113 protein-coding genes are annotated in these 89477 nt (G+C 63.1%); 93 read left to right on the top strand and 20 right to left on the bottom strand.

The annotated features are described in order from the left end of the window. Window positions 1-282: 282 nt before the first annotated feature. The 13 genes from GY937_02935 to GY937_02875 all read left to right on the top strand — a co-directional run bounded on the left by GY937_02935 (window position 283) and on the right by GY937_02875 (window position 7713). Window positions 283-573, top strand: a complete 291-nt coding sequence (locus tag GY937_02935; protein MCP5055662.1) for a DUF1330 domain-containing protein — start codon at window positions 283-285, stop codon at window positions 571-573. A gap of 155 nt (window positions 574-728) precedes the next feature. Further along, the gene (locus GY937_02930) at window positions 729-1178 is read left to right on the top strand and encodes a hypothetical protein (protein MCP5055661.1); all 450 of its coding nucleotides are present in this window, start codon (window positions 729-731) and stop codon (window positions 1176-1178) included. Between the two features lie 258 nt (window positions 1179-1436). Further along, window positions 1437-1820 carry a cupin domain-containing protein gene (locus GY937_02925; GenBank protein MCP5055660.1) on the top strand — a complete coding sequence of 128 codons (384 nt, stop codon included), beginning with the start codon at window positions 1437-1439 and terminating at the stop codon, window positions 1818-1820. Window positions 1821-2102: 282 nt separating this feature from the next. Further along, window positions 2103-2849 (top strand): class I SAM-dependent methyltransferase, encoded by a 747-nt coding sequence (locus GY937_02920; protein MCP5055659.1) that lies wholly within the window; start codon window positions 2103-2105, stop codon window positions 2847-2849. Window positions 2850-2946: 97 nt separating this feature from the next. Then, complete coding sequence (locus GY937_02915) at window positions 2947-3090, top strand: hypothetical protein (GenBank protein ID MCP5055658.1); 144 nt, start codon at window positions 2947-2949, stop codon at window positions 3088-3090. Window positions 3091-3200: 110 nt separating this feature from the next. After that, entirely contained in the window at window positions 3201-4079 is an 879-nt protein-coding gene (locus GY937_02910) for a hypothetical protein (GenBank protein ID MCP5055657.1), read from the top strand. Between the two features lie 27 nt (window positions 4080-4106). Next, window positions 4107-4499 carry a rhodanese-like domain-containing protein gene (locus GY937_02905; protein MCP5055656.1) on the top strand — a complete coding sequence of 131 codons (393 nt, stop codon included), beginning with the start codon at window positions 4107-4109 and terminating at the stop codon, window positions 4497-4499. A 52-nt stretch (window positions 4500-4551) separates the two neighbouring features. Then, a complete protein-coding gene (locus tag GY937_02900; GenBank protein MCP5055655.1) occupies window positions 4552-5070 on the top strand; it encodes a GNAT family N-acetyltransferase in 519 nt (172 codons plus the stop codon). Between the two features lie 83 nt (window positions 5071-5153). Then, window positions 5154-5477, top strand: a complete 324-nt coding sequence (locus tag GY937_02895) for a thioredoxin fold domain-containing protein (protein MCP5055654.1) — start codon at window positions 5154-5156, stop codon at window positions 5475-5477. A 21-nt stretch (window positions 5478-5498) separates the two neighbouring features. Beyond that, window positions 5499-5906, top strand: a complete 408-nt coding sequence (locus tag GY937_02890; GenBank protein MCP5055653.1) for a hypothetical protein — start codon at window positions 5499-5501, stop codon at window positions 5904-5906. A 2-nt stretch (window positions 5907-5908) separates the two neighbouring features. Then, entirely contained in the window at window positions 5909-6355 is a 447-nt protein-coding gene (locus tag GY937_02885) for a hypothetical protein (protein MCP5055652.1), read from the top strand. 70 nt (window positions 6356-6425) lie between these two features. Next, entirely contained in the window at window positions 6426-7229 is an 804-nt protein-coding gene (locus tag GY937_02880) for a DUF4111 domain-containing protein (protein ID MCP5055651.1), read from the top strand. Between the two features lie 10 nt (window positions 7230-7239). Next, on the top strand, window positions 7240-7713 hold the full coding sequence (locus GY937_02875; protein ID MCP5055650.1) for a VOC family protein: 474 nt from the start codon (window positions 7240-7242) through the stop codon (window positions 7711-7713). A gap of 1 nt (window position 7714) precedes the next feature. Here GY937_02875 and GY937_02870 read toward each other — a convergent pair whose 3' ends face one another. Next, on the bottom strand, window positions 7715-8257 hold the full coding sequence (locus GY937_02870) for an MOSC domain-containing protein (protein MCP5055649.1): 543 nt from the start codon (window positions 8255-8257) through the stop codon (window positions 7715-7717). 83 nt (window positions 8258-8340) lie between these two features. On the opposite strand from GY937_02870, the gene GY937_02865 reads away from it, so the two are divergent. The 7 genes from GY937_02865 to GY937_02835 are packed head-to-tail and all read left to right on the top strand — an operon-like array spanning window position 8341 to window position 11538. After that, window positions 8341-8640, top strand: a complete 300-nt coding sequence (locus GY937_02865) for an antibiotic biosynthesis monooxygenase (protein MCP5055648.1) — start codon at window positions 8341-8343, stop codon at window positions 8638-8640. A gap of 32 nt (window positions 8641-8672) precedes the next feature. Then, window positions 8673-9155 carry a pyridoxamine 5'-phosphate oxidase family protein gene (locus tag GY937_02860; protein ID MCP5055647.1) on the top strand — a complete coding sequence of 161 codons (483 nt, stop codon included), beginning with the start codon at window positions 8673-8675 and terminating at the stop codon, window positions 9153-9155. Window positions 9156-9201: 46 nt separating this feature from the next. Further along, a complete protein-coding gene (locus GY937_02855) occupies window positions 9202-9705 on the top strand; it encodes a signal peptidase II (protein ID MCP5055646.1) in 504 nt (167 codons plus the stop codon). Beyond that, window positions 9705-9956 (top strand): DUF2164 domain-containing protein, encoded by a 252-nt coding sequence (locus tag GY937_02850; GenBank protein MCP5055645.1) that lies wholly within the window; start codon window positions 9705-9707, stop codon window positions 9954-9956. The genes GY937_02855 and GY937_02850 overlap by 1 nt, the downstream gene beginning before the upstream one ends. Next, a complete protein-coding gene (locus GY937_02845; GenBank protein ID MCP5055644.1) occupies window positions 9953-10351 on the top strand; it encodes a GFA family protein in 399 nt (132 codons plus the stop codon). Before GY937_02850 ends, GY937_02845 begins: the two co-directional genes overlap by 4 nt. A 6-nt stretch (window positions 10352-10357) precedes the next feature. Further along, the gene (locus GY937_02840; protein MCP5055643.1) at window positions 10358-10900 is read left to right on the top strand and encodes a hypothetical protein; all 543 of its coding nucleotides are present in this window, start codon (window positions 10358-10360) and stop codon (window positions 10898-10900) included. Beyond that, entirely contained in the window at window positions 10897-11538 is a 642-nt protein-coding gene (locus GY937_02835; GenBank protein MCP5055642.1) for a lysoplasmalogenase, read from the top strand. The genes GY937_02840 and GY937_02835 overlap by 4 nt, the downstream gene beginning before the upstream one ends. Window positions 11539-11586: 48 nt before the next feature. Here the strand turns inward: GY937_02835 and GY937_02830 are convergent, their stop codons facing one another. Next, window positions 11587-12036, bottom strand: a complete 450-nt coding sequence (locus GY937_02830; GenBank protein MCP5055641.1) for a GNAT family N-acetyltransferase — start codon at window positions 12034-12036, stop codon at window positions 11587-11589. Between the two features lie 13 nt (window positions 12037-12049). After that, window positions 12050-12625 (bottom strand): methylated-DNA--[protein]-cysteine S-methyltransferase, encoded by a 576-nt coding sequence (locus tag GY937_02825; GenBank protein MCP5055640.1) that lies wholly within the window; start codon window positions 12623-12625, stop codon window positions 12050-12052. 93 nt (window positions 12626-12718) lie between these two features. Between GY937_02825 and GY937_02820 the strand changes: the two genes are divergently transcribed. The 7 genes from GY937_02820 (at window position 12719) to GY937_02790 (ending at window position 16327) form a co-directional block, all read left to right on the top strand. Further along, window positions 12719-13225, top strand: coding sequence for a GNAT family N-acetyltransferase (locus tag GY937_02820; protein MCP5055639.1), 507 nt, complete (start codon window positions 12719-12721; stop codon window positions 13223-13225). A gap of 55 nt (window positions 13226-13280) precedes the next feature. Further along, the gene (locus GY937_02815; protein ID MCP5055638.1) at window positions 13281-13655 is read left to right on the top strand and encodes a phage holin family protein; all 375 of its coding nucleotides are present in this window, start codon (window positions 13281-13283) and stop codon (window positions 13653-13655) included. Window positions 13656-13671: 16 nt separating this feature from the next. Beyond that, window positions 13672-14136 (top strand): bleomycin resistance protein, encoded by a 465-nt coding sequence (locus GY937_02810; GenBank protein MCP5055637.1) that lies wholly within the window; start codon window positions 13672-13674, stop codon window positions 14134-14136. Between the two features lie 89 nt (window positions 14137-14225). After that, entirely contained in the window at window positions 14226-14882 is a 657-nt protein-coding gene (locus tag GY937_02805) for an MOSC domain-containing protein (GenBank protein MCP5055636.1), read from the top strand. A 7-nt stretch (window positions 14883-14889) separates the two neighbouring features. Then, complete coding sequence (locus GY937_02800) at window positions 14890-15393, top strand: DUF456 domain-containing protein (protein MCP5055635.1); 504 nt, start codon at window positions 14890-14892, stop codon at window positions 15391-15393. Between the two features lie 35 nt (window positions 15394-15428). Then, the gene (locus tag GY937_02795; GenBank protein ID MCP5055634.1) at window positions 15429-16085 is read left to right on the top strand and encodes a DJ-1/PfpI family protein; all 657 of its coding nucleotides are present in this window, start codon (window positions 15429-15431) and stop codon (window positions 16083-16085) included. After that, on the top strand, window positions 16082-16327 hold the full coding sequence (locus tag GY937_02790; protein ID MCP5055633.1) for a hypothetical protein: 246 nt from the start codon (window positions 16082-16084) through the stop codon (window positions 16325-16327). Before GY937_02795 ends, GY937_02790 begins: the two co-directional genes overlap by 4 nt. Window positions 16328-16383: 56 nt before the next feature. On the opposite strand, the gene GY937_02785 is transcribed toward GY937_02790, so the two are convergent. Then, complete coding sequence (locus tag GY937_02785) at window positions 16384-16914, bottom strand: PilZ domain-containing protein (GenBank protein ID MCP5055632.1); 531 nt, start codon at window positions 16912-16914, stop codon at window positions 16384-16386. 125 nt (window positions 16915-17039) lie between these two features. Between GY937_02785 and GY937_02780 the strand changes: the two genes are divergently transcribed. Both GY937_02780 and GY937_02775 read left to right on the top strand, forming a co-directional pair. After that, a complete protein-coding gene (locus tag GY937_02780; GenBank protein MCP5055631.1) occupies window positions 17040-17558 on the top strand; it encodes a hypothetical protein in 519 nt (172 codons plus the stop codon). Between the two features lie 9 nt (window positions 17559-17567). Beyond that, window positions 17568-18110, top strand: coding sequence for a metal-dependent hydrolase (locus GY937_02775; protein MCP5055630.1), 543 nt, complete (start codon window positions 17568-17570; stop codon window positions 18108-18110). Here GY937_02775 and GY937_02770 read toward each other — a convergent pair. Together GY937_02770 and GY937_02765 are read right to left on the bottom strand one after the other, a co-directional pair. Continuing rightward, window positions 18082-19080: a diguanylate cyclase gene (locus GY937_02770; protein MCP5055629.1), complete on the bottom strand. Its 999-nt coding sequence runs from the start codon at window positions 19078-19080 to the stop codon at window positions 18082-18084. The two genes, GY937_02775 and GY937_02770, sit on opposite strands and share 29 nt — an antisense overlap. Next, complete coding sequence (locus GY937_02765; protein MCP5055628.1) at window positions 19077-19724, bottom strand: PilZ domain-containing protein; 648 nt, start codon at window positions 19722-19724, stop codon at window positions 19077-19079. Before GY937_02765 ends, GY937_02770 begins: the two co-directional genes overlap by 4 nt. 261 nt (window positions 19725-19985) lie before the next feature. Here GY937_02765 and pseB point away from each other — a divergent pair, with 261 nt between their 5' ends. The 3 genes from pseB to GY937_02750 are packed head-to-tail and all read left to right on the top strand — an operon-like array spanning window position 19986 to window position 24044. Continuing rightward, window positions 19986-20954, top strand: coding sequence for a UDP-N-acetylglucosamine 4,6-dehydratase (inverting) (pseB, locus tag GY937_02760; protein ID MCP5055627.1), 969 nt, complete (start codon window positions 19986-19988; stop codon window positions 20952-20954). After that, entirely contained in the window at window positions 20947-22140 is a 1194-nt protein-coding gene (locus tag GY937_02755) for a DegT/DnrJ/EryC1/StrS family aminotransferase (protein ID MCP5055626.1), read from the top strand. Before pseB ends, GY937_02755 begins: the two co-directional genes overlap by 8 nt. Further along, window positions 22137-24044 (top strand): motility associated factor glycosyltransferase family protein, encoded by a 1908-nt coding sequence (locus GY937_02750; protein ID MCP5055625.1) that lies wholly within the window; start codon window positions 22137-22139, stop codon window positions 24042-24044. The genes GY937_02755 and GY937_02750 overlap by 4 nt, the downstream gene beginning before the upstream one ends. A 77-nt stretch (window positions 24045-24121) precedes the next feature. Here GY937_02750 and GY937_02745 read toward each other — a convergent pair whose 3' ends face one another. The 6 genes from GY937_02745 to GY937_02720 are packed head-to-tail and all read right to left on the bottom strand — an operon-like array spanning window position 24122 to window position 29814. After that, the gene (locus tag GY937_02745; protein ID MCP5055624.1) at window positions 24122-25597 is read right to left on the bottom strand and encodes a B12-binding domain-containing radical SAM protein; all 1476 of its coding nucleotides are present in this window, start codon (window positions 25595-25597) and stop codon (window positions 24122-24124) included. 10 nt (window positions 25598-25607) lie between these two features. Continuing rightward, window positions 25608-26348, bottom strand: a complete 741-nt coding sequence (locus GY937_02740) for an NTP transferase domain-containing protein (GenBank protein MCP5055623.1) — start codon at window positions 26346-26348, stop codon at window positions 25608-25610. After that, window positions 26345-27400, bottom strand: coding sequence for a pseudaminic acid synthase (gene pseI / locus GY937_02735; protein ID MCP5055622.1), 1056 nt, complete (start codon window positions 27398-27400; stop codon window positions 26345-26347). The genes GY937_02740 and pseI overlap by 4 nt, the downstream gene beginning before the upstream one ends. Further along, window positions 27397-28122: a WbqC family protein gene (locus GY937_02730; protein ID MCP5055621.1), complete on the bottom strand. Its 726-nt coding sequence runs from the start codon at window positions 28120-28122 to the stop codon at window positions 27397-27399. Before GY937_02730 ends, pseI begins: the two co-directional genes overlap by 4 nt. After that, a complete protein-coding gene (locus GY937_02725) occupies window positions 28122-29108 on the bottom strand; it encodes a hypothetical protein (protein ID MCP5055620.1) in 987 nt (328 codons plus the stop codon). The genes GY937_02730 and GY937_02725 overlap by 1 nt, the downstream gene beginning before the upstream one ends. Before the next feature lies 1 nt (window position 29109). Then, window positions 29110-29814 carry a class I SAM-dependent methyltransferase gene (locus tag GY937_02720; protein MCP5055619.1) on the bottom strand — a complete coding sequence of 235 codons (705 nt, stop codon included), beginning with the start codon at window positions 29812-29814 and terminating at the stop codon, window positions 29110-29112. A 183-nt stretch (window positions 29815-29997) separates the two neighbouring features. On the opposite strand from GY937_02720, the gene GY937_02715 reads away from it, so the two are divergent. From GY937_02715 to GY937_02585, 27 genes are all read left to right on the top strand, one after another. After that, window positions 29998-30591, top strand: a complete 594-nt coding sequence (locus GY937_02715; protein ID MCP5055618.1) for a hypothetical protein — start codon at window positions 29998-30000, stop codon at window positions 30589-30591. A gap of 135 nt (window positions 30592-30726) precedes the next feature. Beyond that, window positions 30727-31491, top strand: coding sequence for a motility protein A (locus GY937_02710; protein ID MCP5055617.1), 765 nt, complete (start codon window positions 30727-30729; stop codon window positions 31489-31491). Beyond that, window positions 31488-32234 carry a flagellar motor protein MotB gene (locus GY937_02705; protein ID MCP5055616.1) on the top strand — a complete coding sequence of 249 codons (747 nt, stop codon included), beginning with the start codon at window positions 31488-31490 and terminating at the stop codon, window positions 32232-32234. Before GY937_02710 ends, GY937_02705 begins: the two co-directional genes overlap by 4 nt. 266 nt (window positions 32235-32500) lie before the next feature. Then, entirely contained in the window at window positions 32501-33895 is a 1395-nt protein-coding gene (locus GY937_02700; GenBank protein ID MCP5055615.1) for a sigma-54-dependent Fis family transcriptional regulator, read from the top strand. Window positions 33896-33920: 25 nt separating this feature from the next. Then, on the top strand, window positions 33921-34439 hold the full coding sequence (locus GY937_02695) for a hypothetical protein (GenBank protein ID MCP5055614.1): 519 nt from the start codon (window positions 33921-33923) through the stop codon (window positions 34437-34439). Window positions 34440-34442: 3 nt separating this feature from the next. Further along, entirely contained in the window at window positions 34443-35363 is a 921-nt protein-coding gene (locus tag GY937_02690; protein ID MCP5055613.1) for a hypothetical protein, read from the top strand. A 12-nt stretch (window positions 35364-35375) separates the two neighbouring features. Continuing rightward, window positions 35376-35681, top strand: coding sequence for a flagellar motor switch protein FliN (gene fliN, locus GY937_02685; GenBank protein MCP5055612.1), 306 nt, complete (start codon window positions 35376-35378; stop codon window positions 35679-35681). Window positions 35682-35712: 31 nt separating this feature from the next. Then, entirely contained in the window at window positions 35713-36759 is a 1047-nt protein-coding gene (gene fliP, locus GY937_02680) for a flagellar type III secretion system pore protein FliP (protein MCP5055611.1), read from the top strand. Window positions 36760-36769: 10 nt separating this feature from the next. Then, window positions 36770-37039 (top strand): flagellar biosynthesis protein FliQ, encoded by a 270-nt coding sequence (fliQ, locus tag GY937_02675; protein ID MCP5055610.1) that lies wholly within the window; start codon window positions 36770-36772, stop codon window positions 37037-37039. Beyond that, complete coding sequence (gene fliR, locus GY937_02670; protein ID MCP5055609.1) at window positions 37036-37806, top strand: flagellar biosynthetic protein FliR; 771 nt, start codon at window positions 37036-37038, stop codon at window positions 37804-37806. The genes fliQ and fliR overlap by 4 nt, the downstream gene beginning before the upstream one ends. Next, window positions 37807-38895 (top strand): flagellar biosynthesis protein FlhB, encoded by a 1089-nt coding sequence (flhB, locus tag GY937_02665; GenBank protein ID MCP5055608.1) that lies wholly within the window; start codon window positions 37807-37809, stop codon window positions 38893-38895. Then, window positions 38892-40964 carry a flagellar biosynthesis protein FlhA gene (flhA, locus tag GY937_02660; protein MCP5055607.1) on the top strand — a complete coding sequence of 691 codons (2073 nt, stop codon included), beginning with the start codon at window positions 38892-38894 and terminating at the stop codon, window positions 40962-40964. Before flhB ends, flhA begins: the two co-directional genes overlap by 4 nt. A gap of 56 nt (window positions 40965-41020) precedes the next feature. Continuing rightward, window positions 41021-42181, top strand: coding sequence for a hypothetical protein (locus GY937_02655; GenBank protein ID MCP5055606.1), 1161 nt, complete (start codon window positions 41021-41023; stop codon window positions 42179-42181). Next, window positions 42178-42984 (top strand): MinD/ParA family protein, encoded by an 807-nt coding sequence (locus tag GY937_02650; protein MCP5055605.1) that lies wholly within the window; start codon window positions 42178-42180, stop codon window positions 42982-42984. Before GY937_02655 ends, GY937_02650 begins: the two co-directional genes overlap by 4 nt. An 8-nt stretch (window positions 42985-42992) precedes the next feature. Further along, on the top strand, window positions 42993-43847 hold the full coding sequence (locus GY937_02645) for an HDOD domain-containing protein (protein ID MCP5055604.1): 855 nt from the start codon (window positions 42993-42995) through the stop codon (window positions 43845-43847). A gap of 29 nt (window positions 43848-43876) precedes the next feature. Further along, window positions 43877-44161, top strand: a complete 285-nt coding sequence (locus GY937_02640; GenBank protein ID MCP5055603.1) for a hypothetical protein — start codon at window positions 43877-43879, stop codon at window positions 44159-44161. Window positions 44162-44360: 199 nt separating this feature from the next. Further along, a complete protein-coding gene (gene flgF / locus GY937_02635; protein ID MCP5055602.1) occupies window positions 44361-45101 on the top strand; it encodes a flagellar basal-body rod protein FlgF in 741 nt (246 codons plus the stop codon). Next, window positions 45098-45877 carry a flagellar basal-body rod protein FlgG gene (gene flgG / locus GY937_02630; GenBank protein ID MCP5055601.1) on the top strand — a complete coding sequence of 260 codons (780 nt, stop codon included), beginning with the start codon at window positions 45098-45100 and terminating at the stop codon, window positions 45875-45877. Before flgF ends, flgG begins: the two co-directional genes overlap by 4 nt. Then, window positions 45877-46587 (top strand): flagellar basal body P-ring formation protein FlgA, encoded by a 711-nt coding sequence (flgA, locus tag GY937_02625; protein MCP5055600.1) that lies wholly within the window; start codon window positions 45877-45879, stop codon window positions 46585-46587. Before flgG ends, flgA begins: the two co-directional genes overlap by 1 nt. Beyond that, window positions 46574-47332: a flagellar basal body L-ring protein FlgH gene (locus GY937_02620; GenBank protein ID MCP5055599.1), complete on the top strand. Its 759-nt coding sequence runs from the start codon at window positions 46574-46576 to the stop codon at window positions 47330-47332. The genes flgA and GY937_02620 overlap by 14 nt, the downstream gene beginning before the upstream one ends. After that, window positions 47332-48426: a flagellar basal body P-ring protein FlgI gene (locus GY937_02615; protein MCP5055598.1), complete on the top strand. Its 1095-nt coding sequence runs from the start codon at window positions 47332-47334 to the stop codon at window positions 48424-48426. Before GY937_02620 ends, GY937_02615 begins: the two co-directional genes overlap by 1 nt. Continuing rightward, window positions 48426-48725 carry a hypothetical protein gene (locus tag GY937_02610; GenBank protein ID MCP5055597.1) on the top strand — a complete coding sequence of 100 codons (300 nt, stop codon included), beginning with the start codon at window positions 48426-48428 and terminating at the stop codon, window positions 48723-48725. The genes GY937_02615 and GY937_02610 overlap by 1 nt, the downstream gene beginning before the upstream one ends. Beyond that, window positions 48722-49243: a flagellar protein FlgN gene (locus GY937_02605; GenBank protein ID MCP5055596.1), complete on the top strand. Its 522-nt coding sequence runs from the start codon at window positions 48722-48724 to the stop codon at window positions 49241-49243. The genes GY937_02610 and GY937_02605 overlap by 4 nt, the downstream gene beginning before the upstream one ends. 9 nt (window positions 49244-49252) lie before the next feature. After that, window positions 49253-50701 carry a flagellar hook-associated protein FlgK gene (flgK, locus tag GY937_02600; GenBank protein ID MCP5055595.1) on the top strand — a complete coding sequence of 483 codons (1449 nt, stop codon included), beginning with the start codon at window positions 49253-49255 and terminating at the stop codon, window positions 50699-50701. A 12-nt stretch (window positions 50702-50713) separates the two neighbouring features. Then, complete coding sequence (flgL, locus tag GY937_02595) at window positions 50714-51658, top strand: flagellar hook-associated protein 3 (protein MCP5055594.1); 945 nt, start codon at window positions 50714-50716, stop codon at window positions 51656-51658. A 2-nt stretch (window positions 51659-51660) separates the two neighbouring features. Beyond that, window positions 51661-51915 carry a carbon storage regulator CsrA gene (csrA, locus tag GY937_02590; protein MCP5055593.1) on the top strand — a complete coding sequence of 85 codons (255 nt, stop codon included), beginning with the start codon at window positions 51661-51663 and terminating at the stop codon, window positions 51913-51915. After that, on the top strand, window positions 51912-52406 hold the full coding sequence (locus GY937_02585) for a flagellar assembly protein FliW (protein ID MCP5055592.1): 495 nt from the start codon (window positions 51912-51914) through the stop codon (window positions 52404-52406). Before csrA ends, GY937_02585 begins: the two co-directional genes overlap by 4 nt. On the opposite strand, the gene GY937_02580 is transcribed toward GY937_02585, so the two are convergent. Continuing rightward, complete coding sequence (locus GY937_02580) at window positions 52379-53500, bottom strand: GNAT family N-acetyltransferase (GenBank protein MCP5055591.1); 1122 nt, start codon at window positions 53498-53500, stop codon at window positions 52379-52381. The two genes, GY937_02585 and GY937_02580, sit on opposite strands and share 28 nt — an antisense overlap. A gap of 435 nt (window positions 53501-53935) precedes the next feature. Between GY937_02580 and GY937_02575 the strand changes: the two genes are divergently transcribed. The 5 genes from GY937_02575 to GY937_02555 all read left to right on the top strand — a co-directional run bounded on the left by GY937_02575 (window position 53936) and on the right by GY937_02555 (window position 58017). Beyond that, complete coding sequence (locus tag GY937_02575) at window positions 53936-54760, top strand: flagellin FliC (GenBank protein MCP5055590.1); 825 nt, start codon at window positions 53936-53938, stop codon at window positions 54758-54760. A gap of 116 nt (window positions 54761-54876) precedes the next feature. Beyond that, window positions 54877-56295, top strand: coding sequence for a flagellar filament capping protein FliD (gene fliD / locus GY937_02570; GenBank protein ID MCP5055589.1), 1419 nt, complete (start codon window positions 54877-54879; stop codon window positions 56293-56295). A 47-nt stretch (window positions 56296-56342) separates the two neighbouring features. Further along, on the top strand, window positions 56343-56696 hold the full coding sequence (fliS, locus tag GY937_02565) for a flagellar export chaperone FliS (protein ID MCP5055588.1): 354 nt from the start codon (window positions 56343-56345) through the stop codon (window positions 56694-56696). Beyond that, window positions 56693-57031, top strand: coding sequence for a hypothetical protein (locus tag GY937_02560; protein MCP5055587.1), 339 nt, complete (start codon window positions 56693-56695; stop codon window positions 57029-57031). The genes fliS and GY937_02560 overlap by 4 nt, the downstream gene beginning before the upstream one ends. Then, window positions 57028-58017 (top strand): response regulator, encoded by a 990-nt coding sequence (locus GY937_02555; protein ID MCP5055586.1) that lies wholly within the window; start codon window positions 57028-57030, stop codon window positions 58015-58017. The genes GY937_02560 and GY937_02555 overlap by 4 nt, the downstream gene beginning before the upstream one ends. Window positions 58018-58039: 22 nt before the next feature. Here the strand turns inward: GY937_02555 and GY937_02550 are convergent, their stop codons facing one another. Beyond that, window positions 58040-58345 (bottom strand): flagellar basal body rod protein, encoded by a 306-nt coding sequence (locus GY937_02550; protein MCP5055585.1) that lies wholly within the window; start codon window positions 58343-58345, stop codon window positions 58040-58042. A gap of 149 nt (window positions 58346-58494) precedes the next feature. Here GY937_02550 and GY937_02545 point away from each other — a divergent pair, with 149 nt between their 5' ends. Then, entirely contained in the window at window positions 58495-58716 is a 222-nt protein-coding gene (locus GY937_02545; GenBank protein ID MCP5055584.1) for a hypothetical protein, read from the top strand. Between the two features lie 72 nt (window positions 58717-58788). Then, window positions 58789-59913: a GGDEF domain-containing protein gene (locus GY937_02540; protein MCP5055583.1), complete on the top strand. Its 1125-nt coding sequence runs from the start codon at window positions 58789-58791 to the stop codon at window positions 59911-59913. A gap of 58 nt (window positions 59914-59971) precedes the next feature. Here GY937_02540 and sthA read toward each other — a convergent pair whose 3' ends face one another. Both sthA and GY937_02530 read right to left on the bottom strand, forming a co-directional pair. Next, a complete protein-coding gene (sthA, locus tag GY937_02535) occupies window positions 59972-61372 on the bottom strand; it encodes a Si-specific NAD(P)(+) transhydrogenase (protein ID MCP5055582.1) in 1401 nt (466 codons plus the stop codon). Then, window positions 61369-62211, bottom strand: a complete 843-nt coding sequence (locus tag GY937_02530; protein ID MCP5055581.1) for an HDOD domain-containing protein — start codon at window positions 62209-62211, stop codon at window positions 61369-61371. The genes sthA and GY937_02530 overlap by 4 nt, the downstream gene beginning before the upstream one ends. Before the next feature lie 210 nt (window positions 62212-62421). Between GY937_02530 and GY937_02525 the strand changes: the two genes are divergently transcribed. From GY937_02525 to GY937_02425, 21 genes are all read left to right on the top strand, one after another. Continuing rightward, window positions 62422-62961, top strand: a complete 540-nt coding sequence (locus GY937_02525) for a hypothetical protein (GenBank protein MCP5055580.1) — start codon at window positions 62422-62424, stop codon at window positions 62959-62961. Further along, on the top strand, window positions 62958-65105 hold the full coding sequence (locus GY937_02520) for a hypothetical protein (protein MCP5055579.1): 2148 nt from the start codon (window positions 62958-62960) through the stop codon (window positions 65103-65105). Before GY937_02525 ends, GY937_02520 begins: the two co-directional genes overlap by 4 nt. Further along, window positions 65102-65689 carry a HAMP domain-containing histidine kinase gene (locus GY937_02515; protein MCP5055578.1) on the top strand — a complete coding sequence of 196 codons (588 nt, stop codon included), beginning with the start codon at window positions 65102-65104 and terminating at the stop codon, window positions 65687-65689. Before GY937_02520 ends, GY937_02515 begins: the two co-directional genes overlap by 4 nt. Further along, on the top strand, window positions 65686-66978 hold the full coding sequence (locus GY937_02510; protein ID MCP5055577.1) for a sigma-54-dependent Fis family transcriptional regulator: 1293 nt from the start codon (window positions 65686-65688) through the stop codon (window positions 66976-66978). The genes GY937_02515 and GY937_02510 overlap by 4 nt, the downstream gene beginning before the upstream one ends. A 181-nt stretch (window positions 66979-67159) precedes the next feature. Beyond that, a complete protein-coding gene (gene flgB / locus GY937_02505; protein ID MCP5055576.1) occupies window positions 67160-67552 on the top strand; it encodes a flagellar basal body rod protein FlgB in 393 nt (130 codons plus the stop codon). Between the two features lie 37 nt (window positions 67553-67589). Then, on the top strand, window positions 67590-68015 hold the full coding sequence (flgC, locus tag GY937_02500) for a flagellar basal body rod protein FlgC (protein MCP5055575.1): 426 nt from the start codon (window positions 67590-67592) through the stop codon (window positions 68013-68015). Window positions 68016-68026: 11 nt separating this feature from the next. Then, window positions 68027-68332, top strand: coding sequence for a flagellar hook-basal body complex protein FliE (locus tag GY937_02495; protein MCP5055574.1), 306 nt, complete (start codon window positions 68027-68029; stop codon window positions 68330-68332). A gap of 15 nt (window positions 68333-68347) precedes the next feature. Continuing rightward, the gene (fliF, locus tag GY937_02490) at window positions 68348-69907 is read left to right on the top strand and encodes a flagellar M-ring protein FliF (protein MCP5055573.1); all 1560 of its coding nucleotides are present in this window, start codon (window positions 68348-68350) and stop codon (window positions 69905-69907) included. Between the two features lie 3 nt (window positions 69908-69910). Beyond that, window positions 69911-70912, top strand: coding sequence for a flagellar motor switch protein FliG (fliG, locus tag GY937_02485; GenBank protein MCP5055572.1), 1002 nt, complete (start codon window positions 69911-69913; stop codon window positions 70910-70912). Beyond that, window positions 70896-71525 carry a hypothetical protein gene (locus GY937_02480; protein ID MCP5055571.1) on the top strand — a complete coding sequence of 210 codons (630 nt, stop codon included), beginning with the start codon at window positions 70896-70898 and terminating at the stop codon, window positions 71523-71525. Before fliG ends, GY937_02480 begins: the two co-directional genes overlap by 17 nt. Next, entirely contained in the window at window positions 71522-72895 is a 1374-nt protein-coding gene (locus tag GY937_02475) for a FliI/YscN family ATPase (protein ID MCP5055570.1), read from the top strand. The genes GY937_02480 and GY937_02475 overlap by 4 nt, the downstream gene beginning before the upstream one ends. Further along, a complete protein-coding gene (fliJ, locus tag GY937_02470) occupies window positions 72892-73851 on the top strand; it encodes a flagellar export protein FliJ (GenBank protein MCP5055569.1) in 960 nt (319 codons plus the stop codon). The genes GY937_02475 and fliJ overlap by 4 nt, the downstream gene beginning before the upstream one ends. Before the next feature lie 48 nt (window positions 73852-73899). Beyond that, window positions 73900-75276 carry a flagellar hook-length control protein FliK gene (locus tag GY937_02465; GenBank protein ID MCP5055568.1) on the top strand — a complete coding sequence of 459 codons (1377 nt, stop codon included), beginning with the start codon at window positions 73900-73902 and terminating at the stop codon, window positions 75274-75276. A 12-nt stretch (window positions 75277-75288) separates the two neighbouring features. Further along, the gene (locus GY937_02460; GenBank protein MCP5055567.1) at window positions 75289-75933 is read left to right on the top strand and encodes a hypothetical protein; all 645 of its coding nucleotides are present in this window, start codon (window positions 75289-75291) and stop codon (window positions 75931-75933) included. Further along, the gene (locus GY937_02455) at window positions 75930-76136 is read left to right on the top strand and encodes a hypothetical protein (GenBank protein MCP5055566.1); all 207 of its coding nucleotides are present in this window, start codon (window positions 75930-75932) and stop codon (window positions 76134-76136) included. The genes GY937_02460 and GY937_02455 overlap by 4 nt, the downstream gene beginning before the upstream one ends. 12 nt (window positions 76137-76148) lie before the next feature. Further along, on the top strand, window positions 76149-77444 hold the full coding sequence (locus GY937_02450) for a flagellar hook protein FlgE (protein ID MCP5055565.1): 1296 nt from the start codon (window positions 76149-76151) through the stop codon (window positions 77442-77444). 179 nt (window positions 77445-77623) lie between these two features. After that, on the top strand, window positions 77624-78247 hold the full coding sequence (locus GY937_02445; GenBank protein MCP5055564.1) for a hypothetical protein: 624 nt from the start codon (window positions 77624-77626) through the stop codon (window positions 78245-78247). A gap of 116 nt (window positions 78248-78363) precedes the next feature. Beyond that, the gene (locus GY937_02440) at window positions 78364-78966 is read left to right on the top strand and encodes a hypothetical protein (GenBank protein MCP5055563.1); all 603 of its coding nucleotides are present in this window, start codon (window positions 78364-78366) and stop codon (window positions 78964-78966) included. 33 nt (window positions 78967-78999) lie between these two features. Then, entirely contained in the window at window positions 79000-79725 is a 726-nt protein-coding gene (locus GY937_02435; protein ID MCP5055562.1) for an HAD family hydrolase, read from the top strand. Beyond that, window positions 79722-80153, top strand: a complete 432-nt coding sequence (locus GY937_02430; protein MCP5055561.1) for a two pore domain potassium channel family protein — start codon at window positions 79722-79724, stop codon at window positions 80151-80153. Before GY937_02435 ends, GY937_02430 begins: the two co-directional genes overlap by 4 nt. Before the next feature lie 66 nt (window positions 80154-80219). Next, on the top strand, window positions 80220-81092 hold the full coding sequence (locus GY937_02425) for a TIGR03619 family F420-dependent LLM class oxidoreductase (GenBank protein ID MCP5055560.1): 873 nt from the start codon (window positions 80220-80222) through the stop codon (window positions 81090-81092). Between the two features lies 1 nt (window position 81093). Here GY937_02425 and GY937_02420 read toward each other — a convergent pair whose 3' ends face one another. Then, entirely contained in the window at window positions 81094-81552 is a 459-nt protein-coding gene (locus GY937_02420) for a hypothetical protein (GenBank protein ID MCP5055559.1), read from the bottom strand. Window positions 81553-81614: 62 nt separating this feature from the next. On the opposite strand from GY937_02420, the gene GY937_02415 reads away from it, so the two are divergent. Both GY937_02415 and GY937_02410 read left to right on the top strand, forming a co-directional pair. Continuing rightward, window positions 81615-82229, top strand: a complete 615-nt coding sequence (locus GY937_02415; protein MCP5055558.1) for a glutathione S-transferase — start codon at window positions 81615-81617, stop codon at window positions 82227-82229. A gap of 58 nt (window positions 82230-82287) precedes the next feature. Further along, window positions 82288-82731 (top strand): 8-oxo-dGTP diphosphatase, encoded by a 444-nt coding sequence (locus GY937_02410; protein ID MCP5055557.1) that lies wholly within the window; start codon window positions 82288-82290, stop codon window positions 82729-82731. A 13-nt stretch (window positions 82732-82744) separates the two neighbouring features. Here the strand turns inward: GY937_02410 and GY937_02405 are convergent, their stop codons facing one another. Beyond that, window positions 82745-83359 (bottom strand): TetR/AcrR family transcriptional regulator, encoded by a 615-nt coding sequence (locus tag GY937_02405; protein ID MCP5055556.1) that lies wholly within the window; start codon window positions 83357-83359, stop codon window positions 82745-82747. Window positions 83360-83453: 94 nt separating this feature from the next. On the opposite strand from GY937_02405, the gene GY937_02400 reads away from it, so the two are divergent. The 4 genes from GY937_02400 to GY937_02385 are packed head-to-tail and all read left to right on the top strand — an operon-like array spanning window position 83454 to window position 87581. Further along, on the top strand, window positions 83454-84212 hold the full coding sequence (locus GY937_02400) for an SDR family oxidoreductase (GenBank protein MCP5055555.1): 759 nt from the start codon (window positions 83454-83456) through the stop codon (window positions 84210-84212). Between the two features lie 2 nt (window positions 84213-84214). Next, a complete protein-coding gene (locus GY937_02395) occupies window positions 84215-85687 on the top strand; it encodes an aldehyde dehydrogenase family protein (protein ID MCP5055554.1) in 1473 nt (490 codons plus the stop codon). 31 nt (window positions 85688-85718) lie between these two features. Next, the gene (locus tag GY937_02390; GenBank protein MCP5055553.1) at window positions 85719-86279 is read left to right on the top strand and encodes a nuclear transport factor 2 family protein; all 561 of its coding nucleotides are present in this window, start codon (window positions 85719-85721) and stop codon (window positions 86277-86279) included. A 3-nt stretch (window positions 86280-86282) separates the two neighbouring features. After that, complete coding sequence (locus GY937_02385; protein ID MCP5055552.1) at window positions 86283-87581, top strand: hypothetical protein; 1299 nt, start codon at window positions 86283-86285, stop codon at window positions 87579-87581. A 50-nt stretch (window positions 87582-87631) separates the two neighbouring features. Here the strand turns inward: GY937_02385 and GY937_02380 are convergent, their stop codons facing one another. Together GY937_02380 and GY937_02375 are read right to left on the bottom strand one after the other, a co-directional pair. Then, the gene (locus GY937_02380; GenBank protein ID MCP5055551.1) at window positions 87632-88495 is read right to left on the bottom strand and encodes an NAD(P)-dependent oxidoreductase; all 864 of its coding nucleotides are present in this window, start codon (window positions 88493-88495) and stop codon (window positions 87632-87634) included. A gap of 115 nt (window positions 88496-88610) precedes the next feature. Beyond that, the coding region (locus GY937_02375; protein MCP5055550.1) for an SDR family oxidoreductase at window positions 88611-89477 on the bottom strand (867 nt) is incomplete at its 5' end.

Below are 89477 nucleotides of genomic sequence, written 5' to 3'. Positions count from 1 at the left end.
TCGATCCCGCAGGAGTGCATATGGCTGTTCGTGTAGAATCTCATCGGGTCTCCTTCTGAGCGGATGCTCTGTGTTATGTGCATCCAACCTACTCGATGGCCGAGTGGGTTCAGGAGGGGGCCTGGATGAGGATCAAGGCCCTGCGGTTGGTATGGCCGTACTGGTGCTCGCCGGTCGTCTCTTCCTGTCTTGGCATCTCCGTGCGAGTTGGTTCGGCTGTTGGAGTTCTACTAGCGGCCGCCGCAACGCTACATGGCCGTTGGACGACGAAGGAGCCAATCCGTGTCTGTCTACATCATCGCTAGCATCGCCATCGAAGACCGGGAGGAGTACGAGAAGTACCAGGCCGGATTCCCAGACGTCTTCTCCCGCTACAAGGGCGAGCTGCTGGCCGTATCTGACGATCCCCAACTCGTGGAGGGCGAGTGGCCCTACACCAGAGCCGTCGTCCTCCGCTTTCCCGACGCCGACGAGGCTCGCAGGTGGTACGAGTCGCCCGAGTATCAAGCGCTAGCCAAACACCGCTGGCAAGCTTCGACAGCGAGCATCATTTCGGTTGCGGGTTTGAGCTGACCCATCGGCCCTTCTGCTGAACCAGCGACGGCAGCTGACAACGAACGGCCATCGGTTCATGAGTTCGGTAGCCTTCCGACGTCGGGCTGTTGTGTGCGAGCGTTGATGGTCAGCGCAATCTGACGCAGCCGGAGCCCGGCCCACCAGGCGGGGCCGTGATGCACCGAAGCGTCTTGATCATCTTCTTTGCGGCTGGATTCCTTGCGTGTGGACCGGCGTCGAGCGTTTCGACCCAGCTCCAGGAGGTGGTTGATCAGGCGTCCACCCCCGAAGTCGTGCGCATTGCCGATCTCACCGGGTTCCCGTGGGAATCCCTTGTGATCTTTGGTCCGTATACGACGCAGGGGACGGCCGAGGCGGTGTTGGGATTCCCCTGGCCCGAATTCGAGCGGTTCGGCCTGGCTTCTGCAGATGGCTTTTCCGTGCTCGTCTTCGTGCAAGGCGATTCGGTGGTGGCCGCCGAGAAACACGCACGGTGCAAGCCTGATTTCGCTCATGAAGCGCTGGCCAAGCCGTTTCGCCTCGAGGAGGCAGTCTTCACCATTGACTCTTCGGTCTCCTGTCCCATCGCAAGCCCTGCCGCCGGGGCTACAGCGGCCGGGTGAGTCCAGCCAGGCGTTTCAACGCGTGGACAACGGCTCTTGGTTCGATTGACCCGGGCGGCCGTCTGGCGATATTCTTCGGGGCTCGACGGGCTCGGTCATCACAGCAGTTGGCCGCTGAGGGCCGGTCCTAGAGACGGACGGAGGCTGTCGTTGGCCCAGGAGGAGACACTGCCTGCCCACCTCCGGGAATACGTGGGCTCGACACGCCAACTCGCGGAGACGCTCGCGACCCGGGGCTCGGACTACGCAGCGGTCGGGATGGGGCGTGCGCTTGGCCTCGAGCGAATGGGAATCAACCATGAGACGCTCGAGCCTGGCGGCCGTTCGTCGATGCCCCACGCGCACAGTCATGAGGAGGAGTTCGTCTACGTCCTGGCTGGCACGCCGACGCTCTGGCTGGATGGCTACGTCCAGAGGCTCGAGCCCGGAGACTGCGTAGCCTTTCCCGCCGGCACCGGTATCGCCCATACCTTTCTGAACGACTCAGGTCGCCCGGTCCAGCTTCTGATCGTTGGGCTCCGCGACCCCGAAGACGGCTTGTTCTACCCACTGAATCCCGAGCGGGCGCACCCTCGCCTCTGGACTGACCCGCCGGAAAGAGGACTGGGCCCGCACGATGGCCGGGCCAGAGTCTCTGCTTAGCTATCGCTCTTTCCCCGCTTCTCGTCGCGTTGTTCTGGACGACGAAGAAGGTACCGCTCAACAAGTCCAGGGTGCAGTCGCCCGGAAACACACGGCATGCTCGGACAAGGTACTGTCGCGGTTCAACCGGGAAAGCTCGCGTGGGTCGTTGGCGGCATAGCGGGCGGGCAATATTCAAATGCGGAGCCAATGCTTCTCTCAGATCTGAGCGCTGTAGAACCGCCGGTTCCCTTCTCGTCAGAAGGGAAGATTCCCTGGCATGAGCCGGAGTTCAGCGCGCGGATGCTCCGAGAGCATCTGTTGCAGCAGCATGACCGTGCCAGTCGCCGTTTCGAGCGGATCGACCGGCACGTCTCATGGCTTCATGGTTCGGTTCTCGGTGGACGGCCGGCTCGAGTTCTCGATCTCGGTTGCGGCCCAGGATTCTACACGTCCCGCCTGGCCCGGCTCGGTCATGATTGCGTCGGGATCGATTTCTCGCCGGCGTCCATCGACCACGCTCGATCCGAGGCGGAGGGTGAAGGTCTTGCTTGTGAATACCGCCTGCAGGATCTTGCCTCCAGTGATTTTGGGGACGGCTACGACGCAGCGCTCCTGGTGTTCGGAGAGCTCAATACCTTCGCGCCCAGCGACGCACGATCCATTCTCGGAGAGGCTCGTCGCGCATTGGTCCCGGGTGGTGTGCTCGTTCTCGAGGTCCACGAGGAAGCCTTCGTTCGGGCGATGGGTGCGGGGGCACCGACCTGGTTCACTGCCCAGCAAGGCGTCTTCTCCGACGAACCCCACCTCTGCCTTCGCGAGTGCTGTTGGCATCCGATGCAGCGGGCCGCGACGGAGCGCCACTTCATGGTGCCCCTCTCGGGGGCTGCGCTTCGTGTCTACACGAGCACGACCCAGGCCTATTCGGACGACGAGTATTTGGATGTGCTGGTGGGCAGCGGCTTCACGAAGGTCGAGCGGTACGATTCGCTCACCGGGGACGCCGAAGGCATCGAACCCGGGCTCTTCGTCCTCGTCGCACGCAAATGAGAACTGACACCAAGCCGTAGGCGACCTGCGATACGTGTGCGTAGTGCCCGGCGGTATGGTTCCGAGATCGAGGAGTGGATGCCATGAACCTCGGCGGATGTTTCTGCGGATCGGCATCCCCGCCGGATCCCTGGATGATCCGGATGTCTTCAAACCAACGAAGGCCGTATTCGTTGCGGATGCGCCTTCCTGGGCAAGAATTCCGGAAGGGCTCGAGTGCGACGGCCGAACCAACGCCTGACAGGCGCTGTAGCAGAAGGATCTTGCCTCGGTAGAATCGACACGTGGCCACGCGTCGCGACGGCGGTCGAACGGCAGAATCGCTGGATGGCACGATTGGAGGTTTCTTCCATGCGAGAACGAGAGACTTCGCTGGATCGCAAACGTCGAATCCACCTGGGAATCCTTCGCACCGAGCTTCGCGGCAAGCCGTACGAGCGGTTCTTCCGCTGGGAACTGGATCCCCTTCCCGAGCACGTCGAGCGGGTGCTTGGCCAGGGAGAGTCCGATCCCAGCGATGTCCTTCCGAGATCGGAAGTCAATCGTCTACTGGAGCCCGGGTACCTCCCCTTGGAAACCGGTTGGGCGAGCCTCCCCGATGGGACTGCCCACGTCGCCGTTCTCACGCAATTTCCCGGTGCGACCGGCGAGATGATCGATTGGTGGTTCGGTTGGCACGGAGACGAAACGGAGCGGTACAAACTCTGGCATCCGCAAGCACATCTGTTTACCCAGTGGCGCTACGAACGCTCGGATGACTCCGGCCTTACCGACCGGCAGCGATACATCGGAAACACGTCGTACGTCGATGAGTATGTGGGCCCGGCGGTTCATCGGCTCGCCATCTCCTTCCATGAACCTCGCCATTTTGGCCTGGCAGAGGAGTCCTTCAAGGAGGCTGGCGTCAGTACGGCGGTCTGCGCCCGCGTGGGTTTCAGCGATCGACCTGTCGATACCGGCTACCTGATCCACCTCATGCGTGAGACACCCGAGGGCTGCGAGATGCGCAGTCGCTTCTGGCTCGGTGAAGCCCACCTTCGAAATCTCCGTGAAGAGAACCCGATCGACCGCGCTCTTGGCACGCGTTTCGTTCGCGGCTTGCTGCTTCCGCGACGGCTCGCTCGGGACCTGTTGATTCATTGCGCGGAAGAGATGAATCATCTTGCGAGTTTTCTCCCGGCGCTCTTCGCTCAGGAAGCTGGCAGTCCCCGGGTTCCCCGGAATCCGTGATAGACTGAACCCCGCTCGGAGGTTCCCATGAAACGCTTGATCCCGTTCATGGCTCTGGCTTTGCTGTTGGTGGCACCGGCGATCGCCGAAGATGCGGGCCTGGCGCCGAGCATCACGGCTGGCGAGCTTCACGATCGACGCGAAGCCGGGACCGCGCCCGTTACCATCGACGTGCGAACTGCGGAGGAGTACGCGGCCGGCCATATTCCGGGCGCGGTGAACATCCCCTTCGACGAAGTGGCAACGCGGATCGGCGAAGTCGACGCGCCTCACGGTGTCGCCTTGTATTGCATGGTGGGTCCGCGCGCCCGAAAGGGCGAAACTGCGCTTCGCGCCGCGGGCTACGAGAAGGTGTTGCACCTCGAGGGCGGGCTCGCAGCATGGAAAGAGGCGGGGCTTCCGATCGACGGCGCCAAATAGGCGGCCTGTCGGATGGGCTCCGCCGGTCGAGGACCAGGGGAAGGTGCCCGGCTTGCGAGTTCCGATCCTTCGAGGACAGCGGCTGACGCTGGAGCCTCTCTCTCCGTCCCACGCTGCAGGAAACTTCGAACTCTGGAGCCACCCGGAGGTCTGCGCGTACTCGGGGGAATGCGTCGATGCCGAAGGCAAGGCGATTTCCATGCCCGTGACTTCCCTATCCGAGAGCAATCGGTTGCTTCGCTTCTGGATCGATCGCGGCAAGGCCGGAACCGGATTTCGATGGGCGGTGCTCAGTCACGACCGGGCAGAGTTCCTCGGTGCCGTTGGCTTCAATGCCCTCGGCGCATGTGCTGAGTACGCATATCATTTCGTTCCGCGACATTGGGGCAAGGGCCTGGCGGCCGAGGCTTCGCACCTTGCGCTTGGCTGGGCGGAGACGGAGGGAACTCGAACCGTCGAAGCCTTCATCCTTCCCGAGAATGTTCGCTCGGTGCGGCTGGCAGAAGGCCTGGGATTCGATCAGGCGGGGCCAGGTGAGGATGGGACACTTCGATACCTGCTGACCCTCTAGGATCACGTTTTCCGGCCTGGTCTCGGTAGCGATCGCATCTGGTAGGGTCCAGGAACCAAACCCCGATCGACGAGGAACGAGACATGGCAGAGATCTTCGATATCACCGATGAATCCTTCGAGGCCGAAGTGCTGAAGAGCGAAACCCCGGTGCTGGTGGATTTCTGGGGCGACCACTGCCCGGCGTGCCGTCAGATTTCCCCCATTCTGCGGGAACTCGCCGAGGAGCGCGCCGGGAAGTTGAAAGTGGTCAAATTGCATGCCGCAGAAAACGTCATGACGAGTTCCCGTTTCGGAATCCGAGCGATGCCCACCGTGTTGCTCTTCTCGGGAGGCACGGTGCGCGGGCAGTTGACAGGGGCGAGGCCCAGATCGGCGTTCGAATCCCTCCTTGAAAACGCTGGTTAGGTAGAGGAGACGGGGCTTTCTTTGAAGTCCGTGGCGTTGGGGATCCTTTTGCTGCTCGGGGCCGCAGCTCTCGTGACATGGTGGGCGCTCGAATCGAGCGGAGTCGCCGTGATCGAGACGCGCGCATCGGATGGGAGCCTGCGTTCCACCCATGTCTGGTTTGTCGAGCCGGAGGGAGAGCTCTGGCTCGAGGCGGGTACTCCGACCAATCCCTGGTATCAGGACATCCTGATCGATCCAACGCTCACGTTTTCCTCCGCCGACCGGTCGGGGCGCTTCAAAGCGGAGCCCGTGGACAGTCCGGATGGCCATGACAAGATCAGGGGCCTGCTTCGTCAGAAATACGGCCTTCGCGATGCTTGGGTAGGCCTGCTCGTCGATACGTCGGGTTCCCTCGCTGTGCGTCTGACACCCACAGAAGCCGACTAGACATGTCCATGGCATTCATGGGAAACGTCATTGCTGTCTTTCTGGTGCTGCCGGCTCTGGTGGGATGTGCCTCGCCTTCCATCCCGTCCGAGCTCATGTGTCCGGCGTTCGAACGGCCGCCGTTGCAACTCGATGCCATGCCGGGCGTGGGATCTTGCGCCGGTTCGCCAGCGGTCGAGCCTTGGATTCAGGACCTTCGCGAGTCGGTCCTGAACGAGTGGGAGCCGCCCGACGATGCCTGGACGATGGAAGAGGTTCGAGCCGTTTTCGTCCTGGCACGGGATGGCTCGGTCCGTGATTCATGCGTCCTGTCCGGTCCGAACCGGGAGTCCGTCGAGTCCGTGCTTCAGGCCCTGGACGCTCACCGGTTCGAACGCCGGCCGCCTCCGGAAGCGGCTTGCTTGATCGGTGTCCGGCTCCAGGGGGCCTTCAAGGTCAAGCGGAAGTAGTGGCCGAGTTGTCGAGGCTTCGGATCACTTGCAAGCGGATGCTACGCCAACTGGATGCGGGGAGCGATGCATGAGCGAATGGCAAGAGCCGGGTTCGTTCTCCCAGGAGATGACGGACCTCCTCCGGGAGCTCGTCGAAGAACATCGCATGACATTGGGTGAACAGTTGTTCGCCGTGCATGTCTTTGGATCCCTGGTTGCGGGGGATTTCGATTCGGAGATCAGTGATCTCGATCTGCTGGTCACGACCGCATCGGACATCTCCGACTCTCAGCTCTCGGCCTTGCGCGAGATGCACGACGCATTCGGCCAGCGAAACCCTGCCTGGCGAGATCGGATCGACGCATCCTATCTATCCATAGATGCGCTTCGCATGTGCATGGAACGGGAGAGCGACCTCGTGGTGATCAGCCGCGGCGAGCCACTTCATCGAACGCGTACGAGCCCCGGTTGGCGCATGAACTGGTACGCGGTCCGAGAGCATGGTGTCACCTTGCTGGGGCCGCCCGCGGCGACGTTCATCGCCTCCATGGGTCTGAAGGACTACGTGGCGGCGGTTCGCATCCATCTGCGAGAGCTGCCGAGACGTGCGGACGCGGCGAAGGATCCTGCGGACCTTGCCTACCTCGTGCTCACGGCTTGTCGCGGGCTGCTTACGTGCACGGAGGGCCGCAGCGCTTCGAAGCGAGGAGCCGCTGCGTGCGCCGCTGCCAGGAATCCGGATTGGGCGCCGGTGATCGAACGCGCTTCGGCTCGCAGGGAAAGGCGGGAGAGAGGGGCGTTCCCCGAAGACGCTCAGCATCAGGCGCGGGCCTTCGTCCATCAGGCTGTGGCGGAGGCTCTTCGCGAAGACGGCGTGGACCCTTCGTGGTAGGGTCGAGCCCATGGGACGATTCGCAATGGGCAGCATGGATCACGTGCATCTGGTGGTTCCCGATCGGGAGGTTGCGGCCCGCTGGTACTCGGAACAGCTGGGCTTCGAGGCGGTTGACGAATACGCAGTATGGGCCGCGGTGGACGGCGGGCCTCTCCACATTTCTGCAGACGGCGGACAGAGCGGCATTGCGCTCTTCCAGGCGAGCCCAGGCCATCCGGCACGGAAGTTGGAGATGGGGGTCGCGTTCCGGGTCGATGCCGAGGCATTTATCGATTTCGCTTGTGGCCTCCCGAGGGCCGAGCTTCTCCAACCGTCCGGGAAGCCACTCGAAACCGGATCCATCGTCGATTTCGATCTTTGTTATGCCTACAACTTCCAGGATCCGTACGGAAACCAACTCGAACTCGATTGCTACGACCACGCCACCGTCAAGCGCCAGCTCGTCGAAGAGCAAGGCCTGACTCCGATCCGTTACTGGTAGATCAGACCGGCTCGAGGTGGCAAGGCTCGCCGTCTGGAAGCTCGACTTCGATCGAATCTCCGGCTGTGATCTCCCCGGCGCGTCGCACGATGGCCATGATCCCGGCTTTGCGGATGAGGCGACCTTCCGCGTCGCTTTCGAGGGTCGCCGCCATGAGGCCCGGTGCGATTCCGTTCAGCTGGCGGCAGGGGTTGCGAAGGCCCGTGATCTCGATGATTGCATCACCGCCGATCGTCAGCAGCGTGCCGCGAGGCAGGGAAAGGAGATCGATGCCTCGGGTCGTGATGTTCTCGCCGATCTCGCCTGGTGCCAGGTCGAATCCGGATTCGTGGAGCTCGTCGAGCAGCTCCGCGTGAACCAGATGCACCTGGCGGAGGTTGGGCTGGCTGGGATCGCGCGCAACACGGGAGCGGTGCTGGATCTTCTCTCCGCAATGAGCATCGTCCTGGATGCCGAGGTCGACCACGATCCGAATGCTCGGCCGATTCGGCTTGCGCATCGAGTGAGTGGGATTGCTACTCACCGCTACGACGACGGCACTCATGGCTCCTAGTGTAGAGGACGGCCGCGCTAACCTGTCCAACGCCCAGATCGTGCGGAACCCAGCCCCAGGAGGAAGGAAGCCCGATGGTTGTTTCGATCTTTCGATCCAGAATCCGGCCCGAGAACGAAGCGGAGTACCAGGCACTCGCTGCGGAGATGCTGACGCTGGCCAAAGCCATGCCCGGGTTCCTGGCCTACCGGTTCTTCTCGTCTGAGGATGGGGAGCGCTGCAGTATCGTCGAATTCGAAACCCTGGAAGAGCTGCATGCCTGGCGCGACGAACCCCGCCATCGGAAGGCCCAGCAGCTGGGACGAGAGCGCTTCTACACGGAGTATTCACTCTGTGTCGCCAAACCGATCCGCCACAGTTCGTTCCAGCTCTGAGCGTTGGTATTCTTCCGCCGGAGGAGGACCCGATGACCGAACTTGCCGAGATTGCCCCTGCATTCGTGGAAATGGCCCATCAGATCGTCTGGTGCAGCGCCGCCACGGTCGATTCCCAGGGGCGGCCCCGTTCGCGGGTACTGCATCCCATCTGGGAATGGACTGGACGAGAGCTCGTCGGCTGGATCGCGACTGGCCCGACGCCTACGAAGCGTGCGCACCTGGAGGCCAGCCCACATGTTTCCGTGAACTACTGGGCGCCTTCCCAAGACACATGCGTTGCAGAATGCCGGGCGAGTTGGCATTTCGACGACGAGACGCGGACGCGCACCTGGAACCTGCTGAAGAACGCGCCGGCTCCGGTAGGATACGACCCGGCAATCATTCCGGTCTGGAACCGCCCAACGGACGATTCTTTTGCGGCTCTCCGCCTGGAGCCATGGCGGCTTCGGGTGTTCCCGGGAACGGCACTCATCGGACAGGGTGGTGATATCCTCAACTGGCGCGAGGGTTGAGGGCCGGAAGAAACCCTGTACGAGATTCCGGCTATCGTTTGAGACCATGAGACGAAGCCGTTCACTCTTGTTCATGCTTCTGATTCTCGGCTCGGTCGGATGCGACCATGCCACGAAGCAGCTCGCCCACGAGGCCCTTTCCGGCACTGCGCCGATCTCTCTGATCGGAGATGTCGTGCGCCTCGAACTCGCTGCAAACCCGGGTGCCTTTCTGAGCCTTGGTGCCGAGCTTCCACCCGCTGTGCGGAGCGTTCTGCTGGTGGGCGGCGTTCCCATCCTTCTTGCGCTCGTCTGCATCGCGGCCTTCCGCATGGGCCTGGCGTCCCCGGCGGCGTTCGCAGGGTTGGCCTTGATCACCGGAGGAGGCTTGGCAAATTGGCTCGATCGCATCCTCCGCGGTGGTGCGGTCACGGATTTCGTGAGCCTGGGCTTGCCCGGGCTGCGCACAGGAATCTTCAACCTTGCGGATGTCGTCATCGTCGCGGGCTTCCTGCTCTTTGCTTTCCAACCTCGAGACCATCGCGATGACACGCAGCCTACCGCGACATGATGCGTGTCCACGTCACCGACGAACGACGGGCCGGGCTCATCGAGGCTGTTCAGGGCTTCTTCGCGGATCGCTTCGATGAGGATCTCGGCGATCTCAAGGCCGGATTGATTCTGGATTTCTTCGTCCTACGCCTTGGTCCCCCGATCTACAATCAGGCGATCAGCGATGCGCACGAGTTCATTCACGAGAAGCTGGTCGATCTCGAGGGAGAGTTCTACGAACCGGACGAGGAGAGATCGTCGTCGCGATGAGCAGCAACGAGTTGGTGACCCATGAAGGGGGCTGTCATTGCGGCCGTGTCCGCTTCGAGGTCGAGGCGCCGGTGAATCTCGACCTTCATGAGTGCAATTGCTCGATCTGCAGCCGCCTTGGCTACCTCCATCTGACGGTCGCACGTTCGAATTTCAGGCTTCTCTCTGGCGAAGAGGCTCTGACGACTTACCGCTTCAACACCGGCACGGCCCAGCACTTCTTCTGCTCGGTGTGCGGGGTGAAATCCTTCTACATCCCGCGCTCCCACCCGAATGGCTACAGTGTGAACGCCCGGTGTCTCGAACCGGAGACGATCAAGAGCCGGAAGATCACGCCTTTCGATGGAAGCGACTGGGAAGCTCATATCGAGGAGCTTCCGTCGCTCGAAAGCTAGAAGCCTTTGCTGGAACGCATTCCCGAAAATCTGCTCGATCGTGTGGTCACAGGCACGAATCTCGTGCCGGGCCGGTTTCGAGAGCAATTGGTTGGGAGAACCCTGTTGGTCTTCCTGCGCCATTTCGGCTGCGTGTTCTGCCGCGAGACGGTGAGCGATCTTCGGGAAGCGGCGGAGGCCGATGAGAGCTTCCCCGATGTCATCTTCTTCGCTGAGGCGAGTCCGGTGGAATCCCGCGTCTTCCTGCGTCGGTATTGGCCTGGCGCACGGGCGATCTCGGATGTGGACGAGGTCTTCTACGATGGATTCGGGATCAAGCGGGCGAGCAAGTTCATGATCTTGAGCCCGCAGATGTTCGCGGCGAAACGTCGGGCGACCGCAAAGGGCCACGAGATGGGACCTCGTAGCGGAGACATCTGGCGAATGCCGGCTGCGTTCGTCGTGGAGGGTGACCGGATCTTGTGGGGCTACGAGCCGAAGCATCCCGGTGACCATCCGGATTTCGATTCGATCCCGGCGTTGCTCTCGGCATCAGCGAGTCGAGCATGATCTGGGCACTCGCAGTCGGCATTGCAGCGGTCGCAGCGCTCCTCTTGTCGCTGTACCAGGGCTTTCGCCCCGGAATCATCGTGGCGAAGCTGACGGCCGCGTCCTCATTCGTTTGGGCCTGCCTTGTCTGGGGCGGCATGGCCAGCACCTACGGACAGATCATCCTGGTGGGTCTCTTGCTCTGCTGGCTCGGAGATGCACTACTCCTTCCACCCGGGCAATCGCTGTGGTTCCGGCTGGGAATCGCCGCGTTCTTGTCAGGCCATCTGGCCTACGCCATCGCGTTCCTGCAAGGCCCGCTCTCGCTCGTGGGCTTGGCTGTCTCCGCGATCGCGCTCGGCGTGTTTGCTTTCCTCGTGCTTCGCTGGCTCGCTCCCCATGTGCCAGAAGAGTTCAAGATCCCGGTCATTGCCTACCTGGTCGTCATCTCGATGATGACCGTACTCGCGATCGGATCCTCCGTGGCCACGGGCCGGCCCGCTGCCGCGATTGGCGCAGTCGCTTTTGCGCTCTCGGATGTCTCGGTCTCGCGGGAGCGGTTCGTGGCGCCTGGTTTCGTGAACGGGGCATGGGGCCTGCCCGTCTACTTCGCCTCCCAGTTCGTGCTCGCATCGACGGTGCTCACTCCGCTTCAGTGAATCGCACGACCACGCACTCGCGGCTGGAAGTTGGATGCAGGCCTCGGGCTACGGCACCCAGACGTAGGTGACATCCGGCTCGCTCTCCGGGGGCGGGCTCGTTCCAAAGGCCACCGCGTGGAAGCCGCGACGTTCATAGAAAGCGCGTGCTCCCGAATTGCGAAGATGGGTGGAGAGAGTGAGGCACGTGGGCGAGAGCTGGCGCGCACGATCCAATAGAGTGGTGCCCACGCCCGTTCCCTGGCCGGGCGGATCCACATAGAGCTGTTCGATCTGCTCGCCGGCCAGCGCCAGAAATCCCAGCAGGGTGGAGCCATCTCGTGCGATCCAGATGTCGCATTCGTGGGCGATGACGTCCCGAAGGAATGCCAGGTCTTCCGTGGGCGTGTAGCCCATCCGAAGTTCCAACCAAGGCTGGGCGTCTTCGCGAGAACGACGCCATAACAATGCAAGCGCTTCGAGGTCCGAGTGCTGAAGGCTTTCAATCGTGCCGGGCACAGGGTCTCCTGGGTCAGGGCGCCACTGGAGCGCTTCCTGCCGGATGCGGCCTCCCCTTTTCGAGGGGAGGCCGACGGTCTCCAGCCGTTCGCGGATTTTCGCGTTCGAGCAACCAGCGTTTTCTCGTCGGCCCGCCAAGGTAGCCTCCTGGCGAGCCATCGGCGCCCACCACCCGATGGCAGGGAACCAGCAGGGGCACCGGATTCGTGGCGCAAGCCCGCCCCACGGCCCGAGCGCCGCCCGGTGTTCCCAGCATTCGGGCGAGTTCCTGGTAACTGCGTGTCTCGCCCGTCGGGATGTCGCAGAGGGCCTGCCACACGCGGTGCTGGAAGCGGCTGCCGCGGACGTCGAGCGGGATCGCGGTGGCCGGTGCGCGGCCGCCGAGGGTTTCACGCAGGATCCGTGTCCAGGGCTCGAGTTCGTCTTCGGCTTCGCGATAGGTGGCGGAAGGGAACTCCTGCTGCATCTGCTGGAGGAGTTCGGTGCGCGACTTCCCGAAGCGAACCAGACATACGCCGCGCGCGGTGGCGACGAGCAAGAGCTTGCCGAGTTCAGTGTCCAAGGTTGCATAGCGAAGAGAGGGTTCCATGGCTGCAGAATGCCCGAAGCCGATGAGAATCACTGGCGGTTTTCGGACCCGTCGTTCGGTGCCCGTCCGTCCCCGGCGAAGTACACTCGTGGCGTGAGCGGACCGCCTACCATCGAAACGCTCCAGCTCGAGCTGCGCGCCTATCGGCCGAGCGACGCGGAGCCGTTGTTCCAGATTCAGCGAGATCCCGATGCCATGCGATACACCTGGTGCGCGCCGAGCCTGGCGGAGGCCCAGCAGCGGCTCGAGGCCTACGCGGCGGGTTTTGCCAAGGATGGTTTCGCCCCGTGGACAGCGCTCTCCCGCCAGGAAGATCGGGTGGTCGGCTGGGGCGGACTCAATCGGGATCCAATGGATCCTGGCTGGGGCGTCGAGGTGAGCTACTTCGTAGCGCCTCACGCCTGGGGCAAGGGCTACGCCAGCGAGATCGTGGCAGCCTCCCTGGCCCTCGCATTCGGAGAGCTCGGCCTGCCGATGGTCGATGCCTTCGCGATGCCCGCGAATCATGCCTCGCTGCGGGTGCTCGAAAAGGCGGGCTTCCGGCTGGTAGGCTTCGTGCCTGAACTCGACCGCAATCGGTACCGTATCCGGGCTGCTTGACGTCGGCCCATCGGGCGCCATGTTTGGAGCCTGGCGCGCCTGGAAAGAGGTATGCATGGGATTCTTGATTCGAATGGCGATCACGGCCTTCGGCCTGTGGCTGGCTGCGCGTCTCGTTCCGGGCATCCAGATCACGCCTGACGCCACGCTTGCCCTGGCGGCCCTCCTGTTGGGTTTCGTGAATGCCTTCGTCCGGCCAATCGCCATCTTCCTGACCTTCCCGATCACCCTGGTGACGCTTGGTCTGTTCCTGTGGGTGGTGAACGCCGGAATGCTCGGGCTGGTGGCGTGGATGCTCCAGGATTTCCAGATCGCGAGTCTGGGAGCCGCATTGATCGGCTCCCTGGTCGTAAGCTTGACGAGCTGGATCGGTTCTTCTTTCATCGGCTCGAGCGGGCGTTACGAAGTGATGGTCGTTCGTCGGGGCTGAGCCCGGAGGAACACGTATGACGATCCGCGGGCCGCTCGATCACATGGATCTCTCGATTCGCGATCCAGAGCGCTCGATTCCGTTCTACGAAACGTTCTTCACCAGCCTTGGCTACGAGCGGCTTCGGATCGAGCATCCGGGTTTCGCCGGTGAGCGACCCGAGCGCGCCGCGTGGGCAACGCGAATGCCCGGCGGTGCGTGGTTCGGTATCGAGGTCCGGCCCGCCAGCGGCGAGAGCCGAGGCCAGCTTCATGATCGCTATGCGCCGGGCTTGCATCACATGGCATTCCACGCGGATTCGCGGGAGTGCGTGGACGGGGTCTTCCAGGCGATGCATGAGATGGGCGCAACCATCCTGGATCCGCCGGTCGACTACTCCGGCCAGGCGGGTTACAGCGAGGGCTACTACGCCGTCTTCTTTGCCGACCCAGACGGCATGAAGCTGGAAGTCGTCTACGCTCCACGGACCAATCCAGCATGAAGCACGACGAACACCAGAACTCGCTGGCCCCCCAGGAGACACAATGCCCATGCTCGTAGCCAGCACCGCCCTCTACGCAGCGCTTCTCGGTGGCTGAGGTGCGCATCGAATCGCTGAACCTCGGTGGTGTCGAGGCCGTGCGTTTCGCCGATGGTGGGGAAATCCAGAGCGCCATCCGCAAGCGCCCGCAGGCGCAGCCCGTTGCTCTTACGCTGGCGGGCCTGCCTGGCGATCAGGTGCACCATCACGGCCACGGAGGCCCGAACCGTGCGCTCCACGTCTACCCCATCGAGCACTACCCGGTGTTCGAGGAGATCGCGAGCCATTCCCTGCCCATTCCTTGTTTCGGCGAGAACATCACGCTTCGGGGAATGACCGAGGCGCAGGTTCGGGTCGGAGACGTATGGCAGATCGGTACCGCGCATCTCCAGGTGACGATGCCGACCGAGCGTTGTGCACACCCCGGGCGACTGGCTGGCGCGCCACTCATCATGAAGCGGGTCGTGCGCGATGCGCTCTGTGGATGGTACCTGCGCGTACTCGAACCCGGAGAGATCCAGGTCGGGGATGAAATCTCGCGCGTGGAGGTTGGCCAGGATGACGTGAGCCTCGTCGATCTCCATATCTGGATGCGCGACCACGCCGGGGATCTGGAGATCCTGGAACGGGTGCAGGCAATGCACGCGTTGGCGCCGGAGTGGAAAGAACGCATGGGCGTGCTCCACGCACGCCGCCGGCGAGCGTAGGCCTCGGATGGAATTCGAAGCCGCCACCTGGGCGCTCTTCGCTCTCTCTGCAGTGCTGGTGGGGGTGGGCCTGGCGGGCATGATGTTGCCCGTCATTCCCGGAGCACCTGTGCTGCTGGCTGGGCTGGTGATTGCGGCATGGGCCGAAGATTTCGCCTACGTGGGCTACGGGACGTTGACCGTGCTCGGCTTGCTCGTGCTTCTCACCTACGCGGTCGATTTGGCGGCGGGCGCCTTCGGCGCTCGGCGCTTCGGCGCGACGCAGCGTGGAATGGTAGGTGCGGCACTAGGTGCCTTGATCGGGCTCTTCTTCGGTATTCCGGGTATTCTGCTCGGGCCGTTCGTCGGCGCCGTATTGGGCGAGCTTTCGGGTCGGCGCCGCCTGGACGAAGCAGGGCGTGCCGGGATGGGCGCTTCCTTCGGGCTCGTCCTTGGAGCTGCTGCCAAGCTTGCCCTGGCGTTCTCGATGCTCGGCATCTTTGCAGCCGCTCGCATCCTGGGTGCTCTGTAGCCTGGAAGGCGTCGCAGGAGTGGTAAGCTCCCGCGATGACGTCCCCCCGCACCCTCGGTGCCATTCTTCACGAAGACTTCGAACTCCTGGATTTCTACGGTCCGTTGGAGATGTTCGGGTCCCTCGGTGCGGACGTACGTATCCTCACCGTCGCGGAGCGGACGGGTCCGGTGAAATCGACACCCGGTCCCTGCACGGTGGCAGAATATGATTTCGGCGATTGCCCGCCGTTGGATATCCTGCTTCTTCCAGGCGGGATCGGAACCGTGGCTCAACTCGCCAATCCGGCCATTCAAGATTTCCTACGCGAACGCTGTCCGAAGGCTGAGAAGGTGATGTCGGTCTGCTCGGGTTCGGCGTTGCTTGCGAAAGCCGGCGTACTCGATGGCCGACGCGCGACTTCCAACAAATTGTTCTTCGATCTTGCCCGCGGCCAGAGCGACGCGGTCGAGTGGGTCACGGAAGCGCGTTGGGTCGAGGACGGGCCCTTCGTCACGTCTTCGGGCGTTTCTGCAGGGACCGATATGTCGTTGGCCGTGATCGAGAAATTGTTCGGGAGAGATCGCGCTGAGCAGGTGGCGGTTCTGACCGAATACGAATGGCAGAATGATCCGAGCCGTGATCCCTTCGCGAAGTACCTGAACCGAGCCGGCGAGTTCCAGCTCACGTCCAACGGGAGCACAGGATCTTGAGCCCCACGCTTCAGCGTTTCGTTCGTTCCTGGCACTGGGTGTGGGTGATCGGAGGAGGGCTGATTCTCGGTTTGTCTGCTTGGCATCGAGATGCTCGCCCCTTGCTGGTCATCTTCTGGTGGATGGGCTTCGTCTTGCTGTTCGTGATCCTGCTCGTTGGAGTGTTCGGGGCCATCGCGATGATGGTGCACGGCATTCGGCAGAATCTCTCGAGGCGAAGCCGCCGCGTTCGAAACGACTGAGAAGGCGCCGCTCTCCAGCTATGCGTGCCCCATCGATGGACGCGCTGACCGTGTGCTCAGGCTTGTTCCGCCAGGATGACCGTCCAGCCCGATCCAAAGCGCGCGAGGACGCGGCGGGACGCATCGGCCTGGTCTGCGGCCTGCACGTACAGCTTGCGGGTGCGCGGGCCGCCGTCCTGACGCACGCGCATGAGAAAGGTTTTTTCGGGCGAATCAGAGGCCGCTTCGTTTGCAGTGGCCGCCGCGCGTGGGGCCGTGTTCGGTAGAGCACCTGTCAAGAATTCGAAGTACGACGACGGTGCGCTGCGGATCGCCAGCCCCATTCCACCCTTCACGATCGTTCGCAGATGAGAGGCAACCTTTCGGCGCCAAACGACCTTGGCATCGATCGCGATCGGCTCAGCCGTATGGGCCGGGCTCAGGCGAATCGTGACCTGGTCGCCGGGCTGGGCCGTGGCGCCCGTTTGAACGAACAGACCGGCCTGGGAGACATTCAGCACGACGGCTGCCGTCGATTCTCCAGATACGGTGACCCGGCAGGGGACCCGCTTCTTGAACCTCGGATAGCGTTGGGCTTCGACCCCCATCTCCCTCACCTCCTGGGGGAGTCTTCGGAGGGCTCGGGTGGGGTCTTGAGTTCCACTGGAAAACTCCCCCAAGCGTTTTCGGGCCTCTGGCCGGGCGCGGCGACGAATGGCATGCTGCCTACAGCATGCGGCCCCTTCCCATCATTCTCCTGGTGCTCGCTCTCGTCCTTCCTGCGTGTGGGCTCGTCGCCCCGGGTCCCGACCGGGTTGCAGAGAACTTCTGGCAGGCGCTCGCTGACGGCGAGATCGAGGATGCCAAGGCCCTGTCGACCGAAGTGGATCTTCGCCGTCTCGGGCGCCTGGCGGATCGTCACGAGATCAAGGATGTGGAGGTTGGCCCGGTCCTCACCCGCGACGACGCGGCGGAAGTGGAGACCACCCTCATCCGCGAATCCGGTGCGACCGTGATTTTCGCTACCCAGCTACGCCGCTACGACGGGGGCTGGCGAGTGGACGCAGCTGCCACGAGCCGGGGACTCCGAGAGGCCATCGTCGAGGATTCCCTCGCCGACCTCCGCGACGCCTTCAACGACAGTGCCGGCGCGATTGGGGAAGCCGTGGAGCAGGGGCTCGAGGAAGCAGCGACTGCCATTCGTGAGGCGTTGGGAGAGAGCGAAAGGGCAGACCGCCCTTCCACGCCTTAGTCGCAATCCATGCCGACGGTCTTCACCCATGCGTTGGTCGGCGGGCTGCTCGTAGGGCCGACGCGGGTCGAGTTGTCTCGGGCGAGGCTGTTCTGTTTCCTCGCAGCGGTCTCGGTGTTGCCCGATATCGACGTACTGGCTTTCGTCGTTGGAATTCCATACGCCCACCCGCTCGGTCATCGAGGCATCACGCATTCGATTCCTTTTGGGTTGGCGCTTGCGCCCCTGGCGACGAGCCTGGTGTTCCCTCGTGTGCGCCGTTTCGGTTCGAGCTGGTGGCGAATCACGGCGGCGGCAGCTCTGGCTTGCATCTCCCACGGCTTTCTCGACGCCTTCACCGATGGCGGAAAGGGAGTGGGTTTTTTCATCCCGTTCGATGCGGAGCGCATCTTCTTTCCGTGGCGCCCGCTCATCGTGTCGCCGATCGGCGTCGGATCGTTCGTGGATCGCGCCGGAGTCGTCTTGTGGCGCGAGGTGCAATGGGTGTGGCTTCCCGCCTTGACGTTGGCGGGCGCGTGGCAGTTCAGCCGGAGAACGCGTTCTCGGAGCTGACGGCTTTTCCCGTTCTGTTGCGCCCGTTCTCTTTGGCATCGTAGAGGGAAACATCCGCCGCGCGGATCACGGAGGAGATGTCGACGTTCCCCGTTTCCGGGCCGATGACATGCACGCCAAGACTCACGGTCATGACAGCGTGGCTCGAGAGCTCATGCGGAATCTGCAGGGCCTCTACTGCGCCGCGAATGCGTTCGGCGGCTTCGACAGCGCTGTCCTCATCGGTTTCGGGAAGTGTGACGACGAACTCTTCACCACCGAAGCGGAAGAGGACATCGCAGGACCGAATCGCACTTTGCACGGCTGAAACCATGTCGCCCAATGCAGCGTCTGCTTCGGAGTGCCCGTAGTGGTCGTTGAACGACTTGAAGTCGTCGATGTCGAGCATCAGGACTGCAAACCCTCGCCCGAAATGTTCCGAAAGATCCTTGAGACGGGTGAGGTGCTGATCCATGGCCCGACGGTTGCCTGTGCCGAGCATCGGATCGATCATGGACATGTGCTCCAGCCGTTCATTCGCGAGCCTCAGCTCCTCTGTGCGCTCGCAGACATAGACCTCCAATTGATCTCGGTCGGCTCGAAGCGCCTGGGTCTGCGCGTCTATCAGATCCGATTGGGTCAGGATTCCGACCAACCGCCCATCGTCATCGACGACCAACAGGCGCCGAATTCTTCGCCGGTGCTGGAGGCGAATCGCGGCATCGACCGAGGCATGGGCATGGATCGTGATCGGTGGGCCGGACATCACCCCTCGCGCCGTGGCAGGAAAGGACTCCCCGTTCAGTTTCTTCGCGAGAAGGCAGAGGATGTCACGTTCACTGATCACGCCAACGGGGAGCCCGCCCTCGACGACTGGAACACAGGACAGCCGCCCATCGCGCATCCGATCCAGAACACTGACGAGGGAATCGTCTGGGGCGATACTCACGAAATCCTGCGCGATCACGCTTCCGATCGTCCTGTCTTTCACTCGCTGGGATCCTCCGAACTTCCAAGTTTCGATTGGCGATGGCGCCGGGATTCCTCCCGGTAGATCCACCGCCTGAGCGCTGCCTGTTCCTCGGGGGTGGCACCGACGAACTCAAAACCCAAAACGCGCCCTCTTCCTTTTGGCTGAACGCGTACGACCTTCGCGCCGATCCGGAAGACCCCTCGGCCTGGTAGCTGGAAGCCGCAATGCACGTCATCTCCCGAGGAGAGGGATGAGACACCCCGGGCTGCGGCGCCGCCTGCGCTGACGTCGACCATCTTCAGCTTCTCGACGCTGGCGGATTCGCTGCCCTCCGGAGGGCGTTCTACCTCGAGCTGAACACCGTGTGTCGTGAGGCGGACCTCGGTCCGGCGCTGGCTACGTCGCCACTCGCCGATCCGGCGCAACGCAAGTGTCTCCGGTGGTACGAGTTCTACGCGTGCGGGCGCCTGATACTGAGCATCTCCGGGTACCACGTACAGCATATCCAACTGTTCGCCGGGTCGACCCGGCTCATCGACACCGCTGATCCAGATCAAACCGTCGCTCACCCGGACGACGATCGTCGCACGGGGAACCCCGTCAGAATCCCCGATCAGGAGCAGTCGACTCCCGGTCGACAGTGTCGGCAACACGGTGTCCACGAAGATTGGTTCGGCGGTCGAAGCTTCGAAGTTGATCGGGGGATCAATGCAAAGCGAAGTGAAGCGAAAGCCCGAGGGTGAATGGAACCAAGCGGCAGATTTCTCCATTCGCGGCATTCGAGTTGAAATGTAGGGCTGCGTTCTGGGAGCCTCCGCCCATGACGGAGCGCGATCCGTGGATAGAACGGGCATCGATCTTGCGTTCGTCTTGCACATTCGCGAGCGCCGAAGTGCCGACGCACGTGGATTCAGAAGAGCCGATTGGCAGGAGGGAACGTGCATCAGATTCTTCTCACAGGCGGTACCGGATCATTTGGGCACGCGTTCGTACGCAGAATGCTCGCCGAGCGAGACGATTGCATGATTCGGATCTACAGCCGGGACGAGCTGAAGCAGGTCGAGATGCTTCGTCGTTTCGGGGATGACGAGCGGTTGCGGTTCTTCATCGGAGATATCCGGGATCGCGTCAGGCTTCGCAGAGCCATGAGCGGCGTGGACGCGGTGGTTCATGCTGCAGCGATGAAGCAGGTGCCGGTCTGCGAATACAATCCGGCCGAGGCCGTCAAGACGAATGTGATGGGCGGGATGAACATCCTGGAGTGCAGCCTGGACGCAGGCGTGCCGAAGGCGATCGCGCTCTCTACGGACAAGGCCGTCAATCCGGTCAACATCTACGGTGCCACCAAGCTCTGTATGGAGAAGCTGTTCATCCACGGCAACGCCTATGCCGGTGGGACGGATACGCGCTTCGCGGTCGTGCGCTACGGCAATGTCGTGGGAAGCCGCGGCAGCGTCATTCCTCTCTTTCTGGAGCAGGCGGATACGGGCGTCATGACCCTCACGGATGTGCGCATGACCCGGTTCTGGATTTCGCTCGAGCAGGCCGTGGATCTGGTCCTCCAGGCCCTGGGCGATATGCAGGGAGAAGAGATCTTCGTTCCGAAGATTCCCAGCATGCGAATTCTCGACCTTGCCAAAGCCATCCGCCCGGATGCGCTGATCAAGGAAATCGGCATCCGTCCCGGAGAGAAGCTTCACGAGGTACTGCTCACCGAGGACGAAGCTCGTGACTCACGGGAGTTCGATACCCATTTCGTGATTGGCGGAGATCCCAAGGGGGGGCGCGAGATTCCGGAGGGTCTGGTCTATTCGAGCGATCAGAACTCGCTCTGGCTCACGGTTGATCGACTCGCGGAGTTGATCCAGACATGGAAGGCCGATCGTGGCTGAGGTTGGCGATCGGCCGGATCTTCCGTACACCCGTCACACGCTGACCGAGGACGATCTACAGGCCGTTCGGAGGGCGCTCCAGAGCGGGTCCATTGCCCAGGGCCCGATCGCTCAGGATTTCGAAGCGGGAATCGCCGATCTAGCCGGTACCCGTCACGGGGTGGCGACCTCGAGTGGGACCACCGCCTTGGAGATGGCGCTCGCAGCGTTGGGTGTCGGCCCCGGAGATCAAGTGGTCGTTCCGACGCTTACCTTCGTTGCGACTGCCAATGCGGTCCGTTCCTTCGGAGCGACGCCTGTCTTTGCGGACGTGGATCCGATCACTCTCAATCTCTCCGCGGAAACATTGGCACCTTGTGTCAACGAGCGAACCGCTGGCGCCATCCCGGTGCACTTCGCCGGAAACCCCGCGGACGTGCCTGCACTGCGCACGGTGCTGGGTAGCGAACGCTTCGTGCTCGAAGACGCCGCACATGCTCTTGGCGCTACGCTAGGTGGGCGCGCAGTGGGATCACTCGGTGACGCAGCATGTTTCTCGTTTCATCCGGCCAAGCTCATCGCTACCGGTGAAGGCGGCGCGATGACGACGGACTCCAGCTTCTTGAATGGTCGCGCTCGCATGTTTCGTGAACATGGTCTCGTACGTGACCCGGCGCTCTTCGAGGGATTCGATTTTCCGAGCGATCTGGAGGCCGATGCACTTGGCCCATGGGTCTACGAACAGCAGGGTTGCGGCTCCAACCACAGGATGTCCGAAATGCAGGCTGCCCTCGGACGCAGCCAGCTGACCCGCGCTGCAGATCTGCTCCGGCGGCGTCGCGTTCTTGCCGAGGCGTATCATGATGCGTTGGCTCCGCTGGAAGGTGTCGCATGCCCGCAAGAAACTGCCGGCGCTCGCTCTGCATGGCATCTCTATCCCATCCGGATCACCGCCAGGAAGAGCGGCCGCGGGAAGGTCTACCAGCGCCTGCGCGCCGTCGGCATCGGTGTTCAGGTCCACTACATCCCGGTCCACCTCCAACCGTACTACCGGCACGCTCTCGGTTCGGCGTACGGAGATTGTCCCGCCGCGGAAGCGGCGTATCTGCAGCTCCTCTCCCTGCCCCTCTTTCCAGACATGAGCGAAGAGGACACCTACCGGGTGGTCGACGCACTGCGCTGTGCCTTGGAAGTGAGGGAAGGATGAGCACTGCGATGCCGGATCTCCGCCAGCGCGCGCTCCGAACGAATGTGGCACGCCTCCGGAGCCGCCAACCTGCCTTGGCCCAGGCCATCCTGGACGCAGATGAGGGCGGCGTCGAGGTGGTCGATGGGCCGAAGGGCATCCACACCGTTTCCGACCAGGGCACGCTTCTCGCGTCGGCCTATGACCCGGCCCGGGAGGGCGCACGCCTGGCGGCGGATATGGCGGATGCACCCGCGGACCTGCTGATCGCTGTGGGCTTCGGCCTGGGCCATCACATCGAGGCTTTTCGTGCGCGCAATCCCTGCCCGGTCATCGTCTACGAGCCCAAGCTCGCACGCTTGCGGGCCGCGCTCTCCGCGCGTCCCGACCTGAAGCTCCTCGACGAGGACGACGTCCACTTGACGGACGATCCCGAGGAACTGAGGAACCTGATCGCTGCTCGCTACACGTCGGGCCTGCGAATCAAGGTCTTTCCGCATCCATCGCTTCTGCGCCTGTCACCCGACGCGGTTCGCGAGGCAATCGAGCGGGTTGCTCGGGTGAAGGACTCGATCGATCTCGTCTCCAACACACGTCGGGTGATGATGGCGGATTGGGCTCGCGGTACGATCGCCAATGCCCGCCACTTGATCGGCAATCCAAGCATCTCGAGCCTGGCGGGTTCGTTGGCCGGTGCACCCGCGGTCGTCTGTGCCGCCGGGCCCTCGCTCGACCAGCAGCTTCCAAAGCTCGCGGCGGTACGCGATCGCGTCATCGTGATCGCCATCGGTCAGAGCCTTCGCAGCCTTCGCAGGGCAGGCATCGAGCCGGATTTCGTTCACGTGGTCGAGAGTCAGGACGTTGCCCACCAGCTCACCGAGGCGGGCGATATCGGGAATGTCCAACTCGTTCTGCCGCCCCAGGCACATCCTTCGCTTTTTTCGCTTCCCGTCCAGCAGCATTGGGTCGCCTTCCAATCTACGAATCCGTTTGGATGTTGGATCGCACATCAGCTCGGCGAACGCGATTTCCTGCCTTCTTCCGGAACCGTCGCCCAATGCGGCCTGCATCTGGCCCGTGTGCTCGGTTGCAATCCGGTGGCATTGATCGGGCAGGATCTGGCCTTCACGGGCGGCAGGCTCTACGCGGATGGATCCGCCTATCATGATGTCGGTTTTCGCACGCTCGAGGACGGCAGCTATGAGTACACCAATCTTCGAGGAAAACTCGAAGCTCTAGGTCGAGCGAATCCACAACAGAAGATGGGGGGTGAGCTCATCTGGGTCGAAGGATGGGACGGAGACCCGGTGCCCACGAATAAGGCCTACGCTTCCTTCCTCGATCACTACAGGGATATCAGTCCCTTCTTCGCCGGCCAGGGCGTGACCCTGGTGAACTGCACCGAGGGCGGCGCCCGGATCCCAGGCCTGATCCACTCTCCGTTCCAGCAGTTCCTGGATGAATACGCCCGCAAGCGATGCCACGTTGCCGGGGTGCTTTCGGAAGTGTCGAATAGCTTCCTTCCTGCATCGGTGGCCAGTTTCGATGCCGCGTTCGTGAACGTTCGTCGTGAGCTTCGGGAACTCGACCGGGAGTGTGGTCGGGGTCTCGACCGCGCCCGAAAGGCACGTCGTGAAATCGGGCGCGGAGCCGAAGGCTCGCGTCAAGTGGAGCTTCTCCGTCTCGTCGCGAAGAGCGAAAGGAAGATCGAAAAGTTGGTCTCCCAGATCATGCTCCTGGATGCGGTGGTCCAGAGAGAACTGCATGAGGTACGCCGGGAGCTGGGCAAGCTCAGTTCCGTCAAACCCGATCCCGAAATGATCACTTCGGAAGCAGAACTCCTGCTCGAAGCCACCCAGAAAGCCATTCGCCGCACGGCCGACCTGATCGACATCCTGGAACGCGAGATCACCGACATCGAATGAGTCAACCAGCGGGGACGGAGTTTACAATTGACTTTCCTCTGAAAAGTCAATTGTAAACTCCGTCCCCGCTGGTTGACTCATTGCTCGAAGGCTTGCTTGGAATAGCTGAAGCTCGTGTCGTTCTGGTTTCGGCGGCGGGCTTCCGCAGATTTCGGCGTGTGCTTCTTGTAGCCGCCGGTGCGAATGAATTGATCGTCTGAGAGGCCCAGGTCCAGTCGATCGTTCAGTCTCGAACAGCCGGCCTGGATCTCATCGAGGATCTGCTGGTCTTCGAGTTCGGTCATGTTCAGGCAGATGTCCTGTCGCTCGGTGATGGAATCCAGGTAGGCATCCTCATCTCGGATGAGGCCCTGGCGCAGGGCGTAGGTGTACATCTCCGTGTCCGGTAGCGGCAGCAGAAAACCGACGCTGGGGTAGACCCCGTTTCGTTCGCACAGGTCGAAGGTTTCGCGAATCGTGTCGAGGGTTTCGATCGGGTATCCGAGCACGACGCTCGTATTCGACGTGATCCCGGCCTGCCGCAGGATGCGGACCTGCTCCTCGAAATACTCGACGCGGACACGCTTGTTCATCATCTCGAGGATCCCGGCATTCCCAGATTCGAGCGAGTAGCCGAGCGTTCGGCATCCGGCCTCACGGAATTTTTCGGCGACGGCCAGCCTGCGCTCGAAAGGGATCTCGGGATTCCCGAACAGATCCGTACGCACGGAAGCACTCCAGGCAAAACGAAGGCCCGAGTCGAGAATGGCGTCGATCATCTTCTCGGCCTGGGAGAGCTTGTAGAATGTGAGATCGTCCCAGAAGTTGATGTAGTTCGCGCCGTAGCGCTCGATGTTCCGGCGGACCTCCTGGAGGATTCCTTCCGCGCAGCGGTGCCGATAGGGATCGTGCTTGTAGACGATGTGACAGAACGTGCATTTGAAGACACAGCCGCGAGCCGTAGCCACGGGCATCGTTCGCCAGGTCTCCGGGCCCTCGCCGATTCCCCAGGCCGAGGGGGCATCGGTCTGGCCAAAGTAGGTACCGATCTCGAAGAGGTCCCAATCGGGCATCGGAAACTGGTCGACACGCGCCGCTCGTCGCCGCGGCGTGTGGACGGGTTTGCCACCTGCACCGCGGAGCACGATGCCCTCGACTTCCTCTAGAGAGCTTCCATTGTGGAGCGCGTCAAGCACGGCGACGGTCGTCAGCTCGCCCTCACCCACGACCACGACATCCGCTTCGGAGTTGCGCAAGAAGAGTTCCGGCACGGAGCCTGCGACGGAGTTGCCTACGATCTGCTTCGCATGAGGCGCATTCTTCCTCGCCATCCGCGTGAACGCCTTCATCCACTTATAGTGCGTAACGATCGAGCCGGTGAGAATCGCGTCCCAGCGGTCCTCGGCGAGGAATCTTTCCACCTCCGCATCAGCCTGGTCGTGCAGGCCGATGTCCAGCACCTCCACGTCGTAACCCGCTTCACGAACCGTCGTCATCACGTAGGCCAGGCCCACCGGGAGGTATCGTGTCGAGTGGCCGGGCCGCAGGTTCGGATTCACGAAGAGAAGACGCATGGAATGTTCCTCACCACTGATAGGGTGTCTGGGGTACGTGCGCGTTCCAGCCGACCCATTCTGGGTGGGCCGAAAGACATCGCTCGATGGCATCGAAGCCGAAGGCCGGATCGCGTTCGTGGAGTTCGTCGAAGACTGCGGAAACGAGCCGGTAGTCGTCGGCAGTATCGACAGCCAATCTCCAGGCACGTCGGTCGGGGCTCCGATCGAGGAAGGCTACGGCGCCGTGCGCCGAGCCCCGCCACAACCACGGCGTGACATGTTCGCGTTCATAGGGGTCCCGGGCTTCGCGATCGGCATGTAGAAGCGCATCGCCGGCGATGGCTTCGGCATCCAACCCGATCGGAAATCCCGATTCGAGGGCGGTCGAAGCCAGAACGACCTGGAGGTGCGAACGCATCTCCAGCACCGAGGCTCCAACAGCCGGATCGTAGAGCGGGCAGTCGGACGTCACGCGGAGCACGACCGACGCCCCGGTCTCCCGGATCGCGATCGCCGTACGCGCGAGTACGTCGTCCTCCGGGCCCCGGACGAGACGAACCCCCGGATGCAGGGCGACCACATCGGCAACAGGATTCTGGACCTCTCCATCCGGAATGGCTACGCAGATCTCGTCGACGCCCGGGGTTCGTGCCACGCGTTCGATCACGCGAGAGAGGAGAGGCGCACCTGCCAGCGGCAAGCAGACCTTTCCCGGTAGGCGCGTGGAGGTTGCCCGTGCCTGCAGGATGGCGACGACGGGCCCGCTCATGATGGCTCCCCGAGCTGCTCCCAGGCGAGGGGTTCCCCGCGCTTCAAGGCACGCAATGCGGGGCGTCCCAATACGTTCTCGAGATGACGCGGCTCCAGGCCAAGCGCAGGCCGGATGGCCCGAATGGTTTCGCGGGTGATCCGGTCGCCCGCGGCCACATCGCGCACGATGTACAGGGAGCGCCGATAGATCCGGCTGCTGTCTTCGCTAGGTGCGCTCGCACAGTGGCCGGTGCCCAGGCCGCTCCACGCTTCTCTCACGTCGCGAACCATCGTTGCAAACTCGTCAGGCTCGAGGCTGAAACCCGCGTCGGGCCCACCATCGGCCCGACAGAGCGTGAGATGCTTTTCGATCACGCTTGCACCAAGGGCGACTGCGGCGACCGGCGCAGCGGCCGTCAGGCTATGATCCGAGAGGCCCGTGACGACGTCGAACTCGGCGGCGAGCGTAGCGACGCGGCGAAGATTCATTTCGTCGGGTGGAGTCGGGTAGCCGCTCACGCAATGCAGCAAGGCGAGGTCCGAGGCACCCGCATTTCGCGCGACATCGAGAGCGCGCTGGATATCGTCCTGCTGGGCCATTCCGGTGGAAAGGATGAGTGGCTTTCCCGTGTCGGCCGAGCGAGCAATCAGCTCATGGTCGCCGAGCTCGAAGGACGCAATCTTGTAGGCAGGTGCGTCCAGGCTCTCCAGGAAATCGACAGCGGCAGGGTCGAAGGGCGAGCTGAAGACCGCCATGCCCAGCCTGCGTGCCCGTTCAAAGAGTTCGAGATGCCAAGCGGCGGGAGTCTCCGCTTCAGCGTAGAGCTCGAAGAGGTTCCGTCCACTCCAAGGTCCCTCTTTGATCGAGAAGCCCGGCCCTGCAAGATCCAGCGTCATGCTGTCCGCGGTGTAGGTCTGAAGCTTGATCGCGTCCGCTCCGACACCGTGGGCCGCATCGACGATGGCGAGGGCGCGGTCGAGCCGGCCAAGGTGGTTGGCGGAAAGTTCCGCAACCACATACGGGGGAGCGTTGCCTCCGATCGCACGCCCTTCGAGATGAAAGCCGTTCACGGTGCAGCACCGAGTGGTCGAGCAGGGCGACGCCCACGCCGCAGGATGTCGAGCGCCCCCGGTCCTTCATTGAACAGCAGATCGATGGCACTGGCCTGGGCAACAAAGCCGTCGCAGCTCTGCCTGTACACGGGCAGCTCGAAGGATTGGATCGAAACGTCGATTCCGCGGCCGCGGAACGGCTCCTGGTCTTCGGGGAGGTATGCCTCGGTACCCGGGGCAGAAACGTATTGGTCGGCTCCGAGTTCCTGGCAGAGCGCGGCCAACCGCTCGCCGCGGCGACTCCCGGCTTTGAGTCGGGAAGAGAGGTGGGTTGGGACCTCGATGGCGAATTCGCCAAAGAGCCATTCTATGAGGGCCAGGTTCAGTTCCGCGAGCCCAGTCCAACCTTCGGGCCGAGACAAGATGGCTTCGAGCCTGGGGCAGTACTCGTCGAAGAACGGCGCCTTCGCGTAGGCATGTGCCAACGCGCGCAGATGTTTGCGCCAGAAGTCGGGGCGCTCGATCTCGACATCCCGGATCGTCTGGCCGCGCAGGCCTTTTACCCGAACCGGAACCGTGAGCCATTGCAGGGCTCCGGCCGCGACGATTCGATTGCGCTGCTGCCAGCTGCGATGCGCAAAGCTGGCGTCATCGAGGAAGACGAAGACATCTACCTGATCGGCGAGATCGAGGTATCCAGACCAGGGCAGGTAGGTTGGCTGCATGATGGCCAAACGCATCAGCGGTTCGCTCCGGAGAGCCGTTCTTCGATGGCTGCCGCAACGCGATCGGCGCCGCGTCCATCGAACAGGCGCATGCCCGAAGCCGCCAACGCCTCGGCCTGCCGAACATCCGAGAGGAGCTCTCCGACGCGAAGCCAGGTTTCTTCCGGGGCGCCGCGTGGATCGAGCCCGCAAAGAGCGTCCAGCTCATCCAACCAGGCGATTTCCTCGACGAGGTCCCTTTCGTTCGGAAACGCTACGCATGGGGTACCGAGTGCCAGAACCTCCGGCACGATCATGCCTCCGGTGACGACGGCGACGGAAGCCGTGGCTAGCCGGTTGGCGAGGGCAGAGCCCGAGAGGTTGCAGCCGAGCCAGTGGCCTCCTTCTTCGCAGAGAATCCGGAGCCGGTCGTGTTCTGCGAACGAGGCTCCGACGACGACGTCGATGGATGGTTGGCCGGAAATCCCAGACGCAACCTCGAGTACGCCTATCAACCAACGCGCAGCGTTGCCTCCCGAGCCAGCCGCTAGAAGCAATCCGGGCTTGGATCGTTCATCCCTGATCCGTCGTTCCTTCGAGAAGGCCGGACGCAAGAGAGCGTACTGGGGCCCACACAACCGAAGGACGCCTTCACCGAGCTTCGGGTAGGCGTAGCGAGAAGGGGGGCCACCACCGGCGACCACGATATCCGCGGAAGCAATGTCGCCCCCATCGTCGATCACCACCTTCAGCCCCGGGATTTCGAGGTCCGCGACACGGGGGTTCGGATGATCGATGATGGTGACGCTGGCCTCGGCGGCGAGCTCAGCAAATCGTTCGGACGGCTCGATTTCTGCGTTGGGGAAGAGTGATCGCAGCTCCGCCCCTTCGCCCACGACGATCAGCGGCTCGTCCGAAGCCAGTGCATCGACCAGGGCAGCCGACCTCACGGCGTGGCCCCGGCCGATCTCGGCATTTGCCTCCACCCGGAGGAGGATCTTTCGCGCCTCACGGAGCATCACGTCATCGCACCGCCGTCACCAACCAATCATCGTCGATGAAGTGACCGTCCTGGCGGCTGACGCTGCGGCGGTTCACCTCGATACGATGAAAGGGCTCGAAAAGCCGCCTCAATGTCGGCTCTTCGAGAAAGGTGAGTTCGAGGCCCGCCTCGGCATCCGCGGGTGTGCCATCTAGAGCATTGATTCGGCAGCGCTCCGGGCCTGTCGGCGTTCCAAAGCCTCTACGCCAATCCGCGGTCGTTCGAGTAAAGCAGAGGAAGCGCCCGCCGGGCTTCAATGAATCGGCGACGCGCGCGATGGATGCGCCGATCCGCTCGAGAGGCGCATAGCAGTACACGCTGTACGAGAGCACGGCGTCGAAGAAGCCAGGAGGAAAGTCGAACGTATCGACGGCTGCTAGCTGGGCATCGATCTGGAGGCCCTCCGAAGCGGCGCGTTGTGTCGTCGCGTCGAGTCCTTTCTGGGAGAGATCTACGACGGACGTCTCGAAACCCTCCTGTGCGAGGAAGATCGCGTGCCGGCCAGCCCCGCAGCCCAGGTCGAGGGCACGTGCCGTTCCATCTTCCCGCCCGGGAAACGAAGTGAGTGCCCAACGCACGACGGCTTCATCCGGGTAGCGCGGGCAATATCGTTGCTTCGCGTGGAGATCGTTCCAACGCATTCGGAGTTCCGTCTGGCTGTTCATGCGTTCTGCACCGGTGTGCATTCTTTCCGCCTTGCTTTCAAATTGAAACGTCGCGGTTTCGATCGGGAACCCGAGCGACCCTCTCCTTGGCGCAAAGGCCAAGGGAAGGCTGCGAAGAGACACAAGAGCAAGACCCGTGCCCTGGCGCGCCGCTTGCATCTTCGTCCGGCTACGCCAGCAAGAAAACTGCGGCAAGGAGGTTCCATGCGCTTGATCCAGGACGGCCAGGAGGCGGAAGTCGAAGGCAAGTTTTCGAACGCGGAAGCCCTGCTTCTCCCGTTCCTGGCTCCGTCCGAGGCCGAGGCTCGGGTCGTGCTCCGCTTGTCTCTCGACGGGGAGGAAGTACCCGCATTAGAACTCGGAGATCTCTCCGAGGTCGCTCTGGGCGAATGCGAGCGGGTCGAAGTCGAGACGGCATCGGTCCGCGACGTGGCATGGAAGAGCCTGGCGAGCGCCGGGGAGTACGCGGATCGCGTCCGCGATGCGCTCCTCGAGACGGCGCAGCTGATGCGAGCGGATCGGCCGGAGGTGGCGAGCGATCATTTCGTCGAGGCCATCGACGCCATGTCGGTCTTGTTGTTCACACTTCAAGCAGCTGCGGAGCATCTCGGGCCGAAGGCGCAACCCGTGGAGGAGATCGGGATTCGGGTGCAGCCCTGGTTGGATTCCGTAGCGGATGCCCAGCAAGCCCAGGACTGGATTCGTGTCGCGGACTACCTGGAATACGAGATCGCGCCCGTGCTAGGCGAGACTCGGGGCAAGATCGCCACGATCGATCACCCCGATGCTCTGGGGTAGACGCCCCGGGCAGGATTCCATGCTTCCCCGGATCGATCTGCGACGCGGAAGATCCGATATCTGCGTAGAGGTGCGGTAGCAGGAGCGGGCTCCGCGCACGGGTAATCGAAGTGGATTTCGCTCCGGTGGGCTGTGATGGATCTTGCAACGCTGATCGGAATCGTCCTTGGCATCGGCCTGATCATAGGGGCGATGCTGCTAGGCGGTTCGATCATGGCGTTCGTGAACGCGCCAGGCCTCTTGATCGTGGTTGGCGGTACGATTGCCGCCACACTGATCAATGAATCGATGGGCCTGGTCGCTGGTGCGGCGAAGGTCTATGTCCAGGCGTTCTTCGAAAAAGCGCCTTCCGCGACCGAGCTGATCGACAAGGTGGTGGACCTGGCAGCGAAGGCTCGCAAGGAAGGGCTCGTTTCGCTGGAGGGCGAGGATATCCCGGATCCGTTCCTGGCTCGCGGGGTCCAGCTGGGCGTGGATGGTCTCGCACCGGAGATCATCAACGGAATCCTCGAGGGCGAGCTCAAGACGTTGAAGAGCCGCCATGGTCGCTCTCAGGCCGTCTTCAAATTCATGGCCTCGACCGCACCGGCCATGGGGATGATCGGAACGCTGATCGGCCTCGTACAGATGCTCCAGGCGATGGAAGATCCCGCCGCGATCGGCCCCGCCATGGCCGTCGCGCTGCTCACGACATTGTATGGCGCCATTCTCGCATTCGTCCTGTTCGCGCCCATTGCTTCGAAGCTCGAGACACGTACGAAGAGCGAAGTCGCTCACAAGACGCTCGCCATCATCGGTGTCGAATCCATCTTGAAGGGCGACAACTCGATGGTCATCCAGTCGAAGCTCGATGCCTACCTGTCGCCAGCGGATCGGGAAGCGAAGGCCGCTGAGAAATGAGCGACGACGAAGACGCCTATGAGGAGCCGACGGCCCCAGCTTGGATGGCGACCTTCGGCGACTTGATGAGCCTCCTGCTCACCTTCTTCATCCTGTTGCTCTCGTTCGCCAGCATGGACGCTCAACGCTTCGCTGAGGTCAGCGGCTCCGTGCGAGATGCTTTCGGAGTCCAGTTGGTGGTCCCAGGGAAGTTCGAGGCCATGGCGGACGACATGATCAGCCTCAACGATCGCCCGATGTCCTCGCATCTCAGCGTCATCGACGCCAAGACACGCCAGCAAATCGCGACCAAGAGGCTTGCCCAGCGCATCAAGGCCAGCATCGCGGCGAAACGCATGGATCGTCTGATCGAAGTGGACGAGACGGCCAGGGGCGTCGTGATCCGTGTTCCCGGAGAGTTGATGTTCACTTCCGGCTCCACCGAGCTCCGGGTCGAATCCCTGGTCTTTCTCCAGGAAGTGGCCAGCCTCATCAACGGCACGCCCGATACCGTCGCGATCGAGGGCCACACGGATTCCTCGCCCTCTTCCTCGACCACCAACAACTGGCAGATCTCGACGTCTCGCGCGGTAGCGACACTCGAATTTCTCGTGGACGTGGCTCGGGTGGATCCGGCTCGTCTGCAGGTCACCGGCTTCGCCGATACCAGGCCCATCGCCTCGAACGAAGATGCCGAAGGCCGAGCAAGGAACCGCCGCGTGGAGTTCACCTTCCTCCACAATCAGGAGCCGACGGGCGGTTAGGGGGAAATTCTTTCCGCCCGACCTTTCTCCTTGAAACACCTGAAACGATTGGCTGAAAAGGGGCGAAAGGCCAACAAAAGGCCTCTCCCGAGATCCAGTCAGGACGGAAAAGTCCAAGAATATCGTCAAGGTGGCCCGTTCCCCCGCCGATCCATGAGCCCATGATCGCAGCCGGCACTGTCTCTGCCGCCGGCAGTTATTCGCGGAAACGCGAGCGGGGTGGCTCCAAAATGAACGGACGGTGGGAAGAAAAGGACAGGCGGCAAGTGAACGCATCGCTGCCGACTGTATTGGTCGTCGACGACGAGCCTTTGGTGCGCCGCGCCCTCGCGCGGGCATTGAAACGACTCGACGTTCGACCGATCGAAGCCGGCGACATGGCCCAGGCCATGGCCTTGCTTCACGCCGAGCGCATTCAGGGCGTGATCGCCGACCAGCGGCTCACGACCGGCTCCGGCGTGGAGTTGCTCACGACCGTGCGGGATACCTGGCCGGAGATCAGTCGCGTGCTGATCACTGGCTCGGATGATCCGCATATTGCCCAGCTTGCCATCAATCAGGCCGGCGTTTCCTATTTCCTGGGCAAGCCCTGGGACGCGGAAGCGCTGGAAGAGGTCGTCGCCCGGCTGCCCAAGATCATCGAGGAGCCGGAGCCGACCCGAACGTTGCCAACCTCGACCGGTTGGAAACATCGCTTCCCCGGAATCATCGGCGAATCCCTGGCCATGCGAGAGCTTCTCGAACTGGTCCGCAAGGTCGCCGAGACCGACAGCACGGCTTTGATCACCGGCGAAACCGGAACCGGAAAGGAACTGATCGGGCGAGCGATTCACGACGCGAGTCGCCGTGGCGAGAGGGTCTTTTCGGCCGTGAACTCCGCAGCATTTCCCGAAACGCTTCTGGAGAGTGAGCTCTTCGGACACCGCCGCGGAGCGTTCACCGGAGCTTCTTCGAACAGCAAGGGCCTTTTCGAGCACGCCGATCGAGGCACCGTCTTCCTGGACGAAGTAGCAGAGATGCCGCTCTCCATGCAGGCGAAACTACTGCGCTTCCTGCAGACCGGTGAAATCCGGCCCGTGGGCGAGGAGGTCACGCGTTATGTCGATGTCCGGCTCGTCACGGCCACCAACAAGGATCTCGAAACCGAGGTAGCCGAAGGTCGCTTCCGAGAAGACCTCTACTACCGCCTTGCCGTGATTCCGGTGCATGTTCCGCCGCTTCGCGAGCGATTGGAAGATATTCCGCTTCTGGCACGACACTTCCTCGGCCAGATGGCGGACAAGACCAGCTTCCCGGTCGAGGATATCGACGACGCCGCGATGGATCGGCTCGCGGGATATCGATGGCCGGGCAACGTGCGAGAGCTCGAGAACGCGATCGAGCGCGCCGTTGCATTGTGTCGCACGGGTCGGATCGAGGTGGATGACCTTCCGCTTCATGTTCGCGAGCCGAAGCGGCTCGTCCTGGATACGGGAATCCAGAGCCTTCCAGGTATCGAGCGCCGCCACATCCTGGAGACACTCGACAAGGTCGGATGGAATCGGAAGCGAGCCGCTGAGCTGCTGCAGATCTCAACGACGACTCTGTGGCGACGCCTGAAAGAATTCGGAATCGAGAGCGACGCCCACGTGCGCGCCAGCCGCTTGCCGTTGAACGGTTGAAGTGATCGGACGGTAGGGAGAAAGCATGGCAGACGAAGAAACCGACGAGACGACCGTAGAGGGCGACGGCGAAAAAGCCGGCAAGCCCTGGTTGCTGATCATCATCGCAGCATTGGTTGCATTGGGGATCGGTGCGGGCGGGACGTTCTTCATGTTGGGTGGCAACGAGCCGGCCGCGAGCGGGACCGAAGTCGCATCAGAAGACGGAGAACCCGAACCCATCGAGCCCGACATCGAGTTCAAGGAGCGTGTCTTCTCCCTGGATCCCTTCGTCGTGAATGTCACCGGCGAGGGCTATCCGCGATATCTGAAGATGCAGGTTGCCTTCGAGATGAACACCTCTGAGGGAAAGCTGGAGATCGAAAGCCGGGTAGCCCAGGTGCGAGACACGACCATCTTGTTGCTTTCCAGCAAACGCCTCTCCGACATCAGCGATTTCGAGGGCAAGGCGTTGCTGAAAGACGATCTACGGGATCGGGTGAATTCCCTGCTCAAGAATGGGCGGGTCGAATCCGTGCTCTTCACCGAGTTCGTGGTGCAATAGACGATGAGTGAAACCGAGACCAAAGAGCTGCTCAGCCGGGAAGAGCTCGCCGCTCTCCTGGATGAGCTGCGCGCGGGCGCGGGAACGGCGAATGCCTTCCCGGAAAGCTCGAGCGGGCGCCTTGTGCCCCTCACCCGCCTTCTCGGTGAATTCGCAGACAGTCAATCCAGGGCACTTTCGACTCTGCACCAGCGCAGCATCGTGCTGGGCATCCTGGACGTAGCGGAAGTGTCGATGCGCGAGTTCGCAGCGACGCTGCTCCCGGTCGATCGTGTCATCCAGCTTCGGCTCGAACCCGGTGGACATTGTATCTACATGCTGATCGGGCGTTCCTTTCTGTTCGCCTGGCTGGCACTCGCCTTCGGTGCGAAGGAGAGCACGCCGGTCATCCCCGTTCCCGACCGTCACTTCACCCGGATCGAAGAACGTTTCATGCGGCGCGCTGCGGTGGAGGTTGTTCGCCACCTCGAGGCCGCGTGGAGTTTTCGCAGCCCGGTCGAGATCAAGATCGTGGATCTCCTGGATCCCGAATTCCTTCCGCAGGGCTCATCGAAGTGGGCGCTTGCCAGCTTCGAGGTCGACGGCCTCGGCGATCTCTGCCGACTGAGGGTGTTGGTCGACCATGCTCTGTATGCGGCGGATGGAGAAGAGGCCGAAGAGCCGGTCGATCAGGTCGAACGTATCGGGATCGCGGAGGGAATGCGAAACGAAGTATTGGAGATGCCCGTCTCCGTTCGTGTCGAAGCCGGCCATGCAGACGTGCCGCTCCAACAGGTAGCCGCGCTGCAGGTAGGAGACGTGATCCCGCTCGAGCGCAGCGATAGCCAAGGCCTCCTCGTAAGAGTGGAAGAAGAGCCGAAATACGTAGCGGTGCGTGGCGCGGTTGGTGCGCAGCTTGCCGTTCAACTGGTCAAGAGCCTCTAGGAGAGGATGGGAATGGAGCAGGAGAAACCGGACGAGGGCATGGTGGAGGCTACGACGGCTGCCACTGCAAGCGGCTCTCTGGATCTCGTGATCGATGTGCCCTTGCGGGTCACCGTCGAGGTGGGTTCTGCATCCATGCTCGTTCGCGAGGTCCTTCAGTTCAGCAAGGGCTCCGTGATCGAGCTCGATCGCGCCGCCGGCGAACCGGCGGATGTCTTGGTGAATGGGCGCTTGTTGGCCCGAGGTGAGGTCACGGTCGAAGACGATCGTCTCGCCGTTCGCATCGTGGAGATGTTGGTCGAGCCGCCCGGCTCTTGAGCCAGGTAGGCCGGCGCGAGGAGGGGAAGCGTTGGTCGAAACAGGATCCGCACTACTGGTGGTGCTGGGATGTCTCGCGCTTCTGCGCGTGGCACTTCAGTGGACAGGATTGGCCGGTGTCGGCGCAAAGCGCGGGAGCTTACGGGTCGTCGAGACATGCGCCCTGGGTTCGCGCAAGCGCTTGCATGTCGTCGAAGTCGAGGGCGAACGCCTGCTCGTCGGCTCGAGCGAAAGCGGGCTGGCGATGCTGCACCACCTTCCGGAGAACCCTGTCGCAGAAACGGAGCCGGTCCAGGAAAAAGAGGCACCTGCCGGCCCCCATACCTTTCGGCGCCTGCTCCAAGGGGTTGGCTCGCTGAGCCTGATCTTCCTGGCGTCGATGCTGGTCGGGGATCCCGCATTCGCAGAGAGCGGTCTCACGATCAAGCTCGACGGGCTCCAGGATCCGGAGCAGCTGAACTCGACGCTCGAGATGGTCGCGTTCTTCACATTGGTGGGCGTCGCTCCTTCCATCCTGCTCATGGCCACCAGCTTCACGAGGATCGTGATCGTGCTGGCTTTCTTGCGCCAGGCCATCGGCGTGCAGCATCTGCCGCCGAACCAGGTGTTGGTGGGCCTTGCGCTCTTCACCACGATGTTCGTGATGGCACCTCTCGGAGATCAGATCCGAGTCGATGCCTACGAGCCCTACGTCGCGCAGGAAATCGAAGCCTCGGAAGCGGCCGAACTGGCGATCGGGCCGATTCGAAAATTCCTCCTCCAATCGACCAAAGAGAAGGATCTCACTCTCTTCCTCGAGATCTCGGGAACCGGCGAAGTCGAGGATCTGGCGGACGTGCCCTTCACCACCCTGCTTCCCTCCTACATGTTGAGCGAGCTGAGGACGGCATTCGAGATCGGATTCATGATCTATCTGCCATTCCTCGTGGTCGATCTCGTGATCGCCTCGATGCTGATCTCGATGGGAATGATCGTCCTCCCGCCAATCGTCATTTCACTTCCATTCAAGTTGATGCTCTTCGTGCTGCTGGATGGCTGGAATCTCGTGCTTGGCTCGCTGATCAGCGGGCTTCGGTGAAGGAGCGGAAATGGACGTCGGACAAGTAAGCGCACTCCTCCAGGAGACCATCCGGATGTCTCTGATGCTCTCGGCGCCGATCCTGGCAACCGCATTGCTCTCGGGGTTGGCCGTATCGATCTTCCAGGCCGCAACCCAGATCAATGAACAAACCCTCTCGTTCGTGCCGAAGATCGTGCTGACACTCAGCGTCTTTGCGTTCACGTTTCCCTGGCTGATGTCGAGCCTGGTCGATTTCGGAACCCGGCTGATGGGCCAGGTGGCGGTCGGTGGCCCGTGACACTCCCGCTGGATGAGGCCTGGACGTTCGGTCTGGTCATGGTGCGCATCCTGGCGCTTACCCTGACGGCACCGTTCTTCAGCCATCAGTCGATTCCCATGCGCGTGCGCGTGGGTCTTGCCCTGGGCATCGCCATGGCCGCGGGCACCCGATTCGGAACCGCGCCGGACCCGATGCTTCTCGGCGCCGCCAGCCTCTGGGGGCTGGTCGCAAGGGAAGTCCTGGTCGGCGCGATGCTGGGTTTCGCTACCGGGCTGGTATTCAGCGGCCTCGCATTGATGGGTGAGTTCGCTTCCATCCAGGGAGGGCTCGGCGCGGCGACCGTGCTGGATCCGACCAGCGGTTCGTCTTCGGTCGTACTCACATCGATGATCCAGCTCTTCGGGGTGTTGATCTTCCTCGCGATCGAAGGGCATCATGAAGTCCTCCGCGGCCTGGCCCTCTCGTTCTCCGTTTTCCCGGTCGGGCAGATGACGTTCCACCTCGAAGCCTTCGAATCCGTCGTCAAGCTCGGCGGTGTGATCTTTCGTGTGGCCGTCCACCTCGCAGCGCCGGTGACGGCAGCCATGATCATCTCCAACGTCGCCGTGGGAATCCTGGGTCGGGCCATCCCGCAGCTGAACCTGATGGCGCTGCAGCTCCCCGCCCACGTCGGCACGACGCTGTTGATTCTGGGCCTCGGTGCGGGGCCCCTATCGGACGTGATGGCACGAACGATCCAGGGTTTTACCGGTGAGGCCATCCAGGCCGTACTGGGAGTACGTTAGGTGGCTGAAGAAGAAGCCGAAAAGACCGAGACGGCGACTCCAAAGCGCCGCGAAGAAGCCCGGCGCAAGGGTGAGGTGGCCCAGAGCCGCGAGATCCAACACGTCGTGATTCTCTCGGCTGCGGTCATGGCCTTCGGCTCGTCATTGGGCATCGGGGTCTTGACCGCGTTGGCCGAGGTGGCGCGTTCCGCCTGGACAGCGATCGCAGCTCCGCCGGAGACCCTCGCGGACTACCGCATGTTGTTGCTGAGCCACGCGAGCCGCCCGGCATTTGCGGTACTGCCGATCATGTTGCTCTTCGCTGCGGTCGGCACAGCCTCACAGGTTTTCCAGACTGGCCCGCTGCTCAGCAGTGAGGCTTTGGCTTTCAAGGCGAACCGGATGAGTCCACTTCAGGGTGCCAAGCGCATGCTCAGCCCTGATCGCTTGTTCGATCTGGTGAAGGCAATCATCAAGGTGAGCATTGTCGGCATCGTTGGCTGGTGGGTGATCGGCGGAGAGATGGACCAGGTGGTCGGCCTCGCGGATACGGGCATCGGCCCCGGGCTCGGCACGATCGGACTTCTCTCCCGGCAGTTGGCGATCGCCGTCCTTGCCGTCTTGGCCTTGATGGCGGCTGGGGACCTCTTCTACCAACGATGGCGCTACGAGAAGCGCCTTCGTATGAGCAAGCGAGAGGTTCGCGAAGAAGTCAAGCAACGCGAGGGGAACCCTCACGTACGCAGCCGCTTCCGCCAGATGCAGCGCGATCTCTCGCGTTCACGAATGATCACCGCGGTGGCAGACGCGGATGTGGTGATCACCAATCCGACGCATTTCGCCGTCGCGCTGCGCTACGAGCGGGAGAAGATGGGAGCACCGGAGGTCGTGGCCAAGGGCCGCGGGCACGTCGCCAAACGTATCCGGGAAGCGGCCAAGGACGCTGACGTTCCGATCGTCGAGAACCCGCCCCTGGCTCGGATGCTCCATCAGACGACAGAAGTCGGGAGCCCCGTGCCGGACAACCTCTTCCAGGCCGTTGCAGAAGTGCTGGCCTACATCTACCGGCTGGATCCTCGTAGGGCGGTGTCGTGGGGCGCGAACTCATGAACGCTCAGCGGAGCGAAATACTCCTGGGGACGACGTTCTTCGGAATCCTGGCGCTGCTGGTCATACCGCTTCCGCCAACGCTTCTTGATTTCTTTTTTGCGCTCTCCATCACCGTTTCGTTGCTGATCCTGCTGGTGGCGCTCTACGTCGAGAAGCCGCTCGATTTTTCAGTCTTCCCATCCTTGCTGCTGATCGTGACGCTCACCCGTCTCGGCCTGAACGTGGCCAGCACCCGCCTGATCCTGATCGGGGGCGCGGATGGCCCCGACGCGGCTGGCCGTGTCATCCAGGCCTTCGGGGATATCGCCGTTGGTGGAAACTACCTGGTCGGGATCATCCTCTTCCTGATCTTCGTGACGATCAACTTCGTGGTCATCTCGAAAGGTTCGGGCCGCATCGCCGAGGTTGCGGCGCGTTTCACCCTCGACGCGATGCCTGGCAAGCAGATGGCGATCGACGCGGACCTCAATCAAGGCATTCTCGACGAGGCCGAGGCGAAGCAGCGCCGCAAGGACATCCAACGCGAAGCCGATTTCTACGGCGCGATGGACGGTGCCAGCAAATTCGTCAAGGGTGATGCCATCGCCGGGCTCGTGATCATGGCCGTCAACATCCTGGGCGGGTTGGCCGTGGGAGTCATCCAGGGTGGGATGGGCGTGACGGACGCGATCGAAACCTACACCCTGCTGACGGTGGGTGACGGATTGGTCGGTCAGGTCCCCGCTCTGGTCGTATCGACCGCTGCCGGCATGGTCGTGACCCGCGCCGCAGCCGGAGACACGCTTTCGGCCGAACTCGGAACCCAGATCATGGCGCAGCCGCGCGCGGTCTACGGGGCGGCCGGGATGCTGGGCGTCATGGCGATGATCCCCGGCTTTCCGTTTCTGCCGTTTGCCGGGCTCGCAGCGGGAGCCGCGTACTTCGCCCGGACGATTACCGAGACACAGAAGAACGCCGAACCCGTTGAGCAGGAATTCAAGACAGTGGAACCTGAAGTTTCCGAGGAGGAAGAGGTGCGGGGAGCCCTTGCGCTCGATGATCTGGAGCTGGAGATCGGCTACGGCCTGATTCCGTTGGTCGACCCGGACCGCGGAGGTGACCTGTTGCCACGGGTGCGGGCGATGCGCAAACAGCTGGCAACGGAGCTCGGCTTCGTCATCCCGCTGATCCACATTCGAGACAACCTCCAGCTCGAACCCGGCGAGTACGCCGTGCTCGTGCGTGGAAACCAGGTGGCGCGTTCGCGCATCCCGCCGGGAAGATTGCTTGCGATCCAGCCCGGAGAAGGAGCGCCGGAGATCCCCGGTATTGCCACCAAGGATCCGGCCTTCGGCTTGCCCGCCGTCTGGATTCAGGATCGGGACAAGGAGCGGGCGACCACCGCTGGCTATGCAGTCGTCGATTCAGCCTCGGCCCTGGCGACGCATCTGGCGGAGACGATCCGTCGGTTCGCTCCGGAGCTACTCACGCGCGCCAATGTGATGGAGCTGCTCGATGCATTCTCGCGTCAATCGCCGAAGGTGGTGGAGGAGATCGTGCCCGCGTTGGTGAGCGTCTCCGTTCTGCATCGCACTTTGCGCCAACTGCTCGAAGAAGGGGTCTCGGTTCGCGACATCGGATCGATCCTGGAGACATTGGCCGAGTACTCGGGAAAGATCGAAGATCCGGACCTGCTGACCGATCTGGTGCGCGAGCGCCTGGGTCGGACGATTACCAGGCCCTTCCTCGATTCGGAGGGGACGCTGAACGTGATTACCCTCGAACCGGGTCTCGAGGAGACGTTGAAGAACGGCGTCCAGCGTTCCCAGGGTGGGTCATATCTGGCCGTCGATCCGAGCACATTGGATCGGTTGGTGCGCGGCGTCGAGGCACAAGTCCACGGGCTTCCCGCTTCCGGCGATACCGGTCCCGTTCTGCTTTCTCCGCAGCAGCTGCGCTCCCCCCTACGGCAGCTTCTGAGCCGGAGTGCACCGCGGGTGGCTGTGGTTTCCCATAACGAGCTTCCTCCGGACGTTCGGATCGTTGCGACTGGGCAGGTGGAGTTGGCCGAGGCCGCGGGTCTGCTCTGAAGAAGGGAGCTCGAATGATGCTGTCTGAGTGCTTCTCGAAGGAGAGGGGGTAAGCGATGCACATCAAGCGCTTCGAAGCGCCGACGATGCCGGAGGCGATCGCACAGATTCGCAAGGAGCTGGGCTCCGAGGCGTTGATCCTTCAAACCCGACAGATTCGTCGCGAGGGTGTGTTCGGCATGCTCGCAAAGCCGGTGGTCGAGGTGACGGCGGCAGTGGACCGCGAGCAGTTCGCAGCTGAGAGTCGTGGCGTGGTACAGGAGGGGGCCAGGCAAGAGCAGGGGTGGCGCGAGATCCAGGTCGCTCGGACTCTGATCGGGCCCATCGAAGCCGAGGTGAAGGCCGTACGCAAGACGGTCGATGCGCTGACGATTGGCGGCGGAGAACCACTGACGATCGCGGCCGAGGTCGCCGAACTCCGCCAGATGGTGGCGGACTTGAAGCGCCCCAATATGGCCGGTGCGCGCCCGTATCTGAACGTGTTCCTGGCGGCCGGGCTCGAGCCGCGTCACGCCTTTGCTCTGGCGGCTGAGGCCCAATGCAAGGAGAACATCCCTGCCCATGAAGCATGTGTGTGGAGTCTGGCGTCCCGCATCGAGGCTCGCCTTCGGCCGGAACGGGACGACGATCCGAGAATCACGATGGTCGTCGGACCGACCGGAGTCGGAAAGACGACGAGTCTGGCCAAAGTGGCAGGATTGCGTTGCGCTTCCAAGCGCGATCTCGCCGTCGTGACGACGGATGCCCATCGCTACGGCGCCGAGCTTCTACTTCGCCGCTTTTCACGCGATCTCGAGGTCCCGTTCGATGTGGCCGTCTCGCCGGAATCGCTCGCTGAGCGCTCCAAGCAGTTCGCGAAGCGCCATGTATTCATCGATACCGCCGGTCGGAGCCCCGGCGATACGAGCTGTATCCCGGAACTTCGAGCTCTTCGAAATGCGTTGCCCGATGAAGCACGGGTCCAGCTCGTGATTTCCGCCACGACGAAGGAAGAGGATTTGCGCGCGCAGGTCGCACGGTATGGCCCCTTGGCCCCTGACGGGTTGATCGTGAGCAAGACAGACGAGAGCTCGGGCCTCGCGAACGTCGTGAATCTCCTTCTCGATGATGAAGCGCCGCCGCTTTCGTGGCTCGGCGTCGGCCAGAAAGTCCCCGGGGATCTTCGCGTTCCAGATCCGTTGGAGCTTGCTGAAGGCCTGCTCGGAGCAGCCGCGTGACGCAGGGAAAATTGATTTCGGTCGTCAGTGGAAAAGGCGGGGTCGGCAAGACCAACCTCGTGGCGAACCTGGCTGTGGCCGCTGCGGGCCTCGGTGCGCGCGTATTGGTTGTTGATGGAGACCTGGGCCTTGCCAACGTAGACGTCCTGCTGGGCCTTACTCCACTTCGGACAGTGGCCGACGTGCTGGAGGGCGGCTGTAGCTTCGAGGAGGCTTTGATCTCGGGGCCTCGCGGAATCAAGCTGATGCCCGCGGCATCCGGCCGGATGGATCTACCGGCCTATCGTCCCGACGCCCTGGCCGGACTTCTGATTCCGCTGTTCGAGGCCACGGAGCAATTCGATCTGGTGTTGGTCGATGGAGGTGCAGGGGTGGGCCCGGCCGTCGTGACCCTCGCTGCCGCCTGCGACCGAGCGCTTCTTCTCGTTACCCGCGATCCGACCAGCCTGGCCGATGCCTACGCCACGCTGAAAGTGCTGGATCGCGAGGCGCCAGCCTTGCCTGTCGAAGTCGTTGTCAATCAAGTTCGCGGTGAACTCGAGGCGCGTGGAATTCACGAACGCCTCGAGCGCGTGTCGACGCGCTTCCTGGGCAAGAGCCCGCACTACCGCGGATACCTGCCGCAGGATCCAAGGCTCGCCGAGGCTGCCGCTCGCCAACAAGCAGTGGTCGAAGTCTTCCCTGGCGCGCCTTCTTCCGAGAAGATCGACCGGCTGGCGCGACACTTGTTGGCCGGCCTCGACCCCGCCAGACGCGGGGAGCGGCCCTTGCTCACAACGAACCCGATTTCCCCCGCATCCTGAGGGACACCATGAACGAGCGACTCAAGCCCTATCTCGCTGTCGTCGGAGATCTTCCCGGAATCCCCGCCGTCGCCAGCAAGGTGATGACGGCAGCCGCCGACCCCAACACGAGCGCGGACGATCTTCGCACGGTGATCGAAACGGATCCCGCTCTTGCTGCGCGCATCTTGAAGGTCGCGAACTCGTCGCTCTACGCATTTTCGCGGGGGATCGAGACCCTGCGGCATGCGATCGCCCTGCTCGGTTTTCGAACCGTGGAGAATCTGGTGATGGCTGCATCGTTGCGCGATGTGTTCCAGAACTTCGGGCTCTCCGAGAAGCTCCTTTGGGAGCACTCGACGCTTGCCGGCTCGGTGGCGGCGCGCCTCTCGAGCTACGGACTCATCGATGTCGAGCGCGAATCGGCCTTCACCGCGGGCTTGCTTCACGATCTCGGGAAGATCGCCCTGGCGAATACGGCCCGCGAGCAATACAGCACGATCATCATGCGCACCTACAACGAGGGCATTGCCTTCCGAGATGCGGAACAGGAAGAATTCGGCTTCGACCACGCGGAACTGGGTGCTCTGGTAGGCGAAAAATGGAAACTGCCGGAGAAGTTGGTTGATGCGATTCGCTTTCATCACCACGATCCCGCGGACTATCCGGACGGGCCCCCGGAGGCCGGTCGATTGATCGCGCTGACCGCCGTCGTGACCCGCTGCTGCAGCCGCCTCGGCTATGGGAGGCGCGGCGCGATCGAAGCGATCGACGTCATGGAACTCCCCGCATGGAGCTATCTGGATCTCGGTGCCGCCGACATGGATCCCATCCTCGAACTCGTCGAGGAGGAGGCGAAGAACGCAGAAGGTCTCTTCGGCTGAATTTCGCCCCATCCCACGGGAGGCTCGTCATGGAGAGCAGTTCGATCACCCCTCGACCGCCTACGGCCGCCGTTTCCCAGGTGCGGAAACCCGGCGAACGACAACCTGGCCGTCGTCGATTCGACGAAGAACGGCGCAAGGCCTTCCGTCGTAGTCACGTCGATGAGGAGGGTGAAAACCCCGACGCGGAGCTCCGCCTTTCGCAGGATGCTCGTAAGGCCAAAGCAGGGCTCGAAGACGAGCCGTCTCGCGAAGTCGATGCCGAGGATTCGGTTCATGATGTCCGCGGCCGACGCCTCGACATCCGGATTTGATTTCTGCGGTTCAAGCTGAAACGCTCGTGAAACGATCGAGGGGCATACTTGCCGCCTGGTCCTCCCCGTCCGTGCTCCGGAGCCGTCTAACGATTCGAAACAGGGTTAGACGGGCCTCACCTGGCAACTTCTTCCCACTAACAAGTGGCATGAGTCTTGCTCTTTCGGTCCTCGACGTTTCCCTTCCAGGAGGCCCGAGTTGGGTACCGAGCTCTACGTTTCGACATCCGGAGCCATCGCTCGTCTCCAGCAGCTCGAGTTCACGGCCAACAATCTGGCAAATGTGGACACTCTCGGTTACAAGGCCGATCGGCCCCAATTCCAGGCTGCTCTCGAGTCGCAGATCTTGAATGGCGCTGGGGAGGCAGCTTCGGGGGAGCCGGCCCGTTCTTTCGTGGCACTGGCTGGAGTGACGAGCGATCACAAGGCGGGCAGCATCGCGGGCACGGGCCGAGCGCTCGATGCGGCCATCGAAGGCCCCGGCTTCTTCGCCGTCGAGACCCCTGGCGGCATCCGCTACACGCGCGCGGGTTCCTTCATCGTGGATCCAAACGGCACACTCTCGACGCTCGATGGCCGGCCTGTGCTCGGAGACGGCGGGCCGATTCAGGTGGGAACCACCCAGGCCGAAATCCGTCCCAGCGGAGAGGTCGTGGACAGCCAGGGAGATGTGTTGGGTCAGCTGCGGGTCGAAGTATTCGACGATCCGCGCATGCTCCAGAAGGAGGGCGCCAACCTCTTCCGCGCGCCCCCGAACGCAGTCGGTATTCCAGCAGAAACGGTCCACGTGCTGCCCCGCTCGGTGGAGCGGTCGAACGTCAAGGCCGTTGAGGAGTTGGCAACGATGATGATCCTGCAACGCCAGTTCGACGCCAGCATGCAAGTCATGAGGGCGGATGACAATTCAACAGATCAGCTGATCCGGGAGTTCGGACAATGAGGGCAATGTTTACAGCGGCGACCGGCATGGACGCCCAGCAGCTGCGCATCGATACGATCGCGAATAACCTTGCGAATGTTTCGACGACAGGCTTCAAGAAAAATCGCGCCGAGTTCCAGGATCTCTACTACGAGACCCTTCAAGCTCCGGGCGCTCAATCGGCAGACGGCGCAACCCTGCCTACCGGTGCCCAGGTGGGCCACGGCGTGAAGCTCGGCGGCATGAACCGCGTCTTCAGCCAAGGCCAGGGAACCAACACGGGCCGGGATTTCGATCTCTCGATCGACGGTGACGGTTTCTTCCAGATCACGGATACCGGCGGCGAAGTTCTCTACACCCGAGATGGCTCCTTTCATCTGGATTCCGACGGAAACCTGGTGAATGACCAGGGGAATCTGCTGGATCCCAACATCCAGATCCCGATCGACGCCCTGCAGGTGACCGTGCTCCAGGATGGGAGCGTTTCGGCACTGATTGCAGGTCAGACAGCTCCCCAGGAACTCGGCCAGATTGAAATCGCCCGCTTCGCCAATCCTTCCGGACTGCGCGCAGTCGGTGGAAACCTGTTCGTGCCGAGCGAGTCGTCGGGAGATGCAGAGACCGGGGCGCCTGCCAGCACGGGTTTCGGCACGATAAGCCAGGGCTTCCTGGAATCCTCCAACGTCAACATGGCAGAGGAGCTGGTGAAGATGATCCTCGCCCAGCGAGCCTTCGAGGTGAACAGCCGAGTGATCCAGGCCGGTGACGAGATGCTCCAGACCGCAGCGAATATCTGATGCGTTGGTTCCTGTCGTTGGCTTTCGCTCTGGTCCTCGTCAGTGCGCCTGATCGGGTGGCCCTGGCGACGCCTTCGAGCTCTCCGTTCGGTGTTCGCGAGGCGATCATCACGTATCTGGAGGAGCGAGCGCCCATGCCGCCCCGAAGCATCGAAGTGCCGCCGTTGGCGAGCTTCTTCGTGCCGGGGCTCTCCGATGCGGATGTCGACATCGAGTTGAGCTCCCATCCCAAGGCACCGCGGCTTGGGCGAGTGCCGGTGACCGTGACGCTGGTCTCCAGTGGCCGCATTCTGCGTAGGGGCGTGGTCAATGCCCAGGTACACGCAGACGTTGCGGTCGTCGTTGCTGCAGCGCCAGTCCAGCGCGGACAGAGGATTCGCGCCGAGGATTTGAAAATGGAGAGCCGGGACGTTTCTGACCTCGGCAGTGACTGGCTCGCTGATCCCACCGAGTTGATCGGCCAGCGAGCCCGGCGTCGGGTCGCACCGGGCGTGATGTGGCAGAGATCCTGGGCAGAGACACCCCCGGTCGTGAAGCGCGGAGAGTTGGTGCGCCTGCTGCTGGTGCACGGTCGCCTGCGTATCGAGGGAAAAGGCGTGGTTCGCAAGGACGCCCGGGCGGGTGAGTGGATTCGGGTGGTGAACGCCGATTCCAAACGCGAGCTACTCGGTCGGGTCGAACCGGATGGAGCCGTTCATGTGGAATTCTAGAGGTTGTTGGCTTGCTGTCCTCGTCGTCCTGTTGTCGATGGCTCAGCTGGGCTGCGTCGAATCGTCGCTACGCGACATGTCCATGCCGCGACGCTACCCGGTGCCGCCCCAGGGGCCGAAGACGCCTCCGACCGAAGGCGCCATCTGGAGCGGCGGTACAGCGGGCGGATCGTTCCTCTATTTCGACCGCAAGGCACGCGGTGTGGGAGATCTCGTCACCGTCCTGGTTGCCGAGAATCCCTCTGCGACCGGCACAGCCAGTACCGAACTCGATCACACGACGACGTATAACGCCAATTTGACTTCCGATGTGGGCTTTACCCAGTTGCTTCAACTCGGGGCAGCCGAACTCTTCAAGGTGCTCGGTGTCGACGGAGCCGGAGGCACCGCCGCACCGGGCGAGACCGTGAATGTCATCAGCGGGAGCGGCGGTAGCCAGTTCGACGGCGACGGAAAGACCGTCCGAAGCGGTCAGTTCACCGCCATCGTGACCTGTCGTGTCGTGGATGTGTTGCCCGGCGGCGTCTTTCATGTCTTCGGTCAACGCCAGATCGCGGTCAACCACGATCTGCAATGGATCACCGTCGAGGGCCTCTTGCGTCGCGAAGACATCAGCATCGACAACACGGCGCCATCCTCGGTGCTCGCGGACGCCAAGCTCACCTATGACGGGATTGGCGTGATCGACGACAAACAGAGGCCGCCGTTGATTTCGAGGGTACTCAATTGGGTCTATCCGTTCTGATGTTCCGATTCTTCGCAGCATCGATCCTGATCACTCTCCTTGCCGCGCCTGCGGCGAGCGTTCGCCTGAAGGACATCGCTTCGTTTCGGGGCGTGCGTGCGAATCAGTTGACCGGCTACGGGTTGGTCGTTGGGCTGAAAGGGACCGGTGACAAGAACGGAACCGAGTTCACGGTGCGCTCGCTCGCGAGTGTCCTGGCCCGCATGGGCATCGGTGTCGATGCTGACCAGATCCAGGTGAAGAACGTCGCCGCGGTCGTGGTTACGGCATCGCTTCCTGCGTTCTCCAGGACCGGCTCACGGATCGACTCGACGGTCTCCTCGCTCGGCGATGCCACCAGCCTGGAAGGCGGCACCCTCATCATGACACCGCTCTTCGGTGCGGATGGAGAGGTCTATGCAATCGCCCAGGGATCCATTTCCGTGGGCGGGTTTTCAGCAGGCGGCGGAGGGGGTTCGTCTGTCTCGAAGAATCACACGACCGTGGGTCGCTTGGCTGGAGGCGCGACGGTCGAGCGCGAACTGGCCTACGAGATCGATCGCAAGGATGCCTTCGATGTGGCACTGGCAGAGGCCGACTTTACGACGGCGCGGCGAATCGCACGATCCATCAACCGAGAGCTCGGTGAAGACGTTGCTGTCGCGCCAGATCCGGGGACCGTCCGCGTCAGGGTTCCGGCCCACTATCGTACGGATGTCGTGGGCTTCCTGGCGGCGGTTGAAGCCGTCGACATCGATCCTGACCACGCCGCCCGTGTCGTCCTGAACGAACGCACGGGAACGGTCGTGATGGGCCAGAACGTCTCGATCTCCAAGGTCGCAATCTCCCACGGCTCGCTCTCGGTGACGATTCGCATCCAGAACGATGTCTCCCAACCTCTGCCCTTCTCCGACGGTGAGACGACCGAGATCGTGAACGACGAGATCACGGCTGTCGAGGAGGATGCTCGGCTGACGGTGATCGACGGGCCGGTGACGATCGACGAGCTGGTGCGGGGGTTGAACGCGATGGGTGTCACGCCGCGTGATCTGATTTCGATCCTCCAGGCGATCAAGGCCGCCGGTGCTCTCTCGGCCGAAATCCAGGTGATGTAGTGGAGCCCGCCAGTCTCGAAGGCTTGCGAAGCCTCGGAGCAGAAGCCGAACGAAAGGATCCCGCCGCCCTTCAGAAGGTGGCACGGGAATTCGAAGCCCTGCTGGTAGGCGAGATGATGAAGCAGGCCGGAAAACCCATGCTAGGTGAAAGCATGCTCTCGGGCGGCTCGGCTGGACGCATGTGGCAGGAGATGTTCCTGGACCAGATCGTCCGCGAAGGCGGAGGAAGCTTTGGCATCGCCGAGGCAGTGGAGCGGGAGCTTGGCGCGACGCGTACCGATGCGGAGGAAGAAGAGTGACCCTGAACATGGCGGCCGGGATCGAAGGCCTGACGGCCGTTCTCGATGCCGAGGAAAAGCTCTACGTCGAACTACGGGATTTGCTCCAAGAGGAGCATGGCTTGATGGTGACCCTCGACGCCGAAGGCCTCGAATCCGTTGCCAGGCGGAAAGAAGAGCTGGCCGATGAAGGCCGTCTGGTCGAAGAGACGAGAATGTCGCTATGTGAGGCGATGACCCGAGAGCTCGGGTTCGAAGAAGTTCGGCCGCGCCTATCCGCGATCTGCGAGCGGATTGGCCCGGAAGGCCGTGATCTACGAGAGGCACATACACGCCTCGTCGTATTGGTCAGCGTGGTGCGCGAGCTGATGGACGCCAACAATATTCTCGCTGGAGACGCGCTCTCCCAGGTTCGCGGAACATTGCGTCTGCTCGGAGGTCTCGTGCCCTTCGAAGTCACCTACGCACCGGATTCGATTGCAGATGGCAGCCAAGCGGGGCGAGGTGGCGTGGGTCAGCTCGTTCGGCGGATGGCCTAGAAGGTCGTCATGACCGGTATCTTCGGTGCACTGGATGTCGCTCGAAAGGGGTTGATCGTCACCCAGGCGGGCGTACGCGTGGCCGGCCACAACATCGCCAACGCCAATACACCGGGGTACACCCAGCAAAGGCTGTTGCAAGCGGCAGATTTCCCCATCCGTACCGGCGTAGGCCTGCTGGGGACCGGCGTGATTTCCTCGGGTGTGCAGCGGATCACGGATCCGTTCGTGCAGGCACAGCTCGTTCGCCAACGTGGCGCGGCGGCATCTGCCGATGCTCAGGCCGGGGTGCTTTCTCTCGTCGAGGAGATCCTGAACGAGCAGGATTCGGGCGGTATCACCGCAGCTCTCGGACAGTTCTACGATGCCATCGACGATCTCGCGACGTCTTCCGCTCCTGGCGCACCCGCCGAGCGAGCGGCGCTCGTCGCGTCGACCCAGGCAGTGGTCGATACCATCAACGGAACCGACAATCGGCTGCGCGATCTGATGACCTCCACCAACAATGGAATCGAGGCCATCATCCCTCGGGTCAACGACATCCTGGCCACGATCAACACCTTGAACGGCGAGATCACACGCACGGAGATCAATGTCGCCACCCCGGCGAATGACCTGCGCGACCAACGCGACGGGTTGCTTCGGGAGCTTTCTGGCATTCTCGATATCACGTATCTCGAGAGTCCGAACGGCAGTATTTCCGTCACCATGATGAGCGGCGCGGCACTGGTCGAGGGTGGACGAGCAAGAACGTTGGGTACGGTTCCAGACCCGGCGAATCCCTTCAGCGCCGGGTTCGTCCGGATCGAGCTACAGGACCAGTCGAGCACTCGCAACATTACGGCCGAGGTCGGCGCTGGAGAGCTCGGCGGCCTGTTGCGAGCGCGCGATACGATCCTGCCTGGAGCGATCCGATCCCTCGATACAGTGGCGTACAACCTGACGACCAGCGTGAATGCTGTGCATAACGCCGGGCAGGGGCTCACTGGCGTAACGGGAGATTTCTTCACGTCGCTTCCGGTGGTTGAAGATGCGGCCCGCGATCTGACGATCGCCGCCAATATACTCGCGAACCCCGACGACATCGCGGCCGGCATCACCTCCGCCGCAGGAGACAACCAGAACGCCCTTGCTCTGGCTGCGCTACGAGATCAGAAATCACCTCTCTTCCTGCCAGGAGATCCGCCCGGACCGGCGAGCGGGCCGAGTCGGAGCATGATCGAACATGCGGTCGCAGTCGCGGTCGATGTCGGCCAACAAGCCCAGAGCATGACCTCCTCCCTGATGCAACAGGAGAAGATCGTCGAGAGCCTCGAGGATCGACGCGAGGAAGTTTCCGGGGTTTCGATCGACGAGCAGGTGACGGATCTGATCAAGCTTCAAGCCGCATTCCAGGCAAATTCAAGGGTGATCAGTGTCGTGCAGCGGCTGCTCGATGACCTGGTCAACATCCTCTAGGCGGGGGCGGCGATGCGTGTCACCCAATCGATGATCATCCGCTCTGCACTCGCAGATCTGAATCGCGCGCGCGTCCGGCTGGCGCGCACCCAGGAGCAGGCGGCAAGCGGCTTGCGCATCAATCGCCCTTCCGACGATCCGGTCGGGACGTCTGCCGCGATGCTCTTGAAATCAGGTCTCGAAGCGACCTCCCAATATCAACGCAACATCAGCCAGACCCGTACGCGTCTGGCGGCGGGCGAGAATTCGCTGGCGAATGCGACCGACCTGCTGGTCCGTGCGAAAGAGCTCGCAATCCAGGGCGCGAACGGTACCCAGAATGCAGCATCGCGCGCACAGATCGCCCAGGAGATCGAGGGCCTTCACGCGAGCATGCTTGCCGAGGGGAATAGCCGGATCGCTGGTGGCGCGCTGTTCGGCGGTTACACCACCGATACCGCACCCTTCGTCTCTTCCGGTCCCTTCGTGGACGTGCCGCCCTCATCGCCAACTGTGTCCTTCGCGGGGGACACGAACGAGATCGAGATCCAGATCGACGAAGCCGTTCGCACGCGTGCTACCTCCAATGGCCAACGCGTATTCATGGGCGACGGAGACGGCAACGGCGTGGTGGATGCCGGACGCGAGGACATCTTCCAGATGCTTGCGGATCTTCGCGACGGTCTGGCGACAGACAACGTTGCCCAGATCAATGCCGCGATCCCGAGGATCGATACCGCGATCAGTCAGATCTCTGTCGAGCGCACCCGCTTCGGCGCATCGCTCACCCAACTCGACACGTTCGAGAGGCGCCTCGACGATCGTTTCGTCGATCTCACCACACGCCTTTCGGATACCCAGGACGCAGACTCCCTGAAGGTCTTCTCGGACCTCGCCAGCCAGGAGGTTGCCTTGCAGGCGTCTCTCCAGGCCAACGGCCGCTTGATCCAGGGCACCCTGCTGGATTTCATCGGTTAGCCATGCTGGTCTTGACCCGCCGAGCCGGAGAGAGTGTTCGGATCGGTTCCGAGATCCGGATCACCGTGATCAGTTCAGCGGGAGGACAGGTGCGCATCGGGATCGAGGCGCCTGGGCGAGTTGCCGTCCACCGCGAAGAAGTCTTCGACCGGATCGTCGCGGCCAACGTCGAGGCGGCATCTGTCGAGACGGAAGATCTGGAGCGCTGGCTGCCCGCTACGGCAGCCCATGGAAATGCCAAGGGAGCCGGCAAGTGAGCGGAGCAGACGACGTAACCATGGATCACCAACGCTTCGGGCGACTCGAGATCCCGGCCGACCAGGTGCTGGCGTTCGACGGATTGCCCGGCTTCGCGGACGTGCGCCGTTTCGCCCTGCTGCGTCACGATCGTGACTCGGCCTTCCTATGGCTCGTGAGCCTGGACCGGGCGGACCTGGCATTCGTCGTAACCGACCCGCGCCAGTTCTTTCCGGAGTACGCACCGGACCTGAGCCGATCCCAACTCGAATCGATCGATGCAAAGACAACCGAAGGCATCGAGCTCTACGCGATTGCCACCGTTCGGGAGGCAGCGACGACCTTGAATCTTGCAGCGCCACTCCTGGTCAATTCACAGGCTCGTCGAGGCGCACAGGTGATCCTCGAGCGGAGCCATCACGCCACACGCGAGCCCTTGCCCATTCCGTCCGTTCCTGGCGATTCGGCAGCTCCAGAGGCGACTCAGATCGAATCGAATCCCCAGAGATAGAGGGGAAGGGGCTGGCGCTTCTCCAGCCCGTGCCATTCCCGATCGGAAAGGGCGGGTCTGAGAGCGCTCAGGTCGGCTTGCGAATCCCCTTCGAGCAGCAGGGCGAGTGCCTGCGGGTCGGAAATCTCCACGGAGCCAGTACTGCCCGTGACGCGAACTCCGCCATGAGTTCTTGCCAACGCGATCCCCTCGAGCTCGGGGACATGGGTCCGCACTTCCTTCCAAAGCCCGCGTGGATCCAACAGGCGTACCAGGCCAAAAACGCCATCGTGTTGCGCAGCCCCGGCTGTGCGCAGGCGGGCGACGAGGTCGCCATCCTCGGGTCCCGTCATCAAGCCTACGGCTCGGCGTCCAACAAGGAGGGCTTTCAGGCAGGCGATGACCCCTGCTTCCTCACCGGCCCACTCGTGGACGACCTCGGCAAAGTCGTTCCCGCGTCCGAGGGCCGCGTACGCAACCGGTTGGCCATCACGGCAGGCGACCCGAAGCTCGGATTCCGGCGCCGCCGCCAGCAGAGCGAGATCGCCGGGCCTTCGATCGGCCCGAAAACGTCTCGCCTCGTACAATGCTTCGATCGCCGGCCAGTGCGCGGCCAAGGGTTCGCTGACGGGAGGCAGCGGGTCGTTTTCGTCACAGGCGGCCAAGCGCCCCAGCACTCTCTGGTCGAGCACCAGGAATCGTTCACGGCCTGCAGGATGGAACCCCAGGCGTGCGTAGAAGGCGTGGCGATCACTCCACAGAACCGCCAGCGCGACGCCGTCGCGGAGAAGGTCCTCGACGCAGGCTTCGACACAACGTCCCGCCAGGCCCCGGCCTCTGGCTTCCTCCTCTGTATAGACCAGGCCAATCAATCCCAGCGGCAATCTCGCGTCGCCGATTCGCCCTGTCACACGGTGAACCATGGCATGGGACAAGGAATGGCCGCCGCTTCGAACGAGCCTCTGGGAGCCAGCATTCTCGGGCGTCAAGGAAATCGGGTACTCCGCCTGGAGTCTTCCCCGGATGCCGTCGCGGAGGCCGCGCTCGAGCCACGCCGTCACGCCAGGCCACTGCTCGGAGGTCACGCGACCGACCGCATCGCTTTCCCCAACCATGAATGCACTCCCGGAAGAATCGAAACCTTCTCCCGCAAGAACGGTGCCGTGCTCGCGCGCATTCTCGTCACCAGGGAACGACGAATTGTGTTCAAGGCTTTCGAGTTGAAACGTCGCTGCTTCGAAAGAATGGAGTGCCGGCCATCACATACACGCAGCACGCGTGCATGGTTCGAGGGAAGGCCGCGTGTTGATCGGAGGACGGCGAAGCCAGGAGACGGCCTCGGGCGTTTCCTCCAGGGCTCATGGCACCCGCCTTGCAGCCATGACTGCGGTTCCGGCTGTTGAAAAAGGGGAAATGCCGGGATCGGATGCCGAGTGAGCGTGCTCACGTGGTGTCCCCCCACCGGCGCATTCGAGTGAATGAGCTGGTCACCAACAATGGCCCACCAAGGATCGGTGAGCCAGGACCGTTCACGGAGGAAACAAAACCCCATGGGTCTTCGAGTCAACACCAATATCGCTTCGCTTAACGCGCAGCGAAACCTCGCCAACACGACCAACAACCTGCAGCGTTCGTTGGAACGGCTTTCTTCGGGCCTGCGGATCACCCGCGCGTCCGACGATGCAGCTGGTCTGGCGATCTCCGAGAGGTTCCGCGCCGAGGTGCGGAGTCTTCAGCAGGCGCAGCGGAATGCCAACGACGGCATCTCGCTGCTGCAGATCGCAGAAGGAGCGCTCAACGAAACGAGTGGCATCCTGACGCGTCTGCGCGAACTCGCCATCCAGTCCGCGAACGGCACCCTCGGGGCTTCCGAGCGCACCACGCTGGACAATGAGTTCAACGACCTGGTGTCCGAGATCGGACGAATTGCCCAGGTTACCGAGTTCAACGGCACGGCGCTGTTGGACGGTACTGCCGCCAGCGTCACCTTCCAGGTAGGCGTGGACAACACGGCCAATGACCAGATCACGGTCACTGGTGTGAATGCCACGTCCACGGGTATTGGTGTCGATACGGCTGGTATCGATACGGTAACCAACGCCCAGGCGGCCCTGTCGTTGATCGACTCGGCCATCGGCACCGTCGCGTCCTTGCGCGCCGGTTTCGGTACCGCCCAGAATCGCCTCGAGTCCACGATCCGTTCGATCGCAGTCTCGGTGGAGAACACGGCGGCTGCTGAGTCCCGGATCCGGGACGTCGACATTGCATCCGAGACGGCCATCCTGACGCGGAACCAGGTTCTGCAGCAGGCCGGTATTTCGGTGCTCGCCCAGGCGAATGTGTCGACGCAGAACGCGTTGGCGCTACTCCAGTAGATCCTCTCCGTGGGGAGCGGCGACGCGGTCGCTTTCCACACCCCTCGTTAGCCCCGAGGGCGGGTCCGACCCCCGCCTTCGGGGCCACCGCGTCCAATTGAGGAAGGACACGCGAGATGGGAATTCGAGTCGGTGGGCTTTCGTCGGGGCTTGATACGGAAGCCTTGATTTCTGCCTTCATCAAGTTCGAACGGCGGCCGTTGGAGCTGGTCGAACAGCGCAAGGCCGAGGTCGAAAACCAGAAGTCGCTCTTTCGTGATCTCAATACGAAGATGCAGGCACTCCGCGACGCAGCCGCGGCCATCGACAATCAGAACAGCCTGCTCAGCGGCCCGACTCTCGATGAGGAATTGCTCGAGTTCACAGTCGGCTCTTCCAACGATGTGGTCCTCACCGGGAACGCGACCGGAAACGCGACACCGGGAACCATCGACGTCCAGGTGGACCAGCTCGCTACGGTAGGCCGGCGCTTTTCAGCCGCCTTCGGATCCGATACGTCGACGATCGCCAATTCGGGCGAGACGATGACGATCGACTATGGCGGAGCGGCGAATATCGACATCACGGTCGGTGCCACCGGGGCAACCCTCCAGGATCTGAAGGACGCGATCAACACGGATGCCAACAACCAGGGCAACGTGCGCGCCGACATTCTCTTCGATGGGACCAACTATCGTCTCATCGTCTCCGGCGCGAATACAGGTGCCGCGAATGACATCAGCGCGACGACGACGATCTCGGGCCCCGCAGCCTCGCCATTCGTCGACGTGGCCCTCGACCAGGCCGCACAGGATGCGCAGATCACCGTATTCGGAAACATCACGATCAACCGCCCGGAAAACGACATTACCGATGTCATCCCAGGCTTGACGCTGAAACTCCACACGGCGGATCCCGGAGTTCCCGTGACGCTCGACGTCCAGCGGGATGACGAGAAGCTCACGGAAAAATTCCAGGCCCTGGTCGATGCCTACAACTCGGTCGTCGATTTCGTCACTGCCCAGAGCCGTTTCGATGAGGATGCGAACAAGGCGGGCCCCCTCTCGGGAAACCCGACATTGCGAGGCATTCAGTTCGCCCTGCAGACGGCTCTACAGGGCAGTAGTTCGAAGCCCTATGCGTTCTCGGGCAACCCCATTCGCTCGGTCGGCGAGTTCGGAATCGAGCTCGGCTCGGATGGCCGGCTCAGCTTGAACGCGACCGAGTTGACCGAGAAGCTCGACGAAGATCCCTTTGCGGTACGCCAGTTCCTGGCCGGCCTGGGCACGGGAGTTTCCACGGACGACGGCGTGGCGACGGCCGTGGCACGCGCGATCGACGTCTTCATCGAAACGGGCAGCGGGATTCTCGCCAACATCGATAGCAGCCTGGATACGAGAATCTCGAACTTCGACGTGCAGATCGAGCGCTTCGAAGCGCGGCTCGAGAAGCGTGAGGAGTTGCTCGTGCTCCAGTTCTCGAGGCTCGAGTCCTCGATCGCGGCGCTCCAGGGCCAGGGAAACTCGTTGAATAGCTTGCTCATACCGAGGTCATAGGGGCGTTACACGTCTCGGGGGGGGAGATGGGAAACCGATATCAGCAAATGGACATTTCGACGGCGACACCGGAGTCGCTCGTCGCGAAGTTGTTTCAGGGAGCGATTCGGCACGCGCGCAATGCGCGAGAGATCGGGGGCGAGGGTTCACCGGCGGATCGCGGACGCTCGATCACGAAGGCTGTCGCCATCGTGGGAGAGCTTCGAAGCTCGCTCGACCACGAACGCGGCGGGGAGATCGCCACGAATCTCGAGCGGCTCTACGATTTCGTGATCGAGCGCCTGACCGAGGCGAATCTGCGTCGGAGCGGAGAGCCGATCGACCACGCGCTCAAGGTGCTGGATACGCTCGAGGAAGCCTTCTCCGAGCTGGCGCGTCGCGGCGAGCGCGGCGCAGCATGAGCGCTGCCCTCGGGGCCAGGGCCCAGGCCCTGCGCAAGGCGGCCATCGGTCTTGCCGGCGCCGTCGAGCGGCAGGATGCTGAAGCAATGGAGGCAGCTCTCGAGGCCCGTGGGGTTGCTTTCGACGCGTTCATGGCAGCGGCGCGGAACGGCATCGATTCAGATACCCGACAGGTCGTCGAGGATGTACTCGCCCTCGACCGCGCAGTGCAGGAACAGGCCCGCGCACAGCTCTCCGGGATTCGGGAAGAACTCGAGCAGATACGTCATGCAAGGCGTGTCGTCACTGAAAAGTGCCCCAAAGAGGCACCACGTTTCGTAAGTAGGCGAGCATGAGCGAAGAAGAGGCCGACGCGGTCGAAGAGGAGGAAGAAGTCGCGTCTGGCGAAGACGGACTCGATTCGGAGAGCCTCGCTGAGGTGGCCACGCAATTCTCCGAGGCATTCTCCAAGGATCTGAGCGCGCTCCTGGGGCCCGCGGCCGCGGTCGAGGTCAAGGGCACGCGGTCTGTCTCGGCCGCCGACCTCGAGTGCCTGGACGTTGTCGTCGATCAGCAGACGCGCAGCGAAGGAGATCAACCGCGAGACGTTCACCTCCTTTGCCCCACTCCGGACGCCATCGGCCTCGCAGCTCTCCAGGCCGGCCTCGAGGGGGATGCGGTCGGCGAAGCTCGCGAAGGGGGTGATTTCGCCGCTCACTCCGAAGGCTTCGGTGAAGTCATGAAGCTCGCTGCGGCTGTGCTCACGCGTCTGCTCGAGCCCCACGAGTTCGGTGATCTTCAACTTCGAGATGCTCGTCCGCTGGAGGACGCCTCCTCGAATACTGCATGGCTCGGTGACGGAACGCAGTGGTGCATCGATCTGGAGCTTGGTGTCGAGGGGTTCGACCCGGCGCCTCTCTTGATCTTGATCGGACAGGGCGATGGAAAGGCCGCAGGGGATTCTCTGGCAGAGGAAGCCTCGGTCATCATCATCGATTCGGACGGAGAGGAAAGGGACCGCATCGAGGAGGCCAGTGAGGAGCAGGAGAAAGAGCTCGCAGCCATCGATCCTGCCGATTTCGGTGACGACAGCCGGGAATCGATCCAAGAGGCCGACGCAGTGATCGTCGCGTGGGAGTTGGGAGGCCGGTCCGGTCTCGAATTCGTTGAGCATCTGGTGCGCAACGAACAGACTTCCGGGACCATTGCGCTATTGGCGCACGAGCGGGCGACGCGCGGGATGGTCGAATGCGCACTACGCGCAGGCGCGCGCGGCTTCGTCCTTCGACCGTACGATCTAGTGGAAATCCAGAGGGCGGTGGCAGCGGCTCGCCGCTCCTGAAGCCAGGATCCTCTCTCTCGGGTCAGACCTTGATATCGAGAAGTGAGCCCTTCAGCTCCATCTCGGCGTCCAGCGTTCGAAGGGCAGCCTGGCCGCCCACCAACGCCTTCATCTGCTCCACCGCCTCACGCGCCAGATCGACTTCCTGCGGTTCCGGGGAACGGGTCGCGACGGCTTGAGGTCGCTCAGACGCGTCGACCGCCTGTTGGACTTCAACGGGATGGAAGTTCCGCGTGTTGACGTTGGCAACGTTATGCGCCGATGCTTCCAGACGTTTGGAAGCGGCTTCGAGGCCCGCAAGGCCCGCCGATGCGGCGTTGGAGATCATGCTCTTCCTCCGCCCCTCCCCAATGAATTCCATCGTCGACGGCCAGCCGGGTCTTGAGCAAGTCCCCCGGGGCCTGGGGGTTTTCACTGATCCTGTTCAAGGCTTCTCCCCAGCCGTCACCTCTTCGGGCGGATCGGGCACTCACTTGCATGGAGCTGATTCTCTTGACGGGTCTCGCCTGTGTCGCCTGGACGTCCATCGAGTTGGGAATGGCATCCGCACGTCGCAAGAGCAGCGTTCACGCCGGTCCTCATGCGCGTTTCGGCGCCGTCGCAGACGATGGCGCGCCCTTGGATGTGGTTCTGGATCGGCGCAGGAAGTCCCGAGATCGACGGGAAGACGCGTTTCCCGAGTTCTCCCTCCGAGCCTGAGCGAAGTATCGGGGAAAAGCCCGATCTTCCGCGGACGCCAAGCAGCCGAAACAGGTGCCGAAGGAGGCGCTTGTGGGACCGCCGTTGAAGAAGAACTCGTCTGCAGCAGGAACGGATGAAGATCCCGCGCTAGACGCGCTCGTCGCAGCCCTTCGGGTCTGGGGTGAGATGGCCATTGCGCTGGAAGGGCGTGAAGAAGAGGAAATCCAGGAGGATTTCGAGGGCTGGGCTCGCCACGCCGCACTCGCCTCGCCCCGGCCAGGGCTGGATGATCCATCGGCTCCGCCCGCCAACAAGAAAGATTGGACCGGGCTTGGACGCTTCGTCCGCGAGCATCGCAGGGCCGAGCATGAATACGTCACGCGCAACATGGAAGACCTTCGCCAGGTCATCTGGCAGTTCGTCGAGAGTCTCGGGCGGGCCATCACCGAAGATCGCCAGACGGATGGTGAAGTCGCCTCCAAGCTGCTCGATCTGCGCCGCGCGGTGGACTCGAACGATACCGAGGCACTGAAGCGCGAGGCCCTCTCATCGATCTCGTTGATCCAGAGTCGCATCGAGGGCCGCAAGCTCCGCGAGCAGGGCCAGATCAACGAGCTCTCAGGCCAACTCGACGATATGGCGAGCGAACTCGTCGAGGTGAAGGATCAGCTCCAGGTCGATGCCTTGACCGAGATCTGCAATCGCGCAGGCCTCGACCAACAGGTCTCCCGGGTGGTCAGTCTCGGACTGGTGCTCGGGCAGCCAGCCATCTTGTTCATGATCGACGTGGACCACTTCAAGTGGGTCAACGATCGGTACGGCCATGCCGCTGGCGACGAGGTGTTGCGTCAGGTCGCGTCGACGTTGGCCCATACGTTCAGGCGCAAAGGCGATTTCCTGGCGCGCTACGGCGGGGATGAATTCTCCGCCGTGATCCTCGAGGATAGTCTCGAGACAGCGAACAAGATCGGTGATCGGCTGCTATTCGCCATTCGTGAGCTCGATGTAGTGTGCGAAGGCGAGGACGAGCCGATCCGGGTCTCCGTCTCGATCGGCGCTGCACGGCTGGAATCTGGCGAAGATGCCCGAAGCTGGTTCGATCGGGCCGACCGCGCCTTGTACCAGGCCAAGGAGCTCGGGCGGGATCGAATCGCCCTCGCCATCGACGGAAAGACGTCCGACAGGGAAGAATCCAACGAAGAGCCCGACGCCTAGCAATAGGATCCCGGAACCTCGTCGAGATGAGCCGTGATCGCAGCTTCGTCAGCTGGGCCTACGCTTTGAGGGCGCCTAGCTCACCAAGGACTGCGAGCGCAGCCACCCTGTAGGCTTCGGTGAGTGTCGGGAAATTGAACACGTTTTCGACGAAGTCGTCCGCGTTCCATCTGGCGTGAATGGCGACCTGCCCCACGTGAATGAGATCAGTCGCGTTCTCGCCAAGGATCTGCACACCGAGGAGTCGGCCGCTGTGTCGATCCGCGACGAGCTTGAGCCAGCCTTCTGTGCGGTGGTTGATGAGCGCCCGTGCGACCTCGTCGAATCGCGCGCGGCCAGCGACGGTGTCGATTCCCCGCTCTTCCGCTTCCGCTTGGGTGAGGCCCACTGTGGCCATATCGGGGATCGTGTAGATCCCGACCGGCAGCGCCGCATCCTGTTCGACGATCTGGCCGCCTGCGGCGTGGGTCGCGGCGCGACGTCCCTGCTCCATCGCTGTCGTGGCCAGGGCCGGCGGGCCGATGACGTCGCCAACGGCATAGATGTGGGGCACGCGGGTCTGCAGATTCTCGTTCACCTCGAGCAGGCCGCGTGAACTCGCCTCGAGGCCGGCTCGTTCGAGGTCGAGTTCGGGAAGACAACCGACCCGCCCCAGCGCCACCAGGACCTTCGAGGCTTCGTGGAAGCTGCCATCCCCTAGCGTGACCATGTTGCGAGAGAACCCGTCCCATTCGATTCCCGTCGCCTGAGCCTCGGATACGTAGGTTCCCCCCCGGCGTTCGAAGGCTTCGATGAAGCCCACGGAAAGCTCCGGGTCGAGGAATGCCATGGGCCTGGGCGCTTGGTCGACGATCGTGACGCGGCTACCGAGCGTCAAGAAGACCGAGGCGTACTCGCAGGCGATGACCCCCCCGCCCAGCACGATCAGACTCTCGGGGACGTAGCTGAGCGAAAGGATCGAATCGCTGTCGAGGACGTGTTCGTGATCGACCGAGAATTCATCGGGTTCACGCGGGCGCGAGCCGGTCGCGATGACGATGCTCTCTGCTTCGTATTCCGTGACGGCGCCCCTTGGCGTCGTGACCGAAACGACATGATCGGATTCGAATCGTCCTCGGCCGTGCGCGATCTCGATTCCGTTGCGTTCCAACTGGGCCCGCATGAACCGGCTATGACCCGTCCGCACGGCTTCGACACGGGCCTTCAGTTCCGCCAGGGGAAGGGCCCGTTGGCCATCGTCGACCTCTCCGGCTGTGTCGGCACCACCGCGGGCTTCGACCGCGAGCTGGCGCAATGCTTTGCTGGGGATGGTCCCGGTGTGGACGCAGGCGCCGCCGATATCTCTTCCCGATTCAACCAGCGCGACGTGTTTCCCCGCCTTGGCGGCGGCAACGGCCGCTTTCTGCCCACCCGGCCCGCCTCCGATGACGAGAATCTCGACCGTCCTGCGTTCGCTCACTCGCCGGTCTCCAGCATCTCCCGCACCGTGTTGCCCACTTCGAGGAGAGCATCGAGGTCTTCAGGGTAGATTCCCAGGACGTCGAGGATCGGATCATCGCGAAGAGCCTCTTCCTTCGAAGCGTTCTCATCGTCGGCATCGATCAGGTCGAAGAGTCGCTCGGCCAGAAGGACGAGCTTCGCATGAGTCGTACCGGTTTCCGGTGGTACCGATCCATCGAACGTGATGGCATCACGAACGTGCTCAGGAAGGCCCCAGCTCTCGGCGGCATCGAGTCCCAGGCGCACGCGAAAAGCAGCGTCCAGCTCCAGGAATTCTTCGGGACGCATGTTCGGTTCGTTCACACGACAAATACGCGCCAGGGCACGGATCAGGAGCGCGGTGCCGACGTTTCGCAGAAGGCCAGAAAGGAAGGCGGCCTCGACATCTTCGCGTAACGCCCGGGCCACTTCCTTCGCGAACAGGCCAGTGCCGAGAGAGCGACGCCAGAGCCCCCGGAGTTCCTGCTGAAAGCCCGGCACCGAGAACACACCATCTCTCACGCTCGCCGCGACAGCGAGCTCCACGACGCGCTGAATGCCGAGCCGCGAGATGGCCTGCTGAAGGGACACGATGGCGACTCGGCCCGCTTGCATCGCGGAATTCGCGTCTTTCAGGATTTCTGCCGCAAGGCCCTGATCGCTGTGTACGAGCGTTGCCAGGTCGGCGGAAGCCGTCAACGGATTCGAAGCCGTTTCCATGACTTGCTGGGCGATTTCGGGAAGCAGGGGAAGTTCGATCTTCCCCGCGTCGTAGCGGCGTTCGAGCTCTCTTCGTATGGATTCGGAACTTCGAGCCATGGCTTCTCACACGTCGGTGTGTTTCCGCCGAAGCTTTACAGGAAGTCGCAGAACACATGTGGTTGTTCCCGCAACCCGCTTCAATTGCTCGCACATGAAATGGGCGAACTTGCAAGATGAAACAACGGAGGCGCAGGACGTCCCCCCCTTGCCTACCAGGCTGGCACGTCATTTGCTGATGATCTTCGTAGAAGCGAGGAGGATCGTCTCTTGAACGTCCCCAACACGTCGTACAGCGGTGCGGACCAGCGTTCCTACTACCGTGTCTCCACCTTTCTACCCGTGCGCTGCCGGCGGGTGATTCCTTCCGAGATTGCGGGTCTGACATCTGAGATTCAAACCCGCGAAGCGCCTGATGTCTCGAGAGTCGATCCGGGCCTCGCAGAGTGGCTCGACCGGGTGGAGACCAAGCTCGATCGGATTCTCGCCCGCTTCGAGACCGAAGAAGAATCCTGGATGACCTCCGAGGGGGCGCTCGAGGTGACCCTCTCCGGTTCCGGGATCCGATTTCCTGTCTGCGAGGAAGTCGCCCTCGACAGCGACGTACTGATGGAGATTACGATCCCCGGCACACCCAATCATACGGTTCTGAGCATTGGGCGGGTCGCGGAATGTGAAGCGGAGGGAAAGTCCGTAACCATCGCAACAGGGTTTCGGGTCATCGCCGAGTGCGATCGGGATGCGGTGATTGCCCACGTGCTGGAGATCCAACGCTCGGAGCTTCGTCAGCGGGCGATGAGAGACGAGTGACCCACCGGATCCCGATTCTCCTGGTCGGCGCAGTCTTGACGCTCATCGTTCCGGGCCGAACAGGTTTCGCGGAGTCCGAGGCCGAGACGATGCCGCCCGAAGCCATCGAGGTTCCTCCGGATCCGTTTCGAATCTTCTCGGCGCGTCGGGCTTGGCTGCCCGTGCTCGACGCTCTCGGGCCTTGTCTGCCCAAGGAGCCGCCGGCAACCCTTCTTCCCGTTCTGCCATTCCTGCGCGGCGGCTCAGAATCGGCCGTGCGTCGGGTTCTCGAGCTGGCCGAAGAAACGAGACGCAAGGAAGGCGAGCGCCTGAATCCGGAACTGCGCTTGTGGCTGGCCGTCGTCAGCGCCCGGGTCGCCGATACGAGGCTTCGGCGGACGGAAGCGATCCACGTTATCGACCAGGCCCTCGGTCGCGGTGGGAGCAGCGAAGCTCGTGTCTGCGCTTTTCTCGAACGCGGCCGTGCCGAGCTGCACAATCACCGGGCACCCGAAGCGAGCGCATCGGCCCTTCGGGCACTCCGGGAGGGCGAAGGTGCTGAACTCCCCGCCGACCGCGCGGAAGCCGCACGGTTCCTGCGTGCTGAGGCGATGCTCCTCGCCAGGCGCAACGAGGAATCACGTTCGCTCTATGAGTCCCTTGCCGACGCGACGGTCGACCGCCTGGCCGCCGCAGCCCGCTTGCGCCTGGTTGCAGGCATGGGGGACGAGCTGCCCGCCCGGGTTGGCTGGCTGCGTTTCCGCACTCGTTTCGAAGAGGCTCGCTCGCTGGATCTGGATCTGCGGGCCTTTGATCGCGTCGCGACGGAATCTGCTCTTCGTGCTGGAGATTCACGTCGTGCTCTCGTGCATATTTCCCGGGCAGCAGATCTGGAAGGCGATGAACTGGCGACCGGTCTTGCGGTGATTCGCAAGGCGGATGTCCTGGTCGCACGCGGCCGCGGCAGTGATGCCCTGATCGCTCTCGAGCGGGTAGCGGATGTCCACTCGGATCGGGACGTTCGTCGTCTGGCAAGAGTTCGCATTGCCGATCACCAGCTGGGCGAGGCTACGGAGGCAGACCGGTTGGAAGTGCTGCGAGAAGCAGCTGGATCCCCCGAGCGGGGGCTTTCGATTCATGCTCGAGCGTTGATTCTCCATCGCCAGGTGCAATCAGGCGAGATCGATCAGGCGTTGGAAACCTACGCACGGCTCGCCTATGAAGATGCGGACGACGAGCTCGCACCAACCCATCGAGATGATCTGGATGCGGCGCTGCTCGCGGCAGTCGAATCCCATTGCCCAACCACCGTCCGCCGGTTGGGGGGCAGACGGGAGCTGCTGCTGCGTCAAGCCCGTGTGAGTGAGCCCTTCGTGGCTCTGGCGGATTGTTATCTCGCGCTTGGAATGCCGGTGCCCGCATTGGCCAGCTATCGCGCTGTCACGCGCGCATTTGGTCCGGAGCTCGCAACACGGCTCACGCTTCGGCTCGCTCGGGCTTCCCTCGGTGCAGGTGATCTTCCAGCGGTACGAGCTGCACTCCGCGCCCATCTTCGAGGAGGCGAATCCGAAGACGTCCCGGCTGGCGGTCTGGCCGGCGATAGCTGGTCGCTCTTCGAGGCCGAGCTGGCATTGCGCGAGGGGCGAGATGAGGCAGCCGCCGAACTCCTGCTTCCGATCGTCCAGCAGGGAGACGCACCTCTGCGCGCCCTTGGCTGGCTGGCGGAGCTGGTCGCAAGAGGAGTTGCGGGTGAGGATGCCATGATGCTCCTCGAGGACGAGACCTCGCGCTGGCAGCTCGACCCCGACCCGAAAGCAGATGACTCGGAGGTTTCCGTCCGAGCTGGCGTCGCGTTGGTGCTGGCGGATCGATTGGCCGATGCCGGCGAGCTTGGGCGCGCCCACTACTACTACGGTCTCGCGGCCGAGTCTCTTCCCGATGGATCCAGGCGCGCGCGGGCCAGATTTCAAAGGGCCCGATTGAGCAAGGACCGGCAGCGCCGCCGTGAATTCGAACGAGCCGCGGTTCCCACCGCCGGCGCAGATCACTGGAGTCGATTGGCGACGCTCGAGCTACGAGCCTTCGAGCTGCGGCAAGAGATCGGGGCCCCAGGGTTCTCCGCCACACGCCGAGCCCTCCTGCCCGGCGGAGAGGCGACGCCGTGAGCGCAACCCGCGACGCTGAGCTGGCCTCCGCCATCCTTGAAATCCGCGCACCGTTGTCGCGTGTCGAGCTTGCGGCCAGCCGACTCGATCGGGAGGACAGGACGCCCCGCACCGCCGAGCTTGCTTGCACCATTCGGGACGCTGTGGCGACGATCGATCGGCAGCTGGAGCTCGCTCTCCGTGTGCTGGCTCCGCCCGGTCCGCCCCGTGATTGCCCATCCGCGCCCGTGCTCGAAGAGGTGGCAGCGCGTCTTCGCCCGGTGCTTGCAGCGCGAGGCCTGGATCTACGCGTGGAAAGCCCACAAGATTCTCCACCGCTCGATCCTGCCGTGCTTCGTCGAGCGGTCATCGCGCTCACCGGAGCCGCAGCCGAGCACGCACAGCCGGGCCCTCTCGAAGTCGGGCTCGTTCCCGGCAAAGGACGTTGGGGTGTCGAAGCACGCTGGCAGCTGCCGATCACGGGTGATCTGAACGCAGCGGACGCCTTGCGTCGGCTCCAACCGCTTGCCCTTCTATGTGGCACCGAGGCGGAGAGTACCGCCAGTGGCGCCGTGTTCTGGCTCTCCGCGGGAGAAGCCACGTGAGGGTGCTCGCGCGTCTACGCGACGAAGGCCTGCGCCGGGATGTGCTGGCGGTTGCTCGCGCTGCCGGCTACTCGGCAGAAGAAGGTGCTGACGATGAAGTGCTGCTGGCGCGAGCAGCGGAAGGTGACATCGATGCTTCCCTCATCGAAGTGAGCTGTCATGCAGACCTCCACCTGGTCGAAGAACTCAGGCGTAGCGCGCCGGATGTCGGGGTGGTTGCCGTGGGTGGGCGTCCGGGGGTCGACCTGGTCGTCGATGCATTCCGCGTTGGCGCAGCCGACTACCTGCGCATGCCCTTCGACGTGTCCTCGTTGGAGCGGGCGTTGGCCCAGGTCTTGCGGAGGGAGCACGATGGTCCATCGGATGGGACCTTCCTGACCCAGGACCCCCGCATGCGGGCATTGTTGGAGCAGCTGCGCCGCGTGGCGACCAGTGAGGCAACGATTCGTCTGGTGGGCGAATCTGGTACGGGCAAAGAACTTCTCGCACGTTGGGTCCACGATGGGAGTTCCCGCCGTCGCGGACCGTTCGTGGTGATGAGTTGCGCCGGGCTGACGCCAACCTTGGCGGAGAGCGAGCTGTTCGGGCACGCCCAGGGTGCGTTCTCCGGTGCGGTCGAATCCAGGGTGGGCCAGCTGGCGGCGGCCAACGGGGGAACCCTGGTCCTCGATGAAGTCGCCGACCTGCGGCTCGACCTTCAACCCAAACTCCTGCGTGCGCTGCAGGAACGGGAGGTGATCCCGCTCGGAGGACGCAAGCCGCAGGCACTCGATATCCGGGTCATCGCGACCACTCAGCGAGATTTGGAACGGGAGGTCTCGAGTCGTCGCTTCCGGGCGGATCTGTACTACCGGCTCGATGTCGTCACCTTGAGGATTCCTCCGCTGCGCGAACGCCCTGGGGATATTGCGTTGCTCGCGCAATCGTTTCTGGATCGCTTCGCTGCCAGCTCGGGCAGCGAGCCCGCACGGCTCGAGGATGCGGCCCTTGCCGATCTTTCCTCTCGTCCGTTTCGCGGCAACGTCCGCGAGCTCGAAAACCTGATGCGCCGGGCCGCTCTGCTCTATCCGGGGCGTTCCATCGATCTGGATCCGTTGATTTCACCGAGCGGGAGCTCGGGGGATTCCCTGACTCCGAAGCTGCGCTCTCTCAATCTTCGCGAACTCGAGCGCGCTGCGGTGATTCGTTCTCTCGAGGTCACCGACGGCAATCGCACCATGGCGTCTCGGGCCCTCGGAATCAGCGTGCGCACGCTGCGCAACAAGATTCGCCTCTACGAACTCGCCTGAACCCGCACTTCGCAGGCGGCAGAAACTTCCCACCTGCAGTTCAGGCTGAAACGCAACGATGCAACGCGGGAGGCTTTTCCGGGCCGAAACGTGCGCTGCTCGTCGGAGGGGCGATCTCGCGGTGGCACTCCCTTTGCACTGGTCTCCTCCGACGATCCCCATGTGGGGACGGGAGGAGACCATGCCCGGGCCGGTGAAAGGAGCCATGCCGCAGTTGGAAGACGCAATGCGCTTCCGACTCGCGCGTCAGGCAGCATTGGCGGGAAACATCGCCAATGCAGACACGCCGGGATATCGGCGCGTGGATCTCGAATTCAAATCAGCCCTGGCCGATGCCGCGGCCAAGCTCGAACGGACCGATCCCAAGCATCTTGGTACGGGAGGCTCGGGTTCGAATGCCGACTACCGGGTTACTCGTGGTCCGCGGGGATCGCGCCCGGATGGCAACGGTGTCGAGCTCGACAGCGAGCTGATCGCCCTGAACCGCAATTCCGGCGCTTTCCAGGACCAGGCGGCCGTGCTCTCCAGATTGCTCATCCTGCGGCGCATCGCCGTGACAGGTGAGGCCAGGTGATGTCCCGCGAACCGGAACTCGCAACGAAGGCATGTGAATGAAGCTCTCCGAGATCGTTGATATCGGCGTTTCCGGCCTTCTTGCCCAGCGCGCGCGCATGGCGGCTACCGCGTCCAACCTGGCCAACGCTCAGACGACCCGCACGGCGGAGGGCGGGCCCTATCGACGTCGGGATCCGGTCTTCGAGACGAGCGGTGTGGGTGGGCCTTTCGCGGATCGCCTCTCCCGCGCGGTGCGCAAGGTCGACGTCGCCCGGATCTCGGTGGACCAGCGACCCGCCATTACGCGCTTCGACCCCGGACATCCGGACGCGAACGCAGAGGGTTTCGTATCGCTACCGCGCGTGAACGTCGTGGAGGAACTCTCCAACATGATGTCGGCGAGCCGCTCCTACCAGGCCAACCTGCTGATTCTGCGAAAGGCCCGTGAAATGGCCCGTGCAGCCATGCAGCTCGGCGGATAGGAAGGCGATCCATGGACCCCAGTCGCATCGCTGCCGCCCAGCTCACGGTTCCGCCGCTCGGAACTCCGCTCAGCGCGAAGGCAACACCGACCGGCACAGCCGTTCCGTTCTCCGACCACATGAAGACCGCGCTCGAGAACGCCAATCGCGAATTGACCGCGGCAGAGACCCAGGCCCGTCAAATCGCGGAAGGCAAGGGTGACATCGTCGAGGCCGTCATGGCTCTCTCCAAGGCCGAGCTTTCGCTTCGTCACGTCGTGTCGATGCGAAATCGCGTGCTCGAATCCTATCAGCAGATCATGAGGCTCCAGCTCTAGGAAACCAAGGTCAATATGGACTGGCTCACAAATCTCATCGATGGAATCCGGGCACTCCCGTCCGGCCGGCAGGCCGTGTTGGGCGCAACTGCGTTCGGATCCCTGGGTTTCCTCCTGTGGATCGCCTACGGCGCGGCAACGCCGGATTATCGCGCTGTCTACCGCGGGCTTCCCGAGGGCGAGATCGCCCGGGTGGCGGAGCTGCTCCGGGAGGAGCGCATCGAATACAAGATCGGCGAAGGCGGCACGACCATCCTCGTCCCCGCGCCGATGGTCTACGAAGCGCGCATCCGGGCGGCTGGCAAGGGATTGCCGAATGGTGGGTCGGCGGGGTTCGAGCTCTTTGATCAGCCGGCCTTCGGTGTTACGGATTTCGTGCATCGGGTGAATTACTCCCGGGCGATGCAAGGCGAGTTAGCCCGCAGCATCGAGCAGCTCGAGCCTGTGGAGCGAGCTCGGGTGCAGGTCGTCATTCCCGAACGCAAGAGCGTGCTTGCTTCTGCTGAAAGAAAGCCCAGTGCGGCCGTGATCACGCGGCTCCACGCGGGCCGCCAGCTCGAGCCGGGTCAGGTCCGTGCGATCGTGCATCTCGTGGCGTCCAGTGTCGAATCCCTCGACCCCTCGGATGTGACGATCGTTGATGGCAGTGGCCGTCTGCTCACCGCAGACGGTGAAGACCTGGCCGGAGGAGCACTTCCGGCTGGGGGCGCTCCCGCCTACCAACAGCGGGTAGAGAAGGATCTCGCCAATCGTATCGAGGCGATTCTCAGCAAGACAGTCGGCCCCGGTGGCGTGATCGCCCGGGTTCGGGCGGATATGGATTTCGTCGAGCGCGAGATGACCGAGGAGGTCTTCGATCCCGATTCCCAGATCGCGCGAAGCGAGCAGCGAAGCAGCGAGACTTCCAATGAAGGCGGCGCCAGCGAAGGTGGCGTCCCTGGTATCGCATCGAATACGCCGAATCTGGGAGCCGAAGGGTCCAGTGGGGGTTCGCAAGCAAGCTCCAACCGCACGTCGGAGACGATCAACTTCGAAATCAACAAGAAGGTGAGCCGGCAGGTGAAGCCGATGGGCGAGATCGAACGCCTCTCGATCGCTGTGTTGATCGCAGACAAGCTGCCGGAAGAAACAGGCGGGGACGCCTTGCCTTGGGATGACGAATCGATCGCGCTGTTCACGAGCCTGGCCCGGCAGGCTGTGGGGTTCGATGAGAAGCGAGGCGACCAGATTACCGTCAGCAGTGCTCCCTTCCGGACGCCTGGGGGAGAGATTCCCGAGGATGGGCTCCTGACACCTCAGATCCTCTTCCTGATCGGGACGGTCGTGCGTGTCGTTGCTGTCGTGCTTGCGCTTCTCCTGTTCGCGCGCCTGGTCGTACGGCCGGTGCTCGACACGATCGAGGCGGCGACACCTGCCCCGCTTCCGGCCACGGTGGCGGATTTCGAGGCCTCCGCGCTGGCCGCTCCAGCATCTGCTGGGCAGCTATCGGAGGGTTCCATCGATCAAGGACCGATTGCCGCAGTTCAGACGGACGAAGGGGTTCAGACCCTTCGCAACTGGTTGAATCAGGAATAACGAGTGGAGTTCGAGACTCTTACAGGCGCCGAAAAGGTCGGCATCGTGATCCTTTCGTTGCCGAAAGACAAAGTGACGGACTACCTCGCCCAGCTCTCGGATGAGGAGGTGGAGAAGGCTCTGTCCGCAGTTTCGCGCATGGAAAAAATTGCCCCGCGTATCCAAAAGCTCGTCATGGGGGAGTTCCAGGAATCGATCGGCCAACAGGACACATCGATCAATGGCGGGCGGGAGACGGCACTCGCGATCGTGGAAAACGGTCTCGAGGGCGGACGCGCCACCGGAATCCTGCAGAAGCTCGGACAAGATGAGCAACGCATCGATTGGACGCTTCGCTCCTACCATCCGACGTTCATCTGCGATCGCATCCAGGACGAACATCCGCAATCGATCGCGTTGATTCTCTCCCAGATCCCCGCCGATCGGGGAGCCATGGTGATCAACACGCTTCCCGAGGCGATCCAGCCCGAAGTGGTGCTGCGCCTGGCGAGCATGCAGCCCGTTGCGACCGACGTGATGACCGATCTCGAGATCGGAGTGGCGGAGCTCTTTCGGCGGCAGAAGGTCTCGACGACTCGCACGGGTGGCACGAAGGCTGCCGCCAACATGCTGAATCGGGTTCCGAAGGATGAAGGCACTTCGATTCTCGAAGGTGTCGACATGCGGGATGCGGAAGTCGCAATCGACATCCGCAAACGCATGCTGACGTTCGAGGACCTGCAGAACATCGACAAGCGCGGGTTCCAGACGTTCCTTCGCGAGGTATCGACCGAAGATCTGGCCGTCGCCATGAAGACCGCTTCCGAGGAGATGCAAGAGAAGATCTTCTCGAACCTCTCGTCCCGCGCCGTCGACCAGATCAAGGAGGAGATCGAGCTGCTCGGTCCCATGAAGTTGGCTGAAGTCGAAACCGTCCAGGAGCAGATCGTGGACGTGGCTCGCCGCCTCGAGGCAGAAGGCCACTTGTCCATCGAAATCGGAGGCTCCGATGACGTCCTTGTTTAAGGCCGATTCGTCGGGAAGCCATACGGCTTTCGAGGCGGACCCGCTCTTCGGAGAGGGCGGCGGCTTCACGTCGAGGGAAGCGGCAGTCGCCACTTCGCTCGAGGAGCAACTCGCAGCCGCTTTCGAGGAGGGCCGCCAGGCCGGAAGTGCCGAGTTGCCGTGGGACGACGCGAACCGGCTACGCAGTTCTACGGAAGCGATGGCATCCGCAGCCGAATCGCTCGATGCGATCCAACGTGATGGCTTGCGCAGCCAGCGCACGGCAATCGTGGATCTGGCACTTGCCATCGCCGGCCACCTGCTTGCTCGAGAAATCGAAGCTGATCCGGACGCTCTGGCGGCGCAGCTCACGGACGCCCTCGAGCTGTTGCAAGGCCATTCACCAGCAACGGTGCATCTCTCCTCCGCCGACTACGAGATCCTGCGGGCGGGAGGCGCGCCGACGCTGGAGCGGCTTGCAGGAGATTGGGGGGCGACGCTGGTTGCGGACGACGAGCTGGCTCCGGGTCAGGCCCGCGTCGAGGGCGGTGAGAGCCTGCTCGAAATCGAGCTCGATCGGGCGTTGGCACGCATTCGGGAAGAGTTGCTGGCGACGAACGGTGGAAGCCAATGAGTGCCCCGGCGCCGCAGAATGTTCATGAGGAGTTCTTCCTCACGTGTGGGGAGCGTCTCGCGGCGTCTTCGCGCGCCGAATTGCAGGGTCGGGTGACAAGCGTGGTCGGTCCTTCCATCGAAGCGCTTGGCCTGCCGGCCGGAATCGGTTCGCTATGCGAGCTCGAACCAGTCCGAGGCCATAAGCTCGATGCAGAGGTGGTCGGTTTTCGTGAGGGTCGCACCGTACTGATGGCCCTCTCGGACGCCAGCGGCGTCCGCCCGGGAACGCCCCTGCGGCTACGTGCCAGCAAGGTCACTGCACCGCCGGCCGCTCGCTGCCTCGGTCGTGTGATCGATGGCCTGGGTCGTCCGCTGGACGGCGGCGATTCCCTGCCGCAGGGGGGCGGCGCAAGTCTCGTACGAAGGCCGGAACGCGTGCTCGATCGCGAACGAATCCACACGCCCCTGGATCTCGGCGTGAGGACATTGAACGCCTTGCTGACGGTTGGCCAGGGCGCGCGCATCGGTCTCTTCGCCGGTTCGGGGGTCGGCAAGTCGACACTCCTGGGCCAGATCGCACGCCAGGCGCACGCCGATGCCGTGGTCGTCGGGCTGGTCGGCGAGCGGGGGCGCGAAGTGCGCGAATTCGTCGAACGCGATCTCGGGAGCGCCCTCGAGCATTCCACCGTAGTGGTCGCGACGAGCGACGAGCCGCCGCTCCTACGCAAGCGCGCCGCAAACCTTGCAACGGCCCTGGCCGAGGAGCTGCGGGATCAAGGCCGCCACGTACTGCTTCTTTTCGATTCACTCACCCGCTATTGCACCGCGCTCCGCGAAATCGGCCTGGGTGCAGGCGAGCCCCCTGCAACGCGCGGCTATCCGCCCTCTGTGTGGGCCGAGTTGCCCAAGCTCGTCGAGCGCGCCGGAACCGGCGCCAACGGTGGATCGATTACGGCCATCTACACGGTGCTCGTCGAAGGTGACGATCTGATGGAGCCGGTTGCCGATTCGGCTCGGGCTCTGTTGGACGGGCACGTCGTCTTGTCTCGGGATCTCGCAGAACGCGGGCACTATCCCGCCATCGATTCCCTGGCCAGCGTCTCGCGGGTCATGCCTGATGTCGTCTCGCCCGAAGTGGTGGCCCAGGCCGCCCGTGCCCGGGCGCTCCTCGCAACCTACCGGGATGCAGAAGATCTGATTTCGATCGGTGCCTACGCCGAGGGCAGCGACCCGGCCATCGACGAAGCCCGAAGGCTCCGCGATCCGCTACTGCGCTTCCTCCAACAGGGCCGTGATGAGGCGGCGGACCTGGAGACGAGCTTCGGAGCCCTCGCGGACGCACTCGCGACCGCGCCGGCGCTTCCGGCCGTTCCGGAGGGCATCGTATGAAACGTGGTTTCCGGCTCGGCGCTGTCCTGCGTGTTCGTAGCCACGAACTCGACCAGGCGGCCTATCAGCTGGCGCAAGCCGAACGGGCGGAAGCTCGGGCGATTCGCGCTGCCGATGAGGTTCGCGCTCGAGCGCATCGTGAACGTGATTTCCTGCGGGATCGTCTCCAAGGGGGGCTCGACGCATGTGAATTGCGTCAGGCGGCGAACGGGATTGCTCAGTTGGGCGATGACACGCTTTTCGCAGCCGCTGAGATCCGCACGGCACGGCAGGAAGTCGAAATCTGTCGGAACGCGGTGTTGAAGGCACGCCAACGCGTCAAGGCGCTCGAACGCATCGAGGCCCTGCATCGTCAGCGCGAGCAGCAGGAGCGGGCCCGACAGGAACAACGTCGTCTCGACGAAGCCGGTCTGCGCCGCTTCGCGACAGGTCGCCTCGGCGCCTGGCTGTTCATTTTCATTCTGGCCGTGCCCTGGGGCGCACCGTTCGAAGCGGCAGCAAGCGAGACAAAGGCGTCCACGACGGCAGAGCAAGACTACGGAGTGACCACGCTCCTGGCGGAGATTCGTGCCCGCCAGGCCGTACTCGACCGGCGAGAGCAGGAGCTCGATGAGCGAGAGCAGGCCGTCGAAGAACTCGAGCGCGCGATCGCTGCGCAGTTGACAGAGCTGGAGGAACTCGCGGGGACCGTCGAGGAGCGCATCGCAGCCTGGGAAGCGGACAACGGCGACGCCGTGAGAAAGCTCGCGAAGATCTATGCCGCTCTCCAGCCCGCTCGAGCCGCATCGTTGCTCGAGGAATTGGAGGTCGGCCTCGCGACACAGATCGTTTCGAAGATGAAAGACAAACAATCTGCCGCCGTGCTGGCTCAGATTTCCGAAATGCGCGCACTCGACATGAGCCGCCGGGTTGCACACCCGTTGGCGATGGAACCCGCAAACCCCTCGACCCAATGACCGCGAAGCCCTCCACCCAGCGGGGACAAAGATGAAAAAGGGAAAGACATGAACGTACAGGCCATCATCAGCGAGCCGGCAGAACTGCCCGCGTCCGGTGCATCGCAGAGCGATGAACAGACAGCCGACGGAGCCGCATTCGAAGAGTTGCTTGCCGAGGCAACGACTCAGGAAGATCAGTTTCAGGGCGACGCGGGAGAGACCGGAGCCGAAGAAGGCGAAGGGCAGATCCTGGCGAGCCTGGCTGCGGAAGTCGGCGCCACTCAGCTGGCACAGGACAATCGCATCCTTCCGATGACCCAGGGCCTCAACCCGAACATTCCGCTGCCGGTTGATGAGGGAGTGCAGAACTCGAGCGCCCAGCTTCCACTACCGGCCCTGCAGGATGCCGAAGTCGAGCAACCCGGACGGAGTGCGGCGTTGATCGAGAACCTTGGCGAAGGCCTCCGCGAGAATCTGCAAGAGAACTTGTCGGGAGAGAAATCTGAAGCGGCTTCAGCTGCCCCGATCCGGCCTCTTCCTGAAGCGGCGGTGGCTCCTGCGGTCGCCGAACTCCCGACGCCTGCAGTCATTGAAGCTGCAGTTGCCGAGCTGCCTGTCGCGCAACCGCCGGCTACAGAATCGTCGGCTCGTGCCCTTCCCGAGGCCGCGCAGGTCGCACCCGATCTCCAGGTCGGAGCGACAGGTGGCGGCATGACGACCGGCTCCGACGGCGGCGCGCAGGATGCCGCTCTGCGCGGTCAGGCGCCCGATGTCGAAAGTGAAACGCTGCCGCCCACGGCAAGAGGGAGCGAGTTTGCGGCGGCCCTGGAAGCGCGAGACGAGGCCCGACCGGCTCCCGCTCCTCCGGTTTCTTCGCAGTCTTCCGCGGTTCCAGTCGCTCCCGTCGAGACCACCCAGGCATCGACCGCTCCGGCGACGACTTCCACGGCCGCCCCGCTGCCCGGAGCTGGCGCACCCGAGGAGGTGTTGCCCGTTCACGTCGAGTGGCTGGCGGCTCGCCAGGGCGGCAACGCTCGCATCTCCTTGCACCCGCCCGAACTCGGAGAGCTCGAGCTCATGGTGAAAGTGCGCGGATCGGCCGTCGACATCGTGATTCGCGCTCAGGAACCCGCTGCCCAGATGGCGGCAGCCCAGAGCCGGGATCTCCTCGTCGACGCACTCAGCATGCGCGAGTTGCGTATCGACCAGTTCGATGTGCGGGGGCTTCAGTCGGATCTAGCCAATGATGACAGCCCCGCCCAAACCAACCCGCAAGCCCAGCAAGACGCTTCGGCCAAGGCGGGCGGCGAGAAGCGCGAGGGAAGCGACGAACGATCAGGCTCGCAGGAGCTTGCATCGGAAGACGGGAGCGAACCGGGCTCGACGCTCACAATGCCTCCGCCCGTCGTCGACTTGCACACCGCCATCGATCTCCTGGCCTGAGGAAGGAACATCATGATCTCTACAGATGTCATCACACAGAACTCCGCGGCGAGCATCACGGGCTCCGCCGCTGAGAAGCCCCAACTCGGCCAGCAGGATTTTCTGACCATGCTGATCGCCCAGTTGGAGAATCAGGATCCGCTGGAGCCCCAGGAGGGCACCGAGTTCACGGCTCAGCTGGCTCAGTTCTCGAGCCTCGAGCAGCTGCTCGGCATGCGCGAAGCGATCGACGAGCTTGCCTCGGTGCAGGTTCAGGCACAGACCCTTGGTGCCGTGGGGCTGATAGGAAAGAACGTGCTCGTGCAGGGCAGCCAGTTCGAGATCGGCACGGATCCGAACCAGCAGCCGAAGCTGGCCTTCGAACTCTCCGAGCCCGCCGACGTGCGCAGCGTGGAGATCGTCAATGAGAAGGGCGTGGTCGCCGCCCGCATCGACGATCTCGGATTGCAGGAAGCCGGCATGACCGAACTCGACTGGGACGACTTCAGCAGCCAGCCGGGTCCGGGGCTCTACACGGTCCGCATCAACCAGCTCGAGGGCGCGGCAGCCCGACCGCTGGTCGAGAGCCGCGTGACCGGCACGGCCATCCAGGATGGCGTGCTCTTCCTCGGGCGCGCCGAGGCGAACCTCGCCGACGTGCGGGAGGTGCGGGAATGAGTCATCGGACGACCCTCTCGAAGCACCGGACGACGACCTGGTTGGGCCGCATGCGGGTCCGTTGGGCCCGTTGGATGCGGCTCTCTCCAGCACCGCCTTTCCATTCGATTCTCCGTGAAGCCGTGTCCGCACAGCGGCGCAGCGCTGAAGCCGTTCACTCGGATGAGTTCGACGGCGTCTATTCCAACCCCCATTACAGCTGAGGTCCTATTTTCATGTCACTTTCCAACGCACTGTTTTCAAGTGTCACCGGTCTCGAGACGACCTCCACGGCTATCTCCGTGATCGGTGAGAACATCGCCAACGTCAACACGCCCGGCTTCAAGCAGCGCCGCGCCGAGTTTTCCGACATCCTCGGCCAGGCCATTGGAACCGGTGGCGGTTTCTCGCAGACCGGCTCCGGCGCAAGGGTCGCGCGAATCATCCGCGTGGATAGCCAGGGAAGTTTCGAATCCAGCGACCGTCCGACGGATATGGCGATCGAGGGCTCAGGATTCTTCATCCTGGATGATGCTGCTGGTGGTCGTCGCTATACCCGGGCTGGCTTGTTCGGCTTCGACAACGAGGGCTACCTGGTAGACAAGGAAGGCTTCAACGTCCAGGGTTTCACCATCGATCCGATTACAGGAACCTCTACAGGCCAGTTGGCGGACATCCGGCTGATCCCAGGTATCTCGTCGGCGCAGGTCTCGGCCACCGTCGACATGTCCTTGAACCTCGACGCGACGTCCCCCGCTACGGGCCCCTTCGCCCCCGGCAATGCGCAATTGACGTCGAACTTCCAGCAAACGGTCACGCTCTTCGATTCTCTCGGAACGGGACATCCGACGACGGTCTTCTTCACCAAGACCGCGGCGCCCAATACCTGGACCTGGGCGGCGGCTGTCGATCCACTCGACACCACGACCGCGCCTGCGGCCCCGGGTGATCCCTTCGTCGTGATGGGCGGCGGCAACATGACGTTCGACACTTCGGGCAATTTGACCGCCGTCACTGGAAATCCTGTGACCTTCGACTTCACAGGCGGCTCAGCCCCAGGCCAGGCCGTCAGCTTCAACTTCGGTCCAATTGCCGGGGTTGGCACCGGCGAGCCGACGACGCAGTACGCTGCTCAATCCGCGCCGAACTCGACCAGCCAGGATGGCTTCGCGCCGGGCGCCCTACAGGGGATCAGTATCGATACGGACGGAATGATGGTGGGCAGTTTCTCGAACGGAGAGACACGCAACATCGTGCAGCTCGCGTTGGCACAGTTTCCGAACGTCGAGGGCATGGCGTCCCAAGGAAACAACAACTTGCTGGAGACGCGGGCTTCGGGGCAGCCTCTGATCGGCCAAGCCCGAAGCGGTCAGTTCGGTGCCATTCGGTCCAGCAACTTCGAACAGTCGAATGTGGACCTGGCAGATCAGTTCGTGCGGCTGATCATCAACCAGCGCGCCTTCCAGGCGAACACCCGGACGGTCTCGGTGACCAACGAGCTTTTGGCCAACGTGGTGCAACTCGGCCAGTAAAGCCCTGGCGTTCAAGGGCTCTTCGGGGCTTCGTAGGGCTCTTCCCTGCGGGGCCCCGTGGCATGATTTCACTCTGAACGTGGTGATTCGACCTCAAGTGGAACTCCGGGTGGGCCGAAACGGGTTGAAGTCCCCAAGGCCGGGGAATCCACCCGGACATTGGGGCCGGAGCCGCAAGGATGCCGGAACTCCCCCCCGCAAGCCCTGTACGACCCGAACCCGTAGACGCGGTCCTTCGCGTCGCCGAAGAGCATGTACCCCGCGCCCCTCTGAGGCGCGAGGACGCTCCTGTCGAACGCGGCGTTCGCGTCGAGATCTCGCTCGGTGCGCGAGAATCCCTCGCGCGCGCCGAAGTCGCGACGCGTACCCTGACGCTCATCGAGCAAGAACTCTCCCTCGGAAAGGAGAGCCTCGAAGCGTCTGGACGCGAGGCCTTCCTCGAGTCGATCATGATGCCCAAGGATCCGTCGGCGTCTGCAACGGCCGATCGCATCTTCACCGGCATCATCAGCTACGTCTACGATGCGTTCCAGCTCGAGGAACCGAATTCGAGTCGCGCAAAGCTCGAGGAGTTCGCTGATGCTGCGGCCCGGGGCCTGGACCGCGGGCTTCGCGACGCGGCGGGCTTGCTGATGGCATTCGGTGCCCGTCGCGAGGTTGTCGCTGCCGAACGGGCCGAAACCTTCGAAACGGTTCGCAATGCCGTCACGCATTTCGCGTCAGAAGAGTCGAGACCGGAGCCCTCGGAGCCCACCGCCCGAATGACTCCAGATCTCTTCGGCAGCGCAGGCGACTCCGACTAGCCTGGGTCGCTCCACGGCCCCTGCGGGAGCGGGAGTCGCCGGCGTCGGCCTCCCCCTGGCTAGCGATCCGCAATGATAAACGGAGCGCGGCAGGCGAGTGGCGGGCCTCCCTCCGGATGACGGATGCTCCCCGCGTGAATACGCCGGCCCACGTCGTCTTGAATCTGCTCGTGGTCGGGCGGGGTCCCGGGCAGCCCTGGATGCCGATCCTGGCCGGTGCCTTGATTCCGGACGTCCCGATCCTGGTGATGTATGCGGTGGAGCGCGGCTTGCTCGGAACTTCTGAAACGCTGGTCTGGCAGGATCGATATTTCGCTTCGGGCTGGCAGCTCTCCATCGATGCGTTCAACTCCTTGCCACTGATTGCACTCGGCTGGCTGCTGGCGCGATGGCGAGGGTCGCGCTTTCTGCAGCTGCTGTTCGTCAGCATGGGATTGCATGCAGGGGCTGATTTTCTCGTGCATCACGACGATGCCCACCGGCACTTCCTGCCCCTTACGGCATGGCGCTTTCCGAGCCCCGTTTCCTACTGGGATCCTCGCCACTTCGGGCAGTTCTTCCTGGCGGCCGAGTTGCTCCTGGTGGTGCTCGGCAGCGCGCATTTCATACGGCGAGATCAGGATCGCCCGGTGCGCCTCCTTGGCGCAGGGATCCTGGCCGTGACGGCTCTTTTCATCGGATTCGCCGCAGTCTTCTGGAGGGGCCTCGGTGAGGGTTGAAGCCGGCCGGGCGTGAGCAGCTAACCTTCCCGCGTGCCTTCACGCATCCCCTTTGCCAAGCTCGATACGGTGTTCCTGGATGCCGGGAACACGCTCGTTTCCATCGATTTCGATCTGGTGGCAGGGGAGCTTTCGTCCCGGGGGCATGCCTGCGAGCCGAACGAGTTGCGCCGCGCCGAGGCCGCCGCGCGACCGCGGGTTTCGTCTTGGGCTCACGATCAGGGGCGCACGGAAGGGAACGACGCCTTCACGACCTACCTGAGGTTTGCGCTCGAGGCATTGCCCCGGCCACCTGACGCCTCGGAGGCGCTGGCCGCAGAGGTTGCGGCGGTGGTTCGCGAGCCCGGGGCCTCCGATCGTCTATGGTGCTGGGTGCTACCAGGAACCCGCGAGGCCCTCGAGCGCCTGCGGATGATGGAACTCAGGCTCGTCGTGGTGAGCAATTCGGATGGAACGGTGAAGCGAGCGCTGGAGAATTGCGGGCTCCTGTCGTATTTCGATGAAGTCGTCGACTCCCACGTCGTCGGTTTCGAGAAGCCGGATCGGCGGATCTTCGATTCCGCCCTCGAATGCGCTGGCGCCAGGCCGGAGGCCACTGTTCATGTCGGGGATCTCTACCATGCCGATGTGCTGGGTGCGCGAGCGTGCGGAATCCATACCGCTTTGCTGGATCCATTCGACGATTGGGGGGAGACCGATTGCCCCCGGCTCGCTGATCTGGAGGAACTAGCGGACTCGTTCGAGGCTGCTCACGCGTGACAGCCAACCTCTTCGTCGCTGTGTCGACCGTCATCCTCGTGCTGATCGCGATCGGAATGCACTTCGAAGTGCTGAGATATCTCTCGTTCAGGCTTCCGCGCAGCCGTATCCCCCGCCGCTTTCGCGTCGGGCTGGTGATCATCGTCGCAGTGGCGACCCACCTGGCCGAATCGCTGGTCTTCGCGCTGGGAATCGGTTTGCTGATCCAGGGAGGCTATGGCGAGATCGATGGGCCCATCTCGACCGCGCGAGATGTCATGTACTTCTCGATCGTGACCTATACGTCGTTGGGTTACGGCGATCTGGTCCCCGTCGGGTCGCTGCGAATCTTGTGCGGCGTCGAGGCTCTGACGGGCCTCGTGTTGATCGCCTGGACAGCCTCGTTTACCTACGTCGAGATGCAGAGATACTGGCACATCGAGGACTGAGTCCTTCTCGCCACGCGTAGCTTCGTACCGTGCACCGTGTAGCAATCCAGCCAAGGGAGAGATCTCGTGCGTTTTACTTTCGCCGAATCCATGTGCGATCCCCTGCAATACGCTCCCCTCGCCATCGAGGCGGAGTCGGCCGGTTTCCATTCGTTCTGCGTCCCCGAGAGCATTTTCTATCCGAAGGAATCCAACTCGAAATACCCCTACACGCCGGACGGAGATCGCGGTTTTCTCGAAGACAAGCCCTTCATCGATCCCTTCGTGTTGATGGGGGCCCTCGGCGCGGTGACGGAACGCCTTCGCTTCACCACCTTCGTGGTGAAGCTTCCGATGCGACATCCGGTTCTCGCTGCCAAACAAGCGATCTCGGTTGCCGTCCTCACGGAGAACAGGCTCGGCTTCGGTGTCGGCCTTTCGCCCTGGCCGGACGACTTCCGTGTTCTCGACGTCCCCTGGAAGGGTCGCGGCAAGCGCCTCGATGAGATGATCGAGATCTTCCAGGGGCTCCAGACGGGCAACTTCTTCGAGTTTCACGGCGAACACTTCGACATCGAGCCGATCAAACTCTGCCCCCGGCCGACACAGCCCATCCCGCTTCTGATCGGCGGTCACGCGGACGCCGCCCTCAGACGAGCGGCACGAAGCGGAGATGGTTGGATGCACGCAGGCGGCGGCGAAGCTTCCGATCTGGATGCGGCGATCACGCGGATCCAGGAGCTGCGTGGGGAGTACGGCCGGGAAACCAACCCCTTCGAGATTCATGTCATCTCGATGGATGCCTACACAGCGGACGGAATCAAACGCCTCGAAGACAAGGGCGTGACCGACGCGATCGTGGGTTTCCGAAATGCCTACGAGGAAGATCGGACGCCGCTGCAAACCAAGATCGACGCCCTCAAGGGTTTCGGCGACAACGTGATCGCGAAGGCTGGCTGAATCACGGCTGGAGAGATCCTGCGGTTCGAGGCGGCTCGACGCGGAACCACCAGACTTCGATGCTTGCTGCCCAGGAGTCCGCCTCGATGTCGTACTTTTCGGCCGCTGCTACTCGCAGGCGATCGATGAGATCGGTGTCGTCGATGCGCACGAGGCGGCAGACGAAGATTTCTCCGGTGATTCGGATGCGTGCGCGGGGATCGGCCAGCGCCAACTGCGGCCAGCGCTTTCCGGGGTTGAAGAAATCGGCGGGAACGAAGAGCGTGTCTTCCAGCACCACGGCCCAGGTATGCACGGAATGGGGAGAGTTGCCGCCAACCTCGACGGCGATTCGTTCTTCCGCCGCGGCGAAGCCGAAGCCCGCTATCGGATAGGCGCGTTCGTCGCCCGGGAGCGGGCCCACCGGGCCACCGCAGGCCAGGGCCAGAGCGAGCCCCAAGCTGCCGAAGATCCACCTCATATCGATCGATGGTAGACTGCCGAGGCTTCGCGCGCGGATCAACCAAGGAGAAGTGAACGTCGATGAAGTTCTACAACTCGATCGGGCCCAATCCCAAGCTGGTCCGTGTGTTCGCCGCCGAGAAAGGCTTCGATCTGGGAAATGTCCAGGAGGTGGACATCATGGCCGGCGAGAATCGCCAGGCTGAATACATGGCGAAGAATCCGGCGGCCGGGATGCCTTCTCTCGAACTCGACGACGGCCAGATCATCTCCGAAACGATCGCCATCTGCGAGCTGATCGAAGAGCTGAAGCCGGAACCGGCGCTGATCGGGACGACGGCGGCGGAACGCGCCGAGACCCGCATGTGGGTGCGCAGGGTCGAGTGGAAGATCATTGCTCCCCTCACGGATGGTTTTCGAAATGGCGAGGGCAGCGCGCTCTTCAAGGATCGCATGCGTCTCCTGCCCGAGGCTTCGGATTGGCAGAAGAGCTGCGCTCAGGATGGCCTTTCGTGGCTCGATGAGCAGATGGCCGGCCGGGATACCATCGTTCCTGGCCGCTTCAGCCTGGCCGACGTAGCGCTCTTCGCGTTCGCAGATTTTGGCGCCCAGGTCGGTCAGCCGATCGATCCGGCGCTGAAGAACGTAAACGCCTGGCTCGAGATGGCCAAGGGAAGGCCTAGCGCTGACGCCTAGCAAACCGGTCGCCCGCCGGATCGACGAGATCGAATGGTCGAGCTGGGTTGCTGCTGACGTGGCCACCCTGGTCTTCATCGTCAACAATGGCCGCGTGCTGTTGATTCGCAAGAAGCGGGGGCTCGGTGCCGGAAAGATCAACGGTCCGGGTGGACGTCTCGAGCCGGGCGAGACACCTCTGCAATGTGCCATTCGAGAGGTCGAGGAAGAACTCCTGATCAAACCCGAGGGGCTGAGGAAGGGCGGAGAGAGTCGCTTCCAATTCGTGGATGGCTACTCCATCCACGTGCACGTCTTCCAGGCGACAGGCTACACAGGCGAACCCACCGAAACCGAAGAGGCCATTCCGCTCTGGTTCGATCGGGAGAAACTCCCCTACGAAGAGATGTGGGAAGACGACGAACTCTGGCTTCCCCATCTTCTTGCCGGCTCCGCTTTCGACGGGCGATTCATCTTCGACGGCGACAGGATGTTGGACCACCGGTTGCAGGTGGTTCCGTAGTGGATGTCGGAGGTCACGCCAGGCCTTGGAGCTTGCGGGAGAGGGTGGCCTTCAACAGATCCAGCTCGGTTTCGGGCCTTCCTCGGCCCGCTCCGCCGATCACCAGCATCGAAGCGATCCCTGTGAGCACGGAGACCGTGTAGCGCTGAAGGGCCAGGCTCTCCCTTCGAGAGAGTCGCGAATCCGCGAACGCGCCCTGCCAGATCCGGTTCCATTCCTCGCTCATACCGGATTGCCAGGTGGGTAGATCCCCGGGCGCGCGGGTGCGCTCGACCTGCAAGAGGATCTCGAACGTCGATTGGTAGTCCGCACTCCCGAAATGTGACCATGCACAATCGATGAACGCATCGATGCGCTCGTCCAGTGGCGCTCCGGCTTCGGGCATGTCATCGAGACGTTCCGCGAAGCGTTCGAAGGAATCTTCGAGTACCGCACGCAGGATGCCGTCCTTGTCGCCAAAGTGGTGCTGCACTGCGCCCCAGGTCACGCCGGCTCGGCGGGTGATCTCCGAGGCGGTAGCGCCACCGAACCCGACGTCCGCAATGCACTCGACCACTGCGTCCATGATCAGCGCTCGGGTTTCTGCGGTGCGTTCGGCCTGGGTCCGGCGGACAGTCTGGGGGGCCATGGGTCGCTTCTCACGGCTGAACGGTATCATAATTTCCATTGCAAACGTTATGGAAGCGGCGTATCGTCGCCCGATCATCGTCGAGGAGACCCCCATGAGCTTTCCGGGCATCGAAGGCAAGGTTGCGGTCGTCACCGGTGCCGGCGGCGGGATCGGCGAGGGCTATGCGAAAGCGTTGGCCGCCGAAGGCGCGAAGGTCGCGATCGCCGAGATCGTGAAGCAGAACGGTGAGCGCGTCGCCGAGGAGATTCGCGCTTCAGGCGGAACGGCCCTCTTCGTGGAGGTCGATGTAGCCAGTGAAGCCTCGACCCGGACGATGGCAGAAAACGTCGTCGGAGAATTCGGCGGGATCGATTTCCTGGTGAACAACGCGGCCATCTTCGGCGACATGGAGCTCGCTTCGCTCCTCACGGTCGATCTCGACTACTACAAGAAGTTCATGAGCGTGAACATGGACGGCGCGTTGCTTTGTACGCGAGCATGCCATCGAAGCATGAAGGAGCGAGGTGGTGGCGCCATCGTGAACCAATCATCGACGGCCGCCTGGATGGGCGTTGGCTATTACGGCCTCGCCAAGCTCGGCATGAACGGCTTGACCCACTGCCTTGCGAAAGAACTCGGGCATGCGGGGATCCGTGTGAACGCCATTGCGCCCGGACCGACGGACACGGCCGCGCTCGGCAATCAGGTACCCGAGGCATTCAAGGATCAGCTGGTGTCTTCGTTGGCTCTGCCACGGCTCGGTCAACCGGCGGATATGGCTTCCGCCTGTCTCTTCCTCTTGTCCGATGCTGCCGCGTGGATTACCGGGCAGATCCTGGCGGTAGACGGCGGCCAGATCGTGAGGGCCTAGCGATGGCGCTCGAGCCTCTTTCGCCGGAAACGCGCAATCTGATCGACGGCGAGCTGGTTGAATCCTCGAACGGCAACCGTTTCGACAACGTGAACCCGGCAACGGAAGAAATCCTGGGTAACGCCAGCGATGGCACCAAGGATGACATGCAGGCCGCTCTGGCCGCGGCCCGTCGTTCATTCGACGAGACCGACTGGGCCACGAATCCCGGTTTCCGCGCTCGTTGCCTTCGGCAGCTCCACGCAGGGATGCTCGAGGAGAAGGAGCAGCTCCGTGCAATCGTGGTGGGCGAAGCCGGTGCGTGCGTTTCGCTCACGGGTTTCATGCATGTCGATGACCCGATCGAGATGATGGCGTACTGGGCCGAGCTGGCGGAGAACTACGAGTACGAAACGGAAATGGCGACCATTCCGTTCGGGGGGAGAGAGAATCGTCGCCTCCTGCGCCGCGAGCCGATGGGAGTGGTCGGTGCGATCACACCCTGGAACGTTCCGCTCTATCTGAACATCGCGAAGATCGGGCCTTCTCTCGCAGCGGGCTGCAGCATCGTCCTGAAGCCGGCGCCCGATACGCCGTGGAGTGCGACCCATCTCGGGAAGATCATCACCGAGAAAACCGATCTTCCGCCGGGCATCGTCAACATCGTGGCTTCTTCCGATCATCTGACGGGTGAGGTGCTCTCCGGAGATCCACGCGTCGATCTGGTGACCTTTACCGGCTCCACAGCGACCGGTCGCCGCGTGATGGAGAATGCCTCGGCAACCGTGAAGAAGGCATTCCTCGAGCTCGGGGGAAAGAGCGCTTCGATCGTCCTGGACGATGCAAAGCTGGAGAGTGTGCTCCCCGGTGCGGCAATGACCTGTGTCCATGCCGGTCAGGGCTGTGCACTCACGACCCGCTGGCTGGTACCGCGCTCCCGGTACTCAGATTCCATCGAGATCATGAAGAGTGCTTTCGAGGGCTGGAACTGGGGAGATCCAACGAATCCAGCCAACCTGCAAGGGCCGCAGATTTCGAAACGCCAGCAGGCGCGTGTGCTGGACTACATCGAGAAGGGCAAGCAGGAGGGCGCTCGATGTCTGGTTGGCGGGGGTCGACCTGACGGCAAGGGTTTCTTCGTCGAGCCGACGCTCTTCGTGGATGTCGATCCCGGAATGACGATCGCCCAGGAAGAGATCTTCGGTCCGGTCTGCTGCGTTCTGCCCTACGAGGACGAAGACGATGCGATTCGTATCGCCAATGACTCGATCTACGGACTTTCCGGCGCCGTACATAGCGGCGACGACGAACACGCGTTGGCCGTGGCCCGTCGCATCAAGACCGGCACGATCTCCGTCAACGGAGGCATGTGGTTCCACGTCAGCTCCCCCTTCGGCGGCTACGGCCAGAGCGGCCTCGGCCGCGAAAACGGCGAAATGGGATTCGAGGAACACCTGGAAACAAAGGTCATGGCCCTACCGGTCCGCAACCCATGAAGCGCAACCAGCACAACGAGGAGTGACCTTCATGCCTTCTTTCCCCCGCGAAGAGATCGAAGAGATGGTGCGCCGTTGGGTCGCGGCCAACAACGAGGCTGGAGCGACAGGCGATTGGTCGAAGATGTCTGCATTCTATGCCGAGGATGCGATCTATAGTTGGAACAACGGGCCGAATTGGGAGTTCGTCGCGCGGGGCCGCAAAGAGATCCACGATTGGGTTTTCGGCACGGAGATGGAAGGGCTGGAGCAATGGACGTATCCCTACGTCCGCACCCTCATCGACGATCAAAAGGGTGAGTTTATCGGAATCTGGCGGCAGGTTGCACCGATCGAGGATCCGGATGGCGTGCCCTATGAGATCCACGGAACCGGCGGCTCATGGTTCCGCTATGCGGGAGATTTCCGATGGGCTTGGCAGCGGGATTTCTTCGATCACATCAATGCAGGCACTGTTTTCGGTGCGATGGCGAAGAACGGTCAGCTGACCCCGGCAATGCAGGAGCGCATGAAGAAGGGCTCGAAGATGCCCGGCTGGGTTCGACGTAGCGAGTTCGACTGGTTCTCGACGCTCGTCGACCGAGAGGCGTAGCGGTTGCCGGCGCGCCTGCGGGCGGACTACTCCGAGGGATTCGATCCGGATGTCACGCTCGCGAGCTTTTCTCGTCAAGCGCTCTGCAATCTCGGTAGGGAATATCTGCTGATCGGGCATCTTCAAGATCGCGTTGGGCTGCCCCTCGCGATGCAATTGCTCGGCGAAGACGCCCAGCTCCAACTCTCCATCGACGAGTGGATGGGAGCGAGCCCGATCTACTCCGTGCGCATGCAGAAGGCACTCGGTTTCCAGGGCGATGATGTCGGCACGGTGTTCAAGAACCTGCAGCTCGATATCGGTGCTCCGCCCCAGTTCATGGATTTCCAGTTCCAGCTGGACAACCCGGAATACGGTGAGTTCTGGCTGCCTCATTGCGGCGCATTGATGGATGTCGAGCCGTTCGGCGAAGCGCGCGTGAAGCGGATGTGCCACGACATCGAGGATCCCACCTTCGATGCGACCGCAGCCGCGACGAATCCGCGCATGAAGATGCGACCGATCCATCGCCCGCCGCGTCGGCCAGCCGGGCGAACGCCTCATTGTCGCTGGGCCGTGTACTTCGAAGAGGAAGCGACGCCGTACCAGCAGCACGCGAATCTTGCGCGAATGCAAGCGACGAAGATTGCCACCACTTCAATCGCGCTTCCCGAAAAGAGCCTCGAGGCCGGTGGTTGGGCGGACTACTCAGGTCCATTCGATCCCGGATTCCAGCTGGAGGATCTGGGCCACCGCGCGCTGCTCGTGATCTGCCAGGAAGCCAGCGTTCAAATACATCTGCTTGCCCGTGCCTTGATGCTGAACATCGCCGAGCGGCATAGCGAGGAAGCCGCGGCCGATCTGGGTAAGCGCCAGTGGATCGGTGCTGCGGCATTGGCTGCAGTTCGGCTCCGCGCTGCCATGGCGATCGAGGGCGATGGAATCGATGCGATCGCAAAGGTCTTCCAGCTCCATCCCCATTTTCACCCCAGAACCTACGTCGATCTCCACATCGAAGTGACGGGCGTCTCATCCGCACGCCTGCGGCTCAGCGATTGTCCAGCGCTTCAGGAAGGCGACTCCTACTCCTGGCTCGCAGGCCTCGGCCCCGAAACCCATCCCGCGCTGGACGCGATCGCTCTTGCAGTGAATCCCCGGGCGCGTTGTCAGCCGGTCGAAAACCCCACCGACGCCGAGCTCGCCTGGGACGTGGTCATCGATGCCACATCCGAACCCCAGGCAGAGCCCGTCGAACTGAAGCTCGCACACCTCAGCCGGGGGGCCGAATTCACCTTCGAGCAGCGCCGCCCACTTCGCGGCTAGTCGCGGGCGGCAATCGCGGCATGGCCCGGCCGGTGCCCTGCGTGGCCGCGTCAGCGCCGGCCCTCGTCTTTCACCCGGTAGATGCGCGCCATGTCCTGGGAGACGAGGCCCGCCGTCGGCATGGCGAGCCCGTGCTTGCGTGCCAGGTCGAGGGCATGGGCGAGGTCCTTTTCTGCCGTGTTCATTTGAAGGCGGCTGAAGGCCTGGAAGGCTTCGCTCGATGCCGCCTCATCGGGCATCCGGTGCAGGGCCAGGAAGCGGAGCTGCAGATCGGTGAGCTGGCCGTTCGAGCGAACGGCTTCGATGAAGACATCCGGGTCGAGCCCCGACGCCTTCGCCAGAAGAAAGGATTCGCGGGCCGCCGCCCATTGGATGTAGGTCAGCGTGTTCACCGCAAGCTTGAGCTTGGCTCCGCTTCCGAGGGGCCCTGCATGTACAATGGCCTTTGAACTCGCGTCGAGGACCGGTCGAGCCTTTTCGATCGATGCGTCGTCACCGCCGACCAGGAAGACGAGTTCGCCGGCCGCGGCGCCGTGGGAGCCACCCGTGACGCAGGCATCGATCACCACGGCGCCCTTTGCATCCGCGGCCTTGGCCATTTCCTCGATCGTCTCGGGCTGCACGGTGCTGTGGATGGCGATCAGCGTGCCGGCCGCCACGCCTTCCAACGCCCCGTCCTTCCCAGTGAGGACGGCTCGCACATGCGCGTCCGTAGGAACGCAGACACAGAGAACGTCCGATCGCATTCCTGCTTCCCGTGCATTGGAAGCCGCCTTTGCGCCACCCGTTACGAGCCGTTGAACCTTCAAATTGTCCAGATCGCAGACAGTCGTATCGAAGCCAGCGGGGGCGAGGTGCGAAGCCATGGGCATCCCCATGTCGCCCAGTCCGATGTAGCCTACGCGCGTCGTCATTGAGGGCTCCCCTTTCCGATCGTCAAGGATACCGCGTGGGCCGCGCATCGGAGGCGTGTCGTTGAATTTCGAGCGATGTCGAAGGCGCTGGACCCGCCTCGCCGGAGTTCGATCGTCAGCCCGCTTCGCGCGGTTGGTTCCCGACGAACGCGATCTTTCCCGCGCTCTCCGGGTCGCGGATCAACTCGAGGACCTTGGCCGCGATGTCTTCCGGCGCCAGCATTTCCACGCCATCGATGATCGGCTGCAGCCACGCCGCCGGTCCGTCAGGACCCGTCTCTTGCACCATATCCGTAGCGACGACGCCTGGGCAGACACAGCTCACGCGTACGCCGTGGCTTTCCTGGAGGGGCACGCAGGATTTCGTGAAGTGAACGACGCCTGCCTTGGTTGCGACGTACACGGCCTGCTGGGGAAGCGGGACGAAGGCACCGCCTGAGGACGTGTTGACGACGGCACCGCCACCGGAGCGTTTCATGGCCTCGAGTGCCAGCTGGGTGCCGAGGATGACACCGCGCAGGTTGACGTCGATGACCGCTACGGCGCGGTCGCTCGGCAGATCCGGCCACGTGTGCGGGCCTTCGCCGAGGCCCGCATTGTTATGCAGGATGTGAAGACCGCCGAATCGGTCCTCGGTCTCTCCCATGAGGCGACGTAGAGAGGCGAGGTCGGAGACATCGGTTTCGAGGGCGAGCGCTTCGGCTCCCTCGGCGCGTACCAGGGCTGCAGTTTCCAGAGAGAGCGCCTGACGCAAGTCGGCCAACACGACGGCGCGGGCGCCCGCCCTGGCGAGCTCGACCGCCGTTGCCCGACCGATCCCTCGGGCCGCGCCCGTGACGATGGCCTGTAGACGCTCACTCAGAAGCGTAGAAATCTGATCATTTGGCCGGGGGGCGACGCAGCCCGCCGTTCCGGATTCCGATTCAGATCTTCCGGGTCGAAAGGTCCTTGACCCAGGGCGAACGCCCTCCCGGCTCGACCG

It is taken from the genome of bacterium, from assembly GCA_024228115.1.
Classification (GTDB): Bacteria; Myxococcota_A; UBA9160; order UBA9160; family UBA6930.
Note: the sequence above shows the minus strand (reverse complement) of the source record. Positions and strands in the feature narration are given on the sequence as shown.

Coding starts and splice junctions, on each gene's coding strand:
- flhA (MCP5055607.1), top strand. CDS start 38,892: ATGAACGCTCAGCGGAGCGAAATACTCCTGGGGACGACGTTCTTCGGA.
- GY937_02550 (MCP5055585.1), bottom strand. CDS start 58,345: ATGATCTCCAACGCCGCATCGGCGGGCCTTGCGGGCCTCGAAGCCGCT.
- GY937_02785 (MCP5055632.1), bottom strand. CDS start 16,914: ATGGGGGTCGAAGCCCAACGCTATCCGAGGTTCAAGAAGCGGGTCCCC.
- GY937_02740 (MCP5055623.1), bottom strand. CDS start 26,348: ATGAGCGGGCCCGTCGTCGCCATCCTGCAGGCACGGGCAACCTCCACG.
- GY937_02645 (MCP5055604.1), top strand. CDS start 42,993: ATGAACGAGCGACTCAAGCCCTATCTCGCTGTCGTCGGAGATCTTCCC.
- GY937_02400 (MCP5055555.1), top strand. CDS start 83,454: ATGAGCTTTCCGGGCATCGAAGGCAAGGTTGCGGTCGTCACCGGTGCC.
- GY937_02845 (MCP5055644.1), top strand. CDS start 9,953: ATGAGCAGCAACGAGTTGGTGACCCATGAAGGGGGCTGTCATTGCGGC.
- GY937_02440 (MCP5055563.1), top strand. CDS start 78,364: ATGACGGATGCTCCCCGCGTGAATACGCCGGCCCACGTCGTCTTGAAT.
- GY937_02865 (MCP5055648.1), top strand. CDS start 8,341: ATGGTTGTTTCGATCTTTCGATCCAGAATCCGGCCCGAGAACGAAGCG.
- flgK (MCP5055595.1), top strand. CDS start 49,253: ATGACCGGTATCTTCGGTGCACTGGATGTCGCTCGAAAGGGGTTGATC.
- GY937_02395 (MCP5055554.1), top strand. CDS start 84,215: ATGGCGCTCGAGCCTCTTTCGCCGGAAACGCGCAATCTGATCGACGGC.
- GY937_02750 (MCP5055625.1), top strand. CDS start 22,137: ATGAGCACTGCGATGCCGGATCTCCGCCAGCGCGCGCTCCGAACGAAT.
- GY937_02720 (MCP5055619.1), bottom strand. CDS start 29,814: ATGCACACCGGTGCAGAACGCATGAACAGCCAGACGGAACTCCGAATG.
- GY937_02445 (MCP5055564.1), top strand. CDS start 77,624: ATGCCGGAACTCCCCCCCGCAAGCCCTGTACGACCCGAACCCGTAGAC.
- GY937_02450 (MCP5055565.1), top strand. CDS start 76,149: ATGTCACTTTCCAACGCACTGTTTTCAAGTGTCACCGGTCTCGAGACG.
- flgL (MCP5055594.1), top strand. CDS start 50,714: ATGCGTGTCACCCAATCGATGATCATCCGCTCTGCACTCGCAGATCTG.
- fliQ (MCP5055610.1), top strand. CDS start 36,770: ATGGACGTCGGACAAGTAAGCGCACTCCTCCAGGAGACCATCCGGATG.
- GY937_02705 (MCP5055616.1), top strand. CDS start 31,488: ATGAGCGACGACGAAGACGCCTATGAGGAGCCGACGGCCCCAGCTTGG.
- GY937_02885 (MCP5055652.1), top strand. CDS start 5,909: ATGTCCATGGCATTCATGGGAAACGTCATTGCTGTCTTTCTGGTGCTG.
- GY937_02825 (MCP5055640.1), bottom strand. CDS start 12,625: ATGGAACCCTCTCTTCGCTATGCAACCTTGGACACTGAACTCGGCAAG.
- GY937_02620 (MCP5055599.1), top strand. CDS start 46,574: ATGTGGAATTCTAGAGGTTGTTGGCTTGCTGTCCTCGTCGTCCTGTTG.
- GY937_02405 (MCP5055556.1), bottom strand. CDS start 83,359: ATGGCCCCCCAGACTGTCCGCCGGACCCAGGCCGAACGCACCGCAGAA.
- GY937_02895 (MCP5055654.1), top strand. CDS start 5,154: ATGGCAGAGATCTTCGATATCACCGATGAATCCTTCGAGGCCGAAGTG.
- GY937_02775 (MCP5055630.1), top strand. CDS start 17,568: ATGCCGACGGTCTTCACCCATGCGTTGGTCGGCGGGCTGCTCGTAGGG.
- GY937_02875 (MCP5055650.1), top strand. CDS start 7,240: ATGGGACGATTCGCAATGGGCAGCATGGATCACGTGCATCTGGTGGTT.
- GY937_02855 (MCP5055646.1), top strand. CDS start 9,202: ATGAGACGAAGCCGTTCACTCTTGTTCATGCTTCTGATTCTCGGCTCG.
- GY937_02920 (MCP5055659.1), top strand. CDS start 2,103: ATGCTCCGAGAGCATCTGTTGCAGCAGCATGACCGTGCCAGTCGCCGT.
- flgG (MCP5055601.1), top strand. CDS start 45,098: ATGAGGGCAATGTTTACAGCGGCGACCGGCATGGACGCCCAGCAGCTG.
- GY937_02415 (MCP5055558.1), top strand. CDS start 81,615: ATGAAGTTCTACAACTCGATCGGGCCCAATCCCAAGCTGGTCCGTGTG.
- GY937_02545 (MCP5055584.1), top strand. CDS start 58,495: ATGGAGCTGATTCTCTTGACGGGTCTCGCCTGTGTCGCCTGGACGTCC.
- GY937_02465 (MCP5055568.1), top strand. CDS start 73,900: ATGAACGTACAGGCCATCATCAGCGAGCCGGCAGAACTGCCCGCGTCC.
- GY937_02850 (MCP5055645.1), top strand. CDS start 9,705: ATGCGTGTCCACGTCACCGACGAACGACGGGCCGGGCTCATCGAGGCT.
- GY937_02495 (MCP5055574.1), top strand. CDS start 68,027: ATGGACCCCAGTCGCATCGCTGCCGCCCAGCTCACGGTTCCGCCGCTC.
- GY937_02815 (MCP5055638.1), top strand. CDS start 13,281: ATGGGATTCTTGATTCGAATGGCGATCACGGCCTTCGGCCTGTGGCTG.
- GY937_02695 (MCP5055614.1), top strand. CDS start 33,921: ATGGCAGACGAAGAAACCGACGAGACGACCGTAGAGGGCGACGGCGAA.
- GY937_02640 (MCP5055603.1), top strand. CDS start 43,877: ATGGAGAGCAGTTCGATCACCCCTCGACCGCCTACGGCCGCCGTTTCC.
- GY937_02455 (MCP5055566.1), top strand. CDS start 75,930: ATGAGTCATCGGACGACCCTCTCGAAGCACCGGACGACGACCTGGTTG.
- GY937_02560 (MCP5055587.1), top strand. CDS start 56,693: ATGAGCGCTGCCCTCGGGGCCAGGGCCCAGGCCCTGCGCAAGGCGGCC.
- GY937_02380 (MCP5055551.1), bottom strand. CDS start 88,495: ATGACGACGCGCGTAGGCTACATCGGACTGGGCGACATGGGGATGCCC.
- GY937_02860 (MCP5055647.1), top strand. CDS start 8,673: ATGACCGAACTTGCCGAGATTGCCCCTGCATTCGTGGAAATGGCCCAT.
- GY937_02480 (MCP5055571.1), top strand. CDS start 70,896: ATGACGTCCTTGTTTAAGGCCGATTCGTCGGGAAGCCATACGGCTTTC.
- GY937_02800 (MCP5055635.1), top strand. CDS start 14,890: ATGGAATTCGAAGCCGCCACCTGGGCGCTCTTCGCTCTCTCTGCAGTG.
- GY937_02555 (MCP5055586.1), top strand. CDS start 57,028: ATGAGCGAAGAAGAGGCCGACGCGGTCGAAGAGGAGGAAGAAGTCGCG.
- GY937_02915 (MCP5055658.1), top strand. CDS start 2,947: ATGTTTCTGCGGATCGGCATCCCCGCCGGATCCCTGGATGATCCGGAT.
- GY937_02575 (MCP5055590.1), top strand. CDS start 53,936: ATGGGTCTTCGAGTCAACACCAATATCGCTTCGCTTAACGCGCAGCGA.
- flgB (MCP5055576.1), top strand. CDS start 67,160: ATGCCCGGGCCGGTGAAAGGAGCCATGCCGCAGTTGGAAGACGCAATG.
- GY937_02870 (MCP5055649.1), bottom strand. CDS start 8,257: ATGAGTGCCGTCGTCGTAGCGGTGAGTAGCAATCCCACTCACTCGATG.
- GY937_02905 (MCP5055656.1), top strand. CDS start 4,107: ATGAAACGCTTGATCCCGTTCATGGCTCTGGCTTTGCTGTTGGTGGCA.
- GY937_02460 (MCP5055567.1), top strand. CDS start 75,289: ATGATCTCTACAGATGTCATCACACAGAACTCCGCGGCGAGCATCACG.
- GY937_02390 (MCP5055553.1), top strand. CDS start 85,719: ATGCCTTCTTTCCCCCGCGAAGAGATCGAAGAGATGGTGCGCCGTTGG.
- GY937_02655 (MCP5055606.1), top strand. CDS start 41,021: ATGCACATCAAGCGCTTCGAAGCGCCGACGATGCCGGAGGCGATCGCA.
- fliS (MCP5055588.1), top strand. CDS start 56,343: ATGGACATTTCGACGGCGACACCGGAGTCGCTCGTCGCGAAGTTGTTT.
- GY937_02925 (MCP5055660.1), top strand. CDS start 1,437: ATGGGGCGTGCGCTTGGCCTCGAGCGAATGGGAATCAACCATGAGACG.
- csrA (MCP5055593.1), top strand. CDS start 51,661: ATGCTGGTCTTGACCCGCCGAGCCGGAGAGAGTGTTCGGATCGGTTCC.
- GY937_02420 (MCP5055559.1), bottom strand. CDS start 81,552: ATGAGGTGGATCTTCGGCAGCTTGGGGCTCGCTCTGGCCCTGGCCTGC.
- fliJ (MCP5055569.1), top strand. CDS start 72,892: ATGAAACGTGGTTTCCGGCTCGGCGCTGTCCTGCGTGTTCGTAGCCAC.
- GY937_02880 (MCP5055651.1), top strand. CDS start 6,426: ATGAGCGAATGGCAAGAGCCGGGTTCGTTCTCCCAGGAGATGACGGAC.
- flgA (MCP5055600.1), top strand. CDS start 45,877: ATGCGTTGGTTCCTGTCGTTGGCTTTCGCTCTGGTCCTCGTCAGTGCG.
- GY937_02780 (MCP5055631.1), top strand. CDS start 17,040: ATGCGGCCCCTTCCCATCATTCTCCTGGTGCTCGCTCTCGTCCTTCCT.
- GY937_02730 (MCP5055621.1), bottom strand. CDS start 28,122: ATGCGTTTGGCCATCATGCAGCCAACCTACCTGCCCTGGTCTGGATAC.
- GY937_02835 (MCP5055642.1), top strand. CDS start 10,897: ATGATCTGGGCACTCGCAGTCGGCATTGCAGCGGTCGCAGCGCTCCTC.
- GY937_02910 (MCP5055657.1), top strand. CDS start 3,201: ATGCGAGAACGAGAGACTTCGCTGGATCGCAAACGTCGAATCCACCTG.
- GY937_02615 (MCP5055598.1), top strand. CDS start 47,332: ATGTTCCGATTCTTCGCAGCATCGATCCTGATCACTCTCCTTGCCGCG.
- fliD (MCP5055589.1), top strand. CDS start 54,877: ATGGGAATTCGAGTCGGTGGGCTTTCGTCGGGGCTTGATACGGAAGCC.
- GY937_02690 (MCP5055613.1), top strand. CDS start 34,443: ATGAGTGAAACCGAGACCAAAGAGCTGCTCAGCCGGGAAGAGCTCGCC.
- GY937_02580 (MCP5055591.1), bottom strand. CDS start 53,500: ATGGTTGGGGAAAGCGATGCGGTCGGTCGCGTGACCTCCGAGCAGTGG.
- flgC (MCP5055575.1), top strand. CDS start 67,590: ATGAAGCTCTCCGAGATCGTTGATATCGGCGTTTCCGGCCTTCTTGCC.
- GY937_02710 (MCP5055617.1), top strand. CDS start 30,727: ATGGATCTTGCAACGCTGATCGGAATCGTCCTTGGCATCGGCCTGATC.
- GY937_02715 (MCP5055618.1), top strand. CDS start 29,998: ATGCGCTTGATCCAGGACGGCCAGGAGGCGGAAGTCGAAGGCAAGTTT.
- GY937_02475 (MCP5055570.1), top strand. CDS start 71,522: ATGAGTGCCCCGGCGCCGCAGAATGTTCATGAGGAGTTCTTCCTCACG.
- GY937_02745 (MCP5055624.1), bottom strand. CDS start 25,597: ATGCGTCTTCTCTTCGTGAATCCGAACCTGCGGCCCGGCCACTCGACA.
- fliN (MCP5055612.1), top strand. CDS start 35,376: ATGGAGCAGGAGAAACCGGACGAGGGCATGGTGGAGGCTACGACGGCT.
- fliF (MCP5055573.1), top strand. CDS start 68,348: ATGGACTGGCTCACAAATCTCATCGATGGAATCCGGGCACTCCCGTCC.
- GY937_02810 (MCP5055637.1), top strand. CDS start 13,672: ATGACGATCCGCGGGCCGCTCGATCACATGGATCTCTCGATTCGCGAT.
- GY937_02530 (MCP5055581.1), bottom strand. CDS start 62,211: ATGGCTCGAAGTTCCGAATCCATACGAAGAGAGCTCGAACGCCGCTAC.
- GY937_02795 (MCP5055634.1), top strand. CDS start 15,429: ATGACGTCCCCCCGCACCCTCGGTGCCATTCTTCACGAAGACTTCGAA.